The sequence below is a fragment of the Treponema primitia ZAS-1 genome (genome assembly GCF_000297095.1).
GTDB classification, from domain to species: Bacteria; Spirochaetota; Spirochaetia; order Treponematales; family Breznakiellaceae; genus Termitinema; species Termitinema primitia_A.
Map to the genome: position 1 here is coordinate 1 of NZ_AEEA01000056.1, position 113904 is coordinate 113904.

A 113904-nucleotide genomic window follows, 5' to 3' on the forward strand; every position below is an offset into this window, starting at 1 on the left:
TGGAGGGACCCTCTGGGAGGACCCATACTTTCCCTTCCTGACAGGCCCCCCCTACAAGTTGTGTGCTTCGGAGACCCAATCAAAGGGCGCATGGCTTCACCGGGTTACCTACCGTGGCAGAACTTATATTTTTTACCAGAACCGCACGGGCAGGGGTCATTGCGTCCGACCTTAGGGACAGAACGAACCACCGTAACTGCCTCGGGCTCGGAGCGGGAAGAGGGGCCGGCTGGACGGGCGCTTCCTGCAGCGGTGTTAGAAGCAGCACCGCTTGAAGCGAAGGCGCCGATACTGCCGTGGCTGGCGGATTGGGCAGTGCCAAGGGTCTGTCGGCCGGTGGGGCGTTCGCCGGCTGCCATGATGCGGACCAGATGTACCCGGGAGGCTATTTCTTCACGGATGGTGTCGATCATGGTATCAAAAATTTGGAAGCCTTCAATTTTGTATTCTGTTAAGGGGTTTTTCTGGGCATAGCCCCGGAGGTAAACTGCTTCCCGGAGACCTTCCATGTTTTCCAGGTGATCCAGCCACTTCCGGTCTATTGATTGGAGGTACTGCCCCCGGATAAAATGGTTTATACCTTCTTCACCTACCAAGTTTTCCTTGTTAGTAATATCCGCTTCCAGATCCCGTATTATCAGTGCACTGAGGGCTTCCGGAGTTTGGACATCCTTGGTTGCGCCGTTCTCCTTGAACGTATCCACCGGGAGAGGATAGCCAAATTTTTCCTTAAGATACGCCGTCAGTTCCTTTATCGCTTCCCCTTGATCCTGCCGCTGGGCAGTGCGGTATCGGCCTATTGCGGACTCGACCATATCGGCAGTGGCTTCGTTTACCCTGTTCCGCAGATTAGCGTCCCGGAGGATCGCATCCCGCTGTTCGTAGATAAACTTCCGCTGCTGGTTTAGCACATCGTCGTATTCCAGAAGGTGTTTACGGATCTCAAAGTTCCGTTCCTCCACCTTTTTCTGCGCCTTTTCAATGCTCTTGTTGAGCCAGGGATGGTAGATGGGTTCCCCGGGTTCCATGCCGATTTTGGACATAAGGTTCTTGATATTGTCCCCGCCGAAAAGGCGCATAAGGTCATCGTCCATGGAAATGAAAAACTTCGATCGTCCCGGGTCACCCTGGCGGCCTGAACGGCCCCGGAGCTGGTTATCGATACGCCGGCTTTCGTGACGCTCCGTACCTATTACATAGAGGCCTCCGAGGGATTTGACTTCCACGTAATCTTTTTTCCAGGTTTCGTATTCTTCTTTATAAATTGCCGCGTATTTTTCCGGGGGAGCGTCGGTACCGGCTCGTTTTCGGGCCCGGTGTTCCGGACTGCCCCCAAGTTTGATATCCGTACCGCGGCCCGCCATATTGGTGGCGATGGTTACGGCGCCCTTGGAACCCGCTTCGGCAATGATGATGGCCTCACGGGCATGGTTTTTGGCGTTGAGCACCTCATGGCGCACACCCCGGCGGGTAAGAAGGCCTGAAAGTTTCTCCGACTTTTCGATAGAAACCGTGCCTACCAACATGGGCTGGCCCTTCTGGTGAGCCTCGGCAATTTCAGTACAAAGGGCGCTGAACTTTTCATCTTCGTTCAGGTAAACCACATCGTCCTGGTCATTACGGGTCACGGGCAGATTGGTGGGTATCACTACAACTTCCAAATTGTATATTTTGGCGAATTCTACGGCCTCAGTGTCCGCAGTACCGGTCATACCGGATATTTTTTCATACAACCTAAAGTAATTTTGGAAGGTAATGGTGGCCAGAGTCCGGTTTCGCTGGGCTATTTTGATCCGTTCCTTGGCCTCAATCGCCTGGTGGAGACCGTCGGAGTAGCGGCGGCCATAGAGAATACGACCGGTAAATTCATCCACAATCTGGACCAGCCCGTCCTGGACCACATAGTCCACATCAATATGGAAGAGCTTGTGCGCGCGAAGGGCCTGGGTAAAGTAATGGAGGTACTCAAAGTTTTCCTCATCCACAATGGCGCCCTTGATCAGGTTTCGCTTTTGGAGCAGATCCTCAAGTTTGGCCATGCCGGTATTGGAAAAGGAAATATTTTTGTTCTTTTCGTTGAGTTTATAATCCCCGATGACCTCTTCTCCCTGGGTTTCATCGGGGTACTCGCCATTGTCTTTTTTCTTTACCTCTTCCAGAGTCCCCAGGAGCTTATCCACCTCAGCGTACTTGAAGGTATCGTCCTCGGCGGCCCCGGAGATGATCAGGGGGGTGCGGGCTTCGTCGATGAGTATGGAGTCAATTTCGTCAACCACACAAAAACTGTGACCCCGCTGGACCCGTCCTTCCAGGTCCCAGCGCATATTGTCCCGGAGGTAGTCAAAGCCGAATTCGTTGTTGGTACCATAGGTAATATCACAGGCATAATTCAGCTTCCGCCTATCGTTGTCCATGTCCGAAAGGATGGTCCCCACGGTGATGCCCAGGTAGCTGAACACCGGCCGCATCCAGTCCGCGTCCCGTGCAGCCAGGTAATCGTTCACCGTAACCACGTGGACACCCTTGCCCGAAAGGGCGTTGAGGTAGGTGGCGGCCACACTCATCAGGGTCTTGCCTTCCCCGGTCTTCATCTCCACGATCTTTCCTTGGTGGAGCACGATGGAACCCAGGACCTGGACATCGTAGGGCCGTTCCCCCAGGTTCCGCCGGGCAGCTTCCCGGGCCAGGGCAAAAGCTTCCGGGAGCAGGGCATCCAGGGATTCCCCCTTGGCATAGCGTTCCCGGAACAGGGCAGTCATTTTTGGATATTCTTCCGCGGGCAGAGCCGCAGCCCAGGCTTCTTTCTCGTTCACCGAGTGTAATATGGGCAAAAGGGCCTTTAAATCCCGCTCGTGCTGGGAGCCGAACAGGGCTTTTACGATTTTTTCAAACATAGTACTACTTTACTGTCGGAGGGGGCTTGTTGGCAAGAGAGAACGGGGCAGGGGAGCATCACTCTTCCTTGACAAGCCGTCCCCCCTGGTCTAAGGTTTTATTCATGAAGCTGCATCCTCTGCTTGTCTGTGTCCCCCTTATATTGTTCAGCGCCTGTACCCGGCAAGGGCTTGTTTCCATTGCCCGTGAGGATCATTTTGCCCTGGAAATTGGGCGTTTAGAGGATCAGATCGACCTCTACAACCTGGAGGGAGGGCGGAGCAACCGAAAAACCTCCCTGGCAATGAGGGATGGTCTGTTCTATATTGCCGACGGTAACGGGGGAAAGGTGGTCCACTATACCTCCTACGGAGATCTCCTGTTCATGATCTATAACGAAAAAACCAACCCGCCGCCCCTGACACTGCGGACCGATGTGGAAACCGAAGGGGTGGGAACCCGGGGGGCTTTTCCGTATCCTCTGGAGGAACCGGGGAACATCACCGTGGATACCCGCAAACATATCTATGTGGAAGACCGGCTTCCCTATGAGCGCCGTAGTTTTGACACGGAAAACAGGATCATTGAAGACGCCATAGTCCTCCATTTCGACGCTAACGGGCGCTTTGTGGAATATCTTGGTAAGGAGGGCATAGGGGGATCCCCCTTTCCCAAAATCGAGCGGATTAGCGTTTCGGTACAGGATGAATTTGCCGTTGTCTGCCGTATGCCCACGGGCTGGAATATCTATTGGTATGACGCCGAGGGAGTCCTGCTGTATTTTCTTCCCCTGCGAAATGAAATTATCCCCACACCTCCGGACCGTATGCCCGTATTTCCTTCAATTGATACTATTGCGGTGTCTCCGGACAGCCGGAAGCTCTTTATCAAAGTTGATTATTACCGGGAAACCTTCGATGAATCCACCAACACCAAACTTGGTGCGGAACCGGATAGTTCTGTAATCTGGATGATGAATGTGGAAGACGGAACCTACAGCGGTACCATCGAAGTACCGTTCTTTGAGCACCATGTTACGGAAAATAACCGCCGCATCACAGAAAAGCTCCTCTATTCCCTTTTAGGGGCGGTAAAAAACGACCGGGTATTGCTCATCTTTCCGGTGGAGGACGGGTATTCCATCATGATCCTCTCCGTTAATCCCCACGAACAACGCCGGGGTTTTATCCAGGTAAAAGATGAAGAACTTCAATACAACGCTTTTTATATCTCCGCCGAAGGTATCCTATCGGCCCTCCTTGCCACGGATTTCCAGGCAAAACTGGTCTGGTGGCGCACCGACAGGTTGCTGGAAGAGGGTAGTCCCTTATAGGGCTGTCAGCCCGGAGTAATATGGAACCAAAGGAACAGGAACCGAAAAGAAACGATGATCCCCTCCAAAATCTGGACCGGGAGGTGATCTTTTACTATAACCGTGAACGCCGTCTTGAGCGGGTATCCCCTGCGGTACGGGCTCTCAATGAAGGGAAGCTGGTAAAAGGCGGGTTTATCCACTCCCTCACTTCCACAAAATCCCATGTATTTCTCTTTATCTCCATCCTGATCATAATAACCATGATCATGGTCTTTTCAGCTCTGCAGGCCCCATGGGGAGTTATTACCCTGGGGGGCAATGACCTTACAGTCAGGGCCGGACGCAGCCGGGATGAATCCTTTATCACTATCAATAAAAGCATTGCCGCCAAGGAGGAAAACCCATATACCGGGGAGGTATATGTGGGGGTTTCCCCGATCATACGGTCTTCGGGAAAAACAAATCCCGCGGATATTCCTGTCTTTACCGGCCAGATCTTTTTTACGATGGAACCGGAGGAAGAATATCGTCTCGTTCTGCCCTTTAGTGGGGAAAACTATATGCTCCTTTTCCAGGTAGGGGATCAGCGGGCTTCAACCCGGGTTAAAACCAAATAGCCTTCCTTTTTATACTCTTTCTTGACCGAAGGGCATTATTGAGGTATGTTTATAAAATGCGGAGAGTGGTATGATTCAGTTTTATTTTTTGTCCATCCTTTTGAACGGCTTGGCGGGGTATACCCTTGTTGTTGGTACCGGTGAAGAGGATACCAGTCTGGATACCGGGTTCCGCCTGTCCCTCCAAAACGAAAGCTGCCGGCTTATCCTGGGGGTACTGACCATCGTAATGGGGTTTCTGAAAATCCTCTCTTCGGTCCAGGGGGATGTGCAGGTCATTGGGGACCTTATTCCCGCCCTAGCGGGTTTCCTTGCGGGGTTTGTCCTGGTATTTGAATACTACCGCAGCCGGTCCACCTTGGAACCGGAACATACCGAAAAGATTGAACAGCTTTTGATACATAATAAAAAATGGATAGGCTTCATTGCCCTGGCGGCGGCAGCCCTTCATTTCCTCTTTCCCACGGTTCTTTTCCTTTAGGGTTCCCCCTTGCATACATCAGTCGCAGGAATCGCCTGGGATAATGGACGCTTCTTCATAGCACTGCGCAGCAGTGGCGGGGATATGGGGGATAGGTGGGAATTCCCCGGGGGTAAGGTGGAAGAGGGGGAGTCCGACGAAATGGCCCTCAAACGGGAATATGAAGAGGAATTCGGGGCGCCTGTCACCGTGGGTCCCCTTTTGGGGACCGCAAGCTTTGAACACCACGGCATTACCCGCCAGGTAAACGCTTACCGGATTTATTTTACCGATACCAATTTCACGCTTACCGAACATACCCAATGGCGCTGGGCTAGTATTGATGAAATTGAGCTGCTGCCCTTTGTCGATTCGGATCTCAAGCTGGTTCCGGCCTTAAAAAAGGCTAGTTTTTCTTAGAAAGCTTCCCCAGGGGGAGGGCGAATTTCAGGGAGAGCCCTAAATCAAAGGCTGAATAGGAAGCGCCGGCCCGGATTCCGTCAGGGTTTTTTTGGAAGAGATTAGAACTTGAACCTATCATTAACAAATAGGTATCTCCGCGGGTACCGGTAATGTACCGCCAGGAACCGTGTAAAACCAATGAAAGATTTTGATTGGAAGAGAAACTAAGATCCAGATATGGTTCCAAATACAATCCTCCTTGTATTATATCGCTGTACTGTACGTTTTTATTTATGTGAGTATCCGTATTGCTGGCGAATATCAGAGGGCTAATAAAAAAACGGAAATCCAGCGTTAAAACTTGGTGAAACGGCCAAAAAAGCCCGAGTTCCGGTGAGAGGATTAACCAATTCTGATCATAGGTGATGCCGGTTCCCTGAAGATATTTTTTATCCCATCCATCCTGCATATATTCGAGGTAACCATCCTGGGCTATCCAGGAAAACCGCATATACGAAACGGAAAGCATGGCCTTGATTACCACTTCCGCGGCAATGGGGATCGAGATACCCCCCGAAACATCCAGTAGCATCGCCCCCTGAATATAGGCGTCATGGGAGGAAAAATTGGTTAAACGCGGATCATCATAACTTGTAGAAACCGAAGAATCGTGCCAATCCCGGTCTTCCATGGTTCCGCTTAAAATTGGAAGTCCAAACTTAACCGACAGATCCGCCGCGACGCCAAGGCCGGCAAGGGGATCGGCACGGGAAAAAGACAGGGCTGAACCCAGGTACACCAGGGGATTTAGGTCCCAGTTGAGCTGGCTAAGTTTATCATCCTTTTTGGAATACTTATAAACAATTTCTTCGGACTGCCCCAGAAGGACCCCGGTCCCGGTGGACAGAGAGATCCTGTAGGGGGTCTTGCCAATGGTAAAGTTTATATCATCCTGGCCATAGCTCAAAACCGGAAATACGCCAATAGTCATACTGACGAAAAATACAAAGGCGTATATACTTTTCATATTATGAGAGTAGGTGCATCTTTATGCTCTGGTCAAGTGCTGGTCCTTAGCTTAACCATCCTCCTGGGGGCCTGTAAGCGCGGTCCTGAAGAAATGCCCCTTGTCCCGCCCGTTACTCCCCCCCTATCCCGTTCCGTAATCGGCTACGGGGTGATAAGCAATTCGTATACCCATGTGCAGAACGAACCTGCACCGGAATCGGTTTCCCTGGGCTATTTACGCCGGGGGTCCGTGGCGGAGATCCTGGAACGGAGAATTATAACAACCCGCGGGGCTCCGGAAGCGTGGATCCGGGTAAACACCACCTACCGGGGTTGGATTAAAGAAGCGGGCGTACAGATATATGACAATGAAACCCAGGCCATGACTGCCTCGGAGTCCCTAAGCAGCGGACAAGAGCTTCGATGAACCCCCTCCTGATTTGGCTTATCCCCCCTCTTATAGGGGCCGTGATAGGGTATATAACCAATGCGGTGGCTATAAAAATGCTGTTCCGGCCCCTAAAGGAGGTCCGGGTTTTTGGTATCCGCCTGCCCTTTACCCCGGGGATACTGCCCCGGCAGCGGCATAAGCTGGCGGAAAATATCGGCGCCATTGTGGAACAGCAGCTCCTGACTCCGGAAATACTTGTTGCCCGGCTGCGGCAGGAGGATGTGCGGAACAGCCTTAAGACTGCCATAGCGGGGTATATGGAAAAACTAATAAACGCCCCGGATACTGCCAAACCCATTACCGATTTTCTGAAAAAACCGGAGATCCATCGGCTCATGGAAATTCATGGCCGGGTCTTTCTGAACAACGCAATCCTTAGGTTAAACGTATTTCAGCGCTTCTTTTTATCCGCCGGTCAATTTGATAATACCCTTCATGACCGGATGCCGGAGATTATCGACGATCTTATCCGTCAGCTGGATGAAATCCTGAAGGACCGGGATATACAAGCGGGGATACTAACATTCTTTGGGGATGAATTTTCGGAACGGGGCCTCCAAGTATTAGAAGAAAAAAGCGCTGCCCTGTTAAAAACTATCAATATTAAAGCGCTGGTTTCCAAGAGGATCGATTCCTTGGACATGCTTTCGGTGGAACATATCGTTCTGGATGTAATGGCTAACCAGCTCAAGTGGATTAACATTTTTGGCGCCATTTTGGGCGCCCTCATCGGACTCTTCCAATCGGTCTTTTCCTGGTTTATCCGATAAAACCTCGGCAGAAGATACTGAAAAAAAAATAAAAAAAGTTACCTATTACTAAAGCAAATTTTACCTTCCCCCCCTAACAAGGGGTATTACGGGAGGTTTTATGAAAAGAATGTATTTTGTTTTTGTGCTTTGGCTATCCGTGTTTCTGCTGGTTCTTGAATCCTGCGATAATCCGGCTAGTCCCGCTATCGGGAATGGACCGGCTAACCAGGAAATCCCAGAAGAAAAAGAGCCGTCAGGTAAAACATCCGATCCTGATGATTCGACCGATGTCGAGGACCTGAAAGATCCTGATGATTCGGCTGATCATCAGGACCCGGAGGATCCTGATGATCAGGCTGATATTGGGGACCCGGAGGATCCTGATGATTCGGCCGATATTAGGGACCCGGAGGATCTTGATGATTCGGCCGATATTGGGGACCCGGAGGATCTTGATGATTCGGCTGATATTGAGGATCCAGAGGATCCTGATGATTCGGCCGATGGGGATGGTACGGATGACCCTGAGGCAGAGTTTCCCGAAGGGGAGGGCGCCAACGGAACCCTTTCCTATACCGTGGAATTTCCCGGGGACAAGGTCCGGTCCGCCCTGATGACCCTATCCAGGCTGGATAACGCCGGTCAATACCAGCCCAGGCGAATCCTCGATCTCCGGGAAAATTATATCGACGCGGCCAGCGCAGGTTCCCTTACCCTGCCCCCAGGCTGTTACCAGCTGGAACTGAGTCTGAATTCTTTGTACCCCAAGGTGGTTAAGACTGAGATTTTATACATTTACCCCGAAACGGAAACCATCGCACCGGTCTATCACTTTGATACCACTGAATTTTCGAGTCCGATAGAATTGACCGGTACTAAAGAGTTGCAGGACTATCTTGCGAAGCAACAAATAAATACTGAGGCAAATCCGTATATCATCACGGTAGGGGGAATTGATTTGTCAAGCTCCAAGACCAAGGCAACTGAAAATAATCTGATAGATCTCTATACAGTTTTAAATCGCTATGCGGCCCTGGACCTTAGTGACTGCTTCGGGAAATTATTTTACAAATTTACCTTAGCAAAGGCGCCTAATAAGGCCAAAATACGGGCGCTTATTTTACCATCTGAATTAAAAACGATTCCCGTCAATGCCTTTGTGGATTGCGCAGCGTTGGTTTCAGTGGATATGCCCGGGGTCACCACCGTTTCCCACGGGGCGTTCGATGGCTGTGCCAAACTTGAAGCAGTATATTTGGATAACGTGGAACGTATAGAAAATGAGGGCGGTAGCACCGTTGGGGCTTTTAATAATTGTACCGCCCTTACTTCGGTATTTTTGCCACGGGCGGTAAAAGTTGAAAAAAAGTCCTTTAACTCCTGTACATCCCTTTCCATTGTTTATTTGCCCCAGGCAGCCATCATTGGCGATAAGGCATTTGCAGACTGTACTAGCCTTGAATGTCTCATCCTTGGTGAAACACCCCCTGAATTGGGGAAGTCCGTGTTTGCCGGCACAAACCCCGGGATCATATACGTACCATCATCGGCGATTGATACGTATCAAAATACCGTAACTACAGGCTGGACCGACGTCTTAAAAGCTAAGGTCAGGGCATTGCCTTAAAAAAAATCAAAGAAAAACCCTGCGGCTTCGCTATATTTTTTTTACGATATAAAGTAAAATCATCCGTAGCATCGCATTGCAGGGGAGGGAGAAAGCATGGCGAAGAATGAAGTGGAAAAAAACCAGGGGAAACCCCCTGGCCTCAAACGAAGAAAAAGAGAAGGCCCTGGAGGCTGCCCGGCTCCAGATTGAAAAGCAATTTGGTTCCGGGTCATTGATGAAGCTGGGCGCTCATATCAACGCCTCAGGTATAGAGGTGATCCCCTCGGGGGCACTGCTCCTGGACGAAGCTTTGGGGATAGGCGGCTTTCCGCGGGGGCGGATCATCGAGATCTATGGCCCGGAATCTTCAGGGAAAACCACTTTGGCGCTCCACGTTGTCGCGGAAGCTCAGAAAATGGGTGGTGTGGCGGCCTTTGTAGACGCAGAACACGCCCTGGACCCGGTTTACGCCAAAAATCTGGGGGTCAATACCGATGAACTCTGGATTTCCCAGCCCGATACGGGTGAGCAGGCCCTGGAAATCACCGAAAGCCTGGTCCGTTCCGGCGCCGTAGACGTAATCGTGGTAGACTCCGTGGCAGCCCTAACCCCCCAAGCGGAAATTGAGGGTGATATGGGTGACGCCCATATGGGCCTTCAAGCCCGGCTTATGAGTCAAGCCCTGCGAAAGCTCACCGCCACCATCGGAAAATCCCGGACTATCCTCATATTCATCAACCAGATCCGTATGAAAATCGGTGTCATGTTCGGTAACCCCGAAACAACTACCGGCGGTAATGCTCTGAAATTCTACGCCTCGGTGCGTCTCGATGTGCGTAAGTTTGAGACCATCGAAGGTGGGGGCGACGAGGACGCCGTGGGCAACCGGGTACGGGTCAAGGTGGTGAAAAACAAGGTAGCCCCGCCCTTTAGGAAGGCGGAATTAGAAATAATCTTTGGCAAGGGCATTTCCGCCATAGCCAGTCTCCTGGACGCAGCGGTTAAATATGATATCATCGAGAAAAAAGGCGCATGGTTTTCCTACGGCGAAGAAAAGGTCGGCCAAGGCCGGGAAAATGCAAAAAAATACCTGGAAGAAAACCCTGCCTTCGCCTCTGAAGTGGAACAAAAACTCCGAAAAATCATGTTCCCCGGCCGGGATTTCTCCCCGCAAGGCCAAGGAAAACTAAACCCCGTCACCCCGGCAAGCAGCGCCCCAACTGGAGCCACTGTTTCTGTAGCGGACCCTGTAGGAGGAGCGTCTACTCCCCCGCCGGCTTCCGGTCTTGCCGCCGCCGCTACCGCTGTTCAGGCAGCCGCACCCAAACCCCCCGCAGGAATCACCCTGGGCACCCCCCCAGCCTCGCCGGAAGCGCCAGCTGTCTCCAGGGGCCGTGGCAGACCTCCCCTAAACAAACCCGCCGCCTCCACGGAGACCATCTCCATAGGCCGGAAACCCAACAAAGGAGACGACAGCCTTTTCTAAACTGATCTATAGGTACCCCCTGGGTAGTAACCACTGCGCGAAACACTACTCCAGGCGGCCCTGTCTACAGTTTTGTTTGCAGTCCTGTCGACAATGGCGCCGGCGGGGGTGGTGGAGCCACGCTGCGGGATATTCTGGAATTCCCCCCTATGAAGACCCGAAGGGGCTTCATAGGGGGATTCTACAGGCATCCCGCAGTGGGGATTCACCGCCCCCGCCGGCGTCTTTGCCACAAGGGTATTTACCACCCACCCAAATCCGGCTATACTATCCAAAGATGGATACCACAAATACCTCCGTAGTCCACAATTTCAGGGTAAATGAGTTTGAAGGTCCCCTGGACCTTCTCCTTTTCCTCATCAAAAAAAATGAAGTCAATCTGTATGATATTCCCATTTCCCAGATTACCGAGCAATATCTGGATTATCTCCGCTTTGTCACCCAGCTTGATCTGGAGGATCTTACCGAATTCCACGCCATGGCGGCATCCCTTTTGTATATAAAATCCAGAATGCTCCTGCCCATTGAGTTGGACCTGGAAGACGATATTGACGATCCCCGGCAGGAGTTGGTGGATAAACTCATTGAGTATCAGCGGTTCAAAAAACTATCCGATCTGATGGAAGAAAAGGAAAAAGAGGCTGAATGGGTCATGGAGCGTAAAAAACTCCAGCGGACCCTGCCTTTTGCGGAGGATGAGCTCTGGGAAAAGGTGGATATCTGGGAGTTGGTTAAAACCTTCTCGTCCATTATATCTAATCTTCCCGGGGAGAGGATCCTCGACATGCACGAGGAAGTATCGATTAATGAAAAATTAACCCTTATTTCCGAATTCCTGGAGATAAAAGGGGAGTGTAACTTTACCGATCTGCTGGTCAGAAATGGTTCTATCATGGATATTGTATGTGCCTTCCTAGCCTTGTTGGAGGCGGTAAAACTCAAGAAGGTTGTGGTTTTCCAGAACCGTATGTTCGGGGATATTTTAATACGCCCCGGCATAGGCGCCGACGATGTTTTGGCTGAGGGAGCATCATAATGGATATACGGGCAGAGAAAGAAACGGCATTGATAGAAGCCATCCTCTACCTTGAGGCAGATCCCCTGGATGAAGCGGGTTTAATCCGCATATCCGGCCTGTCCAAGGATGTGATCCAAAAGGCATTGAGCAATCTGGAAGGACGTTATGCCCGGGAAGATTCCGGGGTAGAACTGTCCAGAATTGGCGGAGGGGTCATGATCTCCCCCAAGAAAGAATACTGGGACAACCTGAGGGAACGGTACGGTAAAAAGAACGAATCCAAGCTTTCCAAGGCAGCCCTGGAAACGCTTTCCATTATTGCCTACAAACAGCCCATCACCCGCAGCGAGATCGAGTCGATGCGGGGTGTTTCAGCGGATAATATGATCCGCCTGCTTCTGGAAAAGGAACTTATCCGGGAGCTAGGGAAAAAGGACATACCCGGGAAGCCCATCCAGTATGGTACCACCAGGGAATTTCTCAAATTCTTCCGCCTGGAGAGTATCGCCGATTTACCCAAACTAAGCGAAAGTGAGACCGACCGGTTTGAACTTAACGGATAAAGAAAGCCCCGATACTTCGGAGCACGGGCCGCTCCGGCTTCAGGTCTACCTCGCCCATGCCGGGGTAGCCTCCCGCCGGGCTTGCGAGGGGCTCATCAGTTCCGGCCGAGTAAGCGTAAATGGCCAGGTGGTAACCGTTCTGGGGACCCGGGTATTACCCATCGACGATATACGTCTGGACGGGGTCGCCCTGCAAATCGAAACCCAATTCCACTATCTGGCCCTTAATAAACCTCCCATGTATATATGCAGTTCCTCGGATCCCCAGGGCAGGTCCCTTGCAAAGGACCTGCTCCCCATGCCTCGGGAACGGCTATACAATGTGGGCCGCCTGGATTACCGTTCCTCGGGGCTCATCATCTTTACCAATGACGGTGATTTCGCCGCAAAGGTAAGCCATCCATCGGCGAAAATCAAAAAAGAGTACCTGGTGGAAGCCACCGGACCTATTCCGGATACCATGATTGCAGAATTTCAGAAGGGCCTGGAAATCGAAGGGGTATTCTATCGCTCCACGGAAATCGAACGCCTGGGTCGAAAGTCCATCCGGGTGGTTCTTATTGAGGGCAAAAACCGGGAGATTCGCCGGGTTTTCTCCCATTTCCACCTACACCCCAGTAAACTCCACCGCATCAGAATTGGCCCGGTGGTTTTAGGCAGCCTTGGAGCAGGGGAGTCCCGGGCCCTCACAGAGGAAGAAAAAGAAATTTTGTTGCAGAGGAGAGCATAGTGGTTATTGCTATTGACGGGCCTGCGGGATCGGGAAAAAGTACCATCGCCAAGTATTTAGCGGAAAAGCTGAAACTGCCCGGGGAAAAGTCCTTTACCTATGTAAATTCGGGGAACCTTTATCGGGCCATAACCCTGGGGTGCATCCACAGCCATATCGATCCCCTGGATCAGACGGCGGCCTTAGCTTACGCCAAATCCGCACGCATTGAGTACAAGGATGGAGATGTGTACCTGGAAGGGGAAAATGTGGTTTCCCTGCTCCACACCGATGAAATTGACCGATTCGTTGCCCCTCTATCAGCGAATGTACCCATACGTCATGTGGTAAATGATCTTATCCGGACAATAGCCGGAGACTTGAATGTGGTGGTAGAGGGCCGGGATATGACCACCGTAGTTTTTACCGATTCGAAATACCGGTTTTACCTGGACGCTTCCGCGGAGGCCCGGGCAAAACGGCGCTTTGACCAGGGGGTATCCAAGCTCAGTTTAGAGGAGATCCTTGCCGCTATCCGGGAGCGGGATGAAATTGACAAAAATAAAGTTGAAGGAAGCCTTAAAATCGCTCCCGGAGTGCGCTATTTGGACACATCGGACTTGACCATTAACCAAGTTTATGACAAATTGATAGAGGAAATAACGAATATACAGATAGAAGGATCAACCATGGGCCAGTTGGAAGTGGAATCGGACACTAGTCCGATAGAAGAATCAAACGTACAGAAACCCGCAAATTCTCAGGATGATATTCAGACGCAGCTGCAGGAAAAGTATCTCAAGAGCCTTGAACAGCTTGAAGAGGGGCAGTTGGTAGATGGCCATGTCATTCAGGTTACCCCTGATCAGGTCTTTATCGACGTGGGGTATAAATCCGAAGGGAAAATACCCATCGGAGAATTCGCTGAAGTCCCCAAGGTGGGGGATGTGGTGTCGGTTATTCTCATAGCCAAGGAGAATAAATACGGTGAAGTAATTGTTTCCAAGCAAAAAGCGGATGTAAAGCTTTTTTGGAAAAATTTACGTCAGGCCTTCCAGGATCATACCATGGTAGAGGGGACCATCGAAAAGCTTGTTAAGGGCGGCTACGATGTGGACCTTGGCGCCGGGGTACGGGCCTTTCTGCCTATCAGCCAGTCCGATGCCCAGAAAGTGGACAAACCGGAGAAACTCCTGGAGCTTAAAACCAATTTTTATGTTGAACGGCTTTATTCAGATGGAAAAGTTAATATTGTAGTAAACCGCCGCAAATGGCTCGAAGAAGAAATTGAGCAAAAACGGAAGGATTTCTTTGAAAAGACCCAGATCGGCGACGACGTAAGCGGGGCGGTAAAGAGTTTTACCTCCTTCGGCGCCTTTATCGACCTGGGGGGCTTCGACGGCCTGCTCCACATCAACGATATGAGCTGGGGCCATGTAACCCGGCCCAAGGACTTTGTTAAGAAGGGTCAGGAGATACGTCTTAAGGTTATCCGCATTGATCCCCAGGAAAGACGGATAAATCTTTCGTTAAAACATTTTACCGATGATCCCTGGGTCCATTTTGAGGACAAATACCACGTCAACGATATTATCAAAGGCAAGGTTACCAAGCTCACCGATTTTGGCGCCTTTGTGGAACTTGAGGAAGGTATCGAAGGGCTGGTGCATATTTCAGAATTCTCCTGGGTAAAAAAGATACAGAAGCCTGAGGAAGTACTTGCCATCGGTGACGATACTGAATGTATGATCCTGGGTTACGATCTCCAGGCGGGTAGGGTGTCCCTGGGGCTTAAACAGGTTACTCCCAACCCTTGGACCGAAATAGAAGCGAAGTATCCCGTAGGGACCAGGCTTACCCGCAAGGTTGCAAAGATCACCAATGCCGGGGCCTTTATCGAACTGGAAGAGGGCATCGACGGCTTCCTCCACGGGGATGATATTTCCTGGACTAAAAAGATCAAACATCCGGGAAGCGAATTTTCAGTGGGCCAGGAAATTGAGCTCATGGTTATCAGTGTTGATGCTGAGGACAAAAATATCCGGCTGGGCATTAAACAGCTTTCGGAAGATCCCTGGCAGAGTTTTGCTTCCAGCTATAAACCGGGTTCCCTGGTTGAAGGTGAAGTTTCATCGGTCACCGACTTTGGTGTTTTTGTCCGGGTACCCGGCGGTATTGAAGGGCTCATTCATAAATCTAATCTTCCGGAAAACCGGGAGGACGACCCGGATGAACTTCTTAAAAAGTACAATGTTGGGGATAAAATAAAAGCGGTGGTTTTGGAAATGCAGCCGGATAAGCAGAAGGTAGCTTTTTCTATCAAGGACTATCAGAAGAAGGTCCAGCGGGATGAGTTATCCCGGTATATGGCGGCTGAAGAATCCGATGGATCCACCTTTACCCTTGGGGATTTTTTAAAGTCGAAAAATACTCCCGAGGAGTAAGATGAAAGACTGCTCGAACCAAAGGTTCGTTTTATGCTGTCAGCCATAGACGTTCAGAAATTTAACACCCTAATTGAGATTAACGCTCTCATAAGCTCGAACTATACGGACGTCAATTCGCTGTTGACCGAAATCCTTGAGTCCGCTACCAGATTATGCGAAGGGGAGGCTTCAAGTCTCCTCATGGTAAACCTTGAAAAACAGGAACTCCGTTTTGAAATAGCCCTGGGTACCAAGGGGGCGGAGATAAAAAAGTTCACCCTGAAACTCGGGGAGGGTATAGCCGGATGGGTTGCGCAGCACAATAAATCTATCATTGTTAATGATGTTATCAATGATAAACGCCACCTCAGTTCCATTTCTGAACGGATAGGATATCCTTCCACGACCATGCTTGCGGTGCCCATGCGCAGCAAAGATGCGTGTATCGGTGTAATTGAATTGTTAAATAAAAAGGATAATAAATCTTTTTCCCAGGATGATCTTGAATGGCTTGAAATATTCGCCAACCAGGCGGCCATAGCTATTCAAAACGCCCGGAACTTTGAACAAGCCAGGGTAGAAATAGAATCACTGCAGGATCAAATTAAAACTGATAAGGGCTATCACACCATGATTGCGAAAAGCCCAATCATTATAGAAAAGATCGATATCATTGATAGGGTTGCCAAGACCGATTCTTCGGTACTGATCCTGGGGGAGAGCGGGGTAGGGAAGGAAATTTTTGCCGAGCAGATACATCTCCGCAGCCCCCGAGCAAAGGCGCCTTTTATACGGGTAAACTGCGCAGCCCTTCCGGAAGGCCTTTTGGAGAGCGAGCTCTTTGGCCATGTTAAAGGGGCCTTTACCGGGGCTATCCAGACCCGCCGGGGCCGTTTTGAATTGGCGGATGGGGGTACCATTTTTCTTGACGAGATTGGGGATCTTCCCCTGCAGCTCCAGGCAAAGCTGCTCCGGGTTATCCAGCAAAAGACCTTCGAGAAGATCGGTTCTGAAGTATCGGTGACCGTAAATGTGCGCATCCTGGCGGCCACCAACAAGGATATTGAAGCCCAGGTTGATAAGGGAGAATTTCGCAGCGATCTCTATTACCGGTTGAATGTATTACCCATTTATGTTCCACCTCTGCGGCAGCGGCCCGAGGATATTCCGGAATTGGCGGAGTTTTTTCTTAAAAAATTTATTCGGGAAACTAAAAAACAGTTTGCCGGGTTTTCTAATGAAGCTATAGAAGCCATGCTGTCCTATTCCTGGCCGGGGAATATCCGGGAGTTGGAAAACTGTATCGAAAGGGCCTGCGTTATCGGAAAAAATTCATGGATACGGAAGGAGGATCTCTTCCTTAAGCTTGGCAATGAAGCTGATACCACTGAGGGAGACCGGAATCTTAAAACGGCGATCAATGTTTTTAAGACCCACTTTATTCAAAAAGTCCTGGAAGAAAATAACTGGAACCAGACTGAGGCCGCAAAATCCCTGGATATCCAAAGGACCTATTTATCACGGCTTATAAAAGAATTAGATATTATGAACCTTAAGGAGAATTAATTATGGCAACAATAACGGAAGAAACAAAGGAAAAACTCAGCTTTGGAGATGCCCTGGCTGATTTTATTCAGCGTAACCGTAAGGCACTGCTGATCACCATGATATCCGCAGTAGTAATAGTGATAGGCTTTATCGCTGGTTTTACCATTCGGGATATGGTGCAGGAAAAGGCTATTAGCGCTGTTGAAGATTTTTCCCGGCGCTATGATATCCTGGTAATTGATATTAACGAACCTACAAAGGCTGAGGAAGTCCGGCTGCTTCTGGACGAGCTTAATGCCTTTGGGGAAAAACATTCAGGTTATGCCGGCGCCCGCGCTTATTCCCTGGCGGCGTCTATTTATACGGAAAAGAAGGACTGGGCGGAAGCGGAGGAAGCATGGACCCACACCGCCAAGTCGGCGGGAAAATCATATCTGGCTCCGGCAGCCCTGTTCAATGCCGCGGTAGCTGCGGAAGAGCAGGGGAATCTGACCCAGGCTATCAGCCTCTATTCTGAAAGCGCAGCCCACGTATCCGATTTTCCCGGCTCTGCCCGTGCCCAGTTTTCGATAGGCAGACTAAACGAATCTCAGGGCGATACGCAAGCTGCCCTGGAAGCCTACAGGCTTATCCCGGAAAAATGGACAAACGAGACTACCTGGGTTAATCTGGCGCAAGACCGGATTATAGTCCTGTCAAACAGCGGATCTTAATGTTAAAAGGGCTCCGGCTTTTGCGGTTATTTTTATCCGTCTTGGTACTTAGTATCCTTGGATCCTGTGGGATCGAGGAGTATATGTACCTTGAGCCGGTTGATCCGGGAATTCCACTGACACTCAATACACAGGCTTTTGTCAGGCTTCCTAATGAACCCTATTATTTCCGGTATTTTTTAATTTATTATCGTATTTATATCAGTGGATTACTGGTTGAAGGAACGGTCTCCACCGATCAGTTGGATCGGATTAATCCTTCTTTATATACCGATTATTACGCATTTTATCCTTATACTAATTCGGACAATTCGGTGGTACCCAGTACCATGGGGAATATTTTTTCTAATCGAAAATACTATCCACTGATGTTGGAAGGTAGCGCCATTGAAAGCTATTTAGGTTCTTCGTCGGGGGACATTATCACTTTGGATTTTGCCAGAAATCTTCCCTTAAGGCCGGCTCTTTTCCCCGGAGATACCCGTGTAGATCAGACGCTTACCCCACTTAACCTTTGGCGATATTCCGAGAGTGGTATTATGAACCCTTATGCGGGTAACCGGTATTTTACCAACCATTCCGATTTGAATACCGGTAGTTTCATTAACCAAAATACTTTTACCAACCTGGACATTGCAGATAATACTGCGGTTTCCGGGCCGAAATATACGTATGTATCTATGTACATTATGGCTTATGGAATGGACAATAATTTTTCCCCAGTTTATAGTACTCCAACTTTTATCGGTATATTCCGCTTACCCGATTAATAAATATAGACTGATTATAGTTTTTCGTCCGGAGGGGAGTCTGTTTTATGTGCCCTTTTTACTAGCTATAATGTATATTCTGTCTAGTTCGGTTTAGGGTTCTTTTTTATCAGTCGGGATACAGGGCCCGGTAAACATTAAAATACGAGTCGTGTTTACTTGCATCCTGTGGGTTTTTTGCCAGAACTGCCTTACGAGTTAAATTGAATAGGGTTTTTTCGGGGGTTATCCGTAAGGCACGGTAGTTTTTTTCTTCCAGTACCGGGACAAAATCATCGGAGCCATTCTCCGGAGCTTGGTATACGAAACCCCAGAGCAACGAAGGAACCGAATGTTTTTTACTGCCCGTTGGGATTTTTACTTTTACGGCTTCGGTGATAATAATACCATCGGGAAGATTTTTGTTTATTTTTTTGATAAAATCTTCCGCGGAAAAGTCGGTTCCATCATATAAGTTCAAATCAATAGTAGCAATTTCAGCGCAGGCCCTTATACCCAGCGATAAGGGAGAAGCAAAGTCTAATCTTGGGGTGGGATTAAATCCCTGGGTAAATAATACCGGAATATCGGCGCGAATAAAGGCCATGGAAAACAATTCAATCAGGGCCAGGTGAGGTAAAAAAACCGCTGCATTTTGTTTTTTAAAGGAAAATAAAATGCGCAGAGTTATAGGGTCCTGTTTTTGAGTTTCTGCTAGAGAGGGTTTATCATGAAGTAAATTATTATCATGTATATTATTATATACTATTTCGGTTTCCTTATTGCAATTTCCGCAGGGATTGTTACAATTATTTATACATGGTTGAGTTAATTCTTTACATTTGGATTTTTCATATTCCCGTTTAAGAAAACTTACCGACGTACCACTGTTGATACAATCCCAAGGCAGGGGTTCTTCTAAGTTCCTGACTGTATGGATAGCCTGAACCAAAGGGGCATGGGTTTCCAAAAGATCGGCCCAGACATCTTTCTTTATATATTCGTCCCAGGCGTCTAAACGGCAGCCCCGCTCATAGGCTTTTTCGATGAGCTCCCCTACCCCTTCGTTTCCTCGGCTCAGGACTCCCTCAATTACCGCTATAAAGGGATCGTTAAAACTAACCTTGTGGCCCCGCTTTTTTAAGGTAGTACGGATATATTCAATCTTAGAGCGGGCCGCTTTTTCATCAATCTGGGCTGCCCACTGATAGGGTGTATGAGCTTTGGGGATAAAAGCTCCCACATTGATGTTGAAATTCATCCCCGTACGGCGGGCAATTTCCAGGATAAACTCAACAATTTCCTGTTCCTCGCTCCGTTCATTATCCCCCACGGGGAGCCCTACCATAAAATAAAATTTGGCGCCCCGCCAACCGTTCCGTTTAGCCTCGGTCAGAATAGCCGCAACCGTATCCCTGCTTACCTCTTTGTTGATTGCCATCTGCCATGCCTCTACGGGGGTTTCTACCGCAAAGGTTAGCCCGCTTTTTCGTACCGCCGACACTTTTTCTAACAAGGGCATTGAAAAGCTTGATACCCGCAGGGAAGGAAGCTGGAAAGAAATATGCCGGGAAGCGTATTCATCGTTCAAGGATCCTACCAGGGAATCGATATGCTGATAGTCTCCGGTGGACAGGGAGGAAAGGCTTATTTCCCGGTAGCCGCCGGTATTGATAAAGGCCGCCGCCTCCTGCCGTATTGTATCTGCGCTCTTCTGCCTCATGGGGCGGTACCAGATACCGGCATGACAGAAACGGCAGCCGTTAGGACAGCCCCGCATTATTTCTATCGCCCCGTGGTGCTGAACGATTTTTATACTGGGAACCGGAAAAACCGCCGGGCGGGATGCAAAGCCGGAATCTACCGCACGAACTGCCCGTTTCTTTCCTCCAGTCCAAACTGAAGGATGGGCTTGGAGTTTTTCCAGGAGTTCTCCCCTGCCCGCTCCCGCCAGTTTTAGATCCCGCAGTTCTGCTGCAAGATCAAAGAAACCAGCTTCAGCTTCACCTATCCAAAAGGCGTCGATAAAACGTTCATAGGGAAGGGGGTTGGAAACACAGGGGCCGCCCATAATTACGATGGGATCACTTTCTCCCCGAGCAGTTCTTCTGAGGGGTATAAAACCCCGGTCCAACATGGTGAGGACTCCGGTTATACCCAATTCATACCCCAGGGTAAACATTAAAATATCCAGACTGCCCAGACTTATCCCGGTATCAAGGCCATAGAGGGGTATAGTATTGGAACGGAGGAGTTCCTCAAAATCCGGCGCCGGGGCAAAGGCACGGTCGCATGAAATTCCGGATATTGCATTGAGCCCATTGTAGATTATCCTGAAGGCCTGGTTGGACATACCTATCTCATACAGATCCGGAAAGGCAATGAGCATATTTAGTGACGAGGCGGATTGCGGCTTGGCAAGCTGCCCATATTCACCCCCGGTATATCGGGCGGGTTTCTCCACGCTTAACAATAATTCCCCCGGATGCTTTAGGGGATCAATATAGGTAACGGTTTTAATGCTGGAACCTTCTGGTATAAATACTCAAGGCAAGGCCAATCCCCGTCATGGCGGAGGTTAGGGCGGATCCTCCGTAGGACATGAACAGTAATGGGATACCGGTAATTGGCATGATCCCCATGGTCATTCCCACATTAATCAGAAAATGGAAGATATACATGGCGGATAGGCCTGCGGCGATATAGGAACCGAAGGGGTCCGATGTGACCTTCATGATCCGCACAAGCCGCAGACATATTATTAAAAAAAGGGTAAATACCAAAAGTCCACCCAGGAGCCCCCATTCTTCGGAGAAAATAGAAAAAATAAAATCCGTACTTTGCTGGGGCAGAAACCGGTAATGACTTTGAGTACCCTGAAGATAACCTCGGCCCATAAAACCCCCGGAACCGATGGCGGTGATTGACTGGATAATATTCCACCCTGACCCCCGGGGATCCACATTGGGGTCCAGGAATACTATGAGCCGCATGATCTGATAATCCTTTAATACCTTATGGGAAACAAATGAAACCCCAAGGGATAAAATTATTATGGTGGTGAAATATACGATCCAGTAAAAATATCTTTTTTTGTACCGTAAAAAACCAAAAAGAGCGATGGCAGCAATAATGCCCAGTGCAAGGACCGTGATCACCACAAAGGTCGTGTTGTTAAGGATATTCATAGAAGGCATGGATTGACGCAAAATATAGCTCTGCCAAAGGGGTAGGACCATAAACACCGCGGTACATACAATACAGGCCCCTAAAAAGAGCACATACCGCAGGGACATACCGGCAATAAAGGTCATAGCCAGCAGTATGGGAATAAATACCAGGGATGTACCAAAATCCGGCTGAAGGAGGATCACTACCATGGGTACAAAAACAATGGCACAGGAAAAGACAAAGCGGACAAAACTATTCCTGTTTCTTTTTGAATTGTCCAGGTACCGGGCCAGGAAAATAATAGTGGTGATTTTGGCAAATTCAGAAGGTTGTATTCCAAAGGCTCCAACCCCAATCCATGCCCGGGCTCCATTAACCAGACGACCAAACAAACAGGTGTATACCAAAAGTACTATGGTACCCAAATATAGATATACTGAAAGATCATAAAAGCGCCGGTAATCCACCATGGCGATAACCAGGGCGACGATAAGCCCCACAATAGCCCAGATTATCTGCCGTATATATTCGTTGGAAACTAAAACCCCCGCGGAGGTTACCCCGGATGAATAAATAAAAAGAATGCCAAAAATAGACAGAATTATTACGGAAAAAATAAGAGGAAAATCTATTTCCAGAAAATCCCGTAGTTTCATTCCCCGCGCCCCTGCGTGATCTGCCCCTGCACGACCGATCTAAAAACAGGTCCCTGATCGATAACCAGCGCAGCAACGGCATCTTCGTAATTTTGTTTTGCAAAGATCCCCTGAAAAATGATCGCCGAAGCATAGACGGCCCACCATTCCCAAGTATTTGTTGCTTCCACAATAATAGATACAACTACCTGTTCTTCGGGATTATCAGTTTTATAGGGGGCATAGGCGGCGAACCAGGAATGCCAGTGACGTCCCTGGGTCGGCCCAACTTCCCCGGTACCGGTTTTTCCGGCTATCTCCACGGCGCTTATATTTAGGGGGAATCGTGCGGTACCTTCGCTCATAACACTGCGCATATTGTTCCGGACGGTCTCAAAAACATCGTGATCAATATCGCTCTTACGGAGTACCGTGGGATTGACGGCTTTTTCCACTGCCCCCGTAAGGGGATCCCGAACTTCCTTGAGTAAGTGGGGTTGATAGATGACACCGTCGTTAACCACCATGGAAACCATATTGGCCATTTGAATGGGGGTAACCAGGGTATAGCCCTGACCAATGGACATGTTCATGGTATCCCCCGGAACCCAGGGTTCATGGAAACGGCGATCCTTCCACTGCTGGGTGGGAACAAACCCGGCTACTTCGCCGGGCAGATCCATGCCGGTTATTTCACCAAAACCGTATTGCCGGGAATAGGAGTTGATCCGTTCAACCCCCAGATGATCCCGACCCACAGCCCAGAAATAAATATCGCAGGACTGGGCCATTGCCTGCTGCAGATTAAGACGTCCATGACGACGAGGACCATAGGTGTTCCAATTGATATGACAGTGCCAATTACGGCCCCCATAGGAGATTTCGCCGGGACATTCAATGGTTTGTTCCCTGGGAAAAGTATTTTCCGCCAGAATCCCGGTGGTCATGACGATTTTAAAGGTTGAAGCCGGGGGATAGCTTGACTGGATGGCACGGTTAATAAAGGGCTTGTTAGGATCGTTGATCAGCGATTGATATTCGGTCCCCAATTCATTGCTATTAAAAATATTGGGATCGTACCATGGGTATGAGACCATGGCGAGAATTTCTCCGGTACCGGGACGTGAAACCACCACCGCCCCCATCCGCTCTCCCAGGGCTTTTTCCGCCAAGGTTTGAATTGAACTATCGATGGTTAATACAAGATTTTTTCCCATCTCGGGGGGAATGCGCAGGTTATTGGTATCTCCCACCCTTCTGCCGCGAACATCCACAGTCCGGGTTTCCGAACCTTCCTTTCCCCGCAGTATTTCATCATACTGCCTTTCAATACCCGCTTTTCCAATTACGTCGCCCTGTTGATATCCCTGGTTATAGAGCATGGTAAGCTCATCCCGGGTGATATTCCCCACATACCCCACGATATGTGCAAGGCTGCCTATGTTATTAACATAATTCCGCATAGGCTTGGATTGCCAGGAGACCCCGGGAAGAGAATCCCGATGTTCCGCCAGGGCGGCAATGGTTGCAAATGGGACATTGGCTGCAATTTCCACAGGCTGATAGAGATAGTAATACTGCGATGGTATTCTTTCTTCAATCTGCTGCCGGCTGATTCTTGTAATCTCCGCAACCCGGGTAATAAGATTTGGTATTTCCCCCTGGGGGACATCCGCCGGAGTAATGCTTACCGCAAAGGAATCCGCGTTAAGAACCAGGGGTTGATTATAGTTACGATCAAAAATTTCCCCCCGCTGAGCAGGAATAACCGAGGTCCTGCGGGCTATGGCTTCCGCTTGGGTTCGATACACATCACCGCTGAGGATCTGCATAGCAAAGAGCCGCGATGAATAAGCAACAAAAATAAGAATAAAAATAATTTGGAGAAATCGTATCCGTTTTTCAGGTTTTTTATCTTCATCGGGAAAATTCGTTTGATGTATCAACCATCCCTCCCTTCCACCAACAGGGGTTTAAATAATTTTAATAGGGCGAATAAAAAAGGTGCAATCAGGGTATTGAGGGCAAATTCTACCCAAAGAATGGGGCTCTGGGCAGCATACGCCGGTACCGCAGAGGCAAACAACAGGTGGAGTATCCAAAAAAACAGAGCTTTTATAAGGGTGGCCCCCCCGCAAAGGGCCATGGGAAGAAGCAGGGTATCTAAAAAAAAGGTTCCCTTCATAAGTCCCACAGAAGCGCCTACGATGGTCCGCACAAAGGTATTAAGTCCAAGGGGAGCAGCGGAGAGAAAATCTAAAAGGAGGCCGGAAGAAAATCCCGTAAGCTGCCCGGTCATGGTACCGTTATTGTAGGCGCTGAAGACCAGGATCCCCAGGGCAATATCCGGCACCGCATGGTATATGGCCAACCGTGAAAGCAGGGTTGATTGAAGAATGGCCGCCAGAAGGGCAAAAATAGTTGCCCAAATAACATTCTTACCCATCGCTGGATTCCACATCTATTACAAATACGTATTCCAACCGGGAAAAATCAACGGCGCTCTCCAATTCTACGGCCATGGAAGTTTCATATTCCTGGTACAGAATTCCACTCACCCTGCCTATGATAATACCCGCAGGATACACTCCGCCTATTCCACTGGAAATGATCTGGTCTCCGTAATTAATTTCATCCCGGGCCCGTTTTGGGATGGCACGCATCAGTAATGCTGTTTCCGGATTTCCCTGACCTTCAATCAACCCCTCGTACCGGGAATCCGCAAGCCTGGCAGAGGCATAAAAGTTCAAATCGTAGACCGGTATGATCAGGCTTTCAAACTGCCCTGCCTGGACAACCTTGCCCACCAGGGCCTGGATACCGCTCTGGTACGCGATGACGGGCATATTGTTATCAAGGCCGTCACGCTTGCCCTTGTTAATTACTAAGGCTGAAAAAAGATTATCCGGGTCACGGCCTGTTATCTGGGCGGGAACATACTTTAGCTGGAGGGTTTCCGCAAAGCCAAGCTGTTCCCGGAGACGATTGTTTTCCCGCCGGATCTCCGTAGAGGTCCTTTCAAGTTGTTCATACCGGATCATCCGGTCCGTCAATTCAGCGTATTCCCGCCGCAGGGTAGCAAGTTCCTGAACAGAGAGAACGGTCCGCGAAACAAATGACGAAACACCGTAGATACTCCCCCGTATGCCGGAAAAGAGAGAAAGCCCCACATCCCGGAAATCAACAATAAAACTGCGGGTTGAAAAAAGGAGTATAGAAAAAGAGACCAGACTGAGGGCTATGAAAACATAGACCTCTGCGGTGAATCGGCCCTTGCCTCTGGGGTCTCCGTTAAACGCCATAAACTTTTTAATTTAGATCATCATAGATGCTGCGGGTATTATTGAAACCCCTGGCATTTTCAAAGTATTTTCCCGCGCCCAGGGCGACACAGTCCAGAGGATGTTCCGCCAGGATTACCGGGACTCCGGTTTCTTTGGAGATGAGCTTTGGCAGGCCCTTGAGAAGCGCCCCGCCGCCGGTCATAACGATACCCCGTTCTACAATATCCGCCGCCAGTTCCGGAGGGGTTTTTCCCAGGGTTGCCTTAATTTCATCGACGATTTGGGTAATCGGATCCTTCAAAGCGTCCCGAACCTCCACAGAATCTATTTCAAGCCGCCGGGGAAGGCCGGTAATAGCATCGGTACCCTTAATTTCGACCTTCTCAATGGTCTTATCCGGTGAGGCGTTTCCAATTTCAATTTTAAGCCGTTCCGCAGTCTGCTCCCCGATGATGAGGTTATGAACACTCTTAACATGTTTGATAATGGCCTCGTCAAATTCATCACCCCCAAGACGTATGGCGCTGGTTACCACCATGCCGCCCAGGGATATAACCGATATTTCTGTTGTCCCCCCGCCGATATCGCAGATCATATGTCCGGCGGGTTCAAAAATCGGAATATCGGCGCCGATAGCGGCGGCAAGACTTTCCTCAATAACCATCACCTCACGGGCGCCGGCTTTATAGGCGCTTTCCTCAACCGCCCGGCGCTCTACTTCGGTGATGCACGAGGGGATGCCGATAACCATCCGGGGCTTTATAAACCGGTACCGGGGAAGTACCTTGGAAATGAAATACCGGATCATCTTTTCGGTGGATTCAAGATCCGCAATTACGCCGTCCCGCATGGGCCGTATGGCGATAATGTTTTCCGGCGTCTTCCAGAGCATACGCTTGGCGTCTGTCCCCACGGCCATTACCCGTTTAGTTCCCCGTTCAACCGCCACCACCGATGGTTCGTTGATGACGATCCCCTTTCCGCGTATATAAATCAGGGTATTACAGGTCCCCAAATCAATACCGATATCTGAAGAATTCCTTCCAAACATACGCCCTCCTCCTAATTAGGCAGGCGAGCAAGCCGCTCGCGTGCCTTTGCATGGGTAGAATCAATATTCCACGCCCGCCGCCATTCAGCCCGGGCCCGGGTTCTATTCCCCCGCTCTTCATATAATTCACCCAACTGGAAGTGGGCTTCGGCATTTTCACCATCTTCATCCAAAATAGCTTGAAACTGAGCTTCCGCATCCTCCGATTTTCCGGCCTTAGCTAAAATGTCTCCCAAAAGCAGCCTGGCGGTGATAACCGTGTTGGAATCCCGGGATGTTTCTATACAGCGCAGAAGATAAGCCGTTGCCGTTTCCGGCTCATCCAGGGCTATGTAGGAACGGGCTATGGCTAAGAGAAGCAAATCCGAAGGATAATCGGATGTACTTTCGGCCGAAGGAACCAGGGCTTGGGAAAAGGCTTCCACACTGCTCCGGTAATCCTGTATCGCCGCATAGGCAAGCCCCAGGTACTCCGGAATATCCACGGCATTATAAGACAAATCCCGGGCCTCTTCGAGAAATTGGACGGCTAAGTCCGCATATCCCGACCCTTTATAATAATAGGCCTTACCCAAAACATACTGAAGACGCCCGTCATTAGCGTCGTTCTTTACCTGGAGGGCCTTTCTGAGGGACCAAATACACTCATCAATATAGGTAAGGGTATCAAAATTATTGATCTGGGCAATAGCAAGCTGATATGACGCAAACCCATGCAGGGTTAAAAGAAAATAATCCATGGGCTTTTCTTCAAGCCCCGTACGGCTCAATTCAAAGGCTTTATCATACACGCCCTCATCCCAAAGATGTAATAGTTCTTTTTTTTCAGTCCCCAGCTTGTTCTTCCAGTTATATAAAACAAAGGCCAGAGAAATACAGAGAATAATCGCCAATATAACCAATAGGGCGGTTTTGATAGTCTGCTTCCGGCGGGCCTGATGACCATATTCGGATCGTGGTCGTTCATTAAACATATTTTAATTGATCTAACACTATTTATGGTAAAAAGTCAATTACGAAAAAAACGATGAACCATAAGCCGGGTTCTGTCAGGAAATACCCTTTTCAGGGTATTTCCTGCCGATTCCCATCTATCTTGAACCGCCCTTACGGACGGCCTCCCGGGAGTAAATCCCGAGCAGTCTACCCGCGGCCTGACCAACGGACCATTGGTTTCGTGAAAAGGCGAAGCCTTTTCACGCCGCTGCTTGACTTTGCTCCTGATGAGGCTTGCCGTGCCGGTGACGTTACCGCCCCCGCGGTGGGCTCTTACCCCGCCCTTTCACCCTTACCGGGTATTTTTGGTAAACCAAAAATACCTTGGCGGTTTGCTTTCTGTTGCGCTGTCTGTCAACGGGGCCTTACACCCCGCCGCCCGGGAGTTACCCGGCATCATGCCCTATGGAGCCCGGACTTTCCTCACCGCAGTTTTACCCCGCGGTGCGGGAACCTGGTTCATCGTTAAAATTTACTCATCGTAGTCGATATTGACCTTTTCTTCCTCTTCTTCGTCCTCATCATATTCGTCGTCTTCCATGTCATCAAGGTCAGCCAGGGTACCGGCGTCTTCGTTATCGAAGAATTCTTCTTCACCCTGATCGGATTCTTCGTAGAAGAGGATACGGGAACAATAGGGACAGAAGACAATTTCTTCCCGCTTACGGACCATATTGGCAAACTGGGCGGGAAGTATCATATGGCAGCCCATACAGACCCCGCCTTTAATAGCCACAATACCCCGGCCGCCCTTGTTCCGGATGATCCGTTCAAACTTAAAGAGTACCTCGGGATCAAGCCCGGGAATAAGGGTCTGTTCATCAACCCCCAAAGCGGCAACCTTGGCATTTTTTTCCGCGACCTCAGCATCATTACCCGCCCGGCGATCCGTCAGTTCCTTTTCCTGCTGCTCAATAAGGGAGGCGTTCTGCTTCATCTGCTCATCCAGGTCCGCCAGGACCCGTTCCTCCCGCTGAAGCTCCTTGCGGTATTGCTGCTCCTTCTCGGTAGCGTCCCGTATCTCCTTATCCAAGGCTTCGTATTCCCGCTGGGTGCTGATGGAATCCATGTTTTTTTCGGCCTTTTCCCGATCCGATTCCGCCAGGGCCAGGAGATTCCTGAAATCTCCTTCTGAAAGTTTGGCCTTTTCATAATCCTGGTTCTTTTCAATAAAAGATTTCTTAAGCCTGGACAGAAGCTCTTCCTGGGTGGTCAATAATTTAGGTATTTCCTGAATATCCCGTTCCAGGGTTATTTTTTCCGACAGGATATCCTGCAGGGCCCGCAACTTTTCAAAAACATCTTCCATTACCATGTATATTCCCCTTCATTTGTATACAATTTCATACTTATTAAAGTATTTTATCAAAAATTCAATGATCTAAATAGTCCTTCAGTTTCCGGCTCCGCCTGGGATGACGCAGCCGCCGCAGAGCCTTAGCCTCAATCTGCCTGATCCGTTCACGGGTGACGTTGAAATAGAGCCCCACCTCTTCCAGGGTGAGGGAATAACCATCGTCCAAGCCGAAGCGCATCTTGAGGACCTCCTGTTCCCGGGCAGGCAGGGTGGAAAGCACCCCGGAAAGCTGTTCCTGAAGCAGGGTAAAGGCGGTCTGATTCGCCGGATTTTCCACATCCTTGTCCTCGATGAAATCCCCCAGCAGGGAATCCTCTTCCTCCCCTATGGGGGTTTCCAGGCTGATGGGTTCCCGGGCCACGTTCTTTACCGACTTTACCCGCAAAGCGGTCCAGCCGAGCCGTTCGGCGATTTCCTCGTCCGAGGGCTCCCTACCCAGTACCTGCATAAGCTGCCGGGATTCCCGGACAACCTTGTTGATTTGCTCTATCATATGAACCGGCACCCGGATGGTCCGGGCTTGGTCGGAGATGGACCGGGTTATGGCCTGTCGTATCCACCAGGTGGCGTAGGTGGAGAATTTATAGCCCTTGCGGTATTCGAATTTTTCCACCGCCTTGATAAGACCGATATTTCCTTCCTGGACCAGATCGAAGAAATGAAGCCCCCGGTTGGTGTACTTCTTGGCAATGGAAACCACCAGCCGGAGATTGGCCTTGATAAGCCGGTCCTTGGCGTTCTTCATCATCACCCGGCCGCGGTTTATCTCCTTGGCCATGAGGTTGATATCTTCGATGGACTCCTCAAATTCCGATTCCATCTGACGGAGTTTTTTCTCCGTAACCTGAATATGCCGGATAAGTTCCTTAATTTCGTCGGAGGTAAGCCCCAGGCCGGACTCCAACCGCTCCCGGTCTTCCTTGATGGTCAGACCCCGGCCCAGGGCCCGCAGTTCCTTGAGGGAACCTACCCGCAGCCGCTTTTCTATCCGTTCCTGCTCTTTCTTATAACGCTTTATTTTTTTAGAAGCCTGGACAAACTTATCCGAAAAGCCCACTATTTCTTCCGGGTGGATTTCCGCAGATTCAATTACCCCCAGGATACGGGTACGTATCCCACTAAGCTCCTGATCCTCGAAAAAATCACCACCCCGGGTGATTATCCGTCGTTTGTTTTCGATATAGCTCTTCAGATCCCCACCGATTACCCTGAGGGTTTCTTTGTAGAACTGGTTCAAACGGCGGCGTTCGGTAAGGTATTCGGTGGCTTCCTTTTTAGTAAGGCTTAATTCCCGGGGGTCCTTTTTGGAAAAGGCCCGCTGGGCGATATGGTAAAATTCAGGAATAACCATCCCCGATTTTTTGATAACGCCCTTGATGATATTTTCCCCGCTCTCCATTTGCTTGGACAGCTCCACCTCTTGTTCGGCGGTAAGGAGATTTTCTTTTCCAATTTCCCGCAGGTACAAGCGGATAGGATCATCTACCGAGGATTCCTTCTCGTTGTAGACCAGGCGTTTTTTGTCCGCCTCTTCTTTTTTCCGAACCTGCGGCTCCGCTTCATCCTCTCCCAGGATATCCTCATCAATAAGCTGGACATTATTCGCGTCCAAAAGGATGAGGACCTGTTCAATTTTGTCGGAATTTACGATATTCTCCGGCAAAAAATCGGAAAGTTCATCATAGGAAAGGGTTTTCTTTTCCTTTGCGTATTCAATTAACTTTACAACAGCAGGATCAAGCGCCATGTCTGGCGTAGCCACATTCGGCGTGCGCAATTCCGTCATTAATTAGCTTCCTTAAGTAGACGTAATTCGGCATCAAGATGCACTTTTTCAGCGAGCAAATCCTCAAGTCGGCTGCCCCTATGGAGCGCATCCTGATTTTGCTCATTTTTTGTGATCCGCAGTTCTGTAATAATCCTGGCCAGTCTGCGCTCCAGCCTTTTTTGTTTTACCTTTCTGATCCCATCATTTACAAGCCGTTCCGGGTTTGTGGAAAACGCCTCCGAAACCCCCTGCTGAATGACGAAATTCCGCAAAGCCCCATTGTTTATCCGGGATAGGAGATCATCCATTCCAGGCATATCATTCCGGAACCATTCCTCCAGGGCTATAAAAAGCTCCCGGGCTGCCGGGTCGTCAAAGTCCTCGACAATAAGCGCCGAACGCAGCTTAGGGTATAAATCATGGTTTACCAAAACCGCGGTGAGCAGAAAAAGCTCATCATTCAAACTAACCGGTCGCAGAGAAGCGGAATCGCCGCTTGCCTGGACTGTTCCCCCCTGCCCGGTACTGAACCGGCGAAAGTCTGATACAACAGCCTGCCGTTCAACTCCCAGGGCATCCGCTATGGCCCCAATACAGGAATCCCTGGATACATCCGAATCCATGGTTTTCAAATACGGAAACAAGAAAGCAACCGCCCGGGATTTCCCTATCGAGTCGGAAAGATCAAAAAGAGACCCACTCCTTTTTAAAAGGTATTCAAAATCATTTATAAAACATTTAGCACTTTTTTGCAATGACTCAGGACCGAAATTTTTCAAAATATCGGCGGGATCCTTCATTCCGTCCATATCAGGGGTTACCACAAAGCTTTCCAGGCCGTTTTTCCGGCAGGTCATAATGGCTTTTACCGCCGCATTCTGCCCCGCTTCATCGGTATCGAAGAGGAGGTAGATACGCTCCGCCCATCGTTTAAGGAGCCTGGCCTGCTCGTCCGTAAAGGCGGTTCCCAGGGGGGCCACGGCATTGGTAATCCCCGCCTGGTGCAGGGCTATCACATCCATATAGCCTTCGGCAATATAGGCTGCTTTGGTTTTACGGATCTCCGGTATTGCCAAATCGATGGCAAAGAGGGTTTCCCGCTTTTTGTATACCTCCGATTCCCCGGAGTTAAGGTACTTGGGGCCTTCGCCTGAAAGAATACGCCCGCCAAAAGCCACGGTCCGGCCTTGGCGATCCGCTATGGGGAAGATGAGCCGGTCCGAAAAAAAAGCGCTCTGGTTGTAGTTTTTTGAAAACAACCCGGAAGAAGCAAGAAGCCCCTCGGAATAGCCCTTATTGGATAAAAATTTATAAAGCCAGGTTCTATTTGCTGGCGCATAGCCCAGGCGGAAACGGTCTAGCATTTCTTTACTTATCCCTCGTGATATAATATACTGCTTTGCCGCCGCTCCTTCGGGTTTTTCCAGCAAAAAATGATGGAAACTGACCGCTACCCGGCGGTAAAGTTCGGCTAATTCATCAAGGCGGGCTTTTTTTCCATCATCCTTCTGGGGGAGACCGGAGTTTTCATAGACTATTTCGATGCCCATACGCTTGGCAAGGGTTTCGACGGCCTCGGGAAATGAAAGCTTATCCATCTCCATAACGAAATTTATCACCGAGTCACCCTTGCCGCAGCCGAAACAATGGTAGGCCTTCATGTCCGGATTTACCGTAAAGGAGGGGGTTTTTTCATTGTGGAAGGGACAGAGCCCCCAGTACCGTCCTCCTTTTTTTTCAAGCCGTACATAATCGCCTATCACGGACACCGCATCCAGTTTGTCGTTGAGCTCCCGGATGGTTGAATCGGCAATATAGGGCATCAGCTATTCCTGCTTTTAACGTAGAGGACCCCGGCCCGGATATGGTCATCCAGGGTTTCGGAAAAATAATGCCGGCCTTCGGCGGGGTTTACCAGCCTGAAATAGAGGTAATTGCTGGAAACCGGGTGGAAGGCGGCGTTCAGGGCCACCGCCCCGGGGGCGGATATGGGGCCCGGTGGAAGGCCCGGAACCATGTAGGTGTTATAGGGATTACGGATCTCCGTATCCCGGTCAAAGAGCCGTTCCGGATGGGGCCTGTTCTGGATTTCGGTGATCACATATTCCACGGTGGCGCAGGACTGGAGGGCCATACCGATGCGCAGGCGGTTGTAGAAAACCCCGGCCATGAGCGCCGCCTCCTCTGCCACCCGGTACTCCCGTTCCACAATAGAGGCCAGGATAACCCGATTATTGAGCTCCGCCGGGGACATGGAAAGGGCTTCCGGCTGTATTTCTGCCAGGCGTTTGAAGAAGGTATCCGCCATGGCCTTTACCACCATGTTCGCGGGATACGCTTCGGGAAAAAGGTAGGTGTCCGGATAGAGGTAACCCTCCAGGGTGGCCCCGGGTACCCGGTAACTGTCCAGGACAGCCTTATTAGAAGCGGCGGCGAGAAAATCTTCCTCGGCGCAGATTCCCGCCTTGGCGAGGATTGGGGCGGTTTTTTTAAGGGTTACCCCCTCGGGAATCGTAACCCGGATTAGGAGCTGCTTGCCGGAAACCAGGATGGAACGAATTTCCATCTGGCTTGCCGGAAGGGAAAGGCTGTAGATCCCCGCTTTAAGGTATTCCTTATCCACATAGGAAAGTAATTCCCAGAAATACCGGTTCCGAATAATCCCCGCATCTTCCATGCGCTGCCCCACGGATCGGACACTCTCCCCTGGCCGAAGCTCCAGCCGAATCGTTCGAACCACGCCGGACTCATCCATTCTGAGGGTAGGATCATCCTGGGTAATTACCGGGGGCTTATCCGGCGGGCTGTTAAAATAGATCAGCCCCCCCACGGTGAGGGCAGCAAGAAACAGGAGGGTTCCCAGCAGGATGCTGACTATCGTAATGACGAAACGAGTAGTATGTTTCCTTGCCATGACTTAGAGGGTTATCTCCATTCCTTCCATGGCGAGGGATATCTCTACCCCCCTGATATTCATCCGCTCCATATACCACCGGGCAGACTGGAGGATGTTGAAGAGTTTTCGGTCATCATAGGTAGGATCGTGGTGAAAAAGAACCAGGTGTTTTATCCCCCAGTTTGCGGCAAAATCAACCCCCATGCTGAAGGCGCTGTGGCCCCAGTTGTATTTGGTAATCGCCTCCCCAAGGGTATACTGCGAATCAATTATCACCAGATCCGAATTCTCAAAAAAAGAGGCGTTTTCATCATTTTTTATAAAAACTTCTGTGGAAAGCTCCGTATCGGTGGCGTAAATAAACCGGCTTTTTCCGTCCGTAACCCTGAAGGCATAGGAGTCCCCGGGATGGCTGAGTTTTTTATGGGTAATGATCATATCACCTATAACGACGGGCGCTTCCATGAGATGAAAATTTTTCTGGGAACCCATGGACTGCATATGGACCGGGAAATAGGGAGAGCTCATCTGCCCATAGAGGGCGGTTTCAAGGTTTTTCATGGGGGAGGAGAAGTCGATGGTTACCGAAGGATCGTAAGCGGGTCCGAAAAACGGCAACCCTTGGATATGATCCCAGTGCAGGTGGGAAAGGAAGATATCGTAGTGGGTGGGGGTAGGTTTTTCCCCGGCCATGGCGAGACCCATTTCCCTAAGGCCGGAACCACAGTCAAAAACAATACGATTCTTGGGATCCCCATTGCTGAGGGATACGCAGGGCGTATTTCCTCCAACGGTTCCAAAAAGCCAGGGGGGCAATTCCGCCATAAAATGCTCACGGCTTTCGGGGCTAATAAGGTCCTCCGGAGTGAGCCGTTCCAAAATGGTAGAAATCTTGCTCTTTATCTGGGACGGTAATTGCGGTGACGGAAGGGACCCGCGGACACCCCAAAATTGGATACGCATTCTATAGTTCCCCCGATTTTTTAACGGTTCCACCGGAAACGACGGTTCCACCGGAAACGACGGTTCCACCGGAAACGACGGTTCCACCGGAAACGACGGTTCCACCGGAAACGACGGTTCCACCGGAAACGACGGTTCTCTTAATAACAGGCTCCTCTTTCTGCTGGGCTAGGATTAATTCTATTTCCTTCATGGAATGCAGGGCTCCCTTTCCCATTCCTTGGCAGCTCATGGCTTCCCAGGAATCGGCGGATTGGAGAAGGGACGGCCAGAAAGGAAAGGTTCTGCATTGCAGGGGCCGCGCTTCGTATACGGAACATCCATTCTTCCAGAAAACACAATCATAATTAGCCTTTTCCTTTAGTGAAAGCTGCTCAACCCCACCTAAATCGGGGACCCACCGGCAATAAAACTCCACAAATTCAGTATATTTCATTTTTAAGGCCGAAACCAGAATTTCAGTATCTTTTTTCCTTAAAAATACAAAACCTGGATCGATCCTGCAACATTCAGAACAGCGGGCACAGGAAAAACGAAGTCCCTGGGCATAAAAAGGTCTGTCTACCGGCATAGCGGCTCCATGGAGACTATTCTTATCCTAAACCACGTTTATTTACAAGCGGTGTAGCAGATAAGACCGGCGGCCCTGCTCGTAGAGGTTGTTCCCCCCGCTGTCGATGACCACCACCACAGGGAAGTCTTTAACCGTAAGGCGGCGTATGGCCTCGGCTCCCAGGTCCTCAAAGGCGATTAGTTCTGCCTCCAGGATGCATTGGGCAAGGAGGGCTCCGGCGCCGCCTATGGCTCCGAAGTATACCGCTCCGGCATTCTGCATGGCGTCGATTACCTCTTTGGAGCGCTTACCCTTCCCTATCATGCCCCGCAACCCAAGGCTGAGCAGACGGGGAGCATAGGCGTCCATGCGGTAACTGGTGGTAGGTCCTGCGGAGCCGATAATTGCCCCCGGGGCGGCCGGGGTGGGACCTACATAATAAATAACAGAATCCTCCGGGGAAAAGGGAAGCGGTTCGCCCCGGTCCAGCAGTGCGGCGAGCCGCTGGTGGGCGGCGTCCCGGGCGGTGTAGATAATCCCGTTTAAATAAACCCTGTCCCCCGCTTTGAGGGGGGCGGCCTTTTCTCTGGTCAGGGGTAGTTCAATATGGTATTCCATCAGAGTATCTCCCGGGCATGGCGGCATACGTGGCAATTGATATTTACCGCGCAGGGCAGCCCCGCAATATGGGTGGGCAGGGTTTCTACCGCCACGGAAAGGGCGGTGGTATACCCGCCGAATCCCTGGGGCCCTATACCCAGGGCATTGATTTTTTCCAGCAGCTTGTTTTCCAGATCCGCATAATAGGGGTCGGCGTTATGGGTCCCCAGGGGGCGGAGCAGGGCCTTTTTTGCAATCAAGGCTGCTTTGTCAAAGGTACCGCCTATACCAACCCCCGCCACAATCGGCGGGCAGGGATTAGGTCCCGCCTCTTCCACGGCGGAAACCACAAAGTCTATCACCCCTTCCACCCCGTCGGAGGGGCGGAGCATTTTTATCCGGCTCATATTCTCGCTGCCAAAACCTTTTGGGGCCACAGTAATAGTGATACTATCGCCATTTACAAAATCTATGGAGATCATGGCCGGGGTATTGTCTCCGGTATTTATCCGCTTAAGGGGATCCCCTACCACAGATTTTCTGAGGTAACCTTCCTGATAGCCCTGCCGCACACCTTCGTTAATGGCGGCGTTCAAATCCCCTTCAATATGGACATCGGAACCGAGCTCTAAAAATACGCAGGCCATCCCCGTGTCCTGGCATATGGGAACCTGTTTTTCCCCCGCAAGCTCAAAATTGCCGATGATCTTATCCAATACATCCTGCGCCACGGGCCAGGTTTCTTTTAAACGAAAATTTCTGATACATTCCCGCACATCCGGGGGCAGGTTCCGGTTGGCCCCTATACAGAGCCGTTTTACAGCCTCCGTGAGCAATGCCGCTTTTACAATCCGCATATATGCACTCCCTACCCTATCTTATTCAAATCCTTCATGGTCTGATCCACCCTATCGCCCACGAGCCCCACCAGGAGGAAACGCCCGGTGATGGGTTCCGTAAGGTATTCCCTGTTCAGGCTGAATTTTTTTATTTCACCGGTACTGCGGACATGCATCCTGGGACCGTGGCAAAGCCACAATGTATCTCCAATATGGATATGGGTATCGTCAAGAAAAGAGATGATGATATCCGCAGCAATCATGCGGTTTACTTCCTGTTCCACCTCATCAAGGCCGATTTCCAGTTCCGGTTTTTTTTGAAAGCTAAAAATAAAACCATGGCGGACATCGGAATGGATAAAGGGTTCCGTAAGGCCGTGCTTACGCATGACGAATTCGCAGAGATCCTCCGCGGAATGGGTCATGCGCCGGAAGGGCTGGGATTTAAAAACAATACCCGCGATATCCTGGGGTTCCGGCCCAAAGAGGGTTGGCCTGGTAACGATCACCTCTTCACCGATGCCGATAAGGAGATGGGCATTGTGGTTCAGAAAGGGATAGATCTGATCAAAGTGTTCCACCACCACCCGCTTCCCCAGATCGAGTACGTCAAGAATCGCCTTGGCCAATACGTGCATCTGGGTAAAGGCCGCCTCAAAATGGATGTCCACATGATAGGTATGGGCGCTGTAAAACCGGGTGGTCTCCTCCCCCGCTTCAAGCAGGGGCAGGGGCCGGATATTCACCCCATCGTCGTCGTTTACCAATTCCAGGCCGGGAAACATGCCCTTAATCATCATGCTCTTGCCGGAACCCGCAAGACCCACCAGGCCAATGAGTTTGTCAAAGGGACTCAGGTACTGCTGGGCTATTTGCATCCCAAGATCGGCCATACGCTCAAAACCACGGGGTGCAAAGAAAACCGAATAGAGATAGCTCTTTTGTATCGGATCTAAATACGGCATGATTCAGGATAATACAATATTCGGAAAACATGAAGAACCCTGTGGCAAAGACGCTGGCGGGGGTGGTGAATCCCCACTGCGGGATGCCTGTTGAACCCACCTACGGAGCCCCTGCGGGTTTCCTCCAGCGGAGAATTCCAGAATATCCCGCAGCGTGGCTCCACCACCCCCGCCAGCGCCATTTCGACAAGGATGTAGATATATATACCTCACAGACGAAATAGAGGTTTTTTGAAAATTGTTACAAATAATTGTTGACGAAATTAAAAATATAGTACAAATTGATATATATCAATATAATAAGACAGGGTAAAAATGATACAGATACATGTTGATAATTCGTCGGAAACGCCCATCTATGTACAAATTGCAGATCAGATCTCCGGGGCTATAAACCGGGGTAGTCTGCCACCGGGATACCAGCTCCCCACGGTACGCCAGTTCGCAATTGATAGCGGTATTTCCCAGGGTACTATAAAACATGCCTATGATGCGCTGGAACAGACGAAGCTTATAAAAAAAGCCCGGGGGAGCGGTACCTTTGTCAACATCCCAAAGCAAACCAGGGGCGAGGGGGCTAAAGCTCAGGCCATGGACGCTATTGACGCCCTTCTGAACCGCATGGATGAGCTTGCCTTTTCTCACCAGGATACGCGGATTTTCCTGGATCTGAAGCTGCGGGAAAGGGAACAAACTGTCCGCTTTGTAAGTGTGGCGGCGGTGGACTGCTGTCCCGAAGCCTTAAACGCCATGTCGGAACAGATACGGGGGCTGCCCCATACGGATATTAGCAGGTTCCTCCTGGAGGATCTTATCAAGTCGCCGGTTCCCTTCGATCCCGCCGCGGATCTGGTGGTAACCACCCCTACCCACTATGCGGATCTGGCCGGCAAAATGGCGCCGGGCTGCGATCCTGTCCGGTTGGTTATGACCGTAGCCGTGAATACCGCCGTGGATTTGGCGGCCATAGCTCCTGACGCACGGGTAGGTATAGCTTGCGCCAGCAGGCGTTTTGCCCAGCTCATCCTCAACGCCTGTGATAAATTTTGTAAGCTGAAACACCCTATTTTAAAAACCTACTTTAACGAGGGGGACAGCCTAGCCAGGATGGTAAAGAAATGCGACCGCCTGATCCTGCCGTCCAATTATTCGCTTTTCACATCACCGGAGGAGGATCTTATTCTCAAATCCTGCCAGGAAAGCCATAGGCCTATCAATTACCTTTACAATATTGAACGGGGGTCCCTGCTGTATTTGGAAGAGCAGATCAACCGGATTTACCAGGCCAATCAGAATAAGATTTAAAACACTGATACTATTCCAGCCATGCATCCAAGCGGATGAGTTTACCCTCCGCCAGGGTAATGTTTAGGGAAGGGAGTTCCTGAGAAAAATCTTCAAGGAGCAGAAGATCCCCCCTTTGTAGGTTGAAAGATTTCCCATCCCCGGTGATTGCAGCGAAGCTCCCCGTGCGTCCTGTGGATGCGGCGCAGAAAAGGCCAAGCCATTCATGGGATGCGCGGGGAACTGCGCTGCAAGCAGCGGCGTGGTTCAGGTAAATTTCACCGCTGGATTCAATAAGACCCATACTGCCCTGTACGCCATTACCAAGCATCAGGTTAAAATCGGTAACCATACCTTGGCTCACGGTTTTCCAGCCGCCGTCAAAGGTATCAATTGGGTCGTAGGGTTTCATAAGAAGTTCATGATGCCCCTCATGGGAGACATTTGCTGTACCTTCAAGGATAATCAGATACCGGGTAATGCCGGGGAGATCCGTATAATTACTTGGGGAATCAGAATTGGATGCCGCTGTGCTGAGGCGTACAAGAAAATTTTTCTCCCGGTAGCTCGCTTCCGGCGGATAGATATAATACTCCCGGCTCGTGCCGCCTGCCCATGAAGACAGGGGGATGGAAACCTCCGGGATCAGCGAAATTTTCATGGCATTTTTTCATCCGCAAGGCGGCTCAATTCAAGGGTAAGCCCTTCCCCTTTTGCCAACAGTGCTGTAATCTGTGCCCGTTTATCCCGGTTGAATTCAGCATCCTTGATGGATCCCAGGTTGATGCGCACATTGTAAACGGCCCCCCAGAGCGCCGCATAGGCCAGGCGGCCTGAAACAGCGGCGTCGCTGGCGGCATTGCTGTTACCTATACGCAGTAATTCTACCGACGCGGTCAAAGAGCGCAGGCAGGATTCTGCAACGAGCAGCGGCAGTTCGGCGGCAGTTTTCATGCCCGATTGAATGCGATCCCGCCGTATTGCTTTTTCTTCATCGCTTCCCTTGGGAAGTTTATAGGCGGCCATCACATCGTTAAAAGCAAAGGTATCTTCATCAACATACCGCTCCAGATCTTTGAGAACCGATTCCAGCTCAGTCCGCAGTTCCTGTATACGTCCTTCCACCCCTGCATATTGGACATTACCGGTGGTCAGGTTGGTAACCATAATTCCAAGGCCTGCGGAAAGCGCCCCCACAAGGGCGGAAGCGCTGCCGCCACCGGGCGCCGGGGAGTCGGACTTCATTTCCTGTATAAATTCATGTACCGGCAGATCGATGAGCATATAAACCCCTTAGAGCAGATGATTTTCAAGAACCTGTTTTTTATAATCAAAGTTCTCTATTTGCAGATAGTATTCAGCGCAGTCCGCCAGGGCTTTTACGGGGGTTAGCCCGATTATCTCGCTGCCGGTTATGGTAACCCCCCAGCGTTTTGCTTCGGCCCTGATAGCCTCGAATACCCGGTACAGGGGCGTTCCCTCAAAGTTCACCATGTTTATGGAAACCTGGGCTATATTCCGTTCCTCCAGCATGACCCCTATGGCCTTGCAGTATTGATAACCGCCGCTTGAGCCCCTGATGGTTTTTGCGATGGCGTTGGCAATCCTGATATCCGATGTACTGAGGTTGACGTTGTACGCAATGAGCGGAGGCCGTGCGCCTATGGCCATGATTCCTGCACTGGGATGTATTTTCCGCTCCCCATAGTCGGGGGCCCACTCTTCCTTCAGCAGCTTTTCCGGCATCCCTTCAAACTGACCCTTGCGGACCGTGGCAAGGTTTGTGCGTTCAGGCCGGGTCGCTGAGCTTTCATAGAGAAAGCTTGGGATCTTTAATTCCTTCCAGATCCGTTCGGCAACGACCTTGGACAATTCCACACATTCCTCCACGGTAACTTCTTTTACCGGAACAAAGGGGAATACATCGCTCGCCCCCATTCGGGGGTGTTCGCCGTGGTGCTCGCGGAGATCGATTTTTTCACTGGCCAGCTTACAAAGCCGGAAGGCCGCTTCCGCGATGCCCGTAGGATCGCCGACCATGGTAAACACACTACGGTTGTGGCTGGTATCGGAAGAATAATCCAGCAGCATCACCGAAGGAACACTGCGGGCTTCCTTTACCAGCAGATCAATTACGTCCTGCCTTCGTCCCTCGCTGAAATTCGGTATAAACTCTACAATTTTTGCCATATACAATAGCTCTCCTTATAAATTACAGATCAAGTTCCAGGTCTAAAAAGGGAGCGTGCTGCTGCGCGCCGTAGACATCGGTTTCCCCCGGGTCTCCGGAACAGATGGGCCGCTTGATGGTTACCTTTATAGCCTTGGCGGGATCAAATTCAATAATATTGATTATATCCTCCCGCTTAATTTTGTAAAGCCCGCAAACCACCTTTTCGTTAATAGCCTTGGCGGCGCAGACTTTTTTATACCAATCGAAATTTGAAAACATAAGATCCATGGTTAATTCATAGGGCCCGGAATTTTTGCTCCTGATGATATCGGTTATATCCGTTAGTTTTACTTTCATTTTTATTTTACTCCTCCTATGGTTAGATACTCAATGGGGAAAAGAGAGGCCGGGTCGGAGCTTTGGAGCAGATGGTAGATGCTGAACATGTAAACCTCTCCGGCATGAAAATCGCTGGGGGAATAGGGGAAGGCCAGGTTTCCCGCGGTGGATCTCCGCCCATCGTAACCGTAGTGAAGCATGGTTGACCGGGCAAAGGCGCAGATGGTGTCCGCCTGTTTCTGGGTTTCCGCGATAGCTTCAATGATGATCCCCAGTTCGTGGACAAGGGAAGTATCCGGTTTTGGTTCCAGGTTCCCCATCACGCCATCCCGGCCATAGATGTTAAACCGGAGCTGGTACTTTTCAAGCTTACCGGAAAAGTTATCCGCCACCCGTTCCTCAACGCCCCGCATGATAGCGTCGATTTTGGAGATCATCACCGGGTCCCGTGCGCCGGCGATTGATACGGTACGGAAGCCGATAGGCTTGGCCCCCTCCAGTTTTACGGTATTTACCTCTCCGGGTACGAAGCGGGTACCGGATACCCGGACTATAGAATCCGTCTCCTGATCAAAGTGGCAATCGTGGAGATCCAGGTAACCGCCGGGACCGGGAAGTATATAGGGGTTTGTTTTTTCGTAAAGCGTATGGGCCGCCACAGAAAGGGTGGTGCATTTACGTATGGGGTTCAGCGGTTCTACCCGGAAATAATCTTCCCCGATATAGCCGAACATACAGTCCGAACCGCTTCCCGGCGTGGCGCAGATGGAAGCGCATTCCAGGATCTTTCCCAGGTGGATGGAAAGGCCCCGATCGTAGCCCCGCAGTATGGGCAGGGCGGCGAAACATATTGGGTCGTAGGTTCTCCCCGCGAGGATCACATCCGGCTTTTGTTCCAGGGCTGCAAGGAACGGTTCAAGCCCCATCTGCGCCACAATGCGGGTAGTGGTATCGATCTCCGCCAGAGTGAGGGGCGGAGCGGGGTCCAAGGGCTGTACCCTCCCCTGCTTAAATTCTTCTTTGATAAAGCCCTTGTCCAGTTCCGCATGGATGAGCGCCATGGTAAAGCGAAGGCTCTGTTCCCGGGCAATCTCTTCGATTATTTCCCGGCACCATGTCAGGTGGGGTTCCCCGCCGGAACCTCCGGCGGTACCGATTACCACAGGAATACTGTTTGCTATCCCCGCTTTGATCATAATTTCCAAATCACGCTTTACCGCATCCCTATCGGTAAAGGAAATTCCCGCCCCCAGGTAGTAGGGACCGGGATCGGTGGACCCCGCGTCTACCGCGATAAGGTGGGGTTTGCGGGCCATTCCCGCTTCAAATGATGCTAAGGGGAAACCATAGCCCAGAATGGCCGTGGCCGATAAAACCCGAAATTCTTCTCCGGATGCCATAATTACTCCTTTAACAGCGCAATGATCCGCTGCATCTCGTTGTGAACAATCATATACCCCTCATCAACGCCCATGCCGGGCTTGGCGAGGATCTGGTCCGGCCGGGTAGCCATGGCCAGGTGGACGCAGACGTGGGCGGAGCGGTCGGTTTCGTTGCAGGTACCGCCCTGGTAGGCGCCTATGCCCCGCTCCTTGCAGTACAGTACCGCCTCCACAATATTGCCTATGCCCCCCAGGTCGGGGGTTTTTATCTGAACCATGTGGCCGGCCTTGTTATCCGCAAAGTAGCGTATATCCTCCAGGGTATTACACCATTCATCCGCCACAATCTCCACCGGAATATTCCGCTCATCCACCGCTTTGGTGAGCGCCGCCAGGGCCAGCATCTGCTTCTCCCGTTCTTCCATGTCCATGGGACCTTCGATGCGTAGACGGAAGGGCTTGGCCGCTTCGCTCAATGCTGCGAGGTAATCCGCCATCTTCTGATAGTTATCATTCCCAAAGGCCTGGCCTATGGTACCGTACACGTCCAGGTGCAGTACCGGCGCATAACCGCTTTCCGGCGCCAGTTTCTGAATTCGGTCCCGCAGCCATTGTACGTATTCCAGGAGCAGTTCTCCATGTTCGCCCAACTTGGTTTTAACATTGTTGATAAGCCCGTGGGGTAATACCTGGGCGCCCTTGAGAATCATTTTGTCCGTGTTATCATACCGGGTATCCCCGCTCTGGGTAAAAATAGGGATTGGTTCGGGACGCAGCTTCAATCCGTATTCGCCGGCCACAATCTGGCACATAAGTTTGTGGTTCGACTTTGCCGCTGCGTCCAATATGGCTTGGGATACTCCGTAGCGTATGGCCGTATGAAAACTCCGATTATCAACTTTCATCTGTTCAAGTTCCTTGGCAAGGGAACTGAAGGCGCTTATATCCTTCCCCACAAGCCAGGGAAAAATTTGTTTTTCGATAACCGGGATAAAGTCTTTCGCCAGGAAGAGGGGGTCCCTCCCGCCTGCGCCGGAATACTGCACCGCCGCACAGTCTCCCCAGGCAAACTGCCCATCCTCAAGAACAAGCAGTACCGAAATGGCCTCCCCTGCCTGGCGTACCGAACTGAACCCCGCTGTCACCGGCGTCCCGGCATAACTCGCCCCGTCCGCTTTGGCGCCCTGTTTGATCGCCCGCTGATCATCAAAAAAGAATCCCGTCCTTCCGGGCGCGCAAACCGCTTTTACAATCTTCATAGTTTAACACTCCTCTCTATTTCTATAATTCCGCAGCTTTTCAGTTTGGTCTTCCGACGAGTCTTCCCTTACTAATGGCATAGACATCATCGATCACCATCTGAAAAGAAGCGTCCCGTTTTTCAAACTTGGCCCTGGCGGCTATTTTGTTCCGGTGGAATTCCAGAAGTTCCGAAGTCAGGGGCAGGGCGCCGGGATCGAAAAGACGTATGGCCCCCTCATTGTCCCGGGCGGGCAGCACCTTTCCTGCGTTGAAACGGCTCGGAGCGAAGGGTACGTCCAGTACCCCCGCCTGAAAGGCACGGACCGCCCCTTTGGCTAAGTCCCCGCCCCCCAATTCGAAGACCTTATCCACGATACACCGGGTTTCGCTGGATATGATAACCTTCTCGTCCATCAGGGAATTGGTATCCACGGTCTGTTCCCCCAGCATGGTGATAATCTGTTTGGTACAGCGCAGTCCCTGAGCATTGGCCTCCATGGTAGGGACCCCTATAGCTTCATGGGGGGTTTTTACAATAACCTTGGTGGCATGAGCCAGGGCAGCAACGGTGCTGCCCCAGGATATGACCGCAAAGGCCTTGGCTTCGTCCTGGGGAAAGCCCCCCATCCATTGGTGGAGTACGGTAGTAACATTCACATCCCCGTGGCCCCTGATCCGGAGGTATTCGTCCGTAAGTGTCTGAAGGGTCTGGAGTGCCGCCACATCCTGCAGCAGATTACCGCATTGGCCGTAACCGACGGTAATGTTTCTAACTCCCTGCTCCGCCGCGAGGAGACTTTCGATAATGGCCACCGCATGGGAAATACAGGGGGGTACCAGGGTGCCCGTAAGGGGGCCGAAGGGTTCTCGGTTAATGGAGATCCCCGCTTCCTCGTAGATACCCGTAAGCCGGTCTGCGTATTGCCAATCCCGGATAGTTTTTTCCAGATCCGCATTCTTGGCGTAGGGAATATTATAGGAAATGCCCCCGCCTTCGTAGCTCGTAAAGCCCCCGGCGTAGGCAATCTCCGTAAGGAGCCGGGCATCGGGGGTGCCGTGGCGTACCTGCACCGGGGTGTCCAGGGCGTCTATGATCTGACGGCATCCGCTTACCCCATGGTTCACCGCAGGGAAGCCGTTGAGCATGGACTTGCTCTGTTTTATCGATTCCTGGATCCCCTCCTCGGCCTTCTGAAACCGGTTCTGCCGGGTATAGCTGTCTATGGTGGTGGGAAGCAGATCCGCTTCACCCTTGTCCTGGAGGTAGGTCAGCAGCTTGATGTGCTCCGGAATAAGGGCAACCCCGGCCCGGGGCTGGATCAGGGTAGTCCCCGCCAGCTTGGCCTTAATGAGCTTCTTTGAAAAGATTTTATGTTCCGGCAGTTTTTTATGGTAGGCAAAGCTTTCTTCCAGGTCCACATCCTTGCCTGTAGGCCACTGCTGGAGTACCTCCTGACGTATCCGGGAAAAATCATCGTTACTGAGTTTCTTATTTTCCAGTTCCATGTAATTGTATCTCCTTTCTCATGATAGAGAGAGCCTTATCCGGCCAGGTTTCCGCGAGGAGCCCCATGGCCGCGAGGATGTACGATTTATCGATATAAATTTCCGCAGCCCTGGGACGCAGGGAAGCGGGATTCGCATTGTTAAAAAGGGCCTGTGCTGCCAGATCCCTGGCCCGGCCATTGTGGATAATGGCCCCGCCGGTAAGGACGAGCCGGTCAAGGCCGGAAAGATCCTTGCCGGTCTGGACAAAGACCCGGCCCGCCGGTGTGTAGGCCTCTTCAACGGTTCCGGCATGGCGGGTAACCGCGATCTCTATGGCCGCAGCGGCCAGGGCAAAGTCCAGGGCAGCGTCTTCTTCCGATACGGGTATGGCGTCCGGGTGCAGCCCCAGGTATGCAACACCGGCCCGTATTTTTTCTGTGGAAAGGCCCGAGAGCACGGACAGTTTTTCTGCACCCGCCGCTTCCAGCACGCCTGTGGAACTATACCGCATCCCAATGTCTCCTTCCACGGTACGTTTGGATTCCGGTTCCGGGAGTCCCTTCATAACCACATCTCCACTCCGCTGGGGAAAGCCCTTGGCCACCGAATAGACATCCGTGGTAGCCCCCCCAAGGTCTACCGCCACCAGTTCCCCCAGGCCCTTTTGGGTATTCGTTCCGGCTGATAAAAGCTCCAGGGCCCGCTTTACCGCCGAAGGTGTGGGCATCAGTATGCCGGAAATCAGTTCCTGTTCCCGGCTAAGTCCCTTGGCCTGGATGATGCGCCGTAAAAAGAGGCGGCGTATCTCCTCCTGAACCGGTTCTATATTGAGCTTATTCAAGGTGGGCATCACATTGGGGCAGCGAAAAATCTCCCTGCCCGCCTTGCCCGCGGCGAGGATAGTCTCACACTCCGCCGCCACTCCCCGGTTTCCTGCTATAATGATAGGAAAGGGCTCGGCTGCCGAACCCGGCATTGACGCCAGCATCTTGGCGTTGTGGAGTATACATTCCCTGTTGCCTCCGTCTACACCGCCGGTTAAAAGAAAGATATCGGGCTTCAAGGACTCTATTTCAAGGATATCCTCCTCCGTTAATTCGTAGGAAAATACCCGGATAATTTTTGCCCCCGCTCCCAGGGAAGCCAGCCGTGCAGCCTCAGCGGTAAGGGCCGGGACCAGGCCGCTGGTGATCATCCTCAAACCCCCGGCGGCGCTGCTGCAGGCAAAGCGTTTTATGATTTTTAACGGACCGGTTTGTTTTTCCAGTATTTCCAAAGCCATAGAAAGGCCTGTCCCGACATCGGTGTCCACGGTAGTGTAGGCTGCCGCAGTTCCGAGCAGCCCTTCGCCCTCAGTATCCACCGCAGTTACCTTGGTGTTTGTGCTCCCGAAATCGATTAACAAAACCGCTTCCATATCCCGTTTCCTTAAAACTGCCGATTTATTTTGCGGCATCCATATGCAGATCTTCCCGCAGGGCCTGTATACCCGCTTCCGGGCTGGAGCCGGGGCCAAAAACCCGGTCAAACCCCATGGCCTTGAACCGTTTCTCTACCTCCGTAAGGTCCTGCTTGCCCACCACGATATTGCCCCCAATATAGAGGAGAATACCCTTTAAGCCCGCTTCGTCACATTTATCCCGAAACCCCCGGCAGTCCAATTCCCCATGTCCATAAAGGGAAGATACCAGGATGGCGTCCGCAGCGGTTTCCAGGGCGGCTTCAATATATTCCTCTTGGGAAACCATGACTCCCAAATTGGTAACATCAAAACCGGCTGCGGTAAAGGCATGGTAGAGAATCTTATTTCCCACGGCGTGGACATCGGCGCCGATGACGCCTATGATCAGCTTTTTCTTTTCCATTGGCATCCTCTTTAAAAAGCTAGTACAATATATTATATTGTTATATATCAATATATGTATATTAAACCTATATTATTTCTTTGTCAAGAGAAAACATAGTTTATTTTTTGGTTTATTGTATTTTTATCTTGACTTATACTATATCATATCATATACTGCCATCATCAAAGGGATAAGTACCGGCAAAAAATAGCTTCGATCCTGGTTCATTTATTCTCTCAGAGAAGATGATAGTATTTAAGGATGTTAAATAATGGTTATCCGGTTCATTCTTAACGGAAAAAAATGTCGTAACATTGTTGATTCATCTACCAGGCTCATTGATTTGCTGCGGGAGGGCTGTGGTATAACAAGCGTCCGGGAAGGCTGCGGCGCGGGGGAATGCGGGTCCTGTACGGTTCTTCTAAACGGTAATCCTGTTTGTTCCTGCCTGACCCCGGCGGTACAGGTTCGGAATTGTGAAATCATCACGATTGACGGACTGGAACGGGATGGAGAACTTGCTTTACTGCAAAAAGCCTTCCTTGATAACGATGCCGTGCAATGCGGATTCTGTACGCCGGGGATGATCCTTACCGCAAAGGCGTTGCTTGATAAAAATCCTAACCCAAGTAAAGACGAAATACGACATGCCCTGGGGGGAAACATCTGTCGTTGTACCGGGTACATCCCCATCCTGCGGGCCGTCGAGGCGGCGGCAAAGCAGGGACGGACAACGCAATGAAACATCCCGACCCGCTGATTCCCGGATCGTTAGATGAACTTCTCAAACTTATTGAGCGGTATTCAGGCAGCTATATCTTCGCAGCGGGCGGAACCGACTGTTTAGCTAAATTAGGCGGGTATATGTCACCCCGTTACCGCCTAATCGATATTTCCGGCATAGATGAATTGAAGGGGATCTCCCTCGAACAGGATGATCTGTGTATCGGGGCGCTTGAAACTATGACTTCCCTGTCCGAAGACGGCCGGATAAAACAATATGCCCCTTGCCTTGCCATGGCCGCTGCCAAAGTGGGGTCCTGGCAAATCCGGAACAGGGCGACCCTGGGCGGTAATCTGGCCAATGCCTCCCCGGCGGCGGATACTCCGGCTGCCTTGGCTGCCCTGGATACGGGGGTTTTGCTCGCTTCCTTACGGGGGAGGCGGGAACTACCGGTTGATGCAGTCTTGACCGGGCCAAACCGTACCGCCCTTGAGCCCGGTGAGGTGATAACGGGATTTCGTATCCCCCTGCGGCAAGGACGGACCTCCGCTTTCGGTAAAATAGGCAGCCGAACCGAGGTGAGCATTGCACGGCTCAACCTGGCGGCAGCCATGGGAGGAGAGGTGGAACCCCGGGTATTTGTGGGAACCCTGGGAACAGCTGCTCTGCGTTGTCGTGAAGCGGAATCGGCGCTCACCCGGAGGGGTGTTCCGGATCCTGCTCCCTTTTGCGCCGCCCTTTCAAGACTGGTTGAAAAAGCCATTCCCGGACGATCCACCCTCCCCTACAAAATTTCCGCCATACAGGCCTTAGGCGAAGATGTTTTTTCGGCGCTTTGGGGATCCGGAACCACCGGGGGCAGCGTATGAGCGGATACAAGTTTATCGGGAAAAACCTGCGCCGTTCCGATGGGCCGGATAAGGTAAAAGGACAGTATCATTATCTGGCGGATTCCTTTGCCGAAAGCTCCCTGTACGGGGCAGTACTTTTCAGCACCCACGCCCATGCAAGGGTTATTTCCATAGATACCCGGAGCGCTCGGTCTATGCCCGGTGTCACGGTACTGACCTTTGAGGATGCTCCAACCGAACGATACAACAGCGGTGAATGGTTCCCGGGGCAGAACGACCCTCCGGATGAAACCATTTTGACCGGACATGTCCGGCATGTCGGTGACCGGGTTGCACTGATACTGGCGCCCGATAGGCGGACAGCCCTGGAAGCGCGGAACCGTATCAAGGTGGTATATGAACCCCTGCCGCCCATTACCGATATGCTGAGTGCCGGGGATAATGCAGGCCTGTTGCATGAAGACGGGGTACCGGCCTTTCCGGGCCGCATTGAGTACGGCGATATAGATGCGGCTTTCGCCAACCCAAGCTTTGTGGAACGGGACACCATAGTAACGCCCCGGATCCATCATGCCGCCATGGAAACCCACGCAATCCTTGTTATTCCCCGGGCAGAGCAGGTTCTGGAAATACGCAGCCCTTGCCAAATCGCCTTCGGTGTCCAGCATGCGGTGTCCATGGTAGTACCCCTGCCGCTTTCGAAAATCCGGGTGATCAAGGTCCCCATGGGAGGATCCTTCGGCGGGAAACAGGAAGTGGTCTTTGAACCCCTTTGCGCTTGGGCGGCATACCGGCTGGGGCGTCCCGTATTCATCAACACGTCCCGTGAAGAAACCATGCTTGCCACCCGTACGCGGGCTGCGGCTATGGGTACCATAGAAACGGCCCTTGACGCTGAAGGCAAGATTCTGGGGCGGCGGGTTTCCATGCTGGTCGATGCCGGAGCATACCTGACGGGTACCAAAAAGGTGATGATGGCCATGGGTAAAAAAATATCCCGCCTGTATGCCATCCCTGCATTGCGCTACGAAGCCCGGGCGGTACGTACATCTACCACCCCGGCGGGGGCCTGCCGGGGCTATGGTTCACCCCAGATTCATGCCGTAACCGAAATTCATACGGACCTCCTCTGCCGCAGGCGCGGTTTTGACCCGGTAGAGTTCCGCCTTAAAAACCTTATCCAGCCCTTTTCCGATGATCCTTCGGGGGGCGCGAATTTGGGTAACGCCCGGATCAGGGACTGTCTGGAACAGGGACTTCGGAGCTTCGGCTGGCAGGAGCGGAAGATACCCTCAGGTTCCGGGCGTTTCCGGCGGGGAGCGGGTTTTGCCTGCGCCACCCATGGCAACGGGTACTACAAAACTATCTACCACGATATAACGGGTATGTCCCTACGGCTTTTGGAAGATGGCTCAGCGGTACTCCGTTCGGGGATAGCCGAGATGGGACATGCTGCAAACGCCGCCATGGCCCATATCGTGGCTGAAGTTACCGGGATAGCGCCAGAACGGATTTCCGTACTGGAGGGGGACACCCTTTTCGGCAGCTACGACATAGGCTGCCAAGCAAGCCGGGGGATCTTTGTGGTGGGTGAATGCGCCCGGCTTTGTGCGGAACAGGCAATGGAAAAGCTCTGCGGGGAGGCGGAACGCCTCTGGAAGCTTCCGGTCACCCATGAAGGGGCTGTGCTTCGTATTGGTGATAAAACGGTTGATCTTGGTGATGCTGTTAGGGAGATTGCCGTGAAAAACCGTGTGTCCATAGAAGTCCTTGTGGAGCATAGTCCGAAAAATAATCCCGGTTCATACGGCGTCCACTTCGTTGACCTTACGGTGGATACCCTGACCGGACTGGTCCATATCGACAAATACCTGGCGGTCCATGATATAGGGCAGGCGATTGGACGTAACTTAGTTGAAGGACAGATCTATGGCGCCGTGCAGATGGGTATAGGCATGGCCCTTACTGAGGAACTTGTTTTCGATCAAAAGGGACAGCCCAGTGCGCGCAACTTTGACAAATACCACATGATCAACGCCCCGGATATGCCCGATGTGGAGATCCTTCTTATTGAAGAGGGGGAAAAGGGCGGGCCCTACGGTGCAAAAAGTATTGGGGAAATTGCGACGGTACCACCCGCGCCGGCCATAATAAACGCGGTTAATCGAGCCCTTTCCACCAGCCTGACCCGGATGCCGCTTACGCCGGCCCGGATCGTAGCGGCTCTAAACCAGCCGGATAGTATTGATGACGAAAAAAGGAGGTCCCCATGTTTATCCTGAACGGTAATGATTTGGATCTGAAAACACTCCGCGCCATAGCGGTGGAAGGAGAGCAGGTAGCCATATCTTCCGATGGCGAAGCGCGGCTTCAAGATTCCCGCAAATTGGTTTACGAACTGGTTGAGCAGGATGTCCCGGTCTACGGTTTTAATACCGGTGTGGGCTGGAATAAGGATCGGCATATTGCATCGGAATATTTCAAACTTTACAATGAAAACCTTATCCACTCCCACACCCTTGGTGTGCGGGAGGAAGCCTCGGAACCGGAAGTACGGGCGGCAATGGCAATACGCCTGAACTGTCTGTTACGGGGCAATACGGGCATTCAGCCGGAGATCGCCCACCGTTATGCGGAATTCCTGAATCAAAAAATACATCCCGTCGTTCCGGAGCGTGGTTCAGTCGGCGAAGGTGATATTTCAATCTTATCCCATATAGGACTCGCGATGATCGGCGAGGGGGATGTGTACTATCAGGGCCAGCGGATGAGTGCAGTTGAGGCCCACAAACGGGCGGGGCTTAAATTCGTGGAACTGGGCCCTAAGGACGGCTTGGCTATAGTAAGCTGCAACGCCTTCGGTATGGGGGAAGGGGCGCTTACCCTGATAGACCTTACCGATCTGGTGGATCAGGCGGACCTGATCTATGCCGTCTCCCTTGAAGGTCTCAATGGTAACACCTCCCCACTGGACCCGAAGATCCACGAAGCACGGCGGCTTCCGGGACAGACCCTAAGCGCCGCCCTGGTAAGCAGGTTTCTCAAGGGCAGTTACATCTACGAAGCCGATCCGGATAAATCCGTGCAGGACCCTATCAGCTTTAGGAGCGGCGCCTATGTTCACGGTTCCCTGAGGGACGCCCTGGAATATGTTACCAAGTTCGCGTTGATCCAGATGAACAGCACCGACGACAACCCCTGTCTGCTTCTTGATGAAAGAAGGATCATCTCATGCTCAAACTTTGAGTGTACCACCATCGCCGTAGGTTTTGAGATGCTGGGCATTACCCTAAGCCATGTCTCACGGATGTCCTGTTACCGGATGACCAAGCTTGGAACCCCCGCTTTTACGCGGCTTCCCCGGTTTTTGACTCCGGATGAAACCCATGTCCATGCCTTTGGGGCGCTTCAGAAAACCTACACCCTTTTAGATACGGAAATACGGCATCTTTCCAATCCGTCCACCGTTGATTATCAGGCAGTAGCCGGCGATATAGAGGATCACGCAAATAACTTACCCCATGTGGCCCAACGCATACGGCGGATAACCGACAACCTGAAGTACATCCTGGGCATGGAGATGATGCACGCCGCACAGGCGATTACCCTGCGAAAGCAGCAAAACCCAAAGCTTCGGCTTGGAGCGGCAACAGAGGCGGCCTATGAAGAGTATCGCCGCAGTGTGCCGTGGTATGACCGCGATAGGAACCTGTCGACGGACATAGAAGCATCCTACCAACTGGTAAAAAGCAGGCGTATGCTTGAGGCTGCTAAAAGTATTTGAAACATTGCCGGAATATAAAGTCCGGCTTTGAATAAAAATGGAGGTCAAAATGTCAAACAGAGAGAAACCAGAGGGATTAAAAAAAGCAATACGCTGGGAAGTGTTTATCCCTGCGTACATCGTAATCGGAGGGGCGGCGCTGCTTGGAATTTTCAACAAAGACGCCCTTACCCAGGGTTCCAATAAATTTTTCTTCTGGTCCCTGGATACCTTCGGATGGCTCTACCAGATAGCGGTCATGGCGAGCCTTGCCCTGGTGGCAATCGTTACCTGTTCTTCAAAGTTCGGTAAAATGAGGATCGGGGGCAAGGATGCCAAACCAAAGTACAAATTCTGGACTTGGTTTGCCATGGCCCTGACCGGCGGTATCGCAACGGGTATCGTTACCTGGGGGGTGAATGAGCCTCTTATCTACTTCGGCAATGTCTGGGGAGAATTGGACAAACTGGGTATAAAGGCTTTTTCGCCGGAAGCTGCGGTCTTTTCCATGGGCCGTAATTTCTACAACTGGACCTTTATTCCCTATGCGATCTATGCCATGAGTGGGCTCCTGGTTGCCTACGTCTACTACCACAAGAAAGAAAGCCTAACCGTTACCTCCACCTTGAAGCCCCTCTTCGGTTCTCGGGTGACAGCCAAGGGTTTTTCCGCCGTTATCGACACCCTGTCCATGTTGGCGCTGATCATCGGACTTATCACGGGGCTCACCATGTGCATCACCCTGGTAACTTCCGGGCTTAAGGGTGGATATGGTATACAGGAAAGCCTGCCCCTGTTTATTACCCTCGGCGTGGCAATCATGCTGATATTCACCTTTTCCTCCTACATCGGTATGGACAAGGGTCTCAAAACCCTCAGCAATCTGAACGCGTGGTTTTACTACGTCCTATTGCTCCTGTTGTTCCTCACCGGACCGACCTTGTACATTTTACGCATCGGTACCGCCGGTATGGCCGAATGGCTGAATAACTTTTTCCGGTGGGGCTTGGATCCTATAGATATAGGCGGCGAGGCGCTGACCCGATCCTGGACCCTCTTTGACTGGGCTTTCTGGGTAGGATACGCGCCGGTAACCGGTATCTTCCTGGCCATGCTCGCCTACGGTAGGACAGTTCGGGAGTACATGATAGTTAACTGGATTCTCCCCTCGGTTTTCGGTATCATCTGGTTTTCCATCTGGGGCGGCAGCGCCCTGGACATGCAGATATCCGGCAAAGCGGATTTGGTAGGAGCCATCAACAGCGGCGGCGCTATTATGGCCCTGTGGGAATTCCTCAAACATCTGCCCTTCGGCCTGGGAGTTATCGTTATTCCTGTTAATCTTTTTATCATCATTATTTCATTTATCACCAATGCCGACGCGACCCTGACCAACATCGGTTCGATGTGCGTCCGTGATGTGCCTATCGGAACCGAACCCCCCGCTAAGGTCAAGGCTGTCTGGGGTATTTCCGTGGGAATTGTGGCTATCATCATGGCAGCCTACGGAGGAGGAGTTCAGGGGGTTGATGGTGTAAAAGCTCTAGCGGCAGCGGCCGGATTTATCGTAATTTTCGTCTTTGTTTTACAAATCATATCGTTCATAAAGAGCTTTTTTATTGATAAATTTATAGAGTAATCATGGAGTAATTATGGACCAGCCCAATAAGCTTACCGGCGTATGCTTTGGTGATACGCTGACCATAGAAGATCTGATCTCCGTTGCCCGTTTCCGATCCCCCGTATCTTTTTCCGGCGCATACCGGGAGCGGGTAAATCAGAGCCGGGCTTTGGTAGAACAATTTGTGCGGGAAAACCGCCTGATCTACGGCGTTACCACCGGGGTTGGTGATAATGTAAAACGGGTAATCCCCGAAGATGAAGCCGCCATATACCAGGAAAAAATGGTTCTGACCCACTGTACCGCTGTGGGGGAACCACTGGATGAAGAAGGGGTGCGGGCCATCATGTTCATGATGCTCGCCAACCTGGGAACCGGGTATACCGGCATACGGCTTCAGGTACTGGAACTTCTGTCGGAGTTTTTAAACCGGGGGGTTTTCCCCTGGGCTCCTATCCACGGTTCAGTGGGATACCTGGGAGTAGAGGCCCATATTGCCCTGGTCCTGATGGGAAAGGGCAAGGCCTTTGTTAACGGAACTTTGACCGATGGGGCGGCGGCTTTAAAGGCTGCCGGCCTTGAACCGATTCGGCTGGGCTACAAGGAAGGTCTCTGCCTGATCAGCGGCGGGACCGCGGCTACCGCCCTGGCTGCCCTGGCTGAATACGGTTTGTTAAACGCCCTCGCTGCGGCGGACGCGGTTTCTGCGGTGACCGTTGAGGCCCTGGGGGGCAATATGGGGGCCTTTGATGAACGGGTAATGTCCGTCAAAAAACAAGCGGATCAATGGAAAACCGCGGATCATCTGCGGGGCCTTTTGGCGGACAGCGAGATTCTGAAAAAGCTTGGGGGGCAGAATTTGCAGGACGCCCTGTCCCTCCGTTGTATTCCCCAGGCCCATGGGGCGGCGCGTAAAACTATTCTGGACGCACGGACGGCAATTGAAAACGAAATAAATTCCTGCGACGATAACCCCATCATCCATCCATCGGGGGAAGCCCTGAGCGCCTGCAACGCCGACGCCGGCTTTGTCGGCATCGCATCGGACTCTCTGTGTATCGCCGCCTGCTATCTGGCAAAAATCGCCGAACGCCGTACCGACCGTATGGTCAACGAACTGGTCAGCGGTCTCCCGGCATTTCTATCCCCCGATCCCGGCGGAAACAGCGGCTATATGATTCTGCAGTATTCCTCCGCCGGTATTTTGGGTGAGATGCGGGTCCTGGCTCATCCCGCCTCAATAGACGCCATACCCACCTGTGCGCTGCAGGAAGATTACGTCAGCATGGGGTATAACGCGGCGTTAAAGGCCCGTGAAACAGCGGGGCTTCTGGAATATGTAATTGGCAACGAGCTGCTTGCCGCCGCCCAGGCCCTGGAATTAAAAGCCGGCGCCGGAGTTTCGCCCTCCCGGTTCGGACAGCGGATCCTAAAAGCCGTCCGGGAAAAGGCGCCGTTCATGACCGAGGATCATTATATTTCCCCTGACATGGAATGGTGCCGGGATCTGGTGTCTTCAGGACGGGTAAGGGAGATTGCGGAGGACCTTATCGGAACCATGGATTAGTAATTTCCTCGTCATAGAACAATACTATAAAAACCAACTGTTTTAAAAGGAGAATTTAATGACAGATAAGCAAAAAACAATAAGTCGTATGCCCAATGCGGTAGTATTACTACTGGGCTTGGTTATTCTTGTCGGGATTTTGTCGCTCTTCCTGCCAACGGGGCGTTATGAAAAGATCACCATTGATGGCAGACAGGTCGTGGACCCCAATAGTTTTCACATCGTCGATAAAACTCCGTTAAAGTTTCTTGAATTTTTCGATTCTGTTCATCAGGGTTTAGGCGCTGCCGGGCCGCTGATCTTCATGATCCTCATTATCGGAGGGGCCATACGGTTGTTTGAAAGTACCGGGGCCATCAGCGGAATCGTGGCTGCCTTTGCGCGCCGTTTTGGCAAGGAAAAAAGTTCCTGGGTACTTGTCCTGATTTTCACCTTTTTTGCCTGTTTAGGGGCTTTCCCGGGCATGCTGGAAGCGGCAATTCCCTTTGCGCCGCTCTGTATCTCGATAGCGCTGGCCCTCGGCTACGATGTCTTTGTAGGGATAGCGGTGCCTGTTGTCGGTATCACAATAGGCTGGACTGCCGGCCCAACAAACCCATGGACTGTCGGCATCGGACAGTCCATGGCCCAGCTTCCTATGTTTTCAGGTATCGGTTACCGCTTGGTGGTACTACTGGTTCTATGGGCGGCCTCTCTCGCTTATATCCTTTCCTATGCCGCCAGGATAAAAAAAGATCCCTCCCAGAGTCTTGCTGCAAATATTGATAACGTTTTTAACGAAACAAGGACGACATCGAAACCATCCCCTTCACTCTCACCCACAAAGTGGTGCTTCTAATATTTGTCGCTACCTTGGGAATGATAGTCTACGGGACCATAGTCTGGAAATGGGGTTTTCCCCAGATGTCGTCGATCTATATTCTGGGGGGCATAGCCGCGGGGATCGTCTGCCGTTACAGTCCTAACCATCTCGCAGACACCTTCATTGAGGGTGGCCGGGCGATATTCGGCGGGGTCATCGCAGTAGGACTGGCGCGGAGTATCTCGGTCATCATGGAAAAGGCGGGGGTGATCGATACTATCATCTATTATCTTTCATTGCCGCTCAAAAGTTTTTCCACCGCAGCATCCGCAACGGTTATGTTCGTTGTGCAAACGATAATCAACTTCTTCATTCCATCCGGAAGCGGACAGGCCATGGCAACATTACCAATCATGTTACCCCTTGCCGACATTCTGCATGTCAATAAACAGGTCGCCATCCTGGCTTTTCAGCTTGGGGATGGACTTTCGAACCTGTGTTATCCCACAGTGGCGGTGCTTATAGCCTATCTAACCTATACTAGGGTTCCGTTTTCCCGTTGGTTCCGTTTTATACTTCCCTACATGGTGATAGTTTGGATTCTCTCGGTGATTTTTACCGTTACCGGTGTATTAATTGGTTGGCAGTGAGCTTCTTCGGAGTAAGGCTTAGGACAGCATTTCCATTGGCATCCGCTCTATAAAAAATATGCTATAATAATAGAATTGATACATATCAATTCTATTATTATAGTAATTTGTATATTATCAATGTTATTTAATATATAGTATTTTATTGACTTATACTATATCATATTTTATACTTCATAATGGAATTGGCTCGGAAAAAATGAATCTTAGAGGGATATAAAATGTATAAAATTACCATCAGCGCATCTTCGCTCAAAATCTCTGAGCTGAAAATTGTACTGCAGGAACCCATTGAGGTGACCCTTAGTAAGGATATTGAGGAGGGTATTAAAAAAAGCGCCGGCGTTGTAAGCGATGTCATAAACTCCGGCAAGGTTGTTTATGGTATAAATACCGGTTTTGGCCATCTTGCCAACAAACGGATAGAAACGGACGACTTGGCTCTTTTACAAAAATCCCTGGTACTTTCCCATGCCGCAGGGGTTGGTGAACCTATCGAAGATGGTCTTACCCGGCTTATCATGCTGCTCAAAATAAAGGGGCTTTCCAGGGGGTATTCCGGCGTCAGGCTTGAGCTAGTACGCTGTCTTGCGGATATGCTTAACGCCGGGGTTTATCCGGTCATTCCGCGGAAAGGCTCCGTCGGAGCCTCCGGGGATCTTGCCCCCCTGGCGCACATGACCCTTGTACTCATGGGCGAAGGGTTTGCCCATTACAAAGGACAAACCCTCAGCGGGAAGGAAGCCCTGAAGGCCGCCGGTCTTTCCCCCATAGAGTTGGGCCCGAAAGAAGGACTTGCGCTCTTGAACGGAACCCAAGTTTCAACATCCTTTGCCTTAAAGGGCCTTTTCCTTGCGGAGGACCTTTTTGCCGCTGCTATCGCCTGCGGCTGTTTAACCATTGAAGGAGTTTCAGCCGCCCGTACAATCTTTGATGAACGGATACACCAGGTTCGCGGCCAACAGGGACAGATCGACGCCGCTGCCGCATACCGGCGCCTTCTTGGTCCCCGCAGCGAAATAGGGGATGACCATATCAACTGCGATCGTGTTCAGGATCCCTACTGTCTGCGCTGTCAGCCCCAGGTAATGGGCGCATGCCTTACACAGATCCGAAATGCGGCGGCGGTTCTTGAAATTGAAGCAAACGCCGCTTCCGATAATCCCCTGGTCTTTACCGACAACGGCGATGTTATTTCCGGGGGTAACTTCCACGCCGAACCGGTGGCAATGGCGGCGGATAATCTGGCACTGGCCTTTGCGGAGATCGGCGCCATTTCGGAACGCCGTATAGCGACATTGGTGGATCCCCATATGTCCCGGCTCCCGCCCTTCCTGGTTGAAAACGCCGGGGTTAACTCGGGTTTTATGATCGCCCACGTTACCGCGGCGGCCCTGGCAAGCCAGAACAAAACACTTTCTTTCCCCTCATGCGTTGACAGCCTGCCGACTTCCGCCAATCAGGAAGACCAGGTGTCCATGGCGCCCAATGCGGGGCGCAGACTCTGGGAGATGGCGGAAAACGTGAAGTATATTCTGGCCATAGAGTATTTAGCCGCCGTTCAGGGGATCGAGTTTAAGAAGGGATTAAAGACCACACCGGCCCTTGAAAAATATCATGAAGCACTGAGGAAGGTGGTCCCGAATTATGACAAGGATCGTTTTTTTGCACCGGATATAGAAACGGCGGCAAATTTAATTGACAAAGGAATATTTGCAGACGCAGTTGAAGGTGATCTGCTCCCCAGTTGGAAACAGTAAACAAATGGAAATTAAATTTGCAAAAATGAATCCGACAGAAAATATGACTATCCTGGTGGAAAGTCCTTTGCCCCGTGAAAAATACGGTGAGATTGCCGCCAAGCTTATGGCTTACGGTTCCCTGTTCGCTGAACAGGTGGGATACCTGGAAAAGCCAACACTGGAAGGCGCGCGAACCCGGCTCCATATGATGGGCGGTGAATTCTGTGGAAACGCCAGTATGTCAACCGCAGCGCTTATCGTCTTTGATGACGGACTTAGGGGCGGCGAAAAAGTAACGGTGCCCCTGGAGGTATCCGGTGCGGAGGGACTGCTTTACTGCGAGGTCTGTCCCTGCATTGATGAGGAAAAAACAGCCCTTGTATCCGTAGGTATGCCGCCGGTACTTGGCGTAGTAAAACGTATTTTTCAGTTTGAGGGATCCTCATTTGAAGCTCATGTAGTTCAGACCCAGGGCATTACCCACATTCTCCTGGACACGGAAGGTGGTGAACAAAAGGCTTTGCACAGTATTGCTGAAAGGGCTATCATAAAATGGAATGAGGAGCTGAAAGCGGATGCCCTTGGGATAATGCTTTTTGAAGCAAACGGGACCGATTACAGGATGGATCCCCTGGTATACGTTGGGGGATCAAAAAGCGTAACCTGGGAGCGGGGCTGCGGATCAGGCACGGCTGCCATGGGCGCCTATCTTGCCTGGAGAAGCAAATCGCCTGTCAGCGCAAACATAGATCAGGGAGGCGGCAGGATCACGGTCCAAGCGGACTATGGGAATAACGCTATCGGGAAAATTATTATCCGGGGAAAGGTTAAACTCGCCGCCAGGGGAATCGCATACTTGTAAAAAATTGTCATGGTCAATAATTTGTAATATAAATGAGGAGAACTATCATGGACGATTTCATGCAGATACGTTTGTTTAAAGAAGGAGACGCGCTTCCCCTTAAACCGGAGTTTGAAAAAAACATACGACGGGCGCCGTCCCGGGGTTTCAGGCTCAGCGAGGAGCAGACAAAAACCGCGTTGAAAAATGCCCTGCGTTATGTGCCATCGGAATATCACCGGGAGCTTATTCCGGAATTCCTGGAAGAACTGTATACCTATGGCAGAATCTATGCCTACCGGTTCAGACCCGCAGGCAGAATCTATGGAAAGCCCATTGATGAATACAAGGGCAAGTGTATCGAGGGCAAGGCCTTTCAGGTCATGATCGATAACAACCTTGATTTTGAAGTTGCCCTCTACCCCTATGAACTGGTAACCTACGGCGAGACCGGCAGTGTCTGTCACGATTGGCTGCAGTACCGGCTAATAAAAAAATATCTGGAAAACCTAACGGAAAACCAAACCCTGGTTGTCGCCTCCGGGCATCCGGCGGGGCTTTTTAAATCGCGGCCCGAAGCGCCGCGGGTAACGGTTACCAACGCGCTCATGATAGGCCTTTTCGATAACCAGGCAGATTGGGAAATAGCCGAGGAAATGGGGGTGGCAAATTACGGGCAGATGACCGCAGGGGGCTGGATGTACATAGGCCCCCAGGGCATAGTGCACGGAACCTACAACACCCTGCTCAACGCCGGCAGAAATGAACTGGGCATCCCCAAGGACAGCGATTTGCGGGGTCATCTTTTTGTCAGTTCCGGACTGGGCGGCATGAGCGGGGCCCAGCCCAAGGCTGCGGAGATTGCCGGAGCGGTGGGGATTGTAGCCGAGGTGGACGAGAGCCGCATTAAAACCCGGCTGGACCAGGGTTGGGTTTCCTATTCTTCGTCTAAGCTCCCGGATGTTTTTGCCAAGGCAGATGAATATTTAAAAAAGAAGGAACCCTATTCAATAGCTTACCATGGAAATATTGTTGATCTGCTCCAATACGTTGTTGATAGTAACATTAAAGTTGAACTCATGAGCGATCAAACATCCTGTCACGCGGCATACGATGGCGGTTACTGTCCTCAGGGGATGAGCTTTGCGGAAAGGACCGCCCTGCTTGCACAGAAGGACAAACGAAATCTATTTGTTGAAAGGGTTAACGCTTCATTGCGGAAGCATTATGAACTTATTAAAATCTGTGTCGAAAGGGGATCCTACTTTTTCGATTACGGGAATGCTTTCCTAAAGGCCGTGTACGATGCGGGGGTAAGGGAGGTGTCCAAAAACGGTATAGATGATAAGGATGGATTCACCTTCCCTTCCTATGTGGAAGACATCATGGGTCCCCTGCTCTTCGACTATGGGTACGGCCCCTTCCGTTGGGTATGTTTGAGCGGCAAAAGCGAGGATCTGCGTAAAACGGATCAGGCGGCCATGGACTGCATAGACCGGAACAGAAGATACCAGGACATGGACAACTACAACTGGATCAGGGACGCGGAAAAAAACAAAATGGTTGTGGGAACCCAGGCGCGTATCCTCTACCAGGACGCAGAGGGGAGAATAAAGATAGCTCTCAAATTTAACGAACTGGTGCGGAAGGGCGAAATAGGCCCGGTCATGCTGGGGCGGGATCACCACGATGTAAGCGGAACCGATTCCCCCTTCCGGGAAACTTCCAATATCAAAGACGGTTCCAATGTGATGGCCGATATGGCGGTACAGTGTTATGTGGGCAACGCCGCTAGGGGTATGAGTCTAGTGGCCCTGCACAACGGCGGAGGCACCGGCATAGGGAAGGCTATTAACGGCGGCTTCGGTCTGGTGCTGGACGGCAGCGCCCGTGTTGACGGCGTCATACAAAGCGCCATGCTCTGGGACGTGATGGGCGGCGTGGCCAGACGGAACTGGGCGCGTAACCCCCACTCCATTGAAACCGTTAAGGAGTATAATAGAAAATACGCCGGGGAGAGCCAGATCACCCTCCCCTACCTTGCGGATGAGGATCTGGTTGCGGAGACGGTCCACAAACACTTTACATGATGCGGATTCTACCTTACCGCCGGGTTTTTGTTTAATGGAACTCGCCGTCGTAGCCCCAGTTTTCGTATTCGCTGATGGTGAGGTATTGGCGGTCCGGTTTTATACCGTATTCGGCGGTGATAAACTCGAAGAGTTTTTTGGTGAAGGTTTTTTTGGCGTCCTCTTTGGTCTTAGTGTAGACACGGAGGTCGATGTAGACAGAGGGGGTTTCTGTTCCACCCATGTATACGGTGTCTGAGTCTTGGATGTGGACGATGAGGTCGGGTTCGGTTTTACCGGGGATGATGGTAATGAGGCGGCCGAGTTCGATTTTGAGTTTTTCTTTTTCTGCGCCGCTCAGTTTTTGTCCGATGGTTACTGAAATGAATGGCATCTTAGTTCTCCTTGGTGGTACTATAGCCTAAAAAAACAGCCTGAACAAGCCATTCCGGTATTGCCTCTTCTCCGTAACCTTTATTTTTTAAAGAGAATCGTGTATAATAAAGACATAATACATATTCAGGGGGTTTCGTAATGACCAGAGGATCGGTACTTCTGTGAAAAAAATTATCCTTATTCCTGACTCATTCAAGGGAACTATGGATTCTGCGGAAATTTGTTCAATCATGGAAAAGCAGATTCATAGGTATTATCCCGAAGCAGAGGTAGTGTCGATTCCCGTGGCGGACGGCGGAGAGGGCAGCGTAGATTCATACCTTGCGGCGGTGGGGGGACAGAGGATCTCCATCCCCGCAAAGGGTCCTTACATGGAAGATATACAGGGTTTCTACGGTCTTATTGACGGCGGGAAAACAGCGGTGATTGAAATGGCCGCCTGCGCCGGACTTCCCATGGTAGGGGATAAACTCAATCCGGGGAAAACTACTACCTTTGGGGTAGGACAATTGATAGCCGATGCCGCCGGGCGGGGTTGTAAAAAAATTATCGTTTGCCTGGGGGGAAGCGCCACCAATGACTTCGGCGCCGGCGCAGCGGCTGGCGCAGGGGTGCGCTTCTATGATCGCAGCGGTAAGGAATTTATTCCCCTGGGGAAGACCCTGGATCAGATAGGCCATATCGATACGAGCGGTTTACAGGCGGCTCTGGGCTCGATCGAATTTGTTACCATGTGTGATATTGATAATCCTCTTTACGGGTCGACAGGGGCAGCCCACGTATTTGGTCCGCAGAAGGGGGCCGATCCGGCTATGGTGGAATTTCTTGACAACCAGCTTCGAGCCGTGTCGGAAACGGTAAAGCGGGAATTGAAAACCGATGTGGCGGAACTGCCCGGCGCAGGCGCTGCGGGGGGCATGGGTGGCGGTATGGTTGCCTTCTTTGGTTCCCGTTTGCAGATGGGCATAGAGACTGTTTTGGATACGGTACATTTTGACCGGATACTACAGGGAGCGGATATGGTTTTTACCGGAGAAGGTAAAATAGATTTCCAAAGCCTCCGGGGGAAGGTGGTTATCGGCGTTGCCCGGCGGGCAAAAAAACAAAATGTTCCGGTCATTGCCATAGTCGGAGATATCGGGGACAACATTGAAGGGGCCTATGATGAAGGGGTCAGCGCGGTCTTCAGCATCAACCGGGTTGCTTTGCCCTATAAGGAACTGCGATCCCGAAGCAAAAACGACCTGGCCCTGACCATGGATAACCTACTGCGGTTTATTCGTATTACATAAGCAGGAAGCCATGACCAGCAAGGGGGGTGATAAAAATGTTTAAGAAACCATCAAATACCGTATCTGATTCAGCATCTCTGCTCTTATATCACGCAGCCCAGCTTGTAACACCTATTGGAAATACCTTAAAACATGGCAAGGAAATGGGTAAGCTGGAAATTATTCCCGATGCCGCCGTATATATCGAAGGGGATACCATCATGGAAGTGGGCCAAACAGATATGCTGCTGAAGAAATATCATCCTGGGAAAGACGGGATGGAAAGCATTGATCTGACCGGGAAAGCAATTATCCCGGGTTTTGTGGATTCCCATACCCATTTTGTTTTTGGCGGTTACCGGCCGGAAGAATTTATCATGCGGCTTTCCGGCGCACAGTACCTGGATATCATGAAGATGGGAGGAGGTATACAGAGTACGGTGGACGCCACCAAAAAAACTCCCGCAGAAACGCTATTCAACGACGGCTTTAAACGGCTTAACGATATGCTTTCCATGGGGGTTACCACCGTGGAAGGCAAAAGCGGGTACGGGCTTGACAGGGACTGCGAGCTGAAACAGCTTGAGGTTTTAAACCGCTTAAACCGGGAACATCCGGTGGATGTGGAAATAAGCTATATGGGCGCCCATGCAATTCCCCGGGACTATCCCGGAGGAAGCGGCGCTTATATTGATTTTATGGTGAAGGAAGTTTTGCCGCTTATTCAGGGAAAAAAGCTGGCCCGCTTTGTGGATATATTCTGCGAAGAGGGTGTCTTTACCCCCGAAGAATCCGAGCGCTACCTGTGTATATGCAAGGACTTGGGTTTTGATACAAAGATCCACGCCGATGAAATTATCCCCCTGGGGGGCGGAGAACTGGCGGCAAAAATCGGCTGCGCCAGTGCGGATCACCTGCTCGCCGTATCCGACAGGGGTATCCAAATGCTCGCCGACAGCGATACTGCGGCTACCCTTCTGCCCTGTACGGCCTTTTGCCTGAACAAGCCCTACGCGCCGGCGCGGAAGCTTATAGACTCAGGCTGTGCCGTGGCCCTGGCAAGCGACTATAACCCCGGCAGCTGTTTTACGAATTCTATACCCCTTATTTTTTCCCTGGGAGTTATCCATATGGGTATGACCATAGAAGAGGCTATCTGTTCTCTAACCCTAAACGGTGCGGGGGCCTTAAAAAAAGCCGATTCCATTGGCAGCATAGAACCGGGGAAGAAGGCGGATATAACAGTACTGGCATACCCTGATTACCGTTTTCTGGTATATCATTCGGCAAAAAATATAGTCAGCCAGGTCATTAAAAACGGAAAGGTTTGTTATAGGGTATCATAAAGTACCCTGCTCATACCCGTTTCCCGGTTTCACCGCCGTAGACAGTCGGTATTTCCTTTTCTCTTGACAGACTAATCATATTAGTTATATATTATTTATATTAGTCTATAAAGGAACCATGGTGGGACAAAAACGAGGATTGGATGACGGGGTGATTCTTTCAGCGGCGGTAACTCTTGCCGAATCCCAGGGCTTTGAAAGCCTGAACCTGCAAAATCTGGCCACAGCCCTGGGGGTAAAGCCGCCGTCCCTCTATAACCACATCAGCGGCCTGGAAGATTTGCGGGTACGCCTGGCCCAATTTGCCCTGGAGTCCATGGAGAAGAGCGTCCGGAACAGGGTTGTGGGCCGTTCCCGGGAACAGGCGATTAGGGAAATTGCAGCGGCCTATTGGGGTTTTGCGAAAAAACACCCCGAACTGTATAAGGCCTTTTCTATTATTCCCCGGTCGGAAAATGCGGAACTCAAGGAAACAGCCCATTCCCTGCAAAACACATTAATCAGGATTCTGGAACCCTACAAATTGAAGGGCCATGATGAAATACACTTTATCCGTTTTATACGGAGCAGTCTGCATGGATTTGTCTCCCTTGAAGCGATGGGGTTCTTTCACCAAGGCTGTGGGGTACATAAAGAGGCAAGTTTTAACGAAATGGTAGATATGCTTATTGTTATGCTGAAAAACTACCAAAAAAAGAGAGTGCGCATATGAACATAACTGAGGGTGTTTATTCGCTGGACTGTGCGGGGTACGGTCATGTATTTTACCTTGAGGATGAACAGGCCCTTATTGATACCGGTTTGCCGAACAAGGGGAACCGTATTTTGCAGGAATTGTCCTGCCTCGGTATAAAACCGGAGGACATTAGACGGATCCTCTTAACCCACCACGATGTGGATCACGCCGGGAATGTCCGCTTCCTTGAAGAAAAGACCGGGGCCGAAGTTTTTATCGGCAAGGAAGATTTACCCTATCTTATGAACCAAGCGGCAAGGCCGGGAATAAAAAAGTACCTACAAAAATTTTTACATGTAGTCCCTCCGAAATACTGCAAACCACTTGAGGCGCCGGGGAATTCCGTTGCGATACAGATGTACCATACGCCCGGACACACTCCCGGGCATCATGTTTTTCTTTATGGGGGTGTACTTTTTGCAGGGGATCTTTTCAGGATTGAAGGAACGCATATAAAGAAAATACCTTCAAGAATGAACTGGAATGGGGAGCTGTTAGCGAATTCTATTTCGTTGTTAAAGAAAATTCCTTTTACCCTTGTGTGTCCTTCCCATGGAAACCCCATGACGAGAGAAAAATTACTGCCGCTTATTGAACAATTATGGGGGAACCAATCATGAATGCACTGCAAATTTTTAAACACGGTTTAAAGTTGAGCCTGCGTAAACCGGGCAGCATTTTCGCAACAATACTGATACTTATCGTTCCGGTAATGTATCCATTATTTTGGTTACAGGCATTCTGGAATCCCTATGAAAACATCGGTAATTTACCCGTTGCGTTCGTCAACGAGGATTTCGGCGCATACGGCGCGGGTCTTGAACAACATTTGCGCGGTTCGACTGATGTTAAGTGGTCTTTCCCTGGTAGAAAAGCCGCCGACAGCGGGCTGAAGGAGCGGTTTGTTGACCCTGGCCGCGCTTGCGGTGTCGGCGTTGACTAGTATAGCCATGGTATCAACGCTTATCAGTATATTTGGAATGTTCGGGCAAATGCTGTCGATGTTTCTGTTGATATTCCAACTTACGGCGAGCGGAGGCACTTTCCCGACGGAGCTCACCCAAGGCGGATTGTTTATGGCGCTTCACCCGTTTGTACCCTTCACGTATTCGCTGAATGCGCTGCGCGAAACAATTTCCAGTGTTCCGCTGGACGGAAATGTATTGATACAATCCCTCGCCGTACAGATCGCGGTTTTAATCGGCGCATTGATTGTCTGCGCGGTGGTTGAAACATTTCGCGGCAGAAAACATACAAAATTATTCGGGAGAGAGATGATCCTGCTTCCGGAGAATAACTGATTTATGGAACAAATAATGAAGGATGATCAACAGAACGAGAAATTCATTAAAATGACCACCGCGCCAATCGGCCCTCTTATCACCGGGCTTGCCATTCCGTCGGCAATAATCATGCTTATCAGCGCATTGTACAATATGGCGGATACCTTTTTTGTAAGCTTCCTGGGAACCAGCGCCACCGCGGCGGTAGGCGTAGCTTTCCCCCTCATGGCGGTGATACAGGCGGTGGGTTTTTTCTTCGGCCACGGATCGGGTAATTATATTGCCCGGGAGCTGGGGGCGCAGCACCATACCAACGCCTCAAAAATGGCGGCTACAGGCTTTTTTTCAGCCCTTATCGCCGGTGTATTACTTGCGGTTTTCGGTATCCTGTTTTTGGATCCCCTGGTCCGCCTGCTTGGCGCCACGGATACTATTCTTCCCTTTGCACGGGACTACATCCGTTTCATTTTTATGGGCGCCCCTTTTATGATGTGTTCCCTGATGCAAAATAACCTGCTCCGTTATCAGGGGAGTTCTTTTCACGGTATGATCGGCATGGTGGGCGGGGCGCTTATCAATATCGCCCTTGATCCACTGTTCATTTTTGTTTTTCATTGGGGAACCGGTGGCGCGGGTTTTGCTACCATGATCAGTCAGTTTATCAGTTTTTGTCTGCTCTTTATGGCTTCGGGTAAAAAAGATAATGTGCGCATTAGGTTTAAATACTTTTCCCCGTGTTTGGCAAATTACCGGGAAATGGTGCGGGGCGGTCTGCCTTCCCTGGCGCGGCAGGGAATAGCCAGCGTTGCCGGTATCTGCATGAATAACCTTGCAGGCCCCTTCGGGGATGAGGTCATTGCGGCAATTACCATAGTACAACGTGTTTTTATGATGGCAGCATCACTGGTTGCCGGTATAGGACAGGGATTTCAGCCGGTGTGCGGTTTTAATTACGGAGCAAAACTATTCGCCCGGGTAAAACAGGGGTTCAGGTTTTCGCTGATTGCCATGAACATCTTCCTAGTCCCCCTGGGTGTTTTGGGTTTTATCTTTGCCCCGCAGATTATTGCGCTGTTCAGGCCGGACGATACTCTGCTTATAGAAATCGGAACAAGGGCATTCAGGTATCAGTGTTACACTATTCCCCTGCTCGGCTGGATAACCATCAATAGTATGATGATGCAGACCATGGGTAAGGCCTTCGAAGCAAGCCTTTTGGCCGTAGCCCGCCAGGGGCTGTTTCTGCTGCCCCTGCTGTTTCTGCTCACTCCGCTCCTGGGATTTACCGGCATTTTGGTCAGCCAACCAGCTGCGGATCTTGGCACATTTATCCTATCAATTCCACTTTCGATACGCGTTTTCCGGGAAATGAAGGAAAGCGAAAAAAGGGAATAGTCAGGTACCCTGACGCGTCTGGCCATAGTACCAAGGACATCAAACAGGACGAGGAACCGCCCACTTGGCAGAAACTTCTCTGGGGTCTTTCTATCGGTATTATCTCCCGCTTCTGCTTCACTGTACGTTTCCGATGTCTACCGGGAACGGGTGAATCAGATCCGGGCTATGGAAAAAATATTCATTTATAACTATGCAGGCCTGGTAAAAGATAATTTACCCCAAATAGAGTAAAAATCGTACAGAGAAAACCTATTACCGCAACAAGGGAAATCAGCTTCCCTTTCTTTTTAAAAATTAAACGCAAGTGCAGATAAAAAGTATACACCAGCCAGGTAATAAGAGCCCAGGTTTCTTTTGGGTCCCAGCCCCACCATCTCCCCCAGGCTTTCTGCGCCCAGATGGAACCAAAAATGAGAGCCCCGGCGGTAAAAACAGGATAGCCCACCAATATAGCAGTATAGGTAATTCTATCATATTTCAGGCGCCTTTCCTCTGTTTTGACAAAAAGAGAAACCAAAGCTGCGGCAAAGGATACCACAAAAAAGGATTCACCGATAAAAGCGAAAGAAACATGGAGCAGCAGCCAGGAGGAACGCAGACTGGGAACCGGTAACAGGGCTTCTTTACCGGTCAAGGGGGAACTGGCAACTGCAAGAAAAACCAGGGCAATAAAAATAGAAATAAAACTGATTGTTTTACTTTGAGGAATGCGGCGCTGGGTTTTATAGACAAAAGAAATTATACAAATTACCGCAGCATAAAATATCAGGGATTCAAAGGTTCCGGTAAGGGCTATAAATTGTATTTGTATACTCCGGACTATGGATACTGCCATAAGCAGTACTGCGGCTAGAAGTGTCATCCACTGGCTTATGGGTTCATCAGCTTTTCTGAATAAAAATATAATCTGAATAATAACAGCGAAGCTTAAAACAATACAGGCGGTAGTAGAAATAATAGTCATAATTTTTGTCTCCTTAGTTTAATTAACAATGTAATAACAATCCCTGTTCCAACAATAAGTAATGAAATCACAACCATAACATAGCCGGGGTCCCATACTGCCCTAAGAACCGTATATTCATCACCGGCATTAAGGCCGTCAGCATAAATACCGTAGGAATACTGGTACAAAGAAAATCCCCCAATTTTAAGGGGATGATTTACTTCAAGGGGATACGATTTTAGTTCCATTACATTATCTTGGAATACCGAAAGATAACTTTTCCATGCCAGGGGTCTTGCGTTTTTATCTTCGATATATTCAAGATCATCGAGAACAATAATAGTGCCGTTTGGCAGCATAGCCGATTGTCCCCGGGACAGGGTGATTGATCCGTCCACGCGGTTAAGGGCGCTTAAAAATGCGGCGATGATAAACAGGAGGAGTCCGCCGTGAAGTATGTCGGGACCGAAATTCGGGCTTCTCTTTTTTAGTTCCCCGGTAAAACGGAAAATAGTACAGCTAAGCAGGTTGATGAAGAACAGGCCTACGGGGACAAGAAAAGCCGGGGTATTGAAAAAACGTGATCGGGGTATAAATGTCGAAATAGCCGCAGCAATGATAAAATAGGCAATTAATACCGCCGTAAGCTTAAGCGATCTGAATAGCGAAAAAAACTTTTTCAGCATGTTAAAGGATGTAGCTTCGCAGCTTATCAAGAACCTCATCGAGATCCAGAGGTTTCCCCACATGACCATTCATCCCTGCGGCAAGGCAGTTCTCTATATCTTCCCGGAATACATTCGCCGTCATGGCAACTATGGGGATGGTTTTAGCATTAGGGGCGTCAAGGGCGCGAATCCGCCGGGTCGCCTCGAAGCCATCCATTTCCGGCATCTGTACATCCATAAAAATCATATCGAAACTAAGGGGCGCTTCACTGAATAGACGCACCGCTTCTGCCCCGTTCCCGGCGGTGATAATTTCCAATTCCGTGGGCTCAAGCAATGCGCGTACTATTTCCTGGTTAATTTCCACGTCCTCCGCCAAGAGGAGACGGCGTCCCGCGAAGGATACGGCTTCATTGGTCTTTGTTTCCCCCTGGGAGACGGTTACGCCAAGGCAGTCGTTGATGAGGTCCGCAATGGGAGAGGGGAACAGGGGCTTTGGCAGGAATTTATCCACCCCCGCAGTTTTCGCTTCTTCCTGAATAGCATCCCATTCGGTGGAAGAAATCATTATTATTACGGACTTATTCTGTTTCAGTTCCTTGATTCGCCGGGATAATTCAATGCCGTTCATGCCCGGGGGCATCTTCCAGTCGATAAAATAAATGTCGTAAACACCGTTTACATCGATCATGCCCAGCGCTTCTTCCGCACTGGAGGCAACATCGCAGACGAAATTAAAACGCTCGGCAAGATCAGAAAAATAATCCCGGATTTCCGGCGCATCGTCCACCGCCAGGACCCGTATATTATCCCAATTCCTTCCCGGGCCAAGGAGATCCCGGTGTCCGGCTTTACCGGGGCGCGCTTTTATGGTAAAGATAAATGATGCGCCCTTGCCAAGCTCCGACTCTATCCAAATACTGCCGCCCATCATTTCGACGATCCGCTTTGAGATGGCGAGACCCAGGCCGGTACCGCCGAATTTCCGGGAGGTACTGCTTTCCGCTTGCTGGAAGGCGGTAAAAAGTTTTTTCTGCTGTTCCGGGCTTATGCCAATGCCGCTGTCCTTCACCTCAATCTGCAGGGTATATTCACCTTCAGATTCGCCAACCAGCTTAGTAGTCAGAGAAACGACGCCGCCTTCGGGGGTAAATTTTACGGCGTTACTCAACAGATTGGTGATGACCTGGGTCAGCCGCTGATCGTCTCCTATCAACACCGGGGGAATATCCTTATCAATATAAACTGAAAAAATTTGATGTTTTTCCTCTACCCGGAAGTTTATAACATTGGAAACCTTTTGCAGCATCCTTTCAAAATTGAATTCCTCATAGGACAGCTCCAGTTTGTTGGCCTCAATTTTTGACATATCCAATATTTCGTTAATGATCCCTAACAGGTGTTTTGAAGCATCTTCTATTTTGCTAAAGGCATAGTCCTTACGCTCCGTATCGGCTGTTTTTTCCCCTATGGTGGTCATGCCGATGATGGCGTTCATGGGGGTGCGGATTTCATGGCTCATGTTGGAGAGGAATTCACTCTTCGCCATGTTGGCGCGTTCCGCAGCCTTTTGACTAATCTGCAGTTCCTTTGTGCGCTCCTCTACCCGTACTTCAAGCTCCGCCGCCAGGGTACGCAGCTGAACCTCCGCTGAGTCCTGTTCGCGTATGTGCAAAATAATCCGCTTGCCAAGCAAAAGCAGAACCACCAGGCCGAAAAACCAGAGCGCGCCATGGGAGATACTCAGAAACGTTACGGTTACGCCGGCGGATTTTAAAAAGGGAGCCATCGGCACATTTACGCTGATACCTCCGCGCTGCTCCCCCGCCGTATACCCCTGAAACGCGTGACAGGAAAGGCAGCTTTCTTCGGTAACAAGGGGCCCGATAAAACGCAAATACTCCTTACCGTCCTGAATAACTTCGCCGGTTACTTCCTTTTTTCCGGGATTGTTCTCAAGCTCGTACAGCGCTTCACTTTCCCATGTATCCGGCTCATTCCCCGGACGTATGGGGTTGTTACTGGTTATATGGCCGGTAACGCCGGAAGCAAGCTCTCCCAGTTCATGTACCAGCCGGGTCATATACGCAGGATTGATTTTGGTCATGGGAACGTCATTTGGTCCGATTATATCCCTGGTTTTATCATTGGCCAGATAGGGGTTTGGAGGAAGAGAATCGCCGACCTTGCCATAGACACCGCCGAGACCGGAAACCCAGCGCCGGTACACAATGTCCTTTTCAAAGGCGGTCCGGGCCTGGATCAACGCAAACGCCCTGGCATGTTCATAGGTTTGGCTGATATTAAGCCACAGCGAGGCGGACACAATAAGCGTCCAGAATACAATTATGGCGGCAATATAAATGGGAACTGCTTTACCTGCGGCTTTTGAACTTAGGTTGGTTCCTATTGCCATATAAAATAGTATATACCAACTATATGTCCCTTGCAACTGCCGCAAATTGGCCGGCCACCTTGGAAAATATATCGATAAGCACCGGATCAAAATGACTTCCCCTGCCTTCCTCAATTATCTTCCGCGCTTCTTCGGTGCTGAAGGGCTTCTTGTACGGGCGGACCGAAATCAATGCATCATACACATCGGCAATCGCCATCAAGCGTCCCTCCAGCGGAATATCTTTCCCGCCTATGCCGGAGGGATATCCCGTACCATCCCATTTTTCGTGATGGGTTCCGGCGATTCGCCTGGCGTGACGCAGGAAAGCGTGCTCATTCGTATTCTTTTCTATCCTTTTTATGGCGTCCACACCGATTGTGGTATGGGTTTTCATAATTTCAAATTCCTCCGAAGTGAGCTTACCAGGTTTATTCAGTACCAAGTCGCTTATAGCAATTTTACCCACATCGTGAAGCTGTGCAGAGGGCAGCAGGTAATCCATATCCCATGAAGATACCTCGTCTGCGTAAATATTTTCTTCAATCAGTTTATCCAGCAGGATCTTCAAATATTTTTGTGTGCGGGAAACATGCCCTCCCGTTACATCGTCACGAAACTCAACAAGGTCGGCCACCGTATTGAGTACCGCATTTTGCAGATTGAATATCTGCGCAGTTTTTTGGCGTACCATTTCTTCCAAGCCGGCGCTGAATTCTATGAGCTGCTTTTTCCGTGTTTCCGCAAGAAGATGGTTCTCAATACGCTTAAGCAGTAGCGGTGCTGAAAACGGTTTTGTTACATAATCAATCGCACCGAGGCTCAGACCCTCCAACTCGCTCCCTTCGTCTGTTTTGGAGGTAAGGAATATAACGGGGATTTCAACCCACCGGGGTTTATTTTTTAAATGCTTAATTGCTTCATAACCGTTTATATCCGGCATTTCAATATCCAGTAAAATCAAATCGGGGGTAATATTTTCCAGCAGGTCAAATAAAATATCTACCGAAGGAACCGGGTAAACCTTATATTGTTCCTTAAGCATCTCCTTGCCGGTAGTAAGATTGGTCATGTTATCATCAACAAAAAATATTTTTTTGCGCTCATTTTCCATAAGAAATCTCCTATTTAATAATTACAATTTGTCATTCCTATGACAAACGTTCTATAATCTGTTTGAACCCAGTTACGCTTACCTGTTCTTTTAACCATTCTACCAGCAGGCTTCCTTCGGCGGAAGTGTATTCATAAGTTTCCAGCTCCTTCAAGGCCCTGTCAACCTCGTCAATGTCAAAGCGTTTGCAGGCTTCCAACAAAGCTGTCAGAACATCCGCGTCCGGCTCTGGTTTTTTAGGCCTGGGGTTTTTGTCCGCAATATTTTGCAACAGGGAAGACAAATTACCGATCAAAATTTGTACGGTTTCAATAAAGCCATCGTTTTTTGCGTCAACCAGATCAAAGTCACCTGCTTTTGCGGCAAGCTCCAAAGCCTCTGCCTCCGCCCCAACCGGTTCGGCTCCGATACTGCGGCTGCTGCTTTTTATTCCATGCACAACAATTGCGTAGTTTTTCAGATTTTTCGAACTACAGTTACGCAGCTGATCGAGCAGAGGAGGCGTATTCCGCGTATAGGATTTGAGTACATCCAAATACGTTTCCTTATCGTCACCAAAACGCTTAAGCCCATCTTTAAAGTCAAGCCCATTGATGCTTCTGTCAAAATTGATTCCTTTGTCATTATCGCTGCGTCTGTCCGATCCACCCGGATACGTTTCCTGGAGCTTTTTCTCCAACTCCTTATCACGGACCCAGTGGCTGATAATAACATCCATACGCATAATATCGATGGGCTTAGAGAGAAATGCCTGGAAGCCGTTTTGCAGAAACATATCTTCGTTGCCAACAATAGCGTTTGCGGTAAGGGCAATGATCGGAACGGTTTTTGCATATTCTGTTCCGATTTCTTCGCGTATGATGCGCGTTGCCTCAATGCCGTCCATTCCGGGCATCATGTGATCCATAAAGATAGCGTTGTATGTAACATTGGCGTTACGGATCAGTTCAATAGCCTCCGGGCCGCTGGATGCACAGTCTATCTGCATCCCATAGGGTTTCATCATGCCCCGGGCGACATCCAGATTTGTCGGCACATCATCTACGACCAGTACCTTGGCATAGGGGATATACGCACGTACCAGCTTTGAACTTCGGTCACGCTTATTATCGGAATAGCAGAAGTTTCTGAGATTTTCGGCAACCTTCGCGCCAATCGGGACAGCGGCGTTTACCCTACCCTGCCGTATACGTACCGTAAATGTGCTGCCCTTTCCATACTCGCTGTTTACCGTAATAGTACCATCCATCATCTCCACCATACTTTTACAGATGGAAAGTCCCAAACCGGTTCCCTCAATTTTACGGTTACTTTTTGTATCCACCTGATTGTATTCAGAAAAGAGTTTTTCCATATCCTCTGGGCGAATACCAACACCGGTATCCCTAATACTGGAAACCAGCCATATATTATCACCGTCCTGTTCGCAGGAGATGCTCCAGTCAACGCTGCCCTCGCTTGTGTATTTGAAGGCGTTGCTTAAAAGGTTATTGAAAATCTGCTTGATACGCAGCTCATCCCCCACAAGCAAACCCGGTATAGTTTCATCAATATCCGTATTGAAGGTGATTGGTTTGGAACCAATGCGCACAATGTTCAAGGTGATAGTATCGTTGATAAGACTTGGTGTATCGTATTCGACCGGGATAAGTTCAAACTTTCCGGATTCAATTTTTGATATATCCAGAATATCATTGATGAGGCTGAGCAGCGTAACCCCCGAATTATATACCTTTTCCAGATTTTCCCGTGCGTTTCCAACCACATCTCCGGAATCAAGGGTCAGCTCGGACAGGCCGATGATAGCGTTGAGGGGGGTACGCATTTCGTGGCTCATATTTGCTAGAAAATCGGACTTTGCTTCCGCGCTTGCAATTGCAAGCTCACGCGCCTGAACGATATCGTGGGTCATTTCATTGCGCAGTATAGTGTTGGCGATCAATAAGCCGCCGGAGCGCAGCAAACTTTCATCATCACTGGTAAATATACGTTCCTTGTGGCAGTCATCAAATGCCACAAATCCCCAAAAGCGTTCCTGGAAATGTACGGGAATAACCAGAATGGAGACAATCCCCTGGGGGGAGAGCTGCGCCTGCTCCGCCGGTGAAAGGGTACGGGCGAGCCCGTTTATACTCTGCCCGGCGGAGAGCTTTTCCTCCCATCCGGGAATAGTTTTGCTATAGGAGACATTCATAGTAATAGGTTTACCCGACTGCGGATCCGCTCCTCCCGACCACTCATATATTTGCGAGCAATACAATTCTCCGTTTTCCGTATGGTTTTGCCAAATGCGCATTCGGTCAACACCGGCGCACCGCGCTATCATATCCATACCATTCCACATGTCGTTCTCAAAATTATTCGTTTCCGCCTGAAGCAGCATCACTGCGGTCTCGTTGATCGTATACAGGAGCTTCTCCTGGGATTCAAGGGTCGTTACCAGTTCGTTTATTGTCTTATACGGCTTTTCAATTGTAAGGGAAGCGGCAAAGGCGGCTATGACACTCAGCAGCAGACACACTACCCCCACAAGCAGCAGTCCGCTGCGGACAGCCTGGAGCGGACTTTCCACGAGCGGCGCAGCCACGCCTAAGGACCAACCGACCCTTGAGCCCGTAATCGGCCTGTAGACACAGAACTGCTCTGCACCGTAAATTGAATACCGTTCCAATCCGGACTTCCCCTCAGTCATATGGCCGGTAACATCGGCAGTTTCTTGAAACTGACTGTCTGTCTTTGCTAGTTCGATAAAATTATTTCGCCCTGTCACAAAGTCTTTGGCCACATTGGCTATTACGGTTCCCTCAGAGTCCAGTATAAAGATGTTACCGGTATTCCATATGGCAAATTCGGAAAGAATATCGCTGAAAAACAGACCGGACACGGTCGCGGACAGAACACGAGCGCCCACCGGTATGCAGACATGCAGCACAAACTCTCCGCTCGGGTCGTTTCTGGTCGTTGAGATGACCATTTCCCCATTGAAGGCGCTTTTTATATATTCGCTGTTGATTAAATCTTCAGGCGTCGGCGCTGTTCCCCATTGAGCCACAATACCGTCATGGTCAAAAATTGTCAGTGCCATAAAGTTATCGTAGGCGGTGATCTGATCCGCCAAAATACGTTCAAGCTCCTCATCCGGAGCGTTGATAAGATTCCGCCCCACTACGACGGCATCCGCTTTTAGCCGGTTTATTTCGGTGGTGATAAGCCTGTCCGCAATCTCCGTTATGGAAATCATATCGCTTTCAATGGTTTTTTCGAGATGTCCCGAGACAAAGAACAGGCCGGTCCCAATACCAAATATAATGATTATGACCGCTATCATCATGATAATCGCGAAAACCTTTGTACGGATTGACATTACCTACCTCCTATCTTGCGCGGCGGCTGCCACGGTTGGAAAGCCTTTAATGAACACCTCCAATAGTATACAACCCTTTGCGCATTTTTGAAAACTACTGCGGGAAGAAAGATATATTTCAAACGCATTTCTAGTGTCGTTTCTAGTATTTTTTGCCAGAAATAACACTAGAAATGGCTGTTTTGAGAGAGTTGAAGATTCAAACATGCAAATTATGCTATTTTTGGGGTAAAGCCCTATTTCCCCAAATAAAATGATACCGGCATAAACCGTTCCAACTTATCCCATTCCAGCGTTGTAATATCGGTCTGTTTTTTCAATGCATCAAAGGCCGTGTTCAGCGCCTGCATTTCCGGGATGGCGCTCATGGCGTGATCGCTTGCTATCAGCTTGCCAAGCGGTGTTTTACAAAGCAGTTTGAGCAGCAGATACCCCCTGCGGCTGCCGGAACGAAACCACCCATCTTCGCTCTCAAGGGCAACAGGGATACCCAGGGCATTTAGAACCGCGTAGCCTTCACTCATCGCATCGAGTAGTTGGTGCAAAAGGGTTCCATCCGCCTTTTTCAGATTTCCGCCCGTTGCATAGCAGGCATAACCGATTGGCAAAATAATGGCGAGATGGCTCTTCAGCCAGCCATCAATCTTTTCGATAAAGTCCAGTTTACAGGGAACTCCTTTAAAAGCTTTTCGTATAGCCTTATATGCCGTAGTATCACCGCTAATACTTCCAAGGGTTATTTTCGCTCCGAAATGCAGGCTCACGACCGTACCGTTTTCGCGCCGTCCTGCGGCCGCCAGAAATCCGAACAGGATGTTTTTAGGCGTACCGCCTGACAGCACAGTATATGTTTCTGCAGCAGTAGGGTTATTGCCAATAAGGACTACAATGTTGCTTTGATTTTCTGCGAGCATAGGGAGGATTGCGGAGAGGTGAATGTACTGCATTACCACAAAAATGATATCATAAATGTCTTCCGGTGGAAGTGTTTCGATTGTTTTGATTTTTTCTATTGTTATTTTTCTCTGAATATAGTGGCGGATGACAAGGCCCTGTTCGTCGATCCCACGTTTACGCATTCCCCGTGCAAGCAGGGTAACATCGTTGTTACCCCGAAGAAGCAAATGGGCAAGCAGACTTCCCAATACACCGGCGCCGTATACCAATAGCCTCATTTTTTTACTTCACCCCCTATTTTATGTTAGCCTAAACTTACATCAATAATTTACCGTAAGTTATATACCGTTGTCCAGTACTTTACAAAAGTTTCCGGTTCGTATATGTTAGTTTAACATAATATAGTTATATAGATATAACTATATAGAATCCAAGGAGGAATGATCATGAATAATTGGTGGAAGTACGGCCTGGTCTTTGTGGGCGGAGCGGTAGTCGGAGCGCTGGTATACAAAAACAGCAAGGAAATTCGGAATTTGTGTACCAAGGCCGTGGGCGGTATTATGGATTTGAAGGATAAGGCCATGGAAACCGCGGAAATCATGAAAGAAGGCGCCGAGGATCTTCTTGCCGAAGCGGAGGCCCAGCGCAAGGCGGCCGGAACCGAAGGGGCCAAGGCATAAGCGGTGCAAGTTGCGCTTGTACATTCCCTCCCCGGACGGGTCCGGTTTCGTGCCAACCCGGATACGCTAAAGCTTTGTTCCAGCAGCGGATTGGCTGGTATTAGCCGGAATATCGCGGATATCCCCGGGGTACGGAGCGTCGCCTTTAACCCCAGGACGGGGAGCATACTGCTGTATTACGATTCTGCCCTGCTTGATAAGGCGGGAATTTTTGGGATTTTGCTGCACATTGACATGGTTTCCTTAATCCCGGTAGCGGCGCCTGCGGAAAAAAAAGAAAGTCCCGGCTGGTCCTATATAGGCTATCAACTTTTCCGCTTCCTCCGTCCTCCGGCGCTCAAGCCCCTCTTTACGATTGTGGGCGCCCTGTCCTTCATTTTTATGGGACTGCGTTCCCTGTATAAATTGAAAATGGATATCCCCCTTCTTGACGGATCGGTAATTTTACTTTCACTGCTGTGGAAGGACTATAAGACCGCATCAACCTTGATGATGCTTCTTAAAACCGGTCAGTACCTTGAAGATTGGGCCAGGGCGCGTTCCCGGGAAAACCTTGCCATAGGAATTTCCCTGAATGTGGGCTTGGTATGGATACGTCATGACGGCCGGGACGAGCAGATTCCCTACTCCCTGCTTGAAAAGGGCGACCTGGTGGTGCTCCGGGCGGGGTCCCTAATCCCCGTGGACGGGAGGGTTGTCGAAGGCAGCGCCATGGTAAATGAAAGTTCCATGACCGGCGAGCCCCTAGCCTCTTCCCGGACCATAGGCGCCACGGTTCACGCCGGAACGGTTATTGAGGAAGGGGAACTGGTGGTCGAACTTGTTCGAAAAGGGGAAGATACCCGCTTCCAAAAAATTGTACAGCTTATAGAGGAATCGGAGGCAGTCAAGGCTAAAATAGAAAGCAAGGTCAATGAGCTTGCAAATAAAGCGGTACCCTTTAGCTTTATTGCCGCCGCATTTGCCGCACTCCTCAAGGGCAATCTTAAAAAAGCTCAGACCATACTTTCTATAGATTATTCCTGCGCCATTAAACTTTCTACACCCTTAGTATTTCTTTCCGCCATGCGTGAAGGTCTGCAGAATGGCGTGTTTTTTAAGGGCAGCGCCCCCATGGAGGCCTTTGCCGGGGTGGACACCATTGTGTTTGACAAAACCGGAACCCTCACCAAAGCTGCTCCCGTCCTTCTGCGGATCATTCCCTATAACGGTTACGAAAGCGCAGATGTTCTGCGGATCGCCGCATGCCTGGAGGAACATTTTCCCCACCCGATGGCAAAGGCTGTGGTAAAGCGTGCATTGGAAGAAGGGGTGGAGCATCGGGAAAAGCACAGCACGGTTAAGTACATCGCCGCCCATGGTATAGCCACCGAATATGAGGGAAAGCATACGGTAATCGGCTCCCGGCATTTTATCAGCGACGATGAGGGAATTGATATTTCCATCGCCTCAGACGATGAAGCCGCCGCCATCGCTGAAGGGAGATCCGTTCTGTACCTTGCCCGGGAAGGTAAAATGGCAGGGCTTCTGGTTATCGACGATCCCCTGCGGGAGGAAGCGGCGGAAGTTATCGCCATGCTGCGGAAACTTGGGATCAAACGGATCTATCTTCTCTCCGGGGACAATAAGCGGACCACCGAAAGGATAGCCAGGGATCTAGGGGTGAATGGTTTTCGCGGAGAACTCCTGCCCAATGAAAAAACAGATTTGGTCAGGGCGCTTAAGGAAAAGGGCTGCTCCGTGGCGGTGGTGGGGGACGGTATGAACGACTCTCCGGCCATGTCCGCCTCTGATGTGGGCATAGCCATGAAGGATGGGGCTGATCTGGCGCAGAGCGTGGCGGACATTACCCTCAAGGACCCTTCCCTCTATCCCCTGGTCATTGCACGGATCATGTCGGAACGGGCTATGAAGCGGATACATGACAATACCGTGGCTGCCATCAGCATTAACAGCGCCCTCATCCTCATGAGTTTTTTCGGTAATTTTACTACCGCCAGTTCCGTATGGCTCCACAACCTCACCACCCTGGCGGTCAGTTTGAACAGCATGCGTCCCCTGGTTAAGGAATAAAAATGATTGTAAGTTACAGTCCTGGCCGCATACGTCTGCGGTTTAAAGAACTGCGGGATCCCAAAATTGCTGAACTGGCTTCTAAGCGCATAGAGAACACTCCGGGAATTACCCGGGTGGAGATTAAGCCCCTCACCGGCAGTCTTCTCATCGAATTTGACATAGCAGTACTACCTCCTGCGGAACTTATGGTACTGGGTAAACAGGAACTGGAAAAACTGGGTATTCACCTGGAACTGCCGGATCAATTCAAGCTCTAAACGAAAGTTTCGTTTATGTGGGGGAAAATTCCCCCACAATTTTTAACCGGGCCCGGTCAAAATGGGCAAAAGTCCGTACCGCTTTCTCCGGGCGGTGATATACTTTCCAGTAGCCCCGGCAGTCATAGGGACTCGGTTTTCCCGCACAGAAGGCGATGACATCTTCCGGGGGATACCCCAGGAAGATTCCGACTTCGTGGGGGAAAATGGCCGGGTTGGAAAACCGATTTTCTAAATGTTCCAAACAGGAATCCAACCCAGATCCTATGGGATATGAAAGGGATCCCAGGTATCGCCCGGACGGGCTGTGCAGCACCCTCCGCAGTAAGCGCCGCCGGTACAGCAGTACCAGGGCGCCTGCGGAATTTTCCCTCAGAAACACTGCCGAGATGTCCAGCGCCCGGAGGATTTCTTCCCCCCAGGTATCCCAAGCCCTATCCAGCCCGTTTCGGGGCAGACGTACCAGAGACGCCGGCTTAATACCCCCGATTGTAGGTCCGGCGGCCCAGCGTATAAATACCTCCAGCCGGTTCCTTTCTCCCCGGAACCGGAGCATAAGCCGGTATATGTTTGCCAGCATACGCTTATTCATGAACTGTTCCTGAACCGCCTCGCCGGAAATACCAGTATATTGTTCCATCGGCTCCAAATCCGCCGGCCCCAAATCTGCGCTCACCCGGCCAGCCTTTTGCCCAGTTCATGGCATTTGGCAAGCTCCGCTTCCTCCGGTTCAAGGTGCGCAATAATTCCTTCACCCTCAAGTTTTGCCCCCAGACCCTTCATCCGTTCAACCCAGTTTCGCATCCACTGACCGTCCCCCCAGTCATAGGAACCGAACAGTCCCAGCGGTTTATCCTTAATACGATCGGAACTTAGGGACGCAATAAAGGGTTCCATATCCCCTTCCTCAATAACCTCATCCCCCATGGCGGGAGACCCGAAGGCCAGAGCATCCGCCGACTGTACCATATCCGCCGAGGCTGCATCCGGCGTCTTGAGGATAGCCTCGCCGCCCCCTTCGGTAACCCCCTTGGCCACCGCTTTTGCCATAGTCTCGGTATTACCGCTGCTGCTCCAGTATACGATTACAACCTTTTTCATCTGAAACTCCTTATAGTTATATTATACTAACAATATTATATGAAACTAACATATACGACTGGAAAACATCTGTCAAGGTATTTTTTACAAAAAATTAAGAAAAATTGTCGATTTCTGGCGGAGGGGGAATTAAAGCTATGGACATTTATCCCGGTACGTTAAAAAAAGGGCTTGACGCTTTCGGCGTTTTTCGATACATTGAACAAACATTTATCGCCATACGGGCGGTTTTTGTATTCTTGGGCCGCTAGCTCAGCTGGTAGAGCAGCAGACTCTTAATCTGCGGGTCCTGAGTTCGATCCTCGGGCGGCTCATTTGTTACGCGGGAATAGCTCAGTGGTAGAGCGCGACCTTGCCAAGGTCGATGTCGCGGGTCCGACTCCCGTTTCCCGCTCAAGGTTTTTTGGGTGGTACAGGCGGGAGGCGGACCGTGAATACCTTCCTATCGACAAGCGGAGCGTAGCGACGCATGGAGCGGGTCTGACTCCCGTTTCTCGCTCTAATTAAAACAGCTCGTATCCGGATCGTCGGATACCCCCTTAATTGACACCCTCCCCTGTTTCCGGTAAATTCTACAATAATTGGTTGTTTTAACCACTGCGAGGGTGGTGAAATTGGTAGACACGCCAGACTTAGGATCTGGTGCCATTGGCATGAGGGTTCGAGTCCCTTCCCTCGCACGAAGTAAGAGGGATGGGATTCAAACGTAAAGCTGAGACAGGATGTCGAAGCTTAGAGGCCGAGTCCCAGGGGAACTACTATGATCAAATTGGCCCGGCCGGTGGTTCCCCGGGAAGCTTCGCGGGGTCAATACACCACCCCTGGAAAATGATCCCGCCCTTGTTTCCGGAGTCCTGGGAAACGGGTTTTCCTACCGTATCTTGCGGAACAATTACCCTGAAAACCGCATTTTCCTCGGGCTGGTGGTAAAGGCCGGCTCGGTTCTGGAGGCCGATAACGAACGGGGTATAGCCCACCTGGTTGAACATATGGCCTTTAACGGGTCAAACCATTTTTCCGAAAATGAACTTATCAGCTATTTTGAATCCCTGGGTATGGGGTTCGGTCTGGAAGTAAACGCCTATACCTGGTTTGACGAAACGGTGTATATGCTTGAAATACCTGCAGAAATTAACCGTACGCTACTTTAACCGGGATAATTATGTGACAGGATACCTGACTCCCGGAGAATAGTTGTCGGCCAACCATTTAGTACATTTTGTCTTAGACGCGGTAAATAGGTATGGGTTATTTATCCATCAAAATGTCCGCAAGGCCAAAAGAATAAAATGGGGCATCGAAGATATGTATCTTTTTATGCTTTTTGCTGATTGAGCCGTCAATGATGCCCTCTGCGCAGGCGATCAGATCGGGCAGCACCTGGGGATCGAGCGGATCCTTGTCACAATGCCCGCCATACATGGCTTCGAAAGCGCCATCCCGTCTCATCGCCGCGATTTGTTTTGCCTTTCCTAAAAATATACGGGCCGCATCCACGGGGGATGGTGCATCTATCCAAAGCAGAAAAATGGGATTTAAAGCGTCACCGGAAAATAAAAGATGGTTTTTTCTGTCCAGGAAAACTATTGAACCGGCGGTATGGCCGGGTACTTCCAGTGTTTCAATTATTCTGTCTCCAAGATCAAAGGTATGTCCACCGCAGATAGGAATCATTTTAGGCAGAGGGCCGTCAACAATATCGGAAAGGGAAAATCCCGGTCTATCACCCGCCCCGTACCGTTCAAGTATTTTGGCTGCGTAATCCTGCTTGTTCTCCAGGGTGGGATTAACCATTGCAATATCATCAGGGTGAATAAAAAGCTGGGGAAACTGTATGCACCCCCCGGTATGGTCATTATGCCCGTGGGTCGCCGCCACATCGTAGGGTTTACCGGTCAGTTTCTCCACCAGGGCGCGTAAATCGGCAACCCCGGTACCAGTATCAATCAGCAGGGATCGTTCTGTGCCTTCCAGCAAATACTGGGTATCCAGACCAAATTCATCAATAAGCCAGGTATGGCTGGTGATTTTATGCACACCATGATTTGTATTGACCAAAGCAGTATCTCCATGTACTATGTTATAAACATACTATATCATTGTTTCGATGATTATGTAAAGAAGCGAAACCGGTGTTTTATATTATCATCTCACTATTCATATTTTCGGTAGTTCTTTTGATAATGGAATATCAAAACCGATATTGTTGGCTTTTTGTCATTATGGTCATGGGAATGGCAATCGCGTTCTTTTCCATCTCCCTCCATCTTACCAAGTTCGGAAATTATTATTATAGCTTTAGCCCCATATTCAAGCTTGATTATTCAATTTTTTCTTACGTGGGAACAAGCTTTAAGCTGCCCCTCGCCACCATTGCACGGCTCATGAATATCGGTATTGCCCTGTATCTCCTGGCGGTTCCCCTTTTTGTCTATGAATTTACCAACACCAATGAACATAATAGTAAAAGAATTACATTCTTGCTTGCCATGGTGATTTATAATTTGCTCTTCTACGATCCTATAACTGCTTATTTTGCATATATCAGTTTTAACAGCATTTCTGTATCGCCTTTTTTCTCAAAATGTATTTACATTCTGCACCAATTCAACCGGATCTGGCTATTGGTATACCTCTTTTATCCTGTTTATATTTTATCCAAATATGTAATTACGAATACAATACCCTTTATCCGGCGGCAGCTCGTTCTGCTGGCAATTTGCCTTGGGATTATGAATCTTTTATTTTACAGCGTATTTTTCCTTGGTCCCTTAATGATGTCTCCGGAAAAGGCATTCGCCACAGGATTCTGGATATTTGAGAATATCCAGGTATTCTACCGGTATTACCTTATCATTCCCCTACTGACCGTATTTGTTCTGCTGTTTACCCTATTATTACTGCTCAATTACCGCCTCGGAAGCCTTATCACTGTTTTCACGGACAGAAAAATACAACGAAATATAAATCGCATGAATGAATTTTTAAGTGATACCCTGCATTCCCAAAAGAACCTGCTTTTCAGCATCAATATCCTGGCAAAGGAATCATTTACGGACACCTATAATGAAGCGGCAGGGAAAATCGTGGAATTGACCGAATCCTCACTGGTGCAAACTTCGCAAATGCTTGAAACCCTGCGGAGTATCCGCTATCAATTCAAAAAAAACAACCTGCTTGAGGCAATAAATGAGGCGTTGGACAAAAGCGCTCCATATATTAAACAACAGGGAATAAAAATCCTTTTTAAAAAGGAGGTTTACGATCAGGATCTTTTAGTTTTTCGTTTTGACTACTTTCATATTGTGCGTGTACTGGTTAATCTTTTTGACAATGCGGCGGAAGCCATTGCGGGTACAAACCGGGAATCCGGGTTTATACGTATAGATATTGCCGCCCTGTTTCAATGGGTATTTATCATTATTGAGGATAATGGCATGGGTATCAAAAAAACAGCCTTAAAAAGCCTGTTTAAGCCTTTTAGCAGCACTAAATCGGGTAAATTAAACTGGGGGCTCGGGCTCTCGTACGCCTACAAAATTATCAAGGCCCACTGGGGGCAGTTACGGGTTGAAAGCACATACGGCGGGGGAACCATTATACAAATCATGCTTCCCAGATCAAAGAAGTAAGGGGGAAACTATGCCTATTCGTATTATCATCGCAGAAGATTCTTCGGAAATCCGTAATTATTTCAACAAAATAATCCAAAGCGAAGCGGATATGGAAGTTGCCGCCTTGGCGGCAAGCGGTGCGGAAGCGGTAGAAAAGGCCCTGCTCATAAAGCCCGACATCATACTGATGGACATACAAATGGAAAGCAGGACCGATGGTATCGAAGCAATCGCTAAAATACACGGAAAAGAACCGGCTATAAAAGCAATTGTCCTGACCATTCACAGCCGGGACGATCTTTTGTACCAGGCGTATGCTGCGGGGGCGATGGATTATATCATCAAAACAAACGATGTTGCTGATGTGTTAACTTCCATCCGCGCGGTTGCTTCAAACAGCCTGATGCTGCGGCCGGAAATCGCCAACAAAATAATGAGCGAAGCGCGGCGTATCCAGGAAACACAGGATCAAATGAAGGAAATCCTGCGGGTGATGATGAAAATCACCAATACGGAATTTGAAATTATTAAACTTGCCTACGATGGATATTCATATAAGGATATAGCCACCCAGCGCCTGGTGGAAGAAACCACCATCCGTTCGGAAATTTACTGGATTCTGAAAAAATTCAACAAAAACAAAATGAAAGATGTAATTAAATCACTAAAAGAGATTAATTTCTTTGAAACCTTTAACTTGAATTAACCGGGTTCCTATCCTTTAACTGCGCCTTCGGTTAAGCCGTCAATGAAGAACCGGTTTAGAAATAAATATACAACTAACATAGGAATAATAGAAATACTAATCCCTGCAAGGGCGATATCCCAGGAAGAAGCGGCAATCCCGGTTGTCTTTAAATTGACAACTCCTACTACAAGAGGCATTCGAGCAGGTTTGGAAATAGTAAAAACATAGGGTAAAAGATAATCACTCCAGGCATCCCGAAAAGAGATAAGCCCGATAGTTGCGATCAAGGGCTTGGTAATAGGAAAAATGATGGATGAAAATATTCGCGCAAAACTACAACCGTCTATACGCGCCGCCTCATCGAGCTCCTTGGGAATTTGATTAATAAAACTTGTGGCAAGAAACGCCTGCGTAGCGTTCATGCCAAACACATGAATTACGATAACCCCCCAAAGGGTACCGTTTAATTTCAGCATTTTCGCAAGCCCCAGCTGGGGGTATAAACTCATAGCGCCGATAGATATAAAAAGGGAGGCCAGCACCATACCGTACACAATTTTACTGAATTTGGTAGTTCCCCGGGAAAATATATAACCTTCCACCGTGGCAGTTGCAATCGACCCCAGGACGATAAAGAGACTCATATAAAGACTGTTATAAGTGTACCGTGAAAAATTGGCCAGTTTCCAGGCCTTTGAATAATTTTCAAAATGCCAAACCTTCGGCAAAAGCCCCACGCCGCCCACCATAATTTCCGAATTGGTTTTAAAGGAATCGAGGACAATATACAAAATGGGAAAGAGGCATATAAATGTCATCAGGATGAGAAATACATAAATACAAATTCTGGCAGGCCGTATGCTGATTTTCATCTGTTTTTTCTCCATCCTAAACATCCTTCATTTTTTGTGAGTTTTTAAGATATATGACCGTTAAAATCCCCAAAATTACCGCAGTAATTATTGACAATGCGGAGCCATACCCATAGGACATTCTGGCGCTATTACTGCCGTATCCGAAGAAAAATTTAAAAATATAGGTCATCACTGCTTCGGTCTGGCCTCCGGGCTGCCCGTTGGTCATAACCAGCAGTAAATCGGTTATTTTCATAGTACCGAGCAGGCTGAGTAATATAATAACTTGCATTACCGGGGCCAACAACGGAATAGTTATATAGAAAAACTGTTTTAGGCCGGAAGCGCCGTCGAGCATGGAGCATTCATAAAGTTCTTTGGGAATATTCTGAAGCCCCATAAGAAAATATATCATGTTAAGGCCGAAAGTTGACCAGATTGAAACCACCAACACTACGTTTAACGACATAAAGCGGGTGCCGAACCAGTTAATATTTTCTTTTATTAATCCCAGAAATGACAAAAAAGCATTTACCATACCGTTATAGGCGCTGAACAAGATCGTAAAAACAAGGCCGATAACCGCAACGCTAAATACGGTAGGTAGAAAAAATACAACACGGAAAAAAGAACTGCCCTTTACTTTTTTATTCACAAAAAAAGCCAATGCCAGGGCAAGTGGTAACTCAATAACCAGTTTCATCACGGCAAGGTAAAATGTATTGATCAGGGCTAACCAAAATTTATTGTCCCTGGTAAGAGCCCGGATGAAATTTTCAAATCCAATATAGATGGGAGCCCCGTAGCCGCCGTAATCATACAATGCCCACCGGAGCACCCATAATATCGGATAGACCACAAACATAAGAAAACCAATAAACATAGGGAGCAGCATGAGGATTTCCTGGGTTTTACCAACCGCATCATAATTCCGCTTTCGTAAAATTTTAGCCATCCTCATGCCTCCGCTGTGTTATTTATTGATTTTGAAAGCTGCTTCTACGCTTGGGTCAATAAAGTCCGCCCGCTTGATAATACCCCGGCTTACTGCCTGTGCAAAGGCGGCGTCATAGCGCCGGTCAAGATCGGCAAGAGCTGCGGCAGGTTCCGCCTGCAGAAGGCAAAGCTTGGAAAACACCGTGTAGTAATCATCGCCTTCGACAGAGAACATCTCATCAGGAATGGTTCCTTTTAAGACCGTATTGGCGCCGATTTCCGCAAAAGCGTTCCACTGCCGCCTGACCGGAGGCTTTGCGGATTGAGAAATTTTGGGATTAATCGGGATGTCCTTACCTGAGGTATACAATTCTTCACGCAGAGACTGGGAACAAATCACCTTATACACTTCCGCAACTTCATTGAGAATGCCCCGATCTTTTGCCTGTTGGCTTACCGCATACAGCGCGCCAATAACCGCCTGTCCTTTATACGCATTGTTAAGATCCTGTACCGGTACGGGTGATTCCTCCCACTGGGCTTTCACCGGGAACTGATCGTAAAAAACGCCTACATTGAATGAACCGGAACCCATGATCATACCAATATTTCCCTCGGCAAACTGAGCGCGGAGCGCATCATCACTCAGGGTTTCCGCACCAGGGAACATGGCGCCGGCCTTGACAAGGCGTTGAATCATTTGAAAGAAAGGCGTGAGCCTGCTGAACACATATTTGCCATTGGTAAAATCCCATTGGAAACTACCGATAGAAGGGGTAGCGCTGACCATGATGTAGAATTCTCTGAAGTAATCCCACTGTACCGGCAGCGCGAAACCGTACACCTTCCCCGGATCAAGTTTGCTTATGGCAATCGCGGCGCGTTCAAATTCATCCCAGGTTTTAGGAGGAGCGTTAAACCCGGCCCGGCGCAGTAAATCGGTATTAGTAATCTGGCCGAAACACTGCTGATTAAGGGGAATTGCATAGGGAACACCGCCAAAAGTGGAAAGATTTTCCTTAAAATACGGGGTGTATTCATCTATAACACTCTTGAAATTCGGCAATTCGGTCACTGGAATGATCTTCTTATTGGCAATTAATGACGGAATACGGTCATTTGCCTTGAAGAGTTCGGGAATCTCATCGGCCTGGGACGCTATGTCCAGAACTTGGGCATAATCTCCGCCGTATACCGTATATTCAATACGGATATTTTTTTGCGCACCCTCGCCTGCATTCCACGCATCAATGGCCTTTACATACTCATCCTTATTGTGGGCATCATTTGACCAGACCCGGACAACCGTTGGCCCTTTACTTGCCTGGCTGCCTCCGTTTGCAAATAGACCGCTTCCTGCCAAAAGGGCAAGACCTAGAACTGAAAAAAGAATTTTCATCCTTTTCATCACTTTTCCTCCAATTAAATTGATTAAGATGAGTCATGGTAAGTCCGGTTATGGGATTCCACAATATGAAATTTCTTAAACATTATTATATAAATCCCCCGGTTGTATCATCTAAAAATCCTCCATACTTGACTCTAATTTGCCGAATATATTAGACTACAGTCCTATACCATGCGGGAATAGCTCAGTGGTAGAGCGCGACCTTGCCAAGGTCGATGTCGCGGGTCCGACTCCCGTTTCCCGCTCGAAGGTTTTTTTTGCGGTACAGGCGGGAGTCGGGCCGTAAATCCATTCCTATCGACAAACGGACCGAAGGGACGTATGGAGCGGGTCCGACTCCCGTTTCCCGCTCAATTTCAGAAAAAAATGCCTTTTTTACAAAAAAATGGTATATTTATCATAAGAAGAGGAATAAAGTGGCTATATCCAAGGAAATTACCCGGCTTGAACATTCCAGTGTAAAATTGACCGTTACGGTCGGCAAGGACGATGTCCGCACCCAGTACGATGAGCTTCTGTCCGGTTACAGCAAGAACCTGCAGATTCCGGGGTTTCGTAAGGGTAAGGCGCCCAGGGAGGTTCTGGAACGGAAAATCGGTTCCGCTATTAAAGAAGAAGCCCTGGGCCGTATTATCGAAAAATCGATTACCGACATTTTTGAAGATGAAAGCTTCCCCAAGGGTGATAAACCCCTCCCCTATTCCACCCCCCAGGTCGGGGAGGAACCGGTCTTTAGCCTCGATTCGGACCTGAATTTCTCTGTAACCTACGATGTGCTGCCCGCGGTAAAGGTGGAAACCTGGAAGGGCCTTACGGTGGAGGCCCCCGACGCCGGCGTTACCGACGAAGATATAGGCCGGGAACTGGAGACCATCCGGGACCGGAACGCCATAGTCCAGGACAAGGACGATGGCGCTGCGGCCCTGAAGGATGATGTGGTTACCGTGGATTACCAGGAACTTTCCGAAACCGGAGAGCCGGTGGACGCAACCAAACGGGAAGATTTCGTTTTTACCCTCGGTTCGGGGTATAACCTGTACAAGTTTGACGATGAAGTTACCGGAATGAAGAAAGGGGAAACCAAGGATATCGTAAAGACCTATCCTGAAGATTTTACCGATAAGGACCTGGCGGGGAAAACTATAAAACTTCGCATTACCCTGACGGCCCTGAAAAAGAAGATACTCCCCGCCCTGGACGACGATCTTGCCCAGGATGTGGATGAAAAATTCAAAACCCTGGATGATCTCAAGGCCAATATTACGGAACGGCTTACCAAGAACCTTGATAAGCGGCTGCGGGATATTACCCTGAACAATCTTCTGGAAAAGATTATGGAAAGTGTTCCGGTGGAGATTCCCGAATCCATGGTCCGTATAGAGCTTGATTCCCGGTGGCGGAACCTGGCCCGGCGCTTTAATACCACCCCGGAGGATCTCCTTAAAATCATGGGCGCTTCGGGAAAGACACCGGAGGAAATCACCGCCGAGTGGCGGCCCGATGTGCTTAAGGCTCTCCATAGTCGGCTCATTGTTGAATCTTTGATGGAAGAGCTTGGCCTTGAGGCGACCGACGATGATGTGGAGAAGGAATTTGAAAACCTGGCAGTCGAAACCGTCTCACCGGTGGAGGATATAAAGAAATACTACGAACAGGACAATATGCGGGCATATTTGAAAGAAGATATCAAAGAACGTAAGCTTTTTGACGTTATGCTTGCCGAAAATACTATAAAGAAGGGCAAGAAGGAAAAGTACCTGGATCTTGTAAGTAATAATGGGTGATAAAAAACATGAATGAATATATGAATAACCTGGTCCCCGTGGTGGTTGAACAAACCGGTATGGGGGAACGTTCCTACGATATCTATTCCCGGCTTCTCAAAGACCGGATTGTGTTTCTGGACGGGGAAATCAACGACCTCACCGCAGACTTGGTGGTAGCCCAGATGCTCTTCCTGGACGGCCAGGATACGGCGAAGGACATCAACCTGTACATCAATTCCCCGGGCGGTTCCGTAACCGCCGGTTTGGCTATCTACGATACCATGCAGTACCTCAAGGCGGATGTACAAACCATTTGCCTGGGCCAGGCCGCCAGCATGGCCGCCCTGATACTCACCGCGGGCGCCGCGGGGAAGCGCTTCGTGCTGCCCTCTGCCCGTGTGCTGATGCACCAGCCCTGGGGAGGCGCCCAGGGACAGGCCCGGGATATTGGTATCCAGGCCCAGGAAATTATCAGGCTTAAAAAACTCACCATAGAATATTTTGCGAAACATACCGGGAAGGATCAGGGGCAGATTGCCCTTGATATGGAACGGGATTTCTACATGCCCGCCCTGGACGCCGTAGCCTACGGCGTGGTGGATCGGGTCTTAACGAGGGAAAAAAATGGCGCGACTTCGTAACGGTTCCGGAGGCTATGAACGGTCTTGCTCTTTTTGCGGTAAGAGCGCCGATATGGCCCGGCGTCTCATCGCCGGCCCCAACGATGTATTTATCTGCGATGAATGTGTGGAGGTGTGCCGGAAGATCCTCACCGACGAGGACCACGAGCTTTCTACCCAGTTTACCGGGGATATCCCCACTCCTAAGGAAATCAAGGCCTACCTGGATCTTTTTGTCATAGGCCAGGAAGCAACCAAGCGCGCCCTTTCCGTGGCGGTCTACAATCATTACAAACGTATAGCCAACCCCTCCAAAGAGCCGGATGATGTGGAGATTGAAAAGTCCAATGTACTGCTCATCGGCCCCACGGGGACCGGGAAAACCCTGTTAGCCAAAACCCTGGCGAAAAAACTCAAGGTTCCCTTTGCCATCGTGGACGCCACCACCCTTACCGAGGCGGGCTATGTGGGTGAGGATGTGGAGAATATCCTCCTCAAGCTTATCCAGAACGCCGGTGGTAACATTGCCGCCGCCGAACGGGGCATCGTTTACATCGACGAAATCGACAAGATCGCCCGGAAGGGCGAGAATATTTCTATCACCAGGGATGTGTCCGGGGAGGGTGTCCAGCAGGCGCTGCTCAAGATCATCGAAGGGACTATCGCTTCGGTGCCTCCCCAGGGCGGGCGGAAGCATCCCAACCAGGAGATGATCCGCATCGATACTACGGATATTCTCTTTATCTGCGGTGGGGCCTTTGTGGGGCTTGATAAGTACATCGAACAGCGGGTGGTTCAGCATCCCATGGGCTTTGGCGCGGATGTTAAGGACCGGACAGACCGGAACCTCAAGGAACTGTACGACGCCCTCCACCCGGATGACCTTATCCGTTTCGGCATGATCCCCGAGTTTATCGGCCGGCTGCCCATCACCGTGAGCCTCGAAGAGCTTAAGCGGGAAGACCTGCGGCGTATCATCACCGAGCCGCGTAACGCCATTGTCAAACAGTTCCAGGCTTCCATGGCCATTGATGAAGTAAAGCTTGAGTTTACCGAAGGCGCCATTGACGCCATAGCGGATACGGCGATCAAACAGAAAACCGGCGCCCGGGGTCTGCGGGCCATTGTGGAACGGCTCATGACGGACGTTATGTTCGAACTGCCGTCCATGGAGGGGAGCAAACGGGTAGTGATCACCCAGGATGTGGTTGAAAAATCCGAACCCCCGGAAATCCATCCTGTCCAGAAATCTGCATGAGGAATTCATGAAATTCCTTTCACCCATGAAAGGAAAAAACACCCTTGAAGATTTTCCCCTGCTCCCCCTGCGGGAGCTGGTTTTATTTCCCCATACGGTTATCCCAATTTTTATTACCTACAAGTCCGGGATCACCGCCCTGGAAGACGCCCTGAAACGGGACAGCCGCCTTTTTGCAGCCTGTCTCAAGGAAAGCCCTTCCCCGGCGGCAGTCAAAGCCAAGGAAACGGCGAAGGGAAAAGCAAAGTCCAAGGATACGGCCGGCGGGGCGCCTTCGAATTATCCCCTGGGCTTTGACGGGGAAACCTATGCAGCCGGTACGGTAGTAAAGGTGCTGCAACATATGAAGCTCCCCGACAATACCTTCCGGGTGGTTCTCCAGGGGGAATACCGGGGTATCATCGCCGCAACCCAAAAGAAGGGCAGTTTCTCCACGGTTTCCATAGAACCCATGGTATCCCCTGAAACCCAGGAAAGTGACGATTCCCAGGCCCAGGCTCTGATACGGGCGGTGCAGCGTTCCTTTGCCCAGTATGCGGAATATTCCAAGAAGATCAGCACCGAAACTATTTTGTCCGTGGAAAAGTCGGAAAGCCCGGAACGGGTGGGTAACCTTATTTGTAATGCCCTTGGGATTAAACCGGACAGAAAAGTTGCGCTCCTGCAAATCCCGGGCACCGAAGAGCGGATGGAAGCTATTCTGGAAGCCCTGGAGACGGAAAATGAGATCTTCGGCATCCAGAAAAATATCAGCGGCAAAGTAAAAAGCCGGATGGAGAAGAGCCAGCGGGAATACTATCTCTACGAACAGCTTAAGGAGATAAACAAGGAACTGGGGAAGGATGGGGTAGATGATGAATTTGCCGAACTGGATCGGATCATCCTGGAAAGAAATCCCAGTGAAGAGGTTCTCCTTAAAGCCCGGAAGGAAATAAAACGGCTGCAAAAGCTCCAACCCTTTTCTCCGGAGGCGGGGGTGCTCCGCGGCTATCTTGAATGGATAGGGGATCTCCCCTGGAGCGAATCCACCCCCGATTCGGGGGACCTTAAGGAAGCGGAACGGATACTAAACGAAGATCATTTTAACATGAAAAAAGCCAAGGAACGGATCCTGGAATTTATCGCCGTCCGTCAGCTTGGTTTACAGGGTGAAGAAAATACGCGTATTAAAGGTCCCATACTCTGTTTTGTGGGGCCCCCGGGGACGGGAAAAACCAGCCTGGGTAAGTCCGTAGCCCGGGCCCTGGGGCGTAACTTTGTCCGGGTATCCCTGGGCGGCGTCCGTGACGAGGCGGAGATCCGCGGCCACCGGAAGACCTATGTGGGCGCCCTGCCGGGGAAGATCATCCAGTCCCTGCGGAAGGCGGCTTCGGTAAATCCGGTCTTCCTGCTGGACGAAATAGATAAACTCTCCAGCGACTTCCGGGGAGACCCCGCATCGGCCCTGCTTGAGGTGCTGGACCCGGAGCAGAATTCCACCTTTACGGATCATTACATGGAGCTGCCCTATGACCTTTCCAAGGTGCTCTTCATCGCCACCGCCAATTCACTGCATACCATCCCCTACCCTTTGCTGGATCGTATGGAGATCATTGAAATCCCGGGGTATGGGGAAATGGAAAAACTGGCCATAGCTAAACAGTTTCTGGTTCCCAAAGAGTTAGCCGAAAATAGTTTTTCTGAGGCGAAGATACAGTTTAAGGATGACGCCCTGTTGGAAATTATCCGGCACTGGACCATGGAGTCCGGGGTACGGAGCCTGGAGCGGGAGATAGCCCGGTGTATACGCCGTATTGCCCGTTATGCCGTGGAGAAGGGCTACGGAGCTTCCGGGGACAAGCCCCTGAATACCTTTACGAGAACCGTGCGCCGGGCGGATTTAGAAAAACTGCTCGGCCGGCGGAAATACAAAAACGATGTGGTCTTTAAGGAAGCCCGGGTCGGAGTTTCCTACGGTCTCGCCTGGACCGAAACCGGGGGCGCCATGCTGCCCGTGGAGACCAGCAGTTTTGAGGGAAGCGGAGATCTGATCATCACCGGTAACCTGGGGGATGTGATGAAGGAGAGCGCCCGGATCGCCCTATCCTACCTTCGGAGCGTCCAGGACCGCTACGATTTCAAACTTACCGATATAGGCAAGACCGATTTTCATGTCCATGTTCCCGAGGGGGCCATCCCCAAGGACGGCCCCTCCGCGGGGATCACCCTGGCAGCATCACTGCTCTCCACTCTCTGCGGTATTGCCCCCAAGCCTGCCATCGCCATGACCGGGGAACTAACCCTCACAGGACGGGTGCTGCCCATCGGAGGACTTAAGGAAAAGCTTCTGGCGGCGATTCGCAACGGTATGGAACGGGTCATTCTTCCGGCGGATAACCGGGAAGACTGGGACGAACTGGACAAGGATATTCACGCATCCATAGCGGTAGAATTTGTGGAGACCGCAGAGGAAGCGTTTGGAATACTGTTTGAAAAGGGAATTCAGAAACCCGCCGAGACCCCCCCCGCTGCCGAATAAGCAGCCGGCTAGCCTTTCAGTTTCACGATAAAAGTACCTATCTTGTATGGATCCAAACTGCAGCTAAGCTCCCGGTTCTTGAAAACGGCGGTGCCCTGTTTTTCTTCCAACAGATTAGACGCATAGGCCTCTTCAATAGATGCGCCAAAGAGAAGACGCGCCGTTTCCCGCGTATCACCGTAATTTATAAGCCGCACACAGATAAAACCCTCCTGTTTTGCGGGGCGGAGAATAGACAGGGTAATATTATTGCTCTCCAGCTTAAATGCAGGGGTGGAACTTTTAAGGCCCCTGTCGGCGGGTATACGGGTGGAATAGCACCATGGGGTGTTTATATAACTATTCCGCAGCTTAATAATAGTTCCGTTACTGTCCCCTGAATTCAGAGGCAGCAGGGCGAAATTAAAATGTAATATGCCGGAAAGTTGACCGTCACTTTCACCGTTAGTAAAAACGGTATTGCCGAATGAACGGAACAGGGTTATTTCCAGGGCGCCTTCTTCGTCGGTATGAGCCGCACACTCATGCATACCTCCCTTTGAAATAAAGGCTAAACCCCCGCCGGTTTTTGCGTCCCGGCGCATCACCAGATTGCTAAAACCATGTTCGCCCCGGTCATATTCTTTCCAAGTGTTGGTTTCCCGATGAACGCCGGCTCTGCGTGAAACAATGGCAAAAGCTTGGTCTGTTTCATATTCCGGCGTATTTAACCCTGTGGCGAAAGCCACGGTCATTTTATGATCTAAAATAGTATTATCGATAGTAGTTTCCACTTCTATCCACCGGGAAGTTCTTGTGAAGTATATTTTTGAGCGTATTGAAACTTCCTTTGTTTCACCGCTGCGTTTGGTTTTCAATTCACTCTTTTCCAGATTAGAAGGTAAGCGTATGTATTTTGTTATAGTAAAGACACAAAGCTCACTGCCATCCAGGGTCAACTCCACCGTAACCGCACAGCCTTGATCCAGGGTGACCGGATTACCCACCGGAGGCCGGTGAAACCAGCCATCACCGGTTTCACCATAATTTCGGAAGCTCAGCAGATTGGTGTACACCCTTCCGGTATGTTTGTCTTTCAGGGTTAGGGTTCCCTGTTCGTTTATAGTAAGAAGCATATGATCGTTTTCTGCGGAACGGGGGCTTGAGAGCAGGGTTCCTGCGTTACGTACCGGAGTTTTGTTGGGACATATTTTTAGCTCCGTACAGGCCATGGCGGGAATATTTACCGGAAGAGCAACGTAATACCGGTCACGTTTTTTCCGGTAAAATTGCTGAGGGCGGGTAACAAAACGGCCAAATTCTACATCCAGAAGCTGATAGGGGATCCCTGTTCCTGAGGCATCCTGAATAGTGAACATATTGTAGGGTTCATAGTCTAGAAAAGAATTGCGGGCAGAATATTCAATTGGAAAATCAATACAGGCCCGGATAACCCCGGAAAAATCCTCCGGTTCGGTATTGAACAGGGTCAGTTTTAAATAGTCACTCTCCCCGCCTGTATCCACAAGATCGGTAACAGCTGCGGTGGTAAAATCAATAATTTCACGGCAGATGGTTTCTGCCTGCCGGTAACGATTCAAAACATCGTATGCAACCGCGTCGATGGAACAGCCGCAGATTGAATCGTGGGCCTGGCTTTCCGCTATCAGTTTTCCGGCTACGGAAAAAAAGTTAGCCAGAACCGTTTTTCCCGCAAGGCCGGCAAGTACCGCCATGGGCGCCGCCGACCGCTCCATCAGGGTCTGGCATTGGTCGTTCCATAATTTAATATCATATCTGCTGGACAGGGTGTTGGGAATAAGTTTATTATGTTCCGCCAGTTCCCGTGCGGTTTCTTGCAATTCACCCGCGTGCACGGACATTTCTTTGGCGTATTGCATAAGCTCCGGTAAAAGCTGATCCGGCGATCCGAATTCCACGGGGCAGTCAAATTTTTCAGCAAGTTCTCTGGCCAGAAGGAGCGATTCTTCATGAATTGTTTCGTGATCCATGCCATCCATCAAAATTACGTAGGGTACCGGAGAGCGGGCCAATTCTTTTTCCACATATTCTATTGCCCGGGAGACCATGTCCTCCGTATTGGTATTTTTACCCGATTGGTAGGGCGCGATTACATCATAATGGAAAGTGCCGTATCCGTATTCTTCCGGCACCTTAAAGGTGATGCACCGGCTGCCGTCCGGTGACTGCCATATAAAGTGGGCGCCGCAGTTGTAGTTGTTTGTGCCCCGTCCCAGCAGAGCCCCCTCTATACCGAAGCTGTTCAGGATTTGAGGAAGCTGGGCTATATGGCCAAATATATCACATACATACCCATACTTCATGGGTTCCGCACCAAATTCGCGGGCCAGGGAAAAACCAAACTGCAAATTGTTCACCAGGCTTTCACCGGAGCAGAGGATTTCGTCCGGCATGGTATACCAGGGACCCACCTTTAGCCTTCCATCGGCAATCAATTTTTCCAACCTGCGGCGGTTTTCCGGCTTGATTTCCAAGTAGTCTTCCAGCAGGATAGTTTGTCCGTCAAGAACAAACACGGAAAAATCAGGTTCCTGTTCCAAGATTGTAATAACCTTATCCAATGTAGGTATCAGGTGAAAGCGAAAGGACTGGAAAGATAGATACCATTCCCTGTCCCAGTGGGTACTGGCAAGGTAGAGTATTTTTTTAGGCTGCATCATAATTGGTTTTTCCTTCGTTACCATTCTAATATATCATTCCCGGGCTGCTTCTACCATGGCCTCAATATTTTCCATGGAGACATTGGGCAAGAGGGACTCATGACTTGGGGAGACTATGTAATTCGGTCCAAAGAGATCCCGTAATTGCCGCACCCTATCCCGTACCTGCTGGGGAGTACCAAAAGGCAGGAGCTGTTGGGTATCCACGCCTCCCATGAAAATGATCCGCCCATTAAAGTTTTTTGACAGATATTCGGCGTCCATATTTTTTGCCAACGCCTGAATAGGGTGTAGCACCTCCACACCGGCGTCAATAAGCCGGGGAATAACCCGGTAAATTGAACCGCAGGAATGAAGAACCACCTTATACCCATACCGGTGCGCCTGTTCCGTAAATTTTACAAAACCGGGCATCACAAACCGGTCAAAACTTTCCGGGGAAATCAAAAGATCCCGCTGGCTGCCAAAATCGTTCCCAAAAAACATGGCATCTATTTTATTTCCTGCCTGCTTAAACAGCATCTCGTTAATTTCCAGATAGAAATCTACCACATGGTTTGTTACCGCATCAACTACCTCCGGATCGGTATGCATCTTCATAAAATAACTTTCCATACCGAAAAAATCACAGACATTATGAAAGAACCCGGCCCAGGCGCCGGACAGTACCGCCTGGCCTGCGGCGATCGTTTTGTCTATTTCCTCCAGGGTTTCCGTAAAATCCACATCCTTTACATTTGGCCAATGAAAGGCTTCCACTTCCGCCACGCTTTCGGTTTCCGCAAATACCCCATTTTGGCTTAAACTGGTCCGCTCAGCACCGTCCAATACATCCCACATGGGCATATCGGGATTTTTCCAATAATTACATTTATCCGGCAGTACCCATCGACATATCGATCCCAGCTTGAGCCCAAGATCAATGTCATTCTTTACATCGAAATGGGTATATATTTTTTTGATACTTGCAGGATTGGGGTCTCCGTGCCAGAATCCACTATGTTTACTTTTATGCTGAATAATTTCGTAAAAATGCTCTTTGCCTGTCATGTCATCTCCCTTCGTATATTACTATTCAGTCCAGGCCTGCAACAGCGCTTCCAGATTTTCAAGGGGAACATCGCTGTGCATAGTACTTAACCAGATAAGACCGCCGCCGTTTACAAAGCAATTCTGCCTTAATTGATGTACCGCCTTACGTACATCATCAGGTTTTCCAAAGGGCAGCACATCCTGCCTGCTCAATTCTCCCCAAAAGGTAATTTTCCCGGCATATTTTTTAGCCACCTTTTCTACGCCCATACATGAAATCTGAGAATTAACCGCATCAACGCCAAGATCAATAAAATCATCATATATATCAAAAATATACCCATCACTGTGAAAAAAAACTTTTTTGCTTTTATTCTTTATCTTTATTATTAATTCTCTATACAGGGGTTTGAAAATCCCGCGGAAGTCATTGGGTGAAACAAGGGGAGCTATTTGAGAACCCCAATCATCCCCAAATGCGACCGCATCAATATCACATTCAAGCCATTTCTCGATATAAACCTGAAAAAATTCGGTAACAATAGCCGCAAGTTTCTCTACATTACCTTCCTTTAGCGCGATATCACAGAAAAGATTTTCAGTTCCCCGCAGAAATTGCATCCTTTCAAAAATACTTATCCAACCTCCGATTATAAATTTTCCCTTCCGCCGTTCCTCCGCAAGCCGTTTGTCAATGCCGTCTTTTTCTGTACCCCACCATAATTTGAAAAAATCAACCGGCGCTTTATAATCATTCAGTCTATCATCATCCTTAAGGATATACTCTTTTACTTCTCCAATAATGCCCTTTTGCCGCATGGTCCAAACACAACCCCAGGGATCGGTATAAGAACCGGGTACATAATATTCCGGAGTAAAACCATGATCAAAAGGCCCGGAAGTTCCGCCGATGTCAAAGTTGTACCGTTCAAGTAATGCATCAAGTTTGTCGCCATATTTTATATTTGCCGCCGGTAAAATCCATAAATCCAGCGGTATCTTATCCGGATTTTTAAATTCCAGGGTTTTTAAAACGCGTTCCTTACCGGTCATAGGTTGTCTCCTTTATCAATGTCTTCCGCCCTGAAGGATCCACAGTCTAAGAGCCGGCCCGGATGGAACATGCCCTTAGACTGCATTTTTTAAACCTATTTTTTCGTTGCCAACCATGCGGCAAGCTGTTTCTGCTTTTCCGCTATGATCTTATCGATTCCGGCAGCCTTGTATTGCTGCTGCATGCGGGTCAAATAATTTTCCAGAGGCTGGGCTCCCGAAAGTATGGCATAGCGAAATTCGTTGGTAACATTTGCACAAGCCCCAATTTCGGATTTTACCGGATCGGCGTCAAAGGTGAAGCCAAGCGCCACCGAAGGCTGCACGGTTGTATTATAGAACCTGAGCCTGGCCGGGTGATCTACCGGGTAGGTATTCCACCACTTACTGATAAAGGCATTGCCATTTTCCCAAATCGCATTGGGGATATAGGTTAGATTCGCAGCGTCTACTCCCTTGGGGAAGTCTATACGGCCATCCGCCAGGGTCACATAATTGCGTCCTTCGATACCAAAGTTTGCAAGGTTGTGAACCGCAGGATCTGATAATAAAAGGTTGAGATACATCATAACTCGTTCAGGATTGGCACTGTTACGGGGAATGGCAAAGGCGCATTCATAACCGCTAAAGGTGAGCGCTATGGGCGGCTGAATAATAACCTTAACAAATTCATATTTCCCGCCAATGCCCGATCCTACTTCAGCTTCAATTCCTTCCTTACACTGGCCGCCTAACGCCTGGATCTTATTATCCCTCAGGGCCGCAGTATGCGCAAAATTAGGGGTAGCAGTTTCTTTATTGATGTAGCCTGCCTCGTACCATTGATGCCATAATTTGGCGATTTCCTGGAAAGCCGGGTGTTCAAATTCGTTGACAACCTCCGCCTTTTCGTTTTTATAGATACGGCCGGGGCCGTCTCCAAGCACCTGGAAGCCCATCAAGTCAATATACGCAATGGCATTGTTATAGATAGAAAAATTAGGATCGTAGGCTTTGAATTTTGCCCAAATCGCCGTCATATCTTCCATTGTTTTTACTTTGGAAAGATCAACCCCTGTGGCTTCCACATAGTCTTTACGGATAAGATAACCATAACAACCACCTGCCTCTTTTGGCGTGGGAATTGCGTAGAGTTTTCCATTAACGCGGCACCCTTCAAGGTTATAGGGATTCATGTACTGGGCCATCTCCTTGCCATAATTGGCATACAGTTCATCCAAAGGCAGGAAGTAATCCTTGGCGACCATCTGGTGAAAAGGAAGTGTAACGGTGCTGACTAAATCAATTTTTTCACCGGCGGCCAGCATTAGATCGATCTTCGTAGTATAGGAACCCCAGTCAAACACATGCATTTGAACCTTGGAGTTGATCCTTGGTTGGACAAGCTTACTGATCTCAGAGCTGATAAGATCGTTATCAGGTTCTTCAAGATTTTCAACCCAATACCAGTCAATGGTTACCTGCTTTGAGGTATCCCCCGAGGCTGATTGTCCTGGTTGCCGACCGCCGCCTGCAAAGGCTGTGGCCACCGACAGGATAAGTAAAACACTTATCGTAGAAAAAAATTGTTTCATGATCTTTCTCCTCTAAAAAATATTGCAATACAGTTTCAGCCAAGGCCTCTACTGTTATTACGCTAATTCAAAGTCTAGCCCTTCACTGAACCCAATGTTAGACCCCGCACAAAATATTTCTGCAAAAACGGATAGGCCAGAATAATGGGGCCTATGCCGAGTATGCCCATGGCCATGCGTGCAGTTTCATTGGGAAGACGCACCTGCGCAGCAGAAGCCGCATCAGGAATAAAACTCGATGTGTTGAGTACTTGGATCGATATATTCACCCGGTACATTAAAAACTGCAGGGGATATAATTTTTTTGTGTCGATAAAAAGCAGCGCATTATACCAGTCATTCCAAAAATTAAGACTAATAAGCAACGCGATTGCCGCAAGCCCCGTAACAGAAAGGGGAAGCACTATTTTGAAAAAAATCTGCAGTTCCCCGGCGCCATCCATAATGGCCGATTCAATTACTGCGGGATGGATATTTGCTGAAATAAAAGTGCGAAGAATTATCACATTAAAACCATTTAACAGGAGGGGCATGATGAGGGGGATGATGGTGTTTTTGACTCCCAGCATTTTTACATATACCAAGTACCAGGGGACAAGCCCTCCGTTAAAGAGCATGGTAAAAACCACAAAAAGCGTAAAAAACTTGCGAAAGTGGAAATCTTTTCTGGAAAGGGGGTAGGCAATCATGGCGGTAATAAGCGTGCCCATAACGGTCCCGATAAGGGTGATCGCTATGGATACTGCGTATCCACGCATAATCTGCCTGAAATCTGAAAGAAGATATTCATAGGAACGCAGGCTTAACACGCGGGGGACAATCTCGTAACCGTATTTTGTAATTGTCGCTTCGTCAGAAATACTTATGGCAAACACCAATAGTATAGGAAAGAGGCAAGCTATACTGATAAGGGTAAGGAGTATATATATCAACCTACGCGCCCAAGGCGGTGATCGATCTGAAGAAACTGAATATTTTTTCTTCATAATATATCTCCTTCTTAAAAAATCGCGTTTTCAGGGCTCATCTTACGCACCAAAAGGTTCGCCGATAAGACAAGAACAAACCCAACCAGGGCTTGATATAAGCCCGCCGCCGCAGACATCCCGAAATCACCGGTAGTCGCCATGGCATTGTACACATAGGTATCTATCACCATGGTTGAAGGGTAAAGCATCCCTGAATTCATGGTAGTCTGAAAGAAAAGCCCAAAGTCCGAATAAAATATTCTTCCCAGGGCCAGGAGGTTTAATATGATGATAAAAGGCTTCAGCATGGGAAGGGTAATGTAGCGAATTCTTTGCCAATGGTTGGCTCCATCAACAATGGCAGCTTCGTAATAGGTCTGGTCAATACCACTAACGGCTGCAAGGTACATAACAGAATTATATCCAGCCCATTTCCATTGGCAAACCACTGTAAGGATGAGGGGCCAATATTTAGGCTGGCTGTACCAATCCACCGGCTGGAGTCCCAGCATGGGTAATATGGTTCTGTTTACGAGGCCTGAATCGTAGTTTAAGAAAGCATATACACAAGAAGCAATACCCACATAAGAAATAAAATAAGGGAGAAAAATGATGTTCTGATATACCTTTGCCAATTTTTTATTGGCAACCTCATTTATTATTATTGCAAAGAAAACAGCCAAAATTGTTCCGATGATCATGAACGCAAAGTTATAGAGAAGTGTATTCCGTGTTATCAACCATGATGATCCTGACTTAAATAGGAATTCAAAATTGCGAAATCCGACCCAGGGACTCTCAATCAAATTCCTTATAAAACCCGGATAGGAGTACTTGATGTTCTTAAAGGCAATAACCGCCCCCAACATGGGTATATAGTTATTTATTATCAAAATCACTATGGCAGGCAGCATGAGCACAAAAAATGCCCGCCAACGCCAGAGCTTAAACAAAAATCCTTTGCGTTTTTTTGGCATCATATCAATTACCCCTGTCTCCCAAATTGATTATTAACCATCCCTGAGGAGCCTCTGACAACCAGCTCTACCGGTAATATGGTCCGGCTTTTCCCAACATCACCCTGAATCCTTTCCAACAGTTTTTGCGCGCCTATTTCTCCGAGTTCCTGGAAATGTTGCCGTATGGTGGTAAGGTTTTCTTGTTTCGCATTTTGATTATCATCAAAGCCGGTCACTGATATATCTTCGGGCGCCCTGATACCTCTGCCTTTAAGATAGGCTAACACATCGACGCCAATCCGGTCATTGATGCATGCAAAGGCGGTAACTCCATTATTTTCAATCAGATTGTCCAAGGTTTGATACTGTAATTTTTCGCCCATAAGGCACAGCCCTTCTTCAAAGGGTATATCGTTCTGTTTCAACGCCGCTTTATAGCCGGCCAACCGCTCTCTATGCACACAGGTGATGTGTTCCGGCGCTTCATTCGCCAGGATAGTATGCTCGGCCGCAACAAAGGCAATTTTCCGGTGCCCCTTCTGAATCAGGTGCTGGGTAATCTGACACATACCATCCATGTGATAAGAAGAAACCACCGTACAAGGAAAATCATCGAACCAGCGGTCCAGCATCACCAGGGGTATACCCATGGCTTCCAATTCAGAAAGTTTACCCACATTTGCGTTCGGGTCAGTAGGAAATATCAAGACCCCTTCAACCTTGCTGCGAATACATTTGTCAATAATATCCACCTCAGAGGAGACATTCTTATTGCTGCATTCCAGCACCATGGAGTAACCGCCGGTGGCAAAAACCTCCTGAGCGCCGCTGATGATGTTGATGATCGTACTTTCCGTTTGTTCATAGTACATAACCACCAGGGCAACGATCCCCGTGTCCGCCGATTTGGGATGGACGAGTTCTCTGGCATTTGATTCTGCTACAAAGCTACCCTTTCCCTTGATGCGTACAACCTTGTTTTCGTATACCAGATCCGAAAGCGCCTTGCGTACCGTCATAATACTGAGCCCATAGAGCCTGCTGAGTTCATTTTCACTAGGGATACGGGCAGCGGACGTTAATTCTCCATTTTTCATCTTTTTGAGCAGTTCTTCCTTAAGAAAAACATACTTGGGAACCTTAACTTCCATAGCCTAACTCCTTAAGTTCTACTACGAGGTATATGGCTCTTATTATACCATGTTTGATGGATTTGTCGAGAAAAAAGAATTTAAATTTGGAAAATAACTATTTTTCCTGAAATTTTAACCAGTAAAGAAAAACATAAAATAGTAGAGATATACCTAGTATACTAAGTTCTGAATTTCTCCCCCCGAAATTCCCTCGCCGCCCTGTTCATGGCCAAATAATTTGCCGCAGGAACATAGGGCGCAATAGAATTGCCGGAACCAAGGGCAAATCCGCAGCGCTTTGATGCGTAGGCACAGGTTTCCTTGACCAGTTCGGCGATCTGTTTTTCATCCTCCCTGACCAGATGATCCATGTCGATACCGCCAAATAGTGCAATCCTGTCGCCGTAGGTATCAACCCAGTAGGGGAAGGGGGCAATCTGATCTTCGTTTGAATGTTTCGCGTTTATCCCAATCCCTATCAAATCATCCATAACTGGGAATATTTTACCGCAGCAATGGAGAACAAAGGGGTGTTGGTTGCCATGCACCACGTTTATTACCCGCTTATAGGCGGGTAATATATGTTCGCGGATATCATCCGGGGACAGCAGGGTACTGGTTTTATATCCTAAATCATCCCCAAAGCGCATAATACAATAGGCGTTGGAAAAGGTTTGTATAAAATCTTTCCATATTTGTTCTATAACATCGCCCATTTTTTGAAAGAGTAATGGAAATAATTCCTCGTCCTCATATTTCATGATACATAATTTTTCATAGCCCACAATGTCCTGGATACATTCAAAAACACCGTTCCCCGGTCCACCTACCCCTTTCATCCCCGCAGGAAGATTATTGCTAAATGCCTGAAACAGGGGATAATATTTTTCTTTGAATAATTCGGGAACCTTCTCCCAGGGATACTTATTAAAATCCTCCATAGTGTGAACTGACCCCGGTTCGTGTCCGTACAAAGCCTTGTTTCCCGGCAACACATCGGAGATAATACACTCGAACGGTATGGCGTCATACCCCATATCTTCAAAAAAATTATTGTATATCCTGAAATATTCATTCAGCTCCGGTTTACCACCGTTGATCAGATCGGAAAATTTTTTATTAATAATATCTTCAATCACATTATTTGCTACAATATGATCATATAAAGATACCCACCCGCTTTGTTTATTTCTAACCGCGTCGACAATTCTCGTATAATCACCCATAATTTAGCATCCTTCTCTTATTATCTATTGGTCGTTAACAAAAATCCCGAACAGCCTTAAACATCTCCACTACATTGACCGGGGGAATATCCGCAAGGATATTGTGGACCTGCTGGAAAATAAAGCCCCCACCATTGTTCAGGATCTCCAGGTTCTTCTTCACGTGGGGCCCTATCTCGCTAGGCTTTCCCTGGGGAAGCATCCTACGGGTATCACAGCCGCCGCCCCAAAGGGTCAGCTTGCCGTAAAGTTCCTTTTTTAAGTCCTCCAGGGCCATATCTTTGCAGGTAAACTGTACCGGATTAATGGCGTCAAGACCAGCGTCAGCCAAGAGGGGCATTAAGGGACGGACGCCGCCGCAGCAGTGGAGACAGATCTTCATTGCCGGGAAGCGTTCATGGATATAGGACCACATTTTCTTTTCCCGCGGGTAAAAGAAATCCATGTACACTTCCGGTGAAAACTGGGGACCACCCTGGGTACCCATATCATCTCCAAAACCGATCACATCAATGTAATCCCCCACCGAATCAAGGTAGGCCTTCAGGTTGACCATGTGCCTATCCAACAATACATCTAAAAATTTGTGTATCCGCTCGGGGTTTGCCAAAAGATCGCAGAGCAGATTATCCATGCGGAATATATATTGGGCGGTTTCCACCAGATTACCACCAAAGATACCGTAAATTGCCCGATCAGTTTTTCCCCTGGTGGCAGCGGCAATTTCACGCAGCTCCCGGGCGCCGGCGGGGGTCTTAAAATCTATTGGCATGGGCGGACTGGGAACCATGAGCCACATCACATCGTTTTGTATATCATCGTAATCGGAAAAATCATCCTTTTCATCATCATTAGCCAGGGGATATAGGGCCTGTTCAAAATAGTAACAACCCTGCGGCTGCTTGCCGACAATGGTCCCCTTAGAATTATAGATAAAACTACCGTTTCCCTGGCGGCGCACATCAACACAGACCGGAACCTTACAGGGGGTACCATCTTCAAGTTCCCAGTCCTTCCAGTATTCCGGTTTTTTATCAAAGTCGCAGCCAAGCTGAAAGGTGTCCACATCGAATTTATCGAGTACATCCTGTTCAACAATAGCAAGCTGCTGGATAATATCGTATATATACAGCGGACTTGGAGGAAGGTCCAGATATTTGCGTAAATTTTGATACGCTATTACATTAATGCCGCTGGATCGATGGGCATTAAAGTCTATGGGTACCCGATCGGGCTGTTTAAAATTCAAGGAAGCCATTACCCTTTCTCTGCTTGTCATTGTTTAATCCTCCTATAACTATAAGAACACATTTATTTCTATTCAGTAAGACCGGACTGCATGGTAAATCCCTTAATAAAATACTTTCGTAAAACAATAAATAATAATACGGTGGGGATGGATGTAAAAATTACTCCGGCCATCATAACGGGAATTTTTCCTCCACCGGTACCGGTAGACTGGGCTACCGCCACCATGATGGGTCTGACCTTTTCGCTTGAAGAAAGGATCATGCCAAAGAGCAGATCATTCCAAATCCACATTCCCTGAAATAATGCTACCACCGCGGTGGGCGCTTTTAACTGGGGCAGATAAATACGAAAAAATATTCCCACCGGCCCGCATCCGTCTATCATGGCTGCCTGCATGATCTGATTATCCATGTTCAGAAAATAACCGCGGTACAAAAATGTTGCAAATGGGGTACATATGGCGGAATACAACAGTATCATGCCGAACTTGGTGTTATAGATGTTCAAAAAATTGTAGGTGCGCATTAATGGTATGAGGTAGAGCTGAAAGGGAAAAATAGTGCCGCTATAAATAAGCAAAAAGATAAAAAAACTGCCCCTGGGACGAAGTTTAGTAACCGCAAACGCCGCGGTAGATGAAAGGATAACGCAGAAGAAAACGCCGCTAATAGAATAGATCAGTGAATTCAAAAAGTTTATTTGCAAGCGATAATAGGTAAAAACTTCTTTTAAATTGTTTAGTATATAAAAACTTTTTGGCGGCTCATAGAATTTGGTATTTAGATATTCCGCCGGTGTTTTAAAAGCAACCATCAGGGTGGAAACAATGGGCAACAGCCAAATTAAACAGAGGACTATTAAAAAGAGGTACACTAAAATGCCGACAGCCGGATTTTTTCGTTTCATTTTACCGCCCTCCCCTTCTATTTATTATCCGCATGATCCACTGCGGAGGTTGTTTTCATATAGATAGCGGTAATCGGCAGGATGAGCAGGGTAAGAAATACTCCGATAGCCGCGCCATAGCCCTGGTGGTTACGCTGAAAACTTTCGACAAACATACTCACCGCCAGAGTTTCCGAGGAACGCACCGGGCCGCCCCGGGTCATGATATAGATGAGGTCAAAGGCCTTGAAGGAGTTGACAATGGCCATACCAACCACAACGGTGGTGATTGGCTTAAGCATGGGAAAGGTAACGTAGATAAATGTTTTCCACCTATTGCAGCCGTCAATACGGGAAGCTTCAATCTGTTCCGCAGGTATTGAGGTGAGGCCCATAAGAAACATCACCAGATTTCCCCCAAGCTGCTGCCAGCTCCAGGCAATAAGCAGGGAAATGTTATTGGTAGGAACCTTATACAGCCAATCAACTTTTACATTGATTCCCAGGAGCCGCAGGCACTCATTCAACACACCGTATTCTTTTGAATACATGTACCACCAGATTGCTCCAACAGAAACAAAGGAAATAGCCAGGGGCATAAAAAACACCGACTTGATAAGGGTTTCTCCCTTAATACCATTTACAAATACTGCCACCAGGAGACCGGCGCCTACAGAAAATACAATGGTAAAGGCTACCCATATAAGCGAATTCAACACGGAACGAAGAAAATTACTATCGAGAAACATATGGACGTAATTGTTGAAACCGACAAATTTCATTGCCGAAAGGCCGTCACTTTCGAACAGGCTGAGGTATATGTTTTGGAACATGGGAATGATAAACATAACGGTTACTACAAAAACTGCCGGGAAAGCAAAAATATAACCCCATCGATGAAATAGTTTATTCAAAATCTGCTCCAAACTTTTAGTGATTAATAATACCGGAGGGATGCGGCGCTTACCACAGTACCCTCCGGCATTACTTTTACTACAATGCGGCGCTATTTAAAATAGGCATCGCAGAGTTTTTGAATATCCGCGCAAATAGCCTGCGGGTTTGCGGGGCTTACAATAAATTCCTGGAATTTAGCGTTAACCTGCAGCATAAGTTCCGTTGGCATATTTTCCCAGAAACGGGTAAGGGTAATGTAATTACCATCCACAATTTCTTTTTGTATGGCCTGCTGCATGGGAGACAGGAACGAGGTATCGGATTTGGAATTCACCGGGAAGCTTCCCACCTGCTTTGCCAGGAAGGTATTACCCACGGGACTCATGAAATAATCCACCGCCTTCATTGCCGCGTCCAGATGGGGTGCGTTCTTAGCAACCAGGATCGGCGAGGGTTCCAGGATCGCCCGGTTTTTGCCGTCCTTAGTTTTAATGAAGAAGAAACCAATTTTGCTTTCCGGCACGCCTGTGTCAATAAGGTTGGTCTTTAAGAACCAGGTACCGCCAATGATCATGGCAAGCTGATTGTCGTTAAAGAGCCGGGGCACATCACTGAAGTAGTTGACCGATGGATCGGTAAAGTAGCCTTTGTCGATCATGTCCTTCCAGGTAGTGAAGATTCCCACCGCCGCAGGATCGGTCCATTTCTTTTTGCCTGTACAGAGGTCATTGTACAGTTGGGGATCCACGGAGCCGGCAATTTCTTCAAAGGTAATGAAGGCAGGCCATTCGTCAACGATGGTCTGCTGCAGCGGGGTCTTACCCGCCGCTTTGATCTTGGCGCAGTTGGAAATAAATTCATCCCAGGTCGCCGGTGCATTTAAGCCAAGCTGGGAATAGATTTCCTTGTTGTAGTACACCAGCCAGTATTCCACCCCCCAGGGCAGCGCATATTGTTGTCCGTCAATGGTATACATATCCCGGATACCCTGGGAATAATCCGCCTTGTACTTATCCCAAACAGCGGAAGTGGGCGCCAGGAGTCCGTTTTTCTGCAGATCCTGAATCCACGCACCGGCCCACCAAGAAAAGAGATCCGGCGCCGAGTTGGTCGGCAATGCCGAGCGGGTTGCTGCGGTGTACACGTCGGTGGAAGGATATCCAACCGGTTCAAGACTAATGCCGGTCGCCGCTTTCAGATCCTGGCCTGCCTTGACAAAATAGGGATGGTAGTCCGGCGCCCCTGTTTTATCATGGGTAATCGTGATAGAACTTGCCTCACCTGAACCGCCCTTTTGACCGCCCGCCGAAACTGCTGTAATAGTTCCTGTTAGCAGCATCACTGCTGCCAATACCGTTACAATCTTTTTCATTTTTACTCCCTCTCAATATTAATTAAGCACAAGCTGTGCTTTTTACTAAATTAATCTTCCGTCCAAAATAGGACCATGGCATTAACCAGAGCAATTTTCAGACAACGGATAGGGCGATCAATCCCTTTCAACAACTACTCCACCCATCAAACCCGCCAAACCAGGGATTTATTCCGTGTTATACAAAGAGAAACGCCTTAACAATTTTATCATAATAAAAAACATAAAAAATGGTACCATGGGAATATTGAGCTGTCAATCAATTTTTTTTCAATATAATGCATTATTTTTCAAATGGCAGGTACCGCAATTTCCCCCTATCCCCATTGAGGAATCCCTGATTATCAGCTTCCCCGGGATGCTCACTGTTTTTGGTTCGCTGAGCCCGTATGGAGCATCCGTTTCAAAGGCCGTATGGGTACATGAAATTTATTTGCAACTAGTAGAACTGTGGCGTAAAAAAACAAATATGGACGGTTTTTTACTATGAATGACTGGCGTTCACAGCGAAGCTTGCTGATAAATCCCGCTGCCCTTAGTGCCCCGCAGTTTCCTGAATAACCCTCAGGGTTTTTTCCGCACAGCGATCCCAGGAGAATGCTTCTACCCGCTTGAGTCCCTGGCTGCGGCATTCCAGGTAAGTGTCCCGGTTGGTGCTCATGGTAACCATACGATCCGCCATATCCTCCGGACTGGTGGGGTCGAAATACAGGGCGGCGTGTTCCGCCACTTCCGGCAGGGCCGCGGACCGTGAACAGGCCACGGGTACCCCTGAAGCCATGGCTTCCAGTACCCCTAAACCGCCTCCCTCATACAGGGAGGGAACCACCACCATATCGGCGCCGGAATAGAGCTCAGGGAGATTTTTTGCCGGAAAATGGCCGGTAAAAAAGATATCACCCCGATATTTGCTCAAAGCCCCGGCGTTCTTGATAATATCCGCACGGTTGCTGTCCGAACCGGCCAGGACCAGGCGGTGGGGGAACCGGGTTCGTTCCTTAAAAATATCAAAGGCCTTGATAAGCCGGACATGGTTCTTAACGGGATGATCCAGCCGGGAAACGCAGAGTATGTAGGGACGGCGGAAACTGAAGGGCTGGATCAGTACCACGCTTTCCTCGTTTTGGGGCCGGGGGTAAAAAACCGATAGATCAATCCCGTTGGGAATCACATCAACCAAAGATTCCTTGACCCCCATCCGCTCAACCAACTCCTGTTTAACCCATTGGCTTACCGCAATGATCCGGTCCAGATGGCGCAGAGCCCGGGGGAGACCTATGCGGAGTATCATCCCCAAATGTTCCCGGACACCCCGCCTTCCCCAATAGGCCGCCATATCATGAACCACCCCAATACTTGGGCAGGGGGAACCCTGGGGCAGCTGCTTATGGGCAGCGGGGAAGAAACAGGCATTGTACTTCCGCTGTGCCGCAAATTCCGGGTACTTATGAATATGCCAGATGGTATTGGCGGTATTGCCGTTGAAATGACATTTTGAAATAAATTCCAGGTCCGGAGCGGTTTCTGTATAGGCATAACGGTCATAATCCCATCCAAAGAGCTCATAGAGGTCACCGGAGGGAGGAATTCGTTTTAATATTTGGGAAAGATATACACCGACCCCGGATGTCCCGCCGTCGCAGTTAAAGGTGTCGATACCAACCTTCATTATACATACCTCTATGGTATATTCTAACGGAAAATTTATTTTTAAGATATTCCTTTTTTCCCACCCTTTTCCACTTGCGACACAATGTATAGCGTGATATAATGTTATATAAAGAATTGTGCGCTATAGGTGTAACGCTATATATAGCCCCATTGAGGTAGGATATGCGCTGTCCCCACTGCGGGAATTTTGACGACAAGGTAATAGAATCCCGGACTCTGGCCAATGGGGATGCCATACGGCGCCGGCGGGAGTGTAACGGCTGCGGATACCGGTTTACCAGCTATGAGAGGACTGAGGACAAGCAGTTCATGGTGATAAAGCGGGATGGCCGCCGGGAACCCTTTGCCCGGGAAAAGATTGAGCGCGGGGTTCAGCGGGCCCTGGAAAAACGGCCGGTATCCCAGATGAGTATCGAGAACCTCATCAATGAAATAGAGGACGCCACGGCCATCATGGGTAAGGTAAACCACGAGATCGATGCCGCCGCCATAGGCGATTTAGTCCAGCAAAAGCTGAGCGCTCTGGATAAGGTGGCCTATATCAGGTTTGCCTCGGTGTACCGTCATTTTGAAAATGTAGAAGAATTTGTGCGGGAAATACAAAAATTGGGAGAAGTCCCGCCGCATCCTTGAGGCGATATAGATTGGGGCTGGGTTTCTTACCCGTCGGCGGGGGGACGTCGACGGGTACAGAAAGCCCGGGGAATAGGTCCAAAAAGGTACCCGGAGCAGGTGGTCTGCCTGAAACTCCGCCGCCGTTACCCATCGCTATGGTGTCGTTCGCTTGGGAGTGGTTTTTGGAGGGGTGACAGTAGAGTTATCGCAGGCGGCCGCCCGGTTCTGCCTGGCCTGCTATTTTTAGGTTCAGAGTTTGGCGATATCCCCGGGTACGAGTTGTAAAATGCCGGAAATCTCCTCACCGGAAAAGCCCCTGGCCTTAAGTTTCCGGGCGGACTCCAGCTTTTCCTGATACGCCTTTTCCTCAGCTTCTTCCCGGCCTTCCTCTTTACCTTCCTCTCTGCCTTTGGCTTCACCCCAGATAATACCTTCCTCCCGGCCGGCGCTTAGGCCCTTTTCGTAGGATTCCTTTTCCCGATGATATTGGTCATACAGGAACTTTTCACGGGACTCCGCCAGTAACCGTTCCCGCTCGTCCTCGCTCAGTTCCATCAGCGTGGCCACCGCTTTCTTTATTACCGGGTCTTTTTCCGCTACCATCATGAAATCCTCCTCGGTCTCGCTGGTGAAAAACTGAGACCATATATATAAGTCTGAACCGTCGCTCTGTTCCGGCAGCTTGGGCAGTTCCAGGGTGTTGATTTCCAATAAATCGCTAAATTCGGTCCCCGTTTCCCGGTTCAGCAGGGCATATCTATTATAATAATCCTTTTCCTCGGGAATGAGAATATCATTGATGATGATGATACAGACAACCCGGTTAGCCTG

Annotated in this window: 97 protein-coding genes, 4 tRNA genes, 1 other RNA gene and 1 pseudogene; 48 read left to right on the forward strand and 55 right to left on the reverse strand. The window is 49.6% G+C overall.

Annotated features, from left to right (window positions below; all coding sequences use genetic code 11):
- Positions 1 to 104 precede the first annotated feature (104 nt).
- Positions 105 to 2894: a preprotein translocase subunit SecA gene (secA, locus tag TPRIMZ1_RS0109845; protein ID WP_010258430.1), complete on the reverse strand. Its 2790-nt coding sequence runs from the start codon at positions 2892 to 2894 to the stop codon at positions 105 to 107.
- A 104-nt stretch (positions 2895 to 2998) separates the two neighbouring features.
- Here secA and TPRIMZ1_RS0109850 point away from each other — a divergent pair, with 104 nt between their 5' ends.
- The 4 genes from TPRIMZ1_RS0109850 (at position 2999) to TPRIMZ1_RS0109865 (ending at position 5686) form a co-directional block, all read left to right on the forward strand.
- On the forward strand, positions 2999 to 4207 hold the full coding sequence (locus tag TPRIMZ1_RS0109850; protein WP_010258431.1) for an LIC_12708 family protein: 1209 nt from the start codon (positions 2999 to 3001) through the stop codon (positions 4205 to 4207).
- Positions 4208 to 4227: 20 nt separating this feature from the next.
- Positions 4228 to 4806, forward strand: a complete 579-nt coding sequence (locus tag TPRIMZ1_RS0109855) for a hypothetical protein (RefSeq protein ID WP_010258432.1) — start codon at positions 4228 to 4230, stop codon at positions 4804 to 4806.
- A gap of 70 nt (positions 4807 to 4876) precedes the next feature.
- On the forward strand, positions 4877 to 5287 hold the full coding sequence (locus tag TPRIMZ1_RS0109860; protein WP_010258433.1) for a hypothetical protein: 411 nt from the start codon (positions 4877 to 4879) through the stop codon (positions 5285 to 5287).
- A gap of 9 nt (positions 5288 to 5296) precedes the next feature.
- Positions 5297 to 5686: a (deoxy)nucleoside triphosphate pyrophosphohydrolase gene (locus tag TPRIMZ1_RS0109865; protein ID WP_026043647.1), complete on the forward strand. Its 390-nt coding sequence runs from the start codon at positions 5297 to 5299 to the stop codon at positions 5684 to 5686.
- Here the strand turns inward: TPRIMZ1_RS0109865 and TPRIMZ1_RS0109870 are convergent.
- A complete protein-coding gene (locus tag TPRIMZ1_RS0109870; protein WP_232616799.1) occupies positions 5673 to 6659 on the reverse strand; it encodes an omptin family outer membrane protease in 987 nt (328 codons plus the stop codon). The genes TPRIMZ1_RS0109865 and TPRIMZ1_RS0109870 overlap by 14 nt on opposite strands.
- A 72-nt stretch (positions 6660 to 6731) precedes the next feature.
- Here TPRIMZ1_RS0109870 and TPRIMZ1_RS0109875 point away from each other — a divergent pair, with 72 nt between their 5' ends.
- From TPRIMZ1_RS0109875 to TPRIMZ1_RS0109930, 11 genes are all read left to right on the forward strand, one after another.
- Entirely contained in the window at positions 6732 to 7103 is a 372-nt protein-coding gene (locus tag TPRIMZ1_RS0109875) for a hypothetical protein (protein ID WP_010258439.1), read from the forward strand.
- Positions 7100 to 7897 carry a DUF445 domain-containing protein gene (locus tag TPRIMZ1_RS0109880; protein ID WP_010258443.1) on the forward strand — a complete coding sequence of 266 codons (798 nt, stop codon included), beginning with the start codon at positions 7100 to 7102 and terminating at the stop codon, positions 7895 to 7897. The genes TPRIMZ1_RS0109875 and TPRIMZ1_RS0109880 overlap by 4 nt, the downstream gene beginning before the upstream one ends.
- 100 nt (positions 7898 to 7997) lie before the next feature.
- Positions 7998 to 9506 (forward strand): leucine-rich repeat protein, encoded by a 1509-nt coding sequence (locus TPRIMZ1_RS19745; protein ID WP_081503652.1) that lies wholly within the window; start codon positions 7998 to 8000, stop codon positions 9504 to 9506.
- A 106-nt stretch (positions 9507 to 9612) separates the two neighbouring features.
- The gene (gene recA, locus TPRIMZ1_RS18775) at positions 9613 to 10974 is read left to right on the forward strand and encodes a recombinase RecA (RefSeq protein ID WP_010258447.1); all 1362 of its coding nucleotides are present in this window, start codon (positions 9613 to 9615) and stop codon (positions 10972 to 10974) included.
- Positions 10975 to 11251: 277 nt separating this feature from the next.
- Positions 11252 to 12010, forward strand: a complete 759-nt coding sequence (locus TPRIMZ1_RS18780) for a segregation and condensation protein A (RefSeq protein ID WP_010258453.1) — start codon at positions 11252 to 11254, stop codon at positions 12008 to 12010.
- The gene (gene scpB / locus TPRIMZ1_RS0109905; RefSeq protein ID WP_010258456.1) at positions 12010 to 12555 is read left to right on the forward strand and encodes an SMC-Scp complex subunit ScpB; all 546 of its coding nucleotides are present in this window, start codon (positions 12010 to 12012) and stop codon (positions 12553 to 12555) included. Before TPRIMZ1_RS18780 ends, scpB begins: the two co-directional genes overlap by 1 nt.
- Complete coding sequence (locus TPRIMZ1_RS0109910) at positions 12539 to 13285, forward strand: pseudouridine synthase (protein ID WP_010258459.1); 747 nt, start codon at positions 12539 to 12541, stop codon at positions 13283 to 13285. The genes scpB and TPRIMZ1_RS0109910 overlap by 17 nt, the downstream gene beginning before the upstream one ends.
- A complete protein-coding gene (gene rpsA / locus TPRIMZ1_RS0109915) occupies positions 13285 to 15708 on the forward strand; it encodes a 30S ribosomal protein S1 (RefSeq protein ID WP_010258461.1) in 2424 nt (807 codons plus the stop codon). The genes TPRIMZ1_RS0109910 and rpsA overlap by 1 nt, the downstream gene beginning before the upstream one ends.
- A gap of 33 nt (positions 15709 to 15741) precedes the next feature.
- Entirely contained in the window at positions 15742 to 17256 is a 1515-nt protein-coding gene (locus TPRIMZ1_RS0109920; protein WP_010258462.1) for a sigma 54-interacting transcriptional regulator, read from the forward strand.
- A 2-nt stretch (positions 17257 to 17258) separates the two neighbouring features.
- A complete protein-coding gene (locus TPRIMZ1_RS0109925; RefSeq protein ID WP_010258465.1) occupies positions 17259 to 17951 on the forward strand; it encodes a tetratricopeptide repeat protein in 693 nt (230 codons plus the stop codon).
- Between the two features lie 83 nt (positions 17952 to 18034).
- Positions 18035 to 18721, forward strand: a complete 687-nt coding sequence (locus TPRIMZ1_RS0109930) for a hypothetical protein (protein WP_157784214.1) — start codon at positions 18035 to 18037, stop codon at positions 18719 to 18721.
- Positions 18722 to 18830: 109 nt separating this feature from the next.
- Here the strand turns inward: TPRIMZ1_RS0109930 and TPRIMZ1_RS0109935 are convergent, their stop codons facing one another.
- The 17 genes from TPRIMZ1_RS0109935 to TPRIMZ1_RS0110015 form a co-directional block, all read right to left on the reverse strand.
- Positions 18831 to 21164, reverse strand: coding sequence for a TIGR03936 family radical SAM-associated protein (locus tag TPRIMZ1_RS0109935; protein ID WP_232616801.1), 2334 nt, complete (start codon positions 21162 to 21164; stop codon positions 18831 to 18833).
- Between the two features lie 52 nt (positions 21165 to 21216).
- Positions 21217 to 22527, reverse strand: coding sequence for a rod shape-determining protein RodA (gene rodA / locus TPRIMZ1_RS0109940; RefSeq protein WP_010258470.1), 1311 nt, complete (start codon positions 22525 to 22527; stop codon positions 21217 to 21219).
- Positions 22524 to 24452, reverse strand: a complete 1929-nt coding sequence (gene mrdA, locus TPRIMZ1_RS0109945; protein WP_010258474.1) for a penicillin-binding protein 2 — start codon at positions 24450 to 24452, stop codon at positions 22524 to 22526. The genes rodA and mrdA overlap by 4 nt, the downstream gene beginning before the upstream one ends.
- The gene (gene mreD / locus TPRIMZ1_RS0109950; RefSeq protein WP_010258478.1) at positions 24449 to 24952 is read right to left on the reverse strand and encodes a rod shape-determining protein MreD; all 504 of its coding nucleotides are present in this window, start codon (positions 24950 to 24952) and stop codon (positions 24449 to 24451) included. The genes mrdA and mreD overlap by 4 nt, the downstream gene beginning before the upstream one ends.
- Positions 24945 to 25808: a rod shape-determining protein MreC gene (gene mreC / locus TPRIMZ1_RS0109955; protein WP_010258480.1), complete on the reverse strand. Its 864-nt coding sequence runs from the start codon at positions 25806 to 25808 to the stop codon at positions 24945 to 24947. Before mreC ends, mreD begins: the two co-directional genes overlap by 8 nt.
- Before the next feature lie 7 nt (positions 25809 to 25815).
- Positions 25816 to 26841: a rod shape-determining protein gene (locus TPRIMZ1_RS0109960; RefSeq protein ID WP_010258482.1), complete on the reverse strand. Its 1026-nt coding sequence runs from the start codon at positions 26839 to 26841 to the stop codon at positions 25816 to 25818.
- A gap of 11 nt (positions 26842 to 26852) precedes the next feature.
- Positions 26853 to 27815: a tetratricopeptide repeat protein gene (locus TPRIMZ1_RS0109965; RefSeq protein WP_100217065.1), complete on the reverse strand. Its 963-nt coding sequence runs from the start codon at positions 27813 to 27815 to the stop codon at positions 26853 to 26855.
- Between the two features lie 46 nt (positions 27816 to 27861).
- Positions 27862 to 28303: RNase P RNA component class A (gene rnpB / locus TPRIMZ1_RS19755), an RNA gene on the reverse strand.
- Positions 28304 to 28309: 6 nt separating this feature from the next.
- Entirely contained in the window at positions 28310 to 29152 is an 843-nt protein-coding gene (locus tag TPRIMZ1_RS0109975; protein WP_010258490.1) for a zinc ribbon domain-containing protein, read from the reverse strand.
- A gap of 58 nt (positions 29153 to 29210) precedes the next feature.
- The gene (gene rpoD, locus TPRIMZ1_RS0109980) at positions 29211 to 30980 is read right to left on the reverse strand and encodes an RNA polymerase sigma factor RpoD (protein WP_010258493.1); all 1770 of its coding nucleotides are present in this window, start codon (positions 30978 to 30980) and stop codon (positions 29211 to 29213) included.
- Positions 30980 to 32785 (reverse strand): DNA primase, encoded by a 1806-nt coding sequence (dnaG, locus tag TPRIMZ1_RS0109985; RefSeq protein WP_010258497.1) that lies wholly within the window; start codon positions 32783 to 32785, stop codon positions 30980 to 30982. The genes rpoD and dnaG overlap by 1 nt, the downstream gene beginning before the upstream one ends.
- Complete coding sequence (gene mltG / locus TPRIMZ1_RS0109990) at positions 32785 to 33876, reverse strand: endolytic transglycosylase MltG (RefSeq protein WP_010258500.1); 1092 nt, start codon at positions 33874 to 33876, stop codon at positions 32785 to 32787. Before mltG ends, dnaG begins: the two co-directional genes overlap by 1 nt.
- Positions 33877 to 33879: 3 nt before the next feature.
- A complete protein-coding gene (locus TPRIMZ1_RS0109995; RefSeq protein WP_010258503.1) occupies positions 33880 to 34821 on the reverse strand; it encodes an MBL fold metallo-hydrolase in 942 nt (313 codons plus the stop codon).
- A 1-nt stretch (position 34822) separates the two neighbouring features.
- Entirely contained in the window at positions 34823 to 35392 is a 570-nt protein-coding gene (locus TPRIMZ1_RS18785) for a YkgJ family cysteine cluster protein (RefSeq protein ID WP_010258507.1), read from the reverse strand.
- A gap of 42 nt (positions 35393 to 35434) precedes the next feature.
- On the reverse strand, positions 35435 to 35992 hold the full coding sequence (locus tag TPRIMZ1_RS0110005) for a Fe-S-containing hydro-lyase (protein ID WP_010258511.1): 558 nt from the start codon (positions 35990 to 35992) through the stop codon (positions 35435 to 35437).
- A complete protein-coding gene (locus TPRIMZ1_RS0110010; RefSeq protein ID WP_010258513.1) occupies positions 35992 to 36831 on the reverse strand; it encodes a fumarate hydratase in 840 nt (279 codons plus the stop codon). Before TPRIMZ1_RS0110010 ends, TPRIMZ1_RS0110005 begins: the two co-directional genes overlap by 1 nt.
- Before the next feature lie 11 nt (positions 36832 to 36842).
- Positions 36843 to 37778 carry an alanine-tRNA synthetase second additional domain-containing protein gene (locus TPRIMZ1_RS0110015; RefSeq protein ID WP_026043651.1) on the reverse strand — a complete coding sequence of 312 codons (936 nt, stop codon included), beginning with the start codon at positions 37776 to 37778 and terminating at the stop codon, positions 36843 to 36845.
- A 315-nt stretch (positions 37779 to 38093) separates the two neighbouring features.
- On the opposite strand from TPRIMZ1_RS0110015, the gene TPRIMZ1_RS0110025 reads away from it, so the two are divergent.
- Positions 38094 to 39083 (forward strand): GntR family transcriptional regulator, encoded by a 990-nt coding sequence (locus TPRIMZ1_RS0110025; RefSeq protein ID WP_010258523.1) that lies wholly within the window; start codon positions 38094 to 38096, stop codon positions 39081 to 39083.
- A gap of 10 nt (positions 39084 to 39093) precedes the next feature.
- On the opposite strand, the gene TPRIMZ1_RS19750 is transcribed toward TPRIMZ1_RS0110025, so the two are convergent.
- From TPRIMZ1_RS19750 to glmS, 9 genes are read right to left on the reverse strand one after another with little or no spacing between them, the layout of a single operon-like run.
- Positions 39094 to 39723: a HutD family protein gene (locus TPRIMZ1_RS19750; protein WP_010258526.1), complete on the reverse strand. Its 630-nt coding sequence runs from the start codon at positions 39721 to 39723 to the stop codon at positions 39094 to 39096.
- Positions 39720 to 40346 (reverse strand): cyclodeaminase/cyclohydrolase family protein, encoded by a 627-nt coding sequence (locus TPRIMZ1_RS0110035; RefSeq protein WP_010258530.1) that lies wholly within the window; start codon positions 40344 to 40346, stop codon positions 39720 to 39722. Before TPRIMZ1_RS0110035 ends, TPRIMZ1_RS19750 begins: the two co-directional genes overlap by 4 nt.
- A gap of 9 nt (positions 40347 to 40355) precedes the next feature.
- On the reverse strand, positions 40356 to 41252 hold the full coding sequence (gene ftcD / locus TPRIMZ1_RS0110040; protein ID WP_010258534.1) for a glutamate formimidoyltransferase: 897 nt from the start codon (positions 41250 to 41252) through the stop codon (positions 40356 to 40358).
- A gap of 22 nt (positions 41253 to 41274) precedes the next feature.
- Complete coding sequence (locus tag TPRIMZ1_RS0110045) at positions 41275 to 41592, reverse strand: DUF4387 domain-containing protein (protein ID WP_010258538.1); 318 nt, start codon at positions 41590 to 41592, stop codon at positions 41275 to 41277.
- Positions 41593 to 41594: 2 nt separating this feature from the next.
- Complete coding sequence (locus TPRIMZ1_RS0110050) at positions 41595 to 42974, reverse strand: acyclic terpene utilization AtuA family protein (RefSeq protein ID WP_010258542.1); 1380 nt, start codon at positions 42972 to 42974, stop codon at positions 41595 to 41597.
- 2 nt (positions 42975 to 42976) lie between these two features.
- Positions 42977 to 44215, reverse strand: coding sequence for a methylaspartate ammonia-lyase (locus tag TPRIMZ1_RS0110055; protein ID WP_010258546.1), 1239 nt, complete (start codon positions 44213 to 44215; stop codon positions 42977 to 42979).
- Positions 44216 to 44255: 40 nt separating this feature from the next.
- Entirely contained in the window at positions 44256 to 45704 is a 1449-nt protein-coding gene (locus tag TPRIMZ1_RS0110060) for a methylaspartate mutase subunit E (protein WP_010258549.1), read from the reverse strand.
- Complete coding sequence (gene glmL, locus TPRIMZ1_RS0110065; protein ID WP_010258553.1) at positions 45688 to 47103, reverse strand: methylaspartate mutase accessory protein GlmL; 1416 nt, start codon at positions 47101 to 47103, stop codon at positions 45688 to 45690. Before glmL ends, TPRIMZ1_RS0110060 begins: the two co-directional genes overlap by 17 nt.
- A 25-nt stretch (positions 47104 to 47128) precedes the next feature.
- Positions 47129 to 47551, reverse strand: coding sequence for a methylaspartate mutase subunit S (glmS, locus tag TPRIMZ1_RS0110070; protein ID WP_010258557.1), 423 nt, complete (start codon positions 47549 to 47551; stop codon positions 47129 to 47131).
- A 253-nt stretch (positions 47552 to 47804) separates the two neighbouring features.
- On the opposite strand from glmS, the gene TPRIMZ1_RS0110075 reads away from it, so the two are divergent.
- The 10 genes and pseudogenes from TPRIMZ1_RS0110075 (at position 47805) to TPRIMZ1_RS0110125 (ending at position 62184) form a co-directional block, all read left to right on the forward strand.
- A complete protein-coding gene (locus TPRIMZ1_RS0110075; RefSeq protein ID WP_010258560.1) occupies positions 47805 to 48275 on the forward strand; it encodes a (2Fe-2S)-binding protein in 471 nt (156 codons plus the stop codon).
- Entirely contained in the window at positions 48272 to 49126 is an 855-nt protein-coding gene (locus TPRIMZ1_RS18795; RefSeq protein WP_010258563.1) for an FAD binding domain-containing protein, read from the forward strand. Before TPRIMZ1_RS0110075 ends, TPRIMZ1_RS18795 begins: the two co-directional genes overlap by 4 nt.
- Positions 49123 to 51390 carry a xanthine dehydrogenase family protein molybdopterin-binding subunit gene (locus TPRIMZ1_RS0110085; RefSeq protein WP_010258567.1) on the forward strand — a complete coding sequence of 756 codons (2268 nt, stop codon included), beginning with the start codon at positions 49123 to 49125 and terminating at the stop codon, positions 51388 to 51390. Before TPRIMZ1_RS18795 ends, TPRIMZ1_RS0110085 begins: the two co-directional genes overlap by 4 nt.
- Positions 51378 to 52892, forward strand: coding sequence for an HAL/PAL/TAL family ammonia-lyase (locus TPRIMZ1_RS0110090; protein WP_010258571.1), 1515 nt, complete (start codon positions 51378 to 51380; stop codon positions 52890 to 52892). Before TPRIMZ1_RS0110085 ends, TPRIMZ1_RS0110090 begins: the two co-directional genes overlap by 13 nt.
- 49 nt (positions 52893 to 52941) lie before the next feature.
- Positions 52942 to 54510 (forward strand): BCCT family transporter, encoded by a 1569-nt coding sequence (locus tag TPRIMZ1_RS0110095; protein ID WP_010258575.1) that lies wholly within the window; start codon positions 52942 to 52944, stop codon positions 54508 to 54510.
- 13 nt (positions 54511 to 54523) lie between these two features.
- Positions 54524 to 56059: an HAL/PAL/TAL family ammonia-lyase gene (locus TPRIMZ1_RS0110100; RefSeq protein ID WP_010258578.1), complete on the forward strand. Its 1536-nt coding sequence runs from the start codon at positions 54524 to 54526 to the stop codon at positions 56057 to 56059.
- A gap of 88 nt (positions 56060 to 56147) precedes the next feature.
- Positions 56148 to 57511, forward strand: a pseudogene (locus TPRIMZ1_RS20855) (YfcC family protein).
- A 221-nt stretch (positions 57512 to 57732) separates the two neighbouring features.
- A complete protein-coding gene (gene hutH, locus TPRIMZ1_RS0110115; protein WP_010258580.1) occupies positions 57733 to 59271 on the forward strand; it encodes a histidine ammonia-lyase in 1539 nt (512 codons plus the stop codon).
- 4 nt (positions 59272 to 59275) lie between these two features.
- A complete protein-coding gene (locus TPRIMZ1_RS0110120) occupies positions 59276 to 60115 on the forward strand; it encodes a hypothetical protein (RefSeq protein ID WP_010258583.1) in 840 nt (279 codons plus the stop codon).
- Between the two features lie 47 nt (positions 60116 to 60162).
- Entirely contained in the window at positions 60163 to 62184 is a 2022-nt protein-coding gene (locus TPRIMZ1_RS0110125) for a urocanate hydratase (RefSeq protein WP_010258586.1), read from the forward strand.
- Between the two features lie 31 nt (positions 62185 to 62215).
- On the opposite strand, the gene TPRIMZ1_RS0110130 is transcribed toward TPRIMZ1_RS0110125, so the two are convergent.
- Positions 62216 to 62557, reverse strand: coding sequence for a phenylpyruvate tautomerase MIF-related protein (locus TPRIMZ1_RS0110130; RefSeq protein WP_010258589.1), 342 nt, complete (start codon positions 62555 to 62557; stop codon positions 62216 to 62218).
- A 163-nt stretch (positions 62558 to 62720) separates the two neighbouring features.
- On the opposite strand from TPRIMZ1_RS0110130, the gene TPRIMZ1_RS0110135 reads away from it, so the two are divergent.
- The 7 genes from TPRIMZ1_RS0110135 to TPRIMZ1_RS0110165 all read left to right on the forward strand — a co-directional run bounded on the left by TPRIMZ1_RS0110135 (position 62721) and on the right by TPRIMZ1_RS0110165 (position 68590).
- Positions 62721 to 63851, forward strand: coding sequence for a glycerate kinase (locus TPRIMZ1_RS0110135; protein ID WP_010258592.1), 1131 nt, complete (start codon positions 62721 to 62723; stop codon positions 63849 to 63851).
- A gap of 35 nt (positions 63852 to 63886) precedes the next feature.
- Positions 63887 to 65176, forward strand: coding sequence for an imidazolonepropionase (gene hutI, locus TPRIMZ1_RS0110140; RefSeq protein ID WP_010258596.1), 1290 nt, complete (start codon positions 63887 to 63889; stop codon positions 65174 to 65176).
- A gap of 118 nt (positions 65177 to 65294) precedes the next feature.
- On the forward strand, positions 65295 to 65888 hold the full coding sequence (locus TPRIMZ1_RS0110145; protein WP_010258597.1) for a TetR/AcrR family transcriptional regulator: 594 nt from the start codon (positions 65295 to 65297) through the stop codon (positions 65886 to 65888).
- Complete coding sequence (locus tag TPRIMZ1_RS0110150) at positions 65885 to 66532, forward strand: MBL fold metallo-hydrolase (RefSeq protein WP_010258600.1); 648 nt, start codon at positions 65885 to 65887, stop codon at positions 66530 to 66532. The genes TPRIMZ1_RS0110145 and TPRIMZ1_RS0110150 overlap by 4 nt, the downstream gene beginning before the upstream one ends.
- Positions 66529 to 66855, forward strand: a complete 327-nt coding sequence (locus tag TPRIMZ1_RS0110155; RefSeq protein WP_010258602.1) for a YhgE/Pip domain-containing protein — start codon at positions 66529 to 66531, stop codon at positions 66853 to 66855. The genes TPRIMZ1_RS0110150 and TPRIMZ1_RS0110155 overlap by 4 nt, the downstream gene beginning before the upstream one ends.
- Positions 66818 to 67213, forward strand: a complete 396-nt coding sequence (locus TPRIMZ1_RS0110160) for a hypothetical protein (protein ID WP_010258607.1) — start codon at positions 66818 to 66820, stop codon at positions 67211 to 67213. The genes TPRIMZ1_RS0110155 and TPRIMZ1_RS0110160 overlap by 38 nt, the downstream gene beginning before the upstream one ends.
- Before the next feature lie 3 nt (positions 67214 to 67216).
- Positions 67217 to 68590, forward strand: a complete 1374-nt coding sequence (locus TPRIMZ1_RS0110165; protein WP_010258610.1) for an MATE family efflux transporter — start codon at positions 67217 to 67219, stop codon at positions 68588 to 68590.
- Positions 68591 to 68771: 181 nt separating this feature from the next.
- On the opposite strand, the gene TPRIMZ1_RS0110170 is transcribed toward TPRIMZ1_RS0110165, so the two are convergent.
- The 6 genes from TPRIMZ1_RS0110170 to TPRIMZ1_RS0110195 form a co-directional block, all read right to left on the reverse strand.
- Complete coding sequence (locus TPRIMZ1_RS0110170) at positions 68772 to 69557, reverse strand: cytochrome c biogenesis protein (protein ID WP_010258616.1); 786 nt, start codon at positions 69555 to 69557, stop codon at positions 68772 to 68774.
- The gene (locus TPRIMZ1_RS0110175; protein WP_038078454.1) at positions 69554 to 70225 is read right to left on the reverse strand and encodes a cytochrome c biogenesis protein ResB; all 672 of its coding nucleotides are present in this window, start codon (positions 70223 to 70225) and stop codon (positions 69554 to 69556) included. The genes TPRIMZ1_RS0110170 and TPRIMZ1_RS0110175 overlap by 4 nt, the downstream gene beginning before the upstream one ends.
- A 1-nt stretch (position 70226) precedes the next feature.
- Positions 70227 to 72623, reverse strand: a complete 2397-nt coding sequence (locus TPRIMZ1_RS0110180) for a response regulator (protein ID WP_010258623.1) — start codon at positions 72621 to 72623, stop codon at positions 70227 to 70229.
- A gap of 19 nt (positions 72624 to 72642) precedes the next feature.
- Positions 72643 to 73716, reverse strand: coding sequence for an HD domain-containing phosphohydrolase (locus tag TPRIMZ1_RS0110185; RefSeq protein WP_010258627.1), 1074 nt, complete (start codon positions 73714 to 73716; stop codon positions 72643 to 72645).
- 37 nt (positions 73717 to 73753) lie between these two features.
- Complete coding sequence (locus TPRIMZ1_RS0110190) at positions 73754 to 77080, reverse strand: ATP-binding protein (RefSeq protein WP_010258631.1); 3327 nt, start codon at positions 77078 to 77080, stop codon at positions 73754 to 73756.
- Positions 77081 to 77316: 236 nt separating this feature from the next.
- A complete protein-coding gene (locus TPRIMZ1_RS0110195; protein WP_010258634.1) occupies positions 77317 to 78255 on the reverse strand; it encodes a ketopantoate reductase family protein in 939 nt (312 codons plus the stop codon).
- 168 nt (positions 78256 to 78423) lie between these two features.
- Here TPRIMZ1_RS0110195 and TPRIMZ1_RS0110200 point away from each other — a divergent pair, with 168 nt between their 5' ends.
- From TPRIMZ1_RS0110200 to TPRIMZ1_RS0110210, 3 genes are read left to right on the forward strand one after another with little or no spacing between them, the layout of a single operon-like run.
- Positions 78424 to 78660, forward strand: a complete 237-nt coding sequence (locus TPRIMZ1_RS0110200) for a hypothetical protein (protein ID WP_010258637.1) — start codon at positions 78424 to 78426, stop codon at positions 78658 to 78660.
- Positions 78661 to 78663: 3 nt separating this feature from the next.
- The gene (locus TPRIMZ1_RS0110205; RefSeq protein ID WP_010258639.1) at positions 78664 to 80733 is read left to right on the forward strand and encodes a heavy metal translocating P-type ATPase; all 2070 of its coding nucleotides are present in this window, start codon (positions 78664 to 78666) and stop codon (positions 80731 to 80733) included.
- A 2-nt stretch (positions 80734 to 80735) separates the two neighbouring features.
- Entirely contained in the window at positions 80736 to 80993 is a 258-nt protein-coding gene (locus TPRIMZ1_RS0110210; protein ID WP_010258642.1) for an HMA2 domain-containing protein, read from the forward strand.
- A 13-nt stretch (positions 80994 to 81006) separates the two neighbouring features.
- On the opposite strand, the gene TPRIMZ1_RS0110215 is transcribed toward TPRIMZ1_RS0110210, so the two are convergent.
- Both TPRIMZ1_RS0110215 and TPRIMZ1_RS0110220 read right to left on the reverse strand, forming a co-directional pair.
- A complete protein-coding gene (locus TPRIMZ1_RS0110215) occupies positions 81007 to 81633 on the reverse strand; it encodes a DUF3793 family protein (protein ID WP_157784216.1) in 627 nt (208 codons plus the stop codon).
- A gap of 32 nt (positions 81634 to 81665) precedes the next feature.
- The gene (locus TPRIMZ1_RS0110220) at positions 81666 to 82094 is read right to left on the reverse strand and encodes a flavodoxin (protein WP_010258650.1); all 429 of its coding nucleotides are present in this window, start codon (positions 82092 to 82094) and stop codon (positions 81666 to 81668) included.
- A gap of 241 nt (positions 82095 to 82335) precedes the next feature.
- On the opposite strand from TPRIMZ1_RS0110220, the gene TPRIMZ1_RS0110230 reads away from it, so the two are divergent.
- From TPRIMZ1_RS0110230 to TPRIMZ1_RS0110245, 4 genes are all read left to right on the forward strand, one after another.
- A tRNA-Lys gene (locus tag TPRIMZ1_RS0110230) sits at positions 82336 to 82408 on the forward strand.
- Positions 82409 to 82416: 8 nt separating this feature from the next.
- A tRNA-Gly gene (locus tag TPRIMZ1_RS0110235) sits at positions 82417 to 82488 on the forward strand.
- 205 nt (positions 82489 to 82693) lie between these two features.
- A tRNA-Leu gene (locus TPRIMZ1_RS0110240) sits at positions 82694 to 82774 on the forward strand.
- Between the two features lie 201 nt (positions 82775 to 82975).
- Positions 82976 to 83245, forward strand: coding sequence for an insulinase family protein (locus tag TPRIMZ1_RS0110245; RefSeq protein ID WP_010258654.1), 270 nt, complete (start codon positions 82976 to 82978; stop codon positions 83243 to 83245).
- Between the two features lie 97 nt (positions 83246 to 83342).
- Here TPRIMZ1_RS0110245 and TPRIMZ1_RS18800 read toward each other — a convergent pair whose 3' ends face one another.
- Positions 83343 to 84152, reverse strand: coding sequence for an MBL fold metallo-hydrolase (locus TPRIMZ1_RS18800; protein ID WP_010258658.1), 810 nt, complete (start codon positions 84150 to 84152; stop codon positions 83343 to 83345).
- A 176-nt stretch (positions 84153 to 84328) separates the two neighbouring features.
- Between TPRIMZ1_RS18800 and TPRIMZ1_RS0110255 the strand changes: the two genes are divergently transcribed.
- Both TPRIMZ1_RS0110255 and TPRIMZ1_RS0110260 read left to right on the forward strand, forming a co-directional pair.
- Positions 84329 to 85726 (forward strand): sensor histidine kinase, encoded by a 1398-nt coding sequence (locus tag TPRIMZ1_RS0110255; protein WP_157784218.1) that lies wholly within the window; start codon positions 84329 to 84331, stop codon positions 85724 to 85726.
- A 10-nt stretch (positions 85727 to 85736) separates the two neighbouring features.
- Positions 85737 to 86414, forward strand: coding sequence for a response regulator transcription factor (locus TPRIMZ1_RS0110260; protein ID WP_010258664.1), 678 nt, complete (start codon positions 85737 to 85739; stop codon positions 86412 to 86414).
- A gap of 8 nt (positions 86415 to 86422) precedes the next feature.
- Here TPRIMZ1_RS0110260 and TPRIMZ1_RS0110265 read toward each other — a convergent pair whose 3' ends face one another.
- Genes TPRIMZ1_RS0110265 through TPRIMZ1_RS0110275 form a run of 3 tightly spaced genes read right to left on the reverse strand, consistent with a single transcriptional unit; the run spans position 86423 to position 89594 of the window.
- Positions 86423 to 87283 carry a carbohydrate ABC transporter permease gene (locus tag TPRIMZ1_RS0110265; protein WP_010258667.1) on the reverse strand — a complete coding sequence of 287 codons (861 nt, stop codon included), beginning with the start codon at positions 87281 to 87283 and terminating at the stop codon, positions 86423 to 86425.
- 1 nt (position 87284) lies between these two features.
- On the reverse strand, positions 87285 to 88205 hold the full coding sequence (locus TPRIMZ1_RS0110270; RefSeq protein ID WP_010258670.1) for a carbohydrate ABC transporter permease: 921 nt from the start codon (positions 88203 to 88205) through the stop codon (positions 87285 to 87287).
- Between the two features lie 18 nt (positions 88206 to 88223).
- Positions 88224 to 89594 carry an ABC transporter substrate-binding protein gene (locus TPRIMZ1_RS0110275; protein ID WP_010258673.1) on the reverse strand — a complete coding sequence of 457 codons (1371 nt, stop codon included), beginning with the start codon at positions 89592 to 89594 and terminating at the stop codon, positions 88224 to 88226.
- A 173-nt stretch (positions 89595 to 89767) separates the two neighbouring features.
- Between TPRIMZ1_RS0110275 and TPRIMZ1_RS0110280 the strand changes: the two genes are divergently transcribed.
- The 5 genes from TPRIMZ1_RS0110280 to lon all read left to right on the forward strand — a co-directional run bounded on the left by TPRIMZ1_RS0110280 (position 89768) and on the right by lon (position 95756).
- A tRNA-Gly gene (locus tag TPRIMZ1_RS0110280) sits at positions 89768 to 89839 on the forward strand.
- 171 nt (positions 89840 to 90010) lie between these two features.
- Positions 90011 to 91378, forward strand: coding sequence for a trigger factor (gene tig / locus TPRIMZ1_RS0110285; protein WP_026043659.1), 1368 nt, complete (start codon positions 90011 to 90013; stop codon positions 91376 to 91378).
- Between the two features lie 8 nt (positions 91379 to 91386).
- On the forward strand, positions 91387 to 92001 hold the full coding sequence (locus TPRIMZ1_RS0110290; protein WP_010258679.1) for an ATP-dependent Clp protease proteolytic subunit: 615 nt from the start codon (positions 91387 to 91389) through the stop codon (positions 91999 to 92001).
- Positions 91985 to 93238: an ATP-dependent Clp protease ATP-binding subunit ClpX gene (gene clpX / locus TPRIMZ1_RS0110295; protein ID WP_026043660.1), complete on the forward strand. Its 1254-nt coding sequence runs from the start codon at positions 91985 to 91987 to the stop codon at positions 93236 to 93238. Before TPRIMZ1_RS0110290 ends, clpX begins: the two co-directional genes overlap by 17 nt.
- A 7-nt stretch (positions 93239 to 93245) precedes the next feature.
- The gene (lon, locus tag TPRIMZ1_RS0110300; protein ID WP_051004309.1) at positions 93246 to 95756 is read left to right on the forward strand and encodes an endopeptidase La; all 2511 of its coding nucleotides are present in this window, start codon (positions 93246 to 93248) and stop codon (positions 95754 to 95756) included.
- Between the two features lie 8 nt (positions 95757 to 95764).
- Here lon and TPRIMZ1_RS0110305 read toward each other — a convergent pair whose 3' ends face one another.
- The 13 genes from TPRIMZ1_RS0110305 to TPRIMZ1_RS0110370 form a co-directional block, all read right to left on the reverse strand.
- Positions 95765 to 98437: a glycosyl hydrolase-related protein gene (locus TPRIMZ1_RS0110305; RefSeq protein ID WP_010258690.1), complete on the reverse strand. Its 2673-nt coding sequence runs from the start codon at positions 98435 to 98437 to the stop codon at positions 95765 to 95767.
- A gap of 33 nt (positions 98438 to 98470) precedes the next feature.
- Positions 98471 to 99487 carry a uroporphyrinogen decarboxylase family protein gene (locus TPRIMZ1_RS0110310; RefSeq protein WP_010258693.1) on the reverse strand — a complete coding sequence of 339 codons (1017 nt, stop codon included), beginning with the start codon at positions 99485 to 99487 and terminating at the stop codon, positions 98471 to 98473.
- Positions 99488 to 99508: 21 nt separating this feature from the next.
- Positions 99509 to 100522, reverse strand: a complete 1014-nt coding sequence (locus tag TPRIMZ1_RS0110315) for a uroporphyrinogen decarboxylase family protein (RefSeq protein WP_010258696.1) — start codon at positions 100520 to 100522, stop codon at positions 99509 to 99511.
- A 95-nt stretch (positions 100523 to 100617) separates the two neighbouring features.
- On the reverse strand, positions 100618 to 102096 hold the full coding sequence (locus TPRIMZ1_RS0110320) for an ABC transporter substrate-binding protein (protein ID WP_010258699.1): 1479 nt from the start codon (positions 102094 to 102096) through the stop codon (positions 100618 to 100620).
- Between the two features lie 74 nt (positions 102097 to 102170).
- Positions 102171 to 103082 carry a carbohydrate ABC transporter permease gene (locus tag TPRIMZ1_RS0110325; protein WP_026043662.1) on the reverse strand — a complete coding sequence of 304 codons (912 nt, stop codon included), beginning with the start codon at positions 103080 to 103082 and terminating at the stop codon, positions 102171 to 102173.
- Positions 103083 to 103096: 14 nt separating this feature from the next.
- Positions 103097 to 103804 carry an ABC transporter permease subunit gene (locus TPRIMZ1_RS0110330; RefSeq protein WP_232616802.1) on the reverse strand — a complete coding sequence of 236 codons (708 nt, stop codon included), beginning with the start codon at positions 103802 to 103804 and terminating at the stop codon, positions 103097 to 103099.
- Positions 103805 to 104049: 245 nt separating this feature from the next.
- Entirely contained in the window at positions 104050 to 105174 is a 1125-nt protein-coding gene (locus tag TPRIMZ1_RS0110335; RefSeq protein WP_010258709.1) for a GntR family transcriptional regulator, read from the reverse strand.
- A 161-nt stretch (positions 105175 to 105335) separates the two neighbouring features.
- Positions 105336 to 106295, reverse strand: a complete 960-nt coding sequence (locus TPRIMZ1_RS0110340; protein ID WP_157784219.1) for a uroporphyrinogen decarboxylase family protein — start codon at positions 106293 to 106295, stop codon at positions 105336 to 105338.
- 121 nt (positions 106296 to 106416) lie between these two features.
- The gene (locus tag TPRIMZ1_RS0110345; protein WP_010258715.1) at positions 106417 to 107661 is read right to left on the reverse strand and encodes a uroporphyrinogen decarboxylase family protein; all 1245 of its coding nucleotides are present in this window, start codon (positions 107659 to 107661) and stop codon (positions 106417 to 106419) included.
- Positions 107662 to 107699: 38 nt separating this feature from the next.
- Positions 107700 to 108539, reverse strand: coding sequence for a carbohydrate ABC transporter permease (locus TPRIMZ1_RS0110350; RefSeq protein WP_010258720.1), 840 nt, complete (start codon positions 108537 to 108539; stop codon positions 107700 to 107702).
- A 17-nt stretch (positions 108540 to 108556) separates the two neighbouring features.
- Positions 108557 to 109432, reverse strand: coding sequence for a carbohydrate ABC transporter permease (locus TPRIMZ1_RS0110355; protein ID WP_026043664.1), 876 nt, complete (start codon positions 109430 to 109432; stop codon positions 108557 to 108559).
- Between the two features lie 92 nt (positions 109433 to 109524).
- Complete coding sequence (locus tag TPRIMZ1_RS0110360; protein WP_010258730.1) at positions 109525 to 110787, reverse strand: ABC transporter substrate-binding protein; 1263 nt, start codon at positions 110785 to 110787, stop codon at positions 109525 to 109527.
- 535 nt (positions 110788 to 111322) lie between these two features.
- A complete protein-coding gene (locus TPRIMZ1_RS0110370; protein ID WP_010258733.1) occupies positions 111323 to 112456 on the reverse strand; it encodes a glycosyltransferase family 4 protein in 1134 nt (377 codons plus the stop codon).
- Positions 112457 to 112620: 164 nt separating this feature from the next.
- On the opposite strand from TPRIMZ1_RS0110370, the gene nrdR reads away from it, so the two are divergent.
- A complete protein-coding gene (nrdR, locus tag TPRIMZ1_RS0110375; RefSeq protein WP_010258736.1) occupies positions 112621 to 113091 on the forward strand; it encodes a transcriptional regulator NrdR in 471 nt (156 codons plus the stop codon).
- Positions 113092 to 113322: 231 nt separating this feature from the next.
- Here the strand turns inward: nrdR and TPRIMZ1_RS18805 are convergent.
- On the reverse strand, positions 113323 to 113904 hold a 582-nt coding region (locus TPRIMZ1_RS18805), incomplete at its 5' end, for a PD-(D/E)XK nuclease family transposase (protein ID WP_010258738.1).

What these genes read in the sequence shown, in the direction of transcription:
- TPRIMZ1_RS0110055 (WP_010258546.1), bottom strand. Translation starts at nt 44,215, where the DNA reads ATGAAGATTGTAAAAGCGGTTTGCGCGCCCGGAAGGACGGGATTCTTT.
- TPRIMZ1_RS0109870 (WP_232616799.1), bottom strand. Translation starts at nt 6,659, where the DNA reads ATGACTATTGGCGTATTTCCGGTTTTGAGCTATGGCCAGGATGATATA.
- TPRIMZ1_RS0109855 (WP_010258432.1), top strand. Translation starts at nt 4,228, where the DNA reads ATGGAACCAAAGGAACAGGAACCGAAAAGAAACGATGATCCCCTCCAA.
- TPRIMZ1_RS18785 (WP_010258507.1), bottom strand. Translation starts at nt 35,392, where the DNA reads ATGCCGGTAGACAGACCTTTTTATGCCCAGGGACTTCGTTTTTCCTGT.
- TPRIMZ1_RS0109880 (WP_010258443.1), top strand. Translation starts at nt 7,100, where the DNA reads ATGAACCCCCTCCTGATTTGGCTTATCCCCCCTCTTATAGGGGCCGTG.
- TPRIMZ1_RS0110165 (WP_010258610.1), top strand. Translation starts at nt 67,217, where the DNA reads ATGGAACAAATAATGAAGGATGATCAACAGAACGAGAAATTCATTAAA.
- scpB (WP_010258456.1), top strand. Translation starts at nt 12,010, where the DNA reads ATGGATATACGGGCAGAGAAAGAAACGGCATTGATAGAAGCCATCCTC.
- TPRIMZ1_RS0109920 (WP_010258462.1), top strand. Translation starts at nt 15,742, where the DNA reads ATGCTGTCAGCCATAGACGTTCAGAAATTTAACACCCTAATTGAGATT.
- TPRIMZ1_RS0110200 (WP_010258637.1), top strand. Translation starts at nt 78,424, where the DNA reads ATGAATAATTGGTGGAAGTACGGCCTGGTCTTTGTGGGCGGAGCGGTA.
- TPRIMZ1_RS0109850 (WP_010258431.1), top strand. Translation starts at nt 2,999, where the DNA reads ATGAAGCTGCATCCTCTGCTTGTCTGTGTCCCCCTTATATTGTTCAGC.
- TPRIMZ1_RS0110215 (WP_157784216.1), bottom strand. Translation starts at nt 81,633, where the DNA reads ATGGAACAATATACTGGTATTTCCGGCGAGGCGGTTCAGGAACAGTTC.
- hutI (WP_010258596.1), top strand. Translation starts at nt 63,887, where the DNA reads ATGTTTAAGAAACCATCAAATACCGTATCTGATTCAGCATCTCTGCTC.
- TPRIMZ1_RS0110310 (WP_010258693.1), bottom strand. Translation starts at nt 99,487, where the DNA reads ATGACAGGCAAAGAGCATTTTTACGAAATTATTCAGCATAAAAGTAAA.
- TPRIMZ1_RS0110095 (WP_010258575.1), top strand. Translation starts at nt 52,942, where the DNA reads ATGTCAAACAGAGAGAAACCAGAGGGATTAAAAAAAGCAATACGCTGG.
- TPRIMZ1_RS0110170 (WP_010258616.1), bottom strand. Translation starts at nt 69,557, where the DNA reads ATGACTATTATTTCTACTACCGCCTGTATTGTTTTAAGCTTCGCTGTT.
- TPRIMZ1_RS0110045 (WP_010258538.1), bottom strand. Translation starts at nt 41,592, where the DNA reads ATGAAAGTAAAACTAACGGATATAACCGATATCATCAGGAGCAAAAAT.
- TPRIMZ1_RS0110050 (WP_010258542.1), bottom strand. Translation starts at nt 42,974, where the DNA reads ATGGCATCCGGAGAAGAATTTCGGGTTTTATCGGCCACGGCCATTCTG.
- rpoD (WP_010258493.1), bottom strand. Translation starts at nt 30,980, where the DNA reads ATGACGGAATTGCGCACGCCGAATGTGGCTACGCCAGACATGGCGCTT.
- TPRIMZ1_RS0109975 (WP_010258490.1), bottom strand. Translation starts at nt 29,152, where the DNA reads ATGGTAATGGAAGATGTTTTTGAAAAGTTGCGGGCCCTGCAGGATATC.
- TPRIMZ1_RS0110155 (WP_010258602.1), top strand. Translation starts at nt 66,529, where the DNA reads ATGAATGCACTGCAAATTTTTAAACACGGTTTAAAGTTGAGCCTGCGT.
- TPRIMZ1_RS0110350 (WP_010258720.1), bottom strand. Translation starts at nt 108,539, where the DNA reads ATGAAACGAAAAAATCCGGCTGTCGGCATTTTAGTGTACCTCTTTTTA.
- TPRIMZ1_RS0110290 (WP_010258679.1), top strand. Translation starts at nt 91,387, where the DNA reads ATGAATGAATATATGAATAACCTGGTCCCCGTGGTGGTTGAACAAACC.
- TPRIMZ1_RS0110015 (WP_026043651.1), bottom strand. Translation starts at nt 37,778, where the DNA reads ATGCCGTATTTAGATCCGATACAAAAGAGCTATCTCTATTCGGTTTTC.
- rodA (WP_010258470.1), bottom strand. Translation starts at nt 22,527, where the DNA reads ATGAAACTACGGGATTTTCTGGAAATAGATTTTCCTCTTATTTTTTCC.
- TPRIMZ1_RS0110075 (WP_010258560.1), top strand. Translation starts at nt 47,805, where the DNA reads ATGGTTATCCGGTTCATTCTTAACGGAAAAAAATGTCGTAACATTGTT.
- TPRIMZ1_RS0110060 (WP_010258549.1), bottom strand. Translation starts at nt 45,704, where the DNA reads ATGGAACTGGAAAATAAGAAACTCAGTAACGATGATTTTTCCCGGATA.
- TPRIMZ1_RS0109860 (WP_010258433.1), top strand. Translation starts at nt 4,877, where the DNA reads ATGATTCAGTTTTATTTTTTGTCCATCCTTTTGAACGGCTTGGCGGGG.
- TPRIMZ1_RS0110005 (WP_010258511.1), bottom strand. Translation starts at nt 35,992, where the DNA reads ATGGAATACCATATTGAACTACCCCTGACCAGAGAAAAGGCCGCCCCC.
- TPRIMZ1_RS0110180 (WP_010258623.1), bottom strand. Translation starts at nt 72,623, where the DNA reads ATGGCAATAGGAACCAACCTAAGTTCAAAAGCCGCAGGTAAAGCAGTT.
- TPRIMZ1_RS19750 (WP_010258526.1), bottom strand. Translation starts at nt 39,723, where the DNA reads ATGAAAATTTCGCTGATCCCGGAGGTTTCCATCCCCCTGTCTTCATGG.
- mltG (WP_010258500.1), bottom strand. Translation starts at nt 33,876, where the DNA reads ATGGCAAGGAAACATACTACTCGTTTCGTCATTACGATAGTCAGCATC.
- clpX (WP_026043660.1), top strand. Translation starts at nt 91,985, where the DNA reads ATGGCGCGACTTCGTAACGGTTCCGGAGGCTATGAACGGTCTTGCTCT.
- TPRIMZ1_RS0110265 (WP_010258667.1), bottom strand. Translation starts at nt 87,283, where the DNA reads ATGGAGAAAAAACAGATGAAAATCAGCATACGGCCTGCCAGAATTTGT.
- TPRIMZ1_RS0110090 (WP_010258571.1), top strand. Translation starts at nt 51,378, where the DNA reads ATGTTTATCCTGAACGGTAATGATTTGGATCTGAAAACACTCCGCGCC.
- glmL (WP_010258553.1), bottom strand. Translation starts at nt 47,103, where the DNA reads ATGGAAGCGGTTTTGTTAATCGATTTCGGGAGCACAAACACCAAGGTA.
- TPRIMZ1_RS0110370 (WP_010258733.1), bottom strand. Translation starts at nt 112,456, where the DNA reads ATGAAGGTTGGTATCGACACCTTTAACTGCGACGGCGGGACATCCGGG.
- TPRIMZ1_RS0110315 (WP_010258696.1), bottom strand. Translation starts at nt 100,522, where the DNA reads ATGACCGGTAAGGAACGCGTTTTAAAAACCCTGGAATTTAAAAATCCG.
- lon (WP_051004309.1), top strand. Translation starts at nt 93,246, where the DNA reads ATGAAATTCCTTTCACCCATGAAAGGAAAAAACACCCTTGAAGATTTT.
- TPRIMZ1_RS0110130 (WP_010258589.1), bottom strand. Translation starts at nt 62,557, where the DNA reads ATGCCATTCATTTCAGTAACCATCGGACAAAAACTGAGCGGCGCAGAA.
- dnaG (WP_010258497.1), bottom strand. Translation starts at nt 32,785, where the DNA reads ATGCCCTATATTGCCGATTCAACCATCCGGGAGCTCAACGACAAACTG.
- mreC (WP_010258480.1), bottom strand. Translation starts at nt 25,808, where the DNA reads ATGGCGTTTAACGGAGACCCCAGAGGCAAGGGCCGATTCACCGCAGAG.
- TPRIMZ1_RS0110325 (WP_026043662.1), bottom strand. Translation starts at nt 103,082, where the DNA reads ATGAAGAAAAAATATTCAGTTTCTTCAGATCGATCACCGCCTTGGGCG.
- TPRIMZ1_RS0110210 (WP_010258642.1), top strand. Translation starts at nt 80,736, where the DNA reads ATGATTGTAAGTTACAGTCCTGGCCGCATACGTCTGCGGTTTAAAGAA.
- TPRIMZ1_RS0110275 (WP_010258673.1), bottom strand. Translation starts at nt 89,594, where the DNA reads ATGAAAAGGATGAAAATTCTTTTTTCAGTTCTAGGTCTTGCCCTTTTG.
- TPRIMZ1_RS0110335 (WP_010258709.1), bottom strand. Translation starts at nt 105,174, where the DNA reads ATGGAAGTTAAGGTTCCCAAGTATGTTTTTCTTAAGGAAGAACTGCTC.
- TPRIMZ1_RS0110255 (WP_157784218.1), top strand. Translation starts at nt 84,329, where the DNA reads ATGGCAATCGCGTTCTTTTCCATCTCCCTCCATCTTACCAAGTTCGGA.
- TPRIMZ1_RS19745 (WP_081503652.1), top strand. Translation starts at nt 7,998, where the DNA reads ATGAAAAGAATGTATTTTGTTTTTGTGCTTTGGCTATCCGTGTTTCTG.
- TPRIMZ1_RS0109960 (WP_010258482.1), bottom strand. Translation starts at nt 26,841, where the DNA reads ATGTTTGGAAGGAATTCTTCAGATATCGGTATTGATTTGGGGACCTGT.
- recA (WP_010258447.1), top strand. Translation starts at nt 9,613, where the DNA reads ATGAAGTGGAAAAAAACCAGGGGAAACCCCCTGGCCTCAAACGAAGAA.
- TPRIMZ1_RS0109930 (WP_157784214.1), top strand. Translation starts at nt 18,035, where the DNA reads ATGTACCTTGAGCCGGTTGATCCGGGAATTCCACTGACACTCAATACA.
- TPRIMZ1_RS0110185 (WP_010258627.1), bottom strand. Translation starts at nt 73,716, where the DNA reads ATGGAAAATGAGCGCAAAAAAATATTTTTTGTTGATGATAACATGACC.
- secA (WP_010258430.1), bottom strand. Translation starts at nt 2,894, where the DNA reads ATGTTTGAAAAAATCGTAAAAGCCCTGTTCGGCTCCCAGCACGAGCGG.
- TPRIMZ1_RS0110025 (WP_010258523.1), top strand. Translation starts at nt 38,094, where the DNA reads ATGATACAGATACATGTTGATAATTCGTCGGAAACGCCCATCTATGTA.
- TPRIMZ1_RS0110085 (WP_010258567.1), top strand. Translation starts at nt 49,123, where the DNA reads ATGAGCGGATACAAGTTTATCGGGAAAAACCTGCGCCGTTCCGATGGG.
- TPRIMZ1_RS0110150 (WP_010258600.1), top strand. Translation starts at nt 65,885, where the DNA reads ATGAACATAACTGAGGGTGTTTATTCGCTGGACTGTGCGGGGTACGGT.
- glmS (WP_010258557.1), bottom strand. Translation starts at nt 47,551, where the DNA reads ATGGAAAAGAAAAAGCTGATCATAGGCGTCATCGGCGCCGATGTCCAC.
- hutH (WP_010258580.1), top strand. Translation starts at nt 57,733, where the DNA reads ATGTATAAAATTACCATCAGCGCATCTTCGCTCAAAATCTCTGAGCTG.
- TPRIMZ1_RS18780 (WP_010258453.1), top strand. Translation starts at nt 11,252, where the DNA reads ATGGATACCACAAATACCTCCGTAGTCCACAATTTCAGGGTAAATGAG.
- TPRIMZ1_RS0110175 (WP_038078454.1), bottom strand. Translation starts at nt 70,225, where the DNA reads ATGCTGAAAAAGTTTTTTTCGCTATTCAGATCGCTTAAGCTTACGGCG.
- TPRIMZ1_RS0110260 (WP_010258664.1), top strand. Translation starts at nt 85,737, where the DNA reads ATGCCTATTCGTATTATCATCGCAGAAGATTCTTCGGAAATCCGTAAT.
- TPRIMZ1_RS0110035 (WP_010258530.1), bottom strand. Translation starts at nt 40,346, where the DNA reads ATGCTCATCGATCTGCCGGTACATGAATTTATACAGGAAATGAAGTCC.
- TPRIMZ1_RS0110195 (WP_010258634.1), bottom strand. Translation starts at nt 78,255, where the DNA reads ATGAGGCTATTGGTATACGGCGCCGGTGTATTGGGAAGTCTGCTTGCC.
- TPRIMZ1_RS0110125 (WP_010258586.1), top strand. Translation starts at nt 60,163, where the DNA reads ATGGACGATTTCATGCAGATACGTTTGTTTAAAGAAGGAGACGCGCTT.
- TPRIMZ1_RS0110190 (WP_010258631.1), bottom strand. Translation starts at nt 77,080, where the DNA reads ATGTCAATCCGTACAAAGGTTTTCGCGATTATCATGATGATAGCGGTC.
- ftcD (WP_010258534.1), bottom strand. Translation starts at nt 41,252, where the DNA reads ATGGCAAAAATTGTAGAGTTTATACCGAATTTCAGCGAGGGACGAAGG.
- TPRIMZ1_RS0109965 (WP_100217065.1), bottom strand. Translation starts at nt 27,815, where the DNA reads ATGTTTAATGAACGACCACGATCCGAATATGGTCATCAGGCCCGCCGG.
- TPRIMZ1_RS0110100 (WP_010258578.1), top strand. Translation starts at nt 54,524, where the DNA reads ATGGACCAGCCCAATAAGCTTACCGGCGTATGCTTTGGTGATACGCTG.
- TPRIMZ1_RS0110220 (WP_010258650.1), bottom strand. Translation starts at nt 82,094, where the DNA reads ATGAAAAAGGTTGTAATCGTATACTGGAGCAGCAGCGGTAATACCGAG.
- TPRIMZ1_RS0110305 (WP_010258690.1), bottom strand. Translation starts at nt 98,437, where the DNA reads ATGATGCAGCCTAAAAAAATACTCTACCTTGCCAGTACCCACTGGGAC.
- TPRIMZ1_RS0110010 (WP_010258513.1), bottom strand. Translation starts at nt 36,831, where the DNA reads ATGCGGATTGTAAAAGCGGCATTGCTCACGGAGGCTGTAAAACGGCTC.
- TPRIMZ1_RS0110270 (WP_010258670.1), bottom strand. Translation starts at nt 88,205, where the DNA reads ATGGCTAAAATTTTACGAAAGCGGAATTATGATGCGGTTGGTAAAACC.
- TPRIMZ1_RS0110360 (WP_010258730.1), bottom strand. Translation starts at nt 110,787, where the DNA reads ATGAAAAAGATTGTAACGGTATTGGCAGCAGTGATGCTGCTAACAGGA.
- TPRIMZ1_RS0110145 (WP_010258597.1), top strand. Translation starts at nt 65,295, where the DNA reads ATGGTGGGACAAAAACGAGGATTGGATGACGGGGTGATTCTTTCAGCG.
- TPRIMZ1_RS0110345 (WP_010258715.1), bottom strand. Translation starts at nt 107,661, where the DNA reads ATGACAAGCAGAGAAAGGGTAATGGCTTCCTTGAATTTTAAACAGCCC.
- TPRIMZ1_RS0110120 (WP_010258583.1), top strand. Translation starts at nt 59,276, where the DNA reads ATGGAAATTAAATTTGCAAAAATGAATCCGACAGAAAATATGACTATC.
- TPRIMZ1_RS0109995 (WP_010258503.1), bottom strand. Translation starts at nt 34,821, where the DNA reads ATGCGTATCCAATTTTGGGGTGTCCGCGGGTCCCTTCCGTCACCGCAA.
- TPRIMZ1_RS0109925 (WP_010258465.1), top strand. Translation starts at nt 17,259, where the DNA reads ATGGCAACAATAACGGAAGAAACAAAGGAAAAACTCAGCTTTGGAGAT.
- nrdR (WP_010258736.1), top strand. Translation starts at nt 112,621, where the DNA reads ATGCGCTGTCCCCACTGCGGGAATTTTGACGACAAGGTAATAGAATCC.
- mreD (WP_010258478.1), bottom strand. Translation starts at nt 24,952, where the DNA reads ATGGGTAAGAATGTTATTTGGGCAACTATTTTTGCCCTTCTGGCGGCC.
- TPRIMZ1_RS18795 (WP_010258563.1), top strand. Translation starts at nt 48,272, where the DNA reads ATGAAACATCCCGACCCGCTGATTCCCGGATCGTTAGATGAACTTCTC.
- TPRIMZ1_RS0110320 (WP_010258699.1), bottom strand. Translation starts at nt 102,096, where the DNA reads ATGAAACAATTTTTTTCTACGATAAGTGTTTTACTTATCCTGTCGGTG.